Raw genomic sequence first — 113908 nt, forward strand, 5'->3', positions numbered from 1 at the left:
GCGGGGGCCCGGCTGGCTGACGCCCCCCACCTTCCGCCGGTTCTGCTTTTCTCTCCCCCCCCCCCCCCGGTCGGGGCCCCCCCCCCACTTCTCACGTCTCGACCGAGCTCGGGCGCCGTCGCGGCCGTCTCGGGTCAGCGGGCGGTGCCGACGACGCGCACCGGGACGGTGCGGAACCCCGCGACGGGCGCGGTCTCGCGCTCGGCCGGGCGGGCGCCGTCGCGCACGACGGTCCCCGCGCGCAGGAGGTGGCGGACGAGGACGCGCAGCTCGAGAGTCGCGAGCGGGCGGCCCGGGCACACGTGCGGTCCCGTGCCGTAGACGAGGTTGCGGCCGGCGTGGCCCACCGGGTCGTAGGCGCCGGGGTCGTCGAACGCCTCCGGGTCGCGGTTGGCCTCGCGCCAGTCGAGCACCACCTGCTCGCCCGCGGCGACGGGGCACCCGGCGACGACGGTGTCGCGCGTCGCGACGCGCCGGTTCGAGACGAACGGGTCGTCGAGGCGAAGGATCTCGTCGACCGCCGCGTCGAGAGCGAGGTCCGGAGCGTCGCGCAGGTGGTGCTGGTGCTCGGGGTGCTCGGCGAGCCAGTGCACGACGACGCCCGCACACAGGGCGAGCGACGACAGGTCTCCCCCGGTCCAGTTGCGCAGGATCGAGACGAGCTCCTCGTCCGTCCAGGCCGGGCGGTCGTCGTCGCGCTGGGCGAGCAGGCGTGCGGTGACGTCGGGGCTCTCGGTCTCGGTCGCGGGGTCGTGCTCCGGGCCGGCCGACGCCGAGCCGCCCGTCGCGCCCGCGCGGCGGGCGTCGAGCAGGCCGCGGACGATGCGGTCGAAGCGCGCGGCGACACGGCCCGTCCACGCGCGGTCGCCGGAGCGCGTGGCGGCACGGTTCTCCGCGACCCAGTCGAGCAGCTCGGGCTCGCGGTCGGCGGGCCACCCGAGCCACGCCGACTGGGCGCGCACGGCGTACCGTGCGCCGAGCTCGACGGCGTCGAACGGGCCGCCCGCGACGTCGTCGACCAGGCCGGCGGCGAGGTCGTCGAGCACCGGGACGAGCCACGCGAGCTCGTCCGGGGCGAAGAACGGGTCGAGCAGGCGGCGCGCCCGCGCGTGCGCTCCGCCGTCGAGGCCGTTGGGCACCTGGAGGTGAGCCGACGCCGCGCTGGAGAACAGCTCGGGGTCCTGCGCCGCAGCGACCACGTCGGCGTGCCGCCGCACGACGACCCTTCCCGCGCGGTCCCTCGTCCCCTGCACCGTCCGGGTGTCGCTCACGTGTGGCCTCCTGTCGCGTGGTCCACCCGGACCGAGCCGGGCCTCTGCGAGCGTACGACCGCCCCGGGACCGCTCCCGGAAGAACGCCGTCGTGACGGGCACGACGTCCGCCCGACCCGGGACGAACGTCCCACCCGTGCTGTGGGCATGGTGTCCGGTCAGACGGTCTTGCGCGTGCGGCGGATGCCGACCCACAGGCCGACGACGCACGTCACCGCCGCGGCGACGAAGCCCCACAGCACGTCGGTGTCCGCGAACGACCCGGCGAGCAGCGCGCGCTCGGCGTCCACGATGTAGGTCAGCGGGTTGAACAGCGCCGCCGTGCGCATCCACGCCGGGCCGGCCTCGAGCGGCAGCATCATCCCGGAGAGGATGAGCAGCGGGAACAGCAGCGACTGCTGCACGCCCCAGAACAGCCACTCGCGGTTCTTCGCGGCGAGCGCGAGCGCGATCGACAGCGCGCCCACCCCGATGCCGAACAGCCCGAGCAGCAGCAGGCCGACGAGCAGGTGCAGCGGGTAGAGGGTGAACCCGAACGGGACGCAGACGAGCGCGATGAGCAGGCCCTGCACGACGAGCGGCGCGAACTCCTTGAGCGAGCGGCCGACGAGGATCGCGGAGCGGTCGAGCGGGGTCGCGAGGACGCGCTCGTAGGAGCCGGTCATCATCTCGTAGAGCAGGTTCGAGCCGCTCATGGACGTGCCGAACAGCGAGATCATGACGATCACACCGGGGACGAACCACTGGAGGGTCTCCGCCGTCGACCCGCCACCCCCGCCCCCGAACCCGCCGACCGCGCCCGTGAGCAGCGGCCCGAACAGCCCGAGGAAGATGAGGGGCTGCAGCAGCGAGAAGATCAGCGTGAACGGGTCGCGCAGGACGAGCAGGATCTCGCGCGTGAAGACGGCCCAGGTGTCGGCGAAGAACTTCGCGACCCCCGTCCGCAGGAGAGCGTCCGTGCCGGGCGTCGTGCGGATCGCCGAGGACGACAGGTCGGTGCGCGTGCTCATGCGGCCTCCTCTCGCAGGCTGCGCCCGGTGAGGTTGAGGAACACGTCGTCGAGGCTCGCCTGCTTGAGCTCGGCGGAGCGCACCGCCAGGCCGCCGACGCGCAGCGACTCGATCGCCTCCGGCAGCCGGTCGGACCCGTGGGTCGTCGAGATCCGGACGGACACGACGCCGTCGGCGCCGCTCGAGGTCTCGACCGAGCCCACGTCCTCGGCGAGGGACGCGCGGACGCGGCCGACGACGTCGGGCACCGCGCCCGACCCCTCGCCCGAGGCTCCGCCGGCGAGGTTGCTCCCGCCCGCCGCGGGGACCACCGCGAGCGTGATGACGTCGTCCGCGTGGCTGTGCTTGAGCGCGTCCGGCGTGGCGTCGGCGATGATCTCGCCGTGGTCGATGACGACGACGCGCTCGGCCATGCTGTCGGCCTCGTCCAGGTAGTGCGTGGTGAGCACGATCGTCATGCCGTACCGCTCGCGCATCGCGGCGATGTGCTCCCACAGGTTGGCGCGCGCGTGCGGGTCGAGGCCCGTCGTCGGCTCGTCGAGGAACAGCAGCGGCGGGTGGTTCATGAGCCCGAGCGCGACGTCGAGGCGCCGCCGCTGCCCGCCGGACAACGACTGCACCGTGCGCTTCTCGAGCCCGCCGAGGTCGAGCGCCTCGAGGAGGTCGGCCGCGCGCCGGGTGTACTCGCTGGGCGGCAGACCGTAGAAGCGGCCCTGGTTGTGCAGCTCGTCGAGCACCCGGTAGGAGTACCCGCCGCCGTTGCCCTGGCCGATGAAGCCGATGCGGGAGCGGACGTGGGCCGGGTGCTTCGAGACGTCGTAGCCCGCGACCTCCGCGGTCCCGGCGGTCGGTTCGAGGAGGCTCGTCAGCATCCTCAGGGTCGTGGACTTGCCGGCCCCGTTCGGGCCGAGGAAGGCGACGAGCTCGCCCTCGCGGACGTCGATGTCGATGCCCTTGACGGCCTCGACGGTCTCTTTCTTGCGGTGGAAGGTCTTGGTCAGGCCACGGGCTCGGATCACCGGAGCCACCCTTTCGTACGCCGTACCGAAATTGACGATCCACGTTAGCATACGGTGTACGGGAAGAGGCAAGCCTTGGTCCCGCCTGGCTTGTCCGGGCGGGACGCGACCGAAGTCGGGGAGGATACGCACGTGACGACCGACCGCACCGACGAGCGCGACGGCAACCACGCGCCGTCGGGCACCCCGCAGACCCCGCCCGCGACCCCGGAGCCGGAGGAGCCCGGGCGCCCGCGCGGCGTGGTCGCAGCCGCGGACGCCGGGGTGGCCTCCGCCGTGCAGGCCGCCGAGCACGCGCGGGCCCAGTTCACCGAGGTCGTCCGCACGCCGGAGATCACGCGTCGCCTCGCGCTCCTGTGGGACCCGCCCGCCCCCGCGACGCGCGGGCGCAAGCCGCGCCTCACGCTCGACGACGTCGTGCAGGCCGGGATCGCCGTCGCGCAGGAGGGTGGCCTCGACGCGCTCTCCATGCGTCGCGTCGCGACCGAGCTCGGCGTCGGCGCGATGTCGCTGTACACCTACGTCCCCGGCCGGACCGAGCTCGTCGACCTCATGGTCGACCGCGCGTACGCCGAGCTCGACCTCCCCGTCGCGGGGGCGCCGTGGCGGCCCGCGCTCGCGCAGTACGCGCACGAGCTGTGGAACCTCTACCTGCGCCACCCGTGGATCCTGCAGACCAACATGTGGCGGGCCCCGCTCGCGCCCCACGTGCTCGACGCCCAGGAGGCGGGGCTGCGCACGATCGTCGACACCGGGCTCTCGGAGCTCCAGGTCGTCGACACCCTCGGGCTCGTCGACAACTACGTCCAGGGCCTCGCGCGCGCGACGGTCGCCGAGCGGACCGAGCGCGACGCGACCGGGGTGGGCAACGACGAGTACTGGACGACGCTCGGCAGCTTCTGGGAGGACTGGTTCGACGTCGAGCGCTACCCCGTCATGACGCGCGTCTACGTCGCGGGCGGCTTCGACGCCCCGCAGGGCCCCTTCGACGCGAGCCTCGACCGCCTCCTCGACGCCGTCGAGATGGCGATCGACCGCGCGAGCGCCAGACCTGCCGGGTAGAGCCCGACCGGACGGCGGTCCCGGCTGACGCGCGGACGTCACCCCTGGCAGGATCGACCCATGGATCCCCGCGCCGGCACGCCCGCCCAGCCCAGCGACCTCATCGACGTCGACGCCGTGGTCGGCGCCTACTACGACCTCGCCCCCGACGTGGACGACCCGGCGCAGAAGGTCGTGTTCGGCACGTCCGGCCACCGCGGCTCGAGCCTCGACCACGCGTTCAACGAGGCGCACATCGTCGCCATCACCGCGGCGATCGTCGAGTACCGGCGCTCGCAGGGCACCGACGGCCCGCTGTTCATCGGGCGCGACACGCACGCCCTGTCGCTCCCGGCGTGGCAGACCGCGCTCGAGGTCCTCGTCGCCGCGGGCGTCCAGACGTACGTCGACGCGCGCGACTCGTTCACCCCGACCCCCGCCGTCTCGCAGTCGATCCTCCTGCACAACGAGGCGACGACGGTCGACGGCGTCCGCACCACCGGCCCGGGCCTCGCGGACGGCATCGTCGTCACGCCGTCGCACAACCCCCCGCGCGACGGCGGCTTCAAGTACAACCCGCCGCACGGCGGCCCCGCCGGGTCCGAGGCGACGGGCTGGATCGCGGACCGCGCGAACGAGATCCTGCGCGACGGCGTCGCGAGCGTGCGCCGCGTGCCGCTCACCCAGGCGCTCACGTCGGAGCACGTGCACAAGCACGACTTCCTCACCACGTACGTCGACGACCTCGCGAACGTGCTCGACCTCGACGCCATCCGCGACTCCGGCGTGCGCATCGGCGCCGACCCGTTGGGCGGTGCGTCGGTCGAGTACTGGGGCGAGATCGGCGAGCGCTACGGGCTCGACCTCACGGTCGTCAACCCGCAGGTCGACCCGCGCTGGGCGTTCATGACGCTCGACTGGGACGGCAAGATCCGCATGGACTGCTCGTCGCCGTACGCCATGGCGTCGCTCGTCGCCGGGATGACGGGCGACTCCGGCGACGCCGAGGGCGGCGCGCCGTTCGACGTCGCGACCGGGAACGACGCCGACTCCGACCGCCACGGGATCGTCACGCCCGACGCCGGGCTCATGAACCCCAACCACTACCTCGCCGTCGCGATCCAGTACCTCTACGGCGGCGCGCGCGAGGGCTGGCGCGACGACGCCGCGATCGGCAAGACGCTCGTGTCGTCCGCGCTCATCGACCGGGTCGCGGGCGGGCTCGGGCGTCGGCTCGTCGAGGTCCCTGTCGGGTTCAAGTGGTTCGTGCCCGGCTTGCTCGACGGCTCCGTCGGGTTCGGCGGCGAGGAGTCCGCGGGTGCGTCGTTCCTGCGCAAGGACGGCCGCGTCTGGTCCACGGACAAGGACGGCCTGCTGCTCGCGCTCCTCGCCTCCGAGATCATCGCGACGACGGGCCGCACCCCCTCCGAGCACCACCGCGACCTCGTGGAGCGCTACGGCGAGTCCTGGTACGCGCGCGTCGACGCGCCCGCCACGCTCGAGGAGAAGGCGACGCTCGGCAAGCTCTCGCCCGAGCAGGTCACCGCGACCGAGCTCGCGGGCGAGCCGATCACCGCGAAGCTCACGAACGCTCCTGGCAACGACGCCCCGATCGGCGGTCTCAAGGTCACGACCGAGAACGCGTGGTTCGCGGCGCGGCCCTCGGGGACGGAGAACGTCTACAAGATCTACGCCGAGTCGTTCGTCTCGGCCGAGCACCTGACCCAGGTCCAGGCCGAGGCGAAGGACGTCGTCTCCGCGGCCCTCGGGAGCTGACGACCCCGCCGAGGGAGAGGCGTGGTCACGACCACGCCTCTCCCTCGGGGGACCAGGGCTCTACCTCGGGGACCGGGGCTCTACCTCGCGAGAGGGTCACGTGGTCCGACGGCGTTCGCGCGCGTCCCACGTGTCCGTCGCGACGCGCTGGGCGTCGCGGAGCGCGCGGGCCGGGTCCACGCCCTTGGGGCAGACCTGCGTGCACGCCCCGACCTGGATGCACGGCCACGCGCCGAACTCGGTGTCGAGGACGTCGGCGCGGTCGAGCTCTCCCGCGTCGCGCGAGTCCTCGTCCCAGCGACGCGCCGTCGCGACGACGGCCGGGCCGAGGAAGTCCGGCGCGACGTCGAGCTGCGGGCACGCCGCGTAGCAGAGCATGCAGTCGATGCACTCGGCGAAGCCCCTGAACGCGGCGAGCTCGCCCGGCGTCTGTCGGTGGCCCGACGCCGGTCCGTGCGCCCGCAGCGCGTCGTCGCCGTCCGCCGTCAGCGGGTCCGCGGCCTCGTCGACGGCGCCCGCACCGGCCACGGGCGCGGGCGCGTCGACGAGCGGGAGGCGCGTCGCGCCGTCGGGCACGAGCCACGGCTGCACCGCGGCGAGCTTGCCCAGGAACGTGTCGGTGTCCACGACGAGGTCGCGCAGCACCTCGGCGTGCGCGAGCGGCTCGACGACGAGGCCCGACGTCCGGTAGCCGCGCACGAACGTCTCGCACCCGAGCACCGGGCGCCCGTTGACCATGACGCCGCAGCTGCCGCAGACCGCCATCTTGCACGACCACCGGAACGTCAGCGTGGGGTCCGCGTGGTCCTTGACCCACTGCAGCGCGTCGAGCACGGACGTGCGGTCGTCGTAGGGCACGTCGAACACGTCGCGCCGCCCGGTGTCCGCGCCGTCGGGCGACGTCCGCGCGACCTCCAGCCGCACCGTCTGCCCAGCCTCGCTCGGCGTCGCGTCGTTCATGCGCCCTCCCCGCTCCCCGCCGAGAACGACGTTCCTGTCGTTGTCGAGCCCCTTCCGAGAGCAACCTCGTGCTCGGCGGTTCCGACACCCACCGGGACGTGCTCGACCGTCAGCGTGCCGCCCGCACCCAGCCAGACCTCCGAGTGTCGCGCCGCCGGCTCCCGCTCCGGGAAGTCCAGCCGCTGGTGCGCGCCGCGGGACTCCTCGCGCGCGAGCGCGGCCGCGACGGTCGCGTGGGCGACGAGCAGCGTCGCGCCGAGCTCGACGGTCGTGGCCCAGTCGGTGTTGAGCACGGCGCTCGTGTCGGCGACGCGCACGTCGGCGTACCGCGCGCGCAGGTCCTCGACCGTGGCGAGCGCCCGCCGCAGCCCGTCGGCGTCGCGGTAGATCCCGGCGTCGGCGTCGAGCACGCGGCCGAGCTCGGCCCGGATCGCGGCGGGCGGCTCGGTCCCCCGGCCGCGCATCGCGAGGTAGCCGTCGGCGATCTCGGCGGCACGGTCGACCACCGCTCCCTCCGCCGACGCCGGACCGACGCCGGCGCCCGCGCCCGCCGCGCCGCCGTCGGCCCCGGGGTGCCCGGCAGCGCGCGACCACGCGAGCGCGGCCTCGCCCGCCGCGCGCCCGACGACGAGCGTCTCGACGAGCGAGTTCGACCCGAGCCGGTTGGCGCCGTGCAGGCCGGTAGAGGCGCACTCCCCCGCGGCGAACAGCCCGGCGACGCCGGTCGCGCCACGCGCGTCGGTGCGGATGCCGCCCATGGTGTAGTGCGCCGTGGGGCGGACGGGAACGGGCTCGGTCGCAGGGTCGACGCCCGCGAACTGCTTGGCGATCCCGGTCACGAGCGGCAACCGCTCGGCGAGGCGCTCCTTGCCGAGGTGCCGCAGGTCGAGCAGCACGACGCCGCCGTCGGGCGTGGGGATCGTGCGCCCGTCGCGGTCGGCGTGCCAGAACGCCTGCGACAGCCGGTCGCGCGGCCCGAGCTCCATGGTGCGCGGCACGGGCGACCCGACGGGCGTCTCCGGGCCGAGCCCGTAGTCGGCGAGGTAGCGGCGCCCCTCGGCGTCGAGCAGCACGCCGCCCTCGCCGCGCGCGGCCTCGGTGAGCAAGATGCCGCTCCCGGGGAGGCCGGTCGGGTGGAACTGCAGGAACTCCATGTCGCGCAGCGGCACGCCCGCGCGCAGGGCCATCGCGGTGCCGTCGCCCGTGCAGATGCCGGCGTTCGTGCTCGTCCCCCACGCGCGGGCCGACCCGCCCGTCGCGAGGACCACCGCGGGCGCCTCGATCAGCAGCGGCTCGCCGCGGTGCTGGTCGTGCACGACGACGCCGCGCACCCGCGCGTCCTGCCCGCCCGCGTCGTCGACCACCAGGTCGAGCACGTGGTGCTCGTCGTACCGGCGGACGGGGCCGTCCGCGCCCGAGTACCGCAGCGACGTCTGGAAGAGCGTGTGCAGCAGGTGGAAGCCGGTCTTGTCGGCCGCGAACCACGTGCGCGCGCGGCTCATGCCGCCGAACCGTCGCACGGCCACGTCGCCGTCGTCGGTGCGCGACCACGGCAGGCCCCAGCGCTCCAGGCGGTAGAGCTCGCCCGCCGCACGCTCGACGACGAACCGGACGGCGTCCTCCTCGCACAGCCCCGCACCCCCGGCGAGGGTGTCGGCGACGTGCTGCTCCAACGAGTCGTCGTCGCCCACGACGCCCGCGGCCCCGCCCTCCGCGGCGACCGTGTGCGAGCGCATCGGGTACACCTTCGACACGAGCGCGACGACGGGGACGCGGCGCTCGTCCTGCGCCGCGGACTCCGCGACAGCGAGCGCCGCGCTGAGACCCGCGCCACCTCCGCCCACGACGATCACGTCGGCGCGCTCGACGCGCAGGGCGGTCACGCGCCCTCCCGCGGAGCGGTAGTGCCGGGACGAACGCGCAGGTCCGCGCGCACGGGAGGGGTCGGGGAGAGGCGGTGCCGAGGCATAGGGGAAGGGTCCTCGCGCTCGGGCGGCGGCGCAACAGGCGAAGGTCCCGGACGTCCGCGCGCCGTCTCATGGGCACCGCTCCCCATCGATGCGGCACCTTGTCTGTGGGTAAGGTCCGTGCGGCACCCCTCCCCGAAACACCGGAGCTCCTCATGCGTCCCGTCCGTTCCGCCGCCCGCCTGACCGTCGCCGCCGCGCTCGCGCTCGGCCTCACCGCGTGCACCATCAACGTCGGCGGCGGCACGCCCGAGACGCCGACGCCGGAGGAGACGTCCGCCGAGGAGACCGCGCCGGTCGACGACGCGGAGGAGGTCGACGACGCCGCGGCCGAGGAGACCGGCGCGAGCGGCGAGCTGCCCGACTGGGCGAACCCCGTCACGAACCCGGGCGAGCAGATCTCGACGTTCAACGTCGGCGAGGTGCGCATCGACGTCTACCAGGTGGGCGTCACGCAGGCGACGAAGGACGGCCTGTTCGTCGACCCGGAGAACAACCAGCCGATCATCGCCGAGGGCGACGACATCGTCTTCGTCAACTACGTCATCACCAACGAGGGCGCGCCGATCGACCTCGGCTCGAGCCTCGTGAGCATCGACGAGCGCTACGACGACTGGCCCTACATGCAGGGCATGGACACGATCGTCGACGACGACCTGTACGGGGCGCAGGGCGTGAACGACGACGGGATGGCGCCGGGCGCGTACCGCGAGCCGACGGTCTACACGTTCGGCACCGGCCAGTCGTACTCGTACGCGACGAACTTCCGCTACCAGTCGGGCTCGCCCATCACGTTCGACGGCACGATCGTCCCGGTCGACGCCGAGGGCGAGCTGCTGCACGACGAGCGCATGGAGGGCGAGGGCACGGGCACCATCTCTTGACCCTCGCTCACCCCTGTTGACCGTCGCGGCGGCTGCCGCGCACGAGAGCCCTGGTCCTTGCGGGACCAGGGCTCTTCGTCGTCCTCACCGCGGGAGTCGTCTCACCGGTGGGCGTCGTTCACCGCTGCGTGAGGTCCTCGTAGTCCGGGTGGCGCTGGATGTACGCGCGGATGAACGGGCACAGCGCGACGACCCGCTCCCCGGACGCCCGGACCTGGTCGAGCGCGCCCGCGGCGAGCGCGGAGCCGACGCCCTGGCCCTCGAACGCCGGGTCGACCTCGGTGTGCGTGAAGATCACCTTCCCGGGCTCGCGGACGTAGGCGGCGAAGCCGGCGACGACGCCGTCCTCGGTGCGGGCCTCGAAGCGGTCGCCCTCGTCGGTGACTGCGACGGTCAGGGTGCGGGGTGCGGGGCTGTCGGTCATGGCGCCCATCGTCGCCGCCGCACGGCCGTCGGACAACCGGCGCGCACGGGCCGGGCCGCGTGGCGAGACGGTCGTCACGTCCGTCCCCGATCCGCGAATTCGCTACCGGGCGGGCGGCATCCGGGTGCGACACTGGGACGGTGGTCCAGGATTCCCCGTCGCGCGCTGACGACCCCGAGAACCCCGAGCACCGGCGGGACGACCTGACGACCGACGAGACGACGTCGGGCACCCCCGCGGAACCGGAGGCGACGACGTCCCGGAACCCCTACCGCGCCGTGCTCACCCTGCCGGGGGCGTGGCGGTTCTCCGCCGGGGCGCTCGTGGCGCGCCTGCCGATGTCGATGGTCGGCATCGGCACGATCCTCATGATCCAGGGCATCTACGGCGAGTACGCGCTCGCCGGGCGCGTCGCGGCCGCGCTCGTCGTGGCGCAGGCGATCGTGTCGCCCCAGATCGCGCGGCTGGTCGACCGCACCGGTCAGCGCGTCGTCATGCTGCCGATGCTCGCCGCGACGACGTTCGGGCTCGGCGGCCTCATCCTCTGCGCGGTGCTGCGCGCCCCCGAGTGGACGCTCTACGTGTTCGCCGCGATCTCCGGCGCGACGCAGGGGTCGTACGGGTCGATGGTCCGCGCGCGCTGGACCCACACGGTGCCCGACGCCCGGCGCCTGCACACCGCCTACTCGCTCGAGTCCGCGCTCGACGAGCTCGTGTTCGTCGTCGGGCCGGTGCTCGCGACGGTGCTCGCCACGAGCGTCTCCCCCTCGGCCGGGCTGATCGTGCCGCTCGTCGCGGCGGTCGTCGGCGGGCTCTGGTTCCTGTCGCAGCGCGCGACCGAGCCGCCCGTCGTCGTGCCCGAGGGCGGCGTGAAGCAGCGCTCCGCCATGCGGTCGACGGGGATGATCGTGCTCGCCGTGATCTTCGTGGCGATGGGCATCGTGTTCGGCGCGACCGACGTCTCGACCATCGCGTTCGCCGAGGAGCAGGGGCAGAAGGGCGCGGCCGGGCTGATCCTCGCCGTCTTCGCGATGGGCTCGCTCATCTCCGGCCTCGTCTACGGCGCGCGGCACTGGGTCTCGCCGCTGTGGCGCCGGTTCGTCCTCGGGATCGTCGCGCTCGCCGCCGGCGTCTCGCTGTTCTTCTTCGTCACGTCGATCCCCGTCCTCGCCGCGGTGATGTTCGTGACCGGGTTCGCCATCGCGCCGACGCTCATCAACGGCAACAACCTCGTCCAGAACCTCGTCGCGCCGAACCAGCTCACCGAGGGGCTCGCGTGGGTCGGGACGTCGCTCGGGGTCGGGGTGTCGATCGGGTCGTCGGTCGCCGGGTCGCGCATCGACGCGGGCGGTGCGCACGCCGGGTTCGAGGTCGTCGTCGCGGCGGCGGCGCTCGCCGTCGTGCTCGTGCTCGTCGCGCTCCGGTCGCTGCGCCGGAGCGCTGACCGCGAGGACGTCGCGCCGGCGCACTGACGCCGCCCAACCCTGGGTCTTTCCCCACGCGCGGCCGCGGCTGAGGAGCGACCCCGGGTTCGGCACGCTGGCCGTCAGGCCGGGTCGGTGCCCGAGAGGTGGGCGCGCTCACCCTCCTGGTCGAAGATCGTGAGGATCTCGACCGGGCCGTCGTGCGCGCCGAACGAGTGCGGCACCATCGTCGAGAACTCCGCCGCCTGCCCCTCGTGCACGAGGATCCGGCGGTCCGCGAGGTAGACGACGGCCGTCCCGGACAGGACCGTGAACCACTCGTGCCCCGGGTGGACGCGCTGGTGCTCCGGGCCGACGGCGCGCTCGGGCGTCAGGCGCATCTTCGCCACCATCGTCCCGGGCCGGTCGCGCGAGAGCAGCCACGTGGTCTCCCCCGGCCGGCGCTGCGACTCGGGCCGGATGACGACGTCCTCGTCGTCGACCGGCTCGACGAGCTGGTCGAGCGTCGTGCCCAGCGCGCGGGCGATCGGGACGAGCTGGTCGAGCGCGATGCGGCGGTGCCCCGTCTCGAGGCGGCTGAGCGTCGACGGGCTGAGGAAGCACCGTGCCGCGAGCGCGTCGAGAGTCCAGCCGCGCGCGAGGCGCAGGCCACGGATGCGCTGCCGGACGACGGCATCGAGGTCCAGTTCTTGCGTCATGAGCAAGATCATATGTCTCAGGCGCAGAACCGGCCTACGGTGGACGCATGACCTCCCCCGAGCACGACCACCCGTACGGCCACGGCCACGGCCACGGCCTTGATCATGCGCACGGCCACGCGCACGGCCACGACGCGGACGGGCTGGCCGAGCTGCTCGAGCTCGACGCCTCGGTGTTCGGGACGCTGCTCGACCAGGCCGTCGCGGTCGCCGTCGCGCACGCGCCGCGCGCGACCCGCACCGTCGTCGACCTCGGCGCGGGCACCGGCACGGGGACCCGGGCGCTCGCTCGCGCGTTCCCGGACGCGGAGGTCGTCGCGGTCGACGCGGACGCGGGGATGCTGGAACGGCTGCGCGCAGGCCTCGCCGGGACCGGCCTCGAGAACCGCGTGCGCACCGTCGAGGCCGATCTCGACGCCGGCTGGCCGGACGTCGGCGCGGCGGACGTCGTGTGGGCGTCGGCATCCCTGCACCACGTCGCCGACCCGGCGCGCGTCCTGCGCGACGCCCACGACGCGCTCGCGCCCGGCGGCCTGCTCGTCGTCGTCGAGATGACCGCCACCGCGCCCGTCCTGCCCGACGACGTCGCGCGCCCCGAGCTCGCCGCCCACCTCGAGCGCGCGCTGGGCCAGGCGGGCTGGAACCGCTACCCCGACTGGGCGCTGTACGTGACCGACGCGGGGCTGGACCTCGTCGAGCGGCGCGAGCCGACCGCCGTCGTGCAGCCCGGACCGGACGTGACGCGCTGGGCGCACGCGACCACGAGCCGCCAGCGCGAGCACCTCGCCGACCACCTCGACCCCGACGACCTCGCCGCGCTCGACGCGGTGCTCGCCGCGACGAACCCTGCCGACCCGGCACCCGCACACACCGTCGGAGCCCGCGGCGGCCGCATCGTCTGGGCCGCCCGCCGCCCGCGCTGAGTGCGTGAGACAGTCGCCGTCCGGGCCGATCCCCGCGACTGTCTCACGCACTCAGCGAAGCCCCCGCCACTGCTGAGGAGAGCCATGACCACCACTTCCGAGAACACCGTCCACGACGTCGCGATCGTCGGCGGCGGGCCCGCCGGGCTGAGCGCCGCGGTGACGCTCGCGCGGTCGCTGCGCTCCGTCGTCGTGCTCGACGCCGGCGAGCCGCGCAACGCGCCCGCGGAGGGCGCGCACAACCTGCTGGGGCGCGAGGGCGTCCCGCCGCGCGAGCTGCTCGCCGCGGGTCGTGCCGAGGCCGAGGGCTACGGCGCCGAGGTCCGCGACGCGCGCGTGGCCCGCGCTGCCGGCGACGCCGAGACGGGCTTCACGCTCACGCTCGACGACGGTGGGACCGTCCGCGCGCGCCGCGTGCTGCTCGCGACGGGCCTCGTCGACGAGCTCCCCGACGTCCCCGGCGTGCGCGAGGGCTGGGGCTCGACCGTGCTGCACTGCCCCTTCTGCCACGGCTGGGAGGTGCGCGGGCAGCGGGTCGCGGTGCTCGCGACGGGCCCCGCCGCAGCGCACCAGGTGCTCCTGTTCCGCCAGCTCACGCCGCACGTCACGCTCTTCCAGCACACCGCCCCGGACCTCGACGACGCGACGTGGGAGCAGCTCTCCGCGCTCGGCGTGCGCGTGGTCGAGGGCGAGGTCGCGCGCCTCGACGTCGAGGGTCGGGTCGTGCGGTCGGTCGTCCTCGCGGACGGGACGTCGTTCGCGGTGGACGCGGTCGTCGTCGGGCCGCGGTTCGTCGCACGCGGCGAGCTCTTCGAGCAGCTCGGCGGCGCGCTCGAGGACCACCCGGCGGGCCGGTTCGTGCCCGCCGACCCGCGGGGCGCGACGGCCGTCCCCGGCGTGTGGGCGGCCGGGAACTCGAGCGACCTCATGGCCCAGGTCGGCGCGTCGGCGGCGGCGGGAGTCATGGCGGGCGCGGGGATCCACGGCGAGCTCGCGCAGGCCGACGCGACGGCCGCCGTGGCGCGCCGCCGCACCCCGTCCGTAGCGACCCGGGCCTGACGCCGAAGCCGGGGTTGTCCCCCAGGATCGTGCCGAACCCGGGAACAACCCCGGGTTCGGCACCCAGGGTGGCGACGACCCCGGGTGCGGCACCGGGCGGGGGCGCCGGCGAACCGTGACGCACGAGACGCCGGCTCGCGCTGCGGCCCGCGCGGGCCCGGCGCACGATGGAGGACGACCCCAGCCCACCCGTGGAGGTACGTCATGCCGTTCGGAATCGGCCGCTCCCCCGTCGACAAGCGCAACCGGACCGTCGCGGACCTGCTCGTCGCGCAGCTCATCGAGGCGGGGGTGCGGCGGATCTACGGCATCGTCGGCGACAGCCTCAACCCCGTGGTCGACGCCGTGCACCGGTCCAACACGGGCGAGAACGCTGGCAAGGGCATCGAGTGGATCCACGTGCGCCACGAGGAGGCGGCGGCGTTCGCGGCGGCCGCGGAGGCCGAGGTCACGGGGAGCCTCGCGGTGTGCGCGGGGTCGTGCGGGCCGGGCAACCTGCACCTCATCAACGGCCTGTACGACGCCAACCGGTCGCGCGTGCCGGTGCTCGCCATCGCGAGCCACATCCCGAGCAAGCAGATCGGCACCGGGTTCTTCCAGGAGACGCACCCCGACCGCCTGTTCACCGAGTGCTCCGTCTACTCGGAGATGATCTCGAGCGCCGACCAGGCGCCGCGCGTCATCAACTCCGCGATCCACCACGCGTACGGCGCCCGCGGCGTCTCCGTCCTCACGCTCCCGGGCGACGTCGCGGACCTCGACGCCCCGGCCGCCGTGCCCGACGTCGCGTGCCGGCCCGCTCCCCCGCGCGTCGTCCCCGACGCGGGCGCCGTCCAGCAGCTCGTGGACGCGATCGACGCCGCGAAGAAGGTGACGATCTTCGCCGGTGCGGGCGTGCGCGGCGCGCACGACGACGTGATCGCGCTCGCCGACAAGATCGCCGCGCCCGTCGGTCACTCGCTGCGCGGCAAGGAGTTCATCCAGTACGACAACCCGTTCGACGTCGGCATGTCCGGCCTGCTCGGCTACGGCGCCGCGTTCGACGCGATGCACGACTGCGACCTGCTGATCCTGCTCGGCACGGACTTCCCGTACGACCAGTTCCTCCCGGAGTCGGTGCGCACGGCCCAGGTCGACGTCGACCCGACGCACCTCGGCCGTCGCACGCGCCTCGACCTCGCGGTCGTGGGCGACGTCGGCGAGACGGTCCGCGCGCTGCTGCCGCTCGTGAAGAAGGCGCGGTCCCGGAAGTTCGTCGACTCCATGGTGTCCAAGCACGAGAAGGCGATGACGGGCGTCGTCGGGGCGTACACGAAGAAGGTCGAGCGCACGACGCCCATCCACCCCGAGTTCGTCGCCGACACGCTCGACCAGGTCGCCTCCGACGACGCGGTGTTCACCGTCGACACGGGCATGTGCAACGTGTGGGCCGCGCGGTACATCACGCCGAACGGCAGGCGCCGCGTCATCGGGTCGTTCATCCACGGGTCGATGGCCAACGCGCTGCCGCACGCGATCGGCGTCGCGGCGGCGCAGCCCGGCCGCCAGGTCGTCGCCATGTCCGGCGACGGCGGGCTCTCGATGCTGCTCGGCGAGCTGGTCACGCTCAAGCACTACGACCTGCCGGTCAAGGTCGTCCTCTTCGACAACGCGAGCCTCGGCATGGTCCGCCTCGAGATGCTCGTCGACGGGCTGCCGATGTTCGGCACCGAGTCGCCGCAGGTCGACTACGCCGCCGTCGCGAACGCGATCGGCATCCCCGCCGTGCGCGTCGAGAAGCCGAAGGACCTGCGCCGCGCCCTCCAGGACGCGCTCAACCGGCCCGGTCCCGCGCTCGTCGACGTCGTCACGGACCCCCGCGCGCTCTCGATCCCGCCGAACATCACCGCGGGCCAGGTCCGTGGGTTCGCGGTCGCGATGAGCAAGGAGATCCTCGGCGGCGGGATGGGCGAGGTCGTGTCGATGGCGCGCGCGAACCTGCGCAACGTGCCGCGCCCGTAGCCGGGCGAGTTCGGGGAGGGGCGAGGGCCGAACGCCCCTCCCCGGGCCGACGGCACGCCGCTAGGCTCGCGCGGTGCTCACCAAGACGTCGGTCACCCACGACCAGCTCGCCGCGATCGTGGCCCCGCTCGGCGAGGCCGTGCGGACCGAGGCCCTGAGCGGCGGGATGTTCGCGAGCGTGTTCGCGGTGGACCTCGCCCCACGCCCGGACGAGGAGGTGCCCGACGGCTCCCCCGCGCGCGTCGTCGTCAAGGTCACCGGGGCGGACACGTCGCGCCTGCTGCGCTACGAGCACGGGATCCTCACGTCGGAGGACGCCGCCTACCGGGCGGCGCACACGGCCGGGCTGCCCGTCCCGCGCGTCCTGCACGCCGACCTCACGCGCGAGCACGTGGACGGCGACGCGCTCGTCGTCACGTTCCTCGACGGGACCCTGTGGAGCGGGCGCGAGCTCGACGACGCGGCCACCGCGGAGGTACGCCGCGGGCTCGGGTCGTTCATGGCCCGCCTGCACCAGATCGCGGGCGACCGGTTCGGTTACCCGGCTCAGGCGTCGGGCCTCGCCGCCGACTCGTGGCCCGACGCGTTCGGGCGCATGGTCGGGGCCGTGCTCGACGACGCGCGCCGCTGGGGCGTGGAGCTCCCCGAGACCCGCGTGCGCGACGCCGTCGCGCGCCACCGCGACCTGCTCGCCCGCGTGACCGTCCCCCGGCTCGTGCACGCGGACCTCTGGCCCGGGAACGTGCTGCTCGGCGGCGACGACCAGGCGACCGGCGCCGCGGACGCAGGCCTCGCGATCGTCGGGGTGCTCGACGCCGAGCGGTCGCTCTGGGGCGACCCGCTGTTCGAGCTCGCGGGCGCGGACCAGCTCGGAGCCGGGCCCGTCGACCCCGACCTCCTCGCGGGCTACGCCGCCGCCGGCGGGGAGACGGGGCTGGAGCTCGGCCTGGGAGACGGCACGCCGGGGTCGGGCGCACCCGAGGCCTGGACGCGGCTGAGCCTGTACCGGGCGTACCTCGCGTGCGTCCTCGCCGTCGAGGTCGTGCCGCGCGCCTACGAGGGCGACTGGGTCGAGGGATACGCCGCCACCGCGCGCGCGAACCTCCTGCGGATGCTGGACGAGCTCGGCTCCTGACGGGGGCCGTCACACCTGGGGAGTGCTCCCCATGTGACGAAGGCCCGGATTGCCCCACGGCATGGTCGGGTCACGGTAAGGTGTGCGGACGTTCACGACAACTCCACACGCCACGTCGGGAACGACAAGTCCACACGACACACCGCACGCACGGCCGCCCGCCGCAGCAAGGGGACCTCGCATGATCGCGTTCATCGTCATCGGCATCGCCGGACTCGCCCTCCTGCTCCTGTCGCTGCTCGTCGGCGAGATCGTCGACCTGGGTGACGGCGCCGTGTCGGGCACGACGCTCGGCGTGGGTGGTGTGGTCTTCGGCGCCGTCGGCGTGATCGTGACGACCAACGACCTGCCGACGTGGCTCGCGTACGTCGGATCCCTCGTCGTGGCGCTGGTCGTCATGGTGCTCGTGCAGGCGCTCGTCAAGCACCTGCGCGTCTCCGAGGACGGCGTCCCCGCCTCGCTCGTCGGCGTGCAGGGCACCGCGACGACCGCGATCGACCCCGCGCGCGGCGAGGTCTCGCTCGACGCGGTGCACGAGCTCGAGCGCCGCCTCGCCTGGTCGGACGAGCCCATCCCGGAGGGCGCGCGCGTCGTCGTGCTCGAGCAGTCCGGGAGCCGCGTGCGCGTCCAGCGCCACTACCCCAACGACTGAGGTCCTGGAAAGGACCGAACGCGGCGCCCCGCGCGTCGACCCGTGGGTGCCGCGCACCCGCACGCACCACCGGCGGACCGGCCGGGCACCCACCCGGACCGTCCACCGAGCACTGCCGTACGCCTGACCTGCCCGCACCCACGGAAGGAGACGCGCCCCGGCGCGGACCATGTTCGACGACACGAACCTCATCACGACCCTGGCGATCGTCGCCCTGGTCATCGCGTTCTTCGCGGTGGTCATCTTCATCAGCAAGCGCATCCGCCGCGTCCCGCCGAACGAGGCCCTGGTCATCGTCGGCCGCGGCGCGGGCCGCAAGGAGGCCGCGGGCAGCGGGCAGAAGGTCGTCGTCGGCGGCCGCACGTTCGTGTGGCCGATCCTCCAGCAGGGCTTCTCCATCTCGCTCGAGCAGCGCCAGATCGGCATCACGGTCGAGGGCGTGGACAAGAACCGCATCAAGATCGCCATCAAGGCGTCGATCAACTTCAAGGTCCGTGGTGACGAGGAGGGCGTGCGTCGCGCGGCCCAGCGCTTCCTCTCCCAGCAGGGCACGCTGACGGAGATCATCAAGGAGTCCCTCGAGGGCTCCCTGCGCTCCATCGTCGGCGACATGACGATCGAGCAGATCATCTCCGACCGCAAGGGCCTGTCCGACCGCGTCGTCGAGTCCACCAAGGCCGACCTCTCGGAGCAGGGCCTCCAGGTCGACCTGCTCAACATCTCCGACATCTCGACGCCGGGCTCGGACTACCTCGCGAACCTCGGCCGCGCCGAGTCCGCCCGTGCCCGCCAGGTCGCCGAGGTCTCCGAGGCCGAGGCGCAGCGCGCCTCGGAGTTCGCCGTCATCGACGCGGCGGAGCAGATCGCCGAGCGCCAGAAGGCGCTCGACCTCAAGCGTGCCGTGATCAAGGCCGACACCGACCGCGCGAACGCCGAGGCCGAGGCCGCGGGCCAGCTCGCGCGCGCCGAGCAGGACCGCCTCGTCGCGCAGCAGGAGCGCGAGGCGCTCGCCGAGCAGGCTCGCGTGACGCAGGAGCGCCTCGACATCGAGATCCGCAAGCCCGCCGAGGCCAAGGCGTACGCCGAGGTCCAGGAGGCGAACGCGCGTCGTGACGCCGCGAACGCCGCGACCGAGGCCGACGCGTACAAGCGCACCGTCATCGCCGAGGCGAACAAGACGGCCGCGATCCAGGACGCCGAGGCGTCCGCGCAGGCCGTGCGCCGCGCCGGTGAGGCCGAGCGTGACCGCCAGGTCGCCCTCGCCGCCGGTATCAAGGCCGAGGGTGAGGCCCGCGCCGCGGCGATCGAGGCCGAGGGTCGCGCCGAGGCCGTGGCGACCGACGCCAAGGCCGACGCGCTCCAGAAGTACGGCGAGGCGGCCCTGGTGCAGGAGCTCATCGAGCGTCTGCCGGAGATCGTGCGCGCCGCGGCCGAGCCGATCGGCAACATCCAGGGCATGACCGTCGTCTCGACCGACGGCGCGTCCGCGATCACGAAGAACGTCGCGTCGGTGCTGGGCGAGGGCCAGGAGGTCGTCAAGCAGCTGACGGGCGTCGACATCAACCAGCTCATCGCGAGCCTCGCGGGCGGCACGCTCACGGGCTCGGGCGACAAGTCGTCGAACGGCTCGCACGTCTGACCCTCCCGCCGAGCATGTGCCTGTGGCCCGTCCGGACGTCCGGACGGGCCACAGGCGCATGGTGGTCCGGCACGGACCGCATGCCTCCGGGGGCGGGTCAGCCCGTCCAGCCGAGGCGCCCGATCGCGTTCAGCGCGAGCAGCACGCCCAGGATCCCGAGGACCCAGCCGGTCATGTCGGTCGCGTTCCTCGTCAGCCACGCGTCGAGCCGGCGCAGCAGCGGGTCGACCGCGCGCGCGGCGACCAGGCGCCCGAGCAGCAGCAGGAGCGCGGGCGCGATCATCACGACGCAGTAGGCGGCGAGGATGGCGCCGGTCGCGGGCCAGCCGACGTCCGACGTCGTGAGCAGCCCGATCGCGGCGAGGTACGGCAGCATCGTCCCGACCTCGAGCGCGACGGCACCGAGCGCGAGCCCCATGAGCGGCAGCACGGAGGGGCGGGTGCGGACGGCACCGGCCGCGTCCGCCTCGATCCCCAGCGCGCGCTCGCGCCAGCGCGACAGCCGCCCCGGGCGCGGGGCCGACGTCGTCCCTCGCTCCCCGCCGGACGCGTCGCCCGTGCCCTGGCCCGGGGCGGACGGCCGCGCGCCCACCGTCGCCGGCGCCGCGGCGGCCGCGCGCGCGTCCCGCCGGGCCGCGCGCTTGCTGTCGAACCGGAAGCTCAGCGCGAACAGGCCGATCCCGAGCAGCAGCTGCACGATCGCCGCGGCGCGGGTGTCGAGGGCGTCGCCGAACCGGTCGAGGAAGGCCCCCGCGCCCAGCAGGACGACGATCCCGACGGCCAGGTAGAACGCGGCGACCGTGCCGAGGTAGACGAGCACGCGCCCGGCACGCAGGCGGCCCGGGGCGAGGAGCAGCCACACGGGGATCAGCAGCGTGCCGAAGCTCGTGGAGTCGATGAGGGCCAGCACGACGAGCACGCCCGCCATCGCGGCGAGCCCCAGGCCGGGCCCGCCGACTGCGTCGAGGTCGAGAGGGATGTCCATGCCGTCGAGCGTCGCCCCCGTGACGCCGTCCCGTCGTCGGGCGAACGACCGACCCGGCGCGCTCGGCGAGCTGCCCGGGGGGCGGTGACCGCCGCCGTCGTACACCGTTCGACCGATCCGGGGAACGGTTCGCTGTGCTGGGATGGGTGCGTGAGCACGATGGACGACGGCGGGGACGGGGCGCGCCCCGTCGCGCCCGCGCGCTCCGGCACCTGGCAGGCGGCGGTCCGGTCGCTCCCCCAGGTCTGGCGCATCGAGGACCGCCGGAACGACGCCTTCTCCGCCGTCGTCACGTTCGTCCTCGGGTGGCTCCTCCTCGAGGTGGGCCTCGTGGGGATCGTCCAGGCCCCGTTCGTCGCCGAGCCCGCGGAGCCGTGGTGGCGCGTCGCCCTGCTCGGGGTCGGCTGCCTCCTCATCCTCGTCAAGCGCGCCCACCCGATCCTGGCGCTCCTCGGGGGCGTCGCCGTCACCGCCGTCGACATCCGGTGGGGCGGCAGCCTCGCGATCACGCTCGTGCTGTGGGACCTGCTCTACGCCGCCGCGCTGTGGTCGGGGCCGCGGGCGCGCGCCTGGCTCTGGGGAGCGGCCGTCACCGTCGCCGTCCTGGGCTCCGTCGCGGCGGGCGAGGCCGCGCGCGACGTCCGCCAGTTCGTCTACATGGGTCTCCAGCTCGGGGCCGTGCTCCTCGTGCCGATGTGGTGGGCGACCAACGTGCGGACCAAGAGCGAGCTCGCCGAGCTCGCGGGCGAGCGCGCCGACCTCGCGGCGCGCGAGGCCGAGGCCGCGGCGCGCACGGCCGACCTGGAGCGGCAGCGCGCGAGCGACCTCGAGCGCATCGCCGAGCTCGACCGGCACGAGGCCGTCCGGGCCGAGCGCGCCGCGATGGCGCGCGACCTGCACGACGTCATCGCGTCGCACCTGTCCACCATCGCGATCCACTCCGGCGCCGCGCTCGCGCTCCCGCCCGACGCGACGAAGGACCGTGCGGCGCTCCAGCAGGTGCGCGGGAGCGCCGTCGCGTCCCTGGACGAGATGCGGTCGATGATCCTGCTGCTCCGCTCGGAGGGTCGCCGCGACGACGGCGCGGACACGGCCCGGGACACCGTCGCCGCGCCGGGCCGGCTCGCCGGCCTCGACGCGCTGCTCGACGCTGCCCGGGCGACCACGACGGTCACGCTCGACGACCCCGACGGCGTCGCGACGTCGTCCCTGCCGGCCGCGGCGGACCAGGCGCTCTTCCGGATCGCTCAGGAGGCCGTGACCAACGCGCTCAAGCACGCGCCGGGGTCGCCCGTCACCGTTCGGCTCGCGCGGCGCCGGTCGGCACTCGAGCTCGCGGTGCACGACGACGGCGCGCCGGGCACCGCTCCACCCGTCGAGAGTCCTCTCAGCGCGGGAACGGGGCTGCTGACGATGCGCGAACGGGCCGACGGCCTCGGAGGGACGTTCGCGGCGGGTCCGACGGCGGCGGGCGGGTGGGTCGTGCGGGCGTCCGTCCCCGTCGCCGACCTGCCGATCGAGAGGGGGCACGCGTGACACGACGACCGGTCCGGTTGCTGCTGGCCGACGACCACGCTGCGATCCGCGCGGGCCTGCGCCTCCTGCTCGATGCCGCCGACGACGTCGAGGTCGTCGGCGAGGCGTCCGACGGGACGGCAGCGATCACCAACGCCCGCGCGCTACGGCCCGACGTCGTGCTCATGGACCTGCGCATGCCCGGCGTCGACGGCATCGAGGCCACGCGCGTCATCACGGGCGAAAGGCTTGCCGACGTCCTCGTGCTCACGACGTTCGACCTCGACGAGTACGTCGACGGCGCGCTCCGCGCAGGCGCCGCGGGCTTCCTCCTCAAGTCCGCGGAGCCCGCCGCGCTGCTCGACGCCGTCCGCCGCGTCGCCGACGGCGACGGCGTGCTCGCGCCCGAGGTCACCCGCCGTCTCCTCGCCGCGTTCGCGCGCGGCCCGGCTCCCGACGGCGCTCCTCGCCCCGACCCGCCCACCCGCCCCGGCGGGACGGCCGCGGCCGCGGGACCGGGGTCGGGCATGACCGGTGCCGCCCCGGCACCCGGCGCCGGGGTGGGCGTCCCGAGCCCGGACCCGCGGCTCGCCGACCTCACGCCGCGCGAGGTGGACGTGCTCGCGGCGCTCGGCCGCGGCCTGTCCAACCAGGGCATCGCGACCGAGCTCTTCATCACCGAGGCGACGGCCAAGACCCACGTCTCGCGCGTCCTCGCCAAGGTCGGCGTCGCGACCCGCATGCAGGCGGCCATCGTCGCCCGCGACACCGGCCTCGCCTGACCCGCCCGAGAACCCGGTACCGCACGGGAGGACCCCGTTCTACCTCGCGCAATCACGGCTACCTCGGCCGACCACGGCTCTCTCGGGCGACAGCGGTCCTGCCTCGGCGAGAAGGTCAGCGCGGGAGGTGGCGGGTCGTGCGGTCGAGGTAGGCGTCGGCGTCGAAGTCGTCCATGAGCGCGCTCTGGATGATGAAGCCCTGGCACGCCGCGACGAACAGCGGCGCCTGCTCGGCACCGAGCTCCGCTGCTCGCGCGGGGTCGAGTCCGTGGGTCTGCTCGTGCCAGGCGGCGACGTAGTCGGCGAAGACTCCCCGGAGGCGGGCGAGGACGGCCGAGGCGAACTCGAGGATGCGGGGGTCGGTCACGGCCTCGCCCCAGACCTGGAGCAGGATCGCGGTGCTGCCGATCTCTCGCACCACCCCGTGCATGAGGACCTCGACCAGGGCCGACGGCGGCGGGAGCGGGTCGCGCTCGGCGAGCCGTTCGACGTCGGCGATGCGCCCGCCGACGATCCGGCCCGCGACGTCGTGCACGATCGCCATCTTGGAGTCGTAGTAGCCGTAGATCGCGCCGGCGGACAGCCCGGACTCGGCGATGATCTCCGCCATCGAGGTGGCGGCGAAGCCCTTGCGGCGGAACACGCGCAGGGCCGCGGCGGCGATGTCGTCGCGCCGCTGCGCTCGGTACTCGTCACTCACGCGGGGCATCCGCCCACCCTAAACCGAACGATCGTTCTTGACAGGAGGGGGCGTGCAGGTCGACTCTATAGAGAACGAACATTCGTTTTATGAGAGGTCTCCCCATGAGCTCCGCCGCTGCCCCGCACACGCACTGGCCGCGCGTCGTGACGACCGCCGTCGGGCTCGTCGCCCTGGTCGCGGTCGTCGTCCTCGCGTTCCTCTGGCCCTCCGTCACCGCCGAGCCGAAGGACCTCCCGGTCGCGGCCGCGGGCGACCCCGCCGTGGTCGCCCAGGTGCAGGCAGGGCTGGACCAGAACGCCGAGGGCGCGATCGAGCTCGTCGCCGTCGCCGACCGTGACGCGGCCGTCGACCTCGTCGAGTCCCGCGACGCGTACGGCGCGCTCGTCCTCGGCCAGCAGCCCGAGGTCCTCACCGCCTCCGCGGCGAGCCCCGCCGTCGCACAGCTCCTCGCCGGCCTCCAGCCCGCGCTCCAGGCGCAGGTCGACGCCGCCGCGACCGCGCAGGGCGTGCCCGCCGAGGCCGTGCCGACGGTCGCGGTCACCGACGTCGTGCCGCTGTCCCCCGACGACCCGAACGGCAGCATCCTCGCCGCGTCCTCGTTCCCGTTCCTGATCGGTGGGATGGCCGGCGGCATCGCGATCTCGCTCGCGGTCGTCGGGGTGTGGCGGCGCGTCGCGGCGCTCGGCGTGTACTCGGTGGTCGGCGGTCTGACGATCGCCGGGATCCTGCACGCCCTCGGCGGGCTGCACGGCGCCTACCTCGTCGACTCGCTCGCCGTGGGCATCGCCCTGCTCGCCATCGGCGGGACGATCGTGGGCGCCGTCGCCGTTCTCGGGAGGCCCGGGATCGCGGTCGGCCCCGTGCTCTTCCTGCTCGTCGCGAACCCGATCTCCGCCGCGGCCGTCCCGGTCGAGTTCCTGCTCAGCCCCTGGGGCGCCGTCGGACAGTGGTTCCCGCCGGGCGCCGCCGCGACGCTGCTGCGCGAGCTCTCCTACTTCCCCGGCGCCGACACGACCTTCCCCTGGCTCGTGCTCACCGGGTGGGCCGTGCTCGGGCTGCTGCTCTCGCTCGTCGGCCACTTCCGCGACCGTGGCGCGGCGACCGCCGCGGCCTTGCGCGAGGCGGACGACGTCGCGCCCGCGGCCGAGCCCGTCGGCGCCGCGCGCTGACCGAGCACGCGACCGCCGGCCCAGGATCAGGCCGGGACGAGGTCCGGGCTCTGCACGACGAGCGCGGCGTGCCGGGCGCCCGCCGTCATCGCCTCCTCGACGCCCGCGCCGCGCAGGTGGGCGTCGAGGAAGCCCGCGAAGAACCCGTCGCCCGCACCGTTCGTGTCGACGACGTGCGGCACGCGATGCGCGGACACCTCGACGAAGCCGCCCTCGGGCGTGAGCGCGACGGCGCCGCGCGACCCGTGCGTGCACACCACCAGCCGCGCGCCCGCGTCGACCCGCGCGGACATGAAGCCGCGCGAGTCCTCGAGCCGGTCGCCGCTGAGGAACACGTGCGTCCCCGCGTCGACCCACGGCCGGTGGAACGCCGACTCGCCGTCGTAGTCGTGGAGGTCGACCCAGACGTCGAGGCCCCGCGACACCGCGAGGTCGAGCACGGGGAGCGCCGGGACCGCGAGGTCGACCACGACGGCGCGCGCCGCGTCGAGCGCGGCGACCGCGACGTCCCACGACGCGCGCTGGGCCGGGACCTCGCCCGGGGCGCGCAGGTAGACCGACACGCGCCCGCCGTCGTCGTCCATGAGATTGAGGTGGCTCTCGGTACGCCCGTCGGGCGAGGGCTCCGCGAGCACGCGGACGCCCGCGCCCTCGAGCACGGACCGGACGCGCGCGCCGTCGTCGTCCGCCCCGAGCACGGTGCGCAGCAGCACCGACCGGCCGAGCCGCGCGAGGTTGAGCGCCTTGCCCGCCGACGTCCCCCCGACCGTGTGGCGGTGCGACCGGGCGAACACGGTGTGCGGGGTGGGCGCGGGCAGCTCGTCGAGCTGGACGAGGAGGTTCCACGACGCCGGCCCGGCGACGAGGACCTCGGCCTCGGCAGGGTCGGGCAGGGCGGAGGACGGGTGCGTCGCGTCGGTCACGCCGCGCACCCTATCCCCCCGGTCAGTCCGTGACCGTGATGCCGAGGCTGTGCGCGAACGTCGCGGCGAGGCGCGCGAGCTGGCTCGAGTCGATCGTCGAGCCCCGCAGGGACTCGATGCCGCTGAGCTCGTCGATCTCCGCGCCCCGCAGGTCGACGTGCGCCAGCGTGGACGCCTGCACGTCGAGCCGGCGCACGCGCGTGCCCTCGAACGCCACGCGCAGCGCGTCCGCCGCGACGAGGTCGAGCTCGTCGATCGTGCAGTCGGTGAACATCACGTCGCGCAGGGTCGCGCCGCGCAGGTTGACGAACCCGAGCTTGCAGCCGACGAACCGGACCCCTGCCCACGACGACTCGTAGAGCTCGGCCGACCCGAGGCGCGCACCGTGCACCTCGACCTCGCGCCACCGCGCGCGCGTGCCGCGCAGCACGGGCACGTCGAGCCGGTCGAGCACCACCTCCGTGAGCGTCACCGCCCCGAGGTCGGCCTCGTCGGCGCGCACCTGGTCGAGCCGCGTCGAGAACACGCTCGCGCCGTGCAGGTCGAGCAGGTCGAGCCGGAGGTCGACGAGCTCGAACCCCTCGAGGTCGGCCTCCGCCTCGAGGTCGTACGCGTCGCCGCGCTGGAGGTCGTCCAGGACGACCGGGTCGATCGCGGGTGGCTCGGTCGTCGGCTTCTTCGGGGGCACGCCCCGAGCCTAGGACCCGCCACCGACGCCCTGCGCCGCGGGCGTGCGCGCCTTGATCACCTCGAAGATCGCCGACCAGTTGTCCCTCCCGTGGCCCGCCGCGAGCGCCGCCTCGTAGTGGGACAGGATCGCGCGCGGCAGCACCGTGTCGACCCCCAGCTCCTCGCTCGCGCCGAGGACGTGCGCGGCGGTCGCGCCCATCATCGTCGCGGTGCTGAGGTGCCCCGGGTGGACGCCGGTCTCGAACTCCGCGCCCGCCGCGCCGTCGGCACCGATCATCGCGGGCGTCTCGACGAGCGTCCGCAGCGCCTCGGGCACGAACTGCGTGGGCGGGACCCCCGCCGCCTGCGCGAGGGCGGCCGCGTGCGCGACGCCTGACAGCGCCGTGAGGAACACGTCGAGCTGCGCCTGGTACAGGAGCTGCGCGAGCCCCGGGTCGGCGCCGAGGTAGCGCGGCGCGCCCAGCAGCGCGAGCGTGGCCTCGTGCTCCCGGAAGACGGCCTCCGGACCGCTGTAGTAGACGTAGGCGTCGGCGGTCCCGACGCCCGGTGCGGGCGTCATGACGCCGCCCGCGACGAGGGTCGCGCCGTGCGCGGTCGCCCACCGGGCCGCGGCGCGGGTCGCCCCCGGGGTGTCCGAGCTGAGGTTGACGACCGCCCGGCCGCGCAGGGCGTCCGTCGCCTCGCCGAGGACGTCGTACATCGCCGCGTAGTCCGTGAGGCTCAGCAGGACGACGTCGCTCGCCGCAACGGCCTCGGCCGGGCTCGCGGCGAGCACCGCGCCCTCGGCCACGAGCGCGTCGGCGCGCGACGGCGTGCGGTTCCACACGGTGACGGGGTGGCCCGCGGCGATCAGGGTGCGGACCATGGCCTGGCCCATCGGGCCGAGGCCGATCAGGGTGACGGGCGTGCTCATCGTGCTCCTCCGGCGGTGACGGTGCGGTCGTGGATGCTGCCAGTGGTGCGGGCAGGGGTGCGGATGCTCTCGACGGCGCGCGCGAACCCGTCAGCACCGTGGCCGGCGTCGATCTGACGGCGGACCAGCGCCTGGACGGCCGCGACGACGTCGGTCGCGAGCCCGGCCTCCGCGCTCGCCCGGACCATGTCGGACGGGTCCGAGAACTCGAGGCTCTGCTGGCCAGGGCCGCCGTAGTCGCGGCGGTCGATGACGTCGGCGTAGCCCGCGAGCTCCGACGTCATCGCCGCGATCCAGGGCGCCGCCCGGCGCGCGAAGTCGCTCGCGCTCACTCCAGCCGTCCCCACCATCGCGACGCCGTGGAAGAAGCCCGCGAACATCGCGTACATGCCCGCGAGCAGCGCGAGGTCGTAGAGCGGCGCGAGACCCGGGTCCTCGCCGAACCACGTGCTCCCGCCCCACGTGTCGAGCACGGGACGGGCGTCGTCGAACGCCGCGCGCGACCCGCTGTACAGGACCTCCGCCCCCGGCCCGCCGATCATCCCGGGGACGGCCATGATGCCGCCGTCCAGGTAGGTCACCCCGTGGGAGCCCGCCCACGCGGCGAGCTCGCGCGACTCCTCGGGAGTGGTCGTCACGAGGTTGACGAGCGTCCGGCCCGCGAGCGCGTCCGCGACGGGGTCCAGCGTCTGGTGCACCGACGCGTGGTCGAGCAGGACCGCGACGACGAGCGGCGAGGCGGAGACGGCGTCGCGCACCGATGCCGCCTCGCGGGCGCCGGCCCCGACGAGCGCGCCGGCACGTCCCGGCGTGCGATTCCAGACAGTCGTCGGGTGGCCGGCGGCGACGGTCCCGGCGGCGAGGGCCCGGCCCATCGCGCCGAGGCCGAGGACGGTGACGGAGGGTGCCGAGGGTGGGCCGGGTGCGGGCTGGTCAGACATCGTTCCTCCGGGTCGGGTGGTGGTGCTCGGACGGGCCGACGGCGCGGCGCGCCCTCGCCGTCCACACTCGCCGACATACGGTCGGCCGGGAAGAACGCACTTCGAGGTGGGGTTCTCACCTCAGGGTGAGCGTGCAGGCCAGGGCGCTGCCTCGCACGGAAACCGGTCTGCGACGAAGGAGCGAACGATGACGACGACGGCGGTCCGCACTTCCACGGGCACCCCCGCGGGCACCTCCACGAGCACAGCGCGACGCGGCCCCTACGTGTGCGGGCTCGACGCCGCGATGGACGTCGTGAGCGGCAAGTGGAAGTCGCTCATCCTCTGGGAGCTCGAGGACCACGGCGTGCGCCGGTACGCCGAGCTCAAGCGCGGTCTGCCCGGGGTGAGCGACAAGGTGCTCGCGCAGCAGCTCCGCGAGATGGAGGCGGACGGCCTGCTCGTGCGCGAGGTGTTCCCCGAGGTGCCGCCGCGCGTCGAGTACTCCCTCACCGAGCACGGCAGCGCGCTCAACGCGGCGCTCGAGTCCCTCGGGGACTGGGGTCGTGACCGCATCGAGCGGATCGGCGCCGCGCGCGTCGGCTGAGTCCCTCGCTCAGGGCTCGGGGTGGAGGGCGTCGTAGCGCCAGAACCTCCGCTGCGACCGCACGACGAGCCACAGCACGACGACGCACGCCACGCCGCCGGCGACGGCGGCCCACGCCTCGCCGACCCACGTCGCCTGGGCGCCGAGCACGAGCTCACCGAGGCGCGGCCCGCCCGCGACGACGACGATGAACACGCCCTGGAGGCGGCCGCGCATGTCGTCGGGCGTCGCGGTCTGGAGGATGGTCTGGCGGAACACCGCGCTCACCGCGTCCGACGCGCCGGCGAGCGCCAGCGCGACGCTCGCCGCGACGACGCCGCCCACGAGGACGGTCGTCGGGGAGGTCGCCCCGACCCCGACGAGCACGAACCCGAACAGCACGATCGAGAGCCCGTACGCGGTGACCGCCCAGACGATGACGCGGCCCTGCCAGCGCACGCGGGACAGCCCGCCGGAGAACACCCCTGCCAGCACGGCGCCGATCGCGAACGCCGCCGTGAGGACGCCCGTCGTCGCCTCCCCGCCGCCGAGGAACACGACGCCCGCGGCGGGCAGCAGCACGCGCGGCGACGCGAGCACCATCGCCGCGAGGTCGACGAGGAAGGTCGTGCGGACGTTGGGCTGCGTCGCGAGATATCGCAGGCCGTCGACGACGGACCGCCACCCGGCGACCCGGCGTCGCCGCCCGGCGGGCGCGGCCTGCGGGGTGTCGTCGCCGGTGAGGGGCGGGATGTCCGGGAGCCGCCACACCGCCCACAGGGCGGCGGTGAAGAGCACGGCGTCGATCGTGTACGCGACCTGGTAGCCCCACAGCGCGACGAGGAACGCGCCGCCCAGCGGGCCGACGGTGAGCGCGACGTTCCACGCGATCGTCTGGAGCGCGTTGGCCGCGGGCAGGAGCCGTGGTTCGACGAGTCGCGGGATGATCGCGGAACGTGCCGGGTTGTTGATGGCGAACGCCGCGGACTGCGCGGCGACGAGCGCGTAGAGCACGCCCACCGAGTTCAGGTGCAGCCAGGCCTGGACCGCGACGAGCGCGGTGATGACCCAGAGCGCGGTCGACGCCGCGAGGGCGACCTTGCGGCGGTCGTACGCGTCGACGAGCGCGCCGCCGTAGAGACCGAGCACGACGAGCGGGACCAGGGCGCAGACGCCGAGCACCCCGACCGCGAGCGACGAGCCGGTGAGCGCGTAGACCTGGAGGCCGACGGCGACGACCGTGAGCTGCGATCCGAGGTTCGAGATCCCCAGGCCCCACCACAGCCGGCGGAACGGCGGGGAGGTACGCAGCGGCGTCGTGTCGGCGAGGAGACCGTTGACGCGAGCCACGATCGCAGAGCCTACGTCAGCGCTGCCGCGCCCGCGGCCGACGGGGAACGCCGTCCGTGGGATCCTGGGCGATCCTTCCGGACCCGGGAAGAAACATGGAACCCCTGCCGCCCTCCGCTGCGTCTAGCACTCGTGAGGAACCGACGTCGGCCGGAGCGCCGAACGCAGCAGGGGGGCGGTCGGGCATGACCGACGTCGCGATCGACCGGGCGGACGCGCCTCACGTGCGGGTCGTGCGCGTGGGGCAGACCGCCGAGGAGCACTTCACCGAGTTCGCGCGGGCGAGCTCCGCGGACCTCTACCGCTTCGCGTACCTGCTGTGCGGGGACGCGCACCGCGCCCACGACCTCGTCCAGCTCGCGCTCGAGCGGACGTTCCGCGCGTGGTCCCGGGTCGGCGACGGCGAGCCGTTCGCCTACGCGCGGCGCGTCGTCGCCACGGCGCGCATCGACACGTGGCGGCGGACGAGACGGGAGGTATCCGTGGAGCACGAGACCCTGGCGGGCCTCGAGCGTCGGTCCACGACCGACCCGCCCGAGGTCGAGGACCGCGACCGGATCGTACGCGCCCTGCTCGCCCTGCCGGTCAAGCAGCGGAGGGTCGTCCTGCTGCGCTACGTGCTCGACCGGTCGGAGGCCGAGACCGCCGCGGAGCTCGGCATCGCCGTCGGCACGGTCAAGTCCACCGGGTCCCGGGCGCTGGCCCGCCTGCGCACCCTCGTGGCCCCCGAGAACGGAACGGAGGGACAGCGATGAGCACGACGCCCGAGCCCGTGGCGGTCGAGGAGATCGAGGTCGTCGCCCGCGTGCGCGCGGCGCAGGACGCGGTCGAGGTGCCGACGACGCTCGACCCCGACGCCCTCGCGCACCGGGCGGTGCGGCGCGTGCGCGTCCGCCGGACCGCCCTCGCGGCGGGCGGGTCGACCGCCGTCGTCGGCGTCCTGGCCGCCGCCGTGGCGTTGCTGCCCGGGATGCTGCCCCGCGAGTCCGACCTCGCCCTCACCGTGCCACCGGCGCAGACCGCCGCCCCCGCACCGGACGAGCCGACGGCGGACCCGGTGCCCGACCCGACGTCGGAGCAGCACGAGCAGCCCGTGCGTTTTCTGCCGGTGGGCGGTGGCGAGCTCCCGGAGCTTCCGGGCGTCGAGCACGGCGTCGTGGAGATGCACCACGCGGACTACACGATGCAGGGCGGTCTCACGTACACGCTGCCGCCCGGGGGGTGGGAGGTCGACGGCGAGGCGTTCGGCGGGCCGGCGTCGGTGACCTGGATGTCCCCGGAGGGCTGGAACCCCCCGGGGTCGGACACTCCCGCGGACGCGGTCCCGCCGCCCATGAACGACTCCGGCGCCGCCCTGACGATCGACGTCGACCCCGGCGCCGCGTCGTGGACCGCCCCGGCCAGGGACTCCGGGGCCTGGACGGTCGAGATTCCCGGCGCGGACTTCGTCGCGGTGACGCGCGGCCCGTCCGACGATCCGGGCCTCGTCCGCTGGGAGGCGGACGTCCGGCACGCAGGGACGGGCACCGGCTGGACGGTCGTCCTCGAGTTCACCGACGACGAGGTGGGCGACGAGCAGGCACGCGCCTTCCTGGGCAACCTGTGGTTCGAGCCCGACGGAGCGCCGGAGTGGTTCAGCCCGACGTACACGTATCCCGAGATCGGGGTCGTCGTCCCCGGGACTCCCGCAGGGTGGCAGCCTGCCTCCACCGAGAGCCTCAGCTACGCCGTCCCGCCGGGATGGACGTCCCGCGACGTCGAGGGCAACTTCGGGCGGGGGGTCGAGTGGTCCGGCCCGCCGGTCGACGGCACGCCGTCCGACGTGCGCTGGAACATGTTCGTGCAGGTCGGCACGACGGGCACGAGCTCGTTCAGCACCGCCGCGGACCAGTTCCACCCGCAGACGATCGTCGTCCCGGGAGCCGACTTCGCCCAGGTGCTGACCAGCCAGGGACCGCACTGGGCGGTCGACGCCGTCCCCGCCCTGAGCGCGGACGTCCAGCTCCACGGCGAGGACGGCGGACAGGACGTCCTGGTCTCGATCACGCTCCCCGGCGACGAGGCAGGGCTCGAGACGCTGCGCGGGGTCCTCGGGTCGTTGCAGTTCTGACCCGGCGGCGTCAGGCCGTCCCGGCAGCCTTCGCGACGTCGTCGTCCGTGCCCACGTCCGCCGCGCCGTCGCGTGCGTCCTCCTCGCCCCAGGCGTCGGCGTGGCGGTGCGGGTGCCCGGGCGGCGGCTCGTAACCGGGGTGCGGCCCGGGCGTGAGGTAGGTGCGGGCGAAGAACAGGGACGCCGCGAGGTCCTCGCGGCGCTCGGCCGCGGTCCGGGCGCGGCGCGTCGAGATCTCGACGACCACGTCCCCGGACCAGCCGCGCTGCACGAGCTCGGTGAGCACCTTGTCGCACGGCTGGTCGCCGCGCCCCGGGACAAGGTGCTCGTCCGTGATCGACGACGACCCGTCGGCGAGGTGCACGTGCGCGAGGCGCCCGTCGAACACGTCGAGCAGCGCGAGCGCGTCCTGCTGCGCGACCGCGGCGTGCGACAGGTCGAGCGTCACGTGCTCGTAGCCGTGCTCGGACGGGTCCCAGCCCGGCAGGTAGGCCTGCATCTCGCGCTTGCGGCTGCGCCAGGGGTACATGTTCTCGACCGCGATGGTCACGCCCTCGGTCTCGTCGAGCTCGCCGACGAGATCCTCGAACTCGCGCGCGTACCGGTACTGCCACCGGAACGGCGGGTGCACGACGACCGTGCTCGCCCCGACCTCCTGCGCGAGCTCGACGGTGCGCCGTAGCTTGGGGCCGGGAGCGCGCCCCCACACGCGCTGGCTCACCAGCAGCGTCGGTGCGTGGATGCTGCGGATCGGGACGTCGTGCTCGGCGGAGAGCCGCCGGAGCGCCGTGGCGTCCTGGGTCGTCTCGTCAGACCACACCATGACCTCGACGCCGTCGTATCCGAGGTCGGCCGCCGCCTCGAAGGCGTACGGGGCCTTGCGCGGGTAGACGCTGGCCGTCGAGAGCGTGACGTGGATGCGCTGCGCCTCACCGGGGGCCGGGGACGGCTCGGGGGAGGACGCGCGCGGCGTCGTCGCGTCGGACATGCCGGTCACCCTAGACCCGTCCGCTGTGCCACACCCCCGGGCGCCGGGAGACGTCAGCCGATCTGCACCTCGTCGGAGCACGCGTCGACGACGTGGCGGGAGTGCGTCGCGACGAGGACCGCCGCTCCCCCGGCTGCCAGGTCGCGCAGGGCGTCCAGCACCATGTCCGCGTTGACCTGGTCGAGCGCGCCGGTCGGCTCGTCGGCGAGGACGACGGTCGGCGCCTTCACCAGCAGCCGCGCCAGAGCCACCCGCTGCTGCTCCCCGCCGGAGAGCTGGAAGACCGGCACCTGCTCCGTGCCGTCCAGGCCGACGCGCTTGAGCGCCTCCTCGATGCCGACCCCCAGGTCCCCGCGGTGGCCGGGCGCGCGGGCGATCTGCAGATTGGCCCGGACGGACGCGTTCTCCACCAGGGCGTAGTTCTGGAAGAGGTAGCCGAGCGTGTCACGGCGGAAACGGCGTGCGCCGGTCGGCCGAAGGCGGGTGACGTCCCGGCCGTCCACCGTGATGGACCCCGCCGAGAGCTTCTCGAGCAGGCCGACGCAGTTCAGCAGGGTCGACTTCCCCGAGCCCGACGGGCCGGTGAGCGCGGTCATCCGTCCCGGCTCCACCACGAAGGATCGGTCCTCGAACAGCACGCGGCTGCCGAAGGACTTGGTGACGCCCTCGACGACGACGGACGACATGTCGGATACCTCTTCTCGTTGGCGTTCGCGGAACCGGGTGCCGATGCCGTCGGACGGGTCGTGTCAGGAGTCGGCGGAGCGGGTGGAGATCAACCGGGCGGTCGCCCGGCGGAGACCGACGAGCGCGGAGCAGACGGCCAGGAGCGCGACCGCCACGGCGATCCCGACGCGCCACTGTGCCGCCTGCCCGGCGAAGACGGCGGCCTGGAACCGCAGGGCCTGGGGCGCGGCGGCCGCCGACGCCCCCGCACCGACCACGGTCGCGGCCAGGACGAGCTCGAGGGTCAGGACCAGGCGGTGGGAGTACCACTGCGGCCAGCCCGTGATGTAGCGGACGTACACGAGCTGCGCCGACCGGCGGACGTGGACCGCGCTCACGCTCACCGCCGTCACGACCAGCACGACGACGGAGACGAGAAGGCTCAGCAGCGAGATCCGCAGGTTCGACACGACCTCGGCGTACTGGGCCGCCGCGTAGTCGCGCGCGGACCAGATGCCGTTGACGATGGGTCCGACCTCGTGCTCCGTGACATATCGTCCTGCGGTCTCGGCGTCGCCGAAGACGACGTTGCCCTGCGTGAGGTACGCGCCGTAGAACGCGTCCGAGAGCACGTCGACGTCGGGCGGGACGACGACCAGCACCGCGTCGTGCAGCAGCGCCGCGTCCCGCACCTTGCGCACGGTGCCGTAGGTGAACTGGTCCTGGTCCGCGGCGATCTCCCGGTGGATGATCGTGACGGTGCCCGTGGTGTCGCTCGTCCCCGTGACGACGGTCGGCACGTCCTCACGCGCGAACGCCTGACAGACCTGCGGCGCGAGGACCGTCACGGCGTCGCCGGCCACGGCGGTGACGGGCGCGCCGCCCTGGTCCAGGACCTGCTGGCGGGCGAGGTAGGAGTCGCTCACCAGCAGCACCGGGCACGGTGCCGAGCCGCCGCCGCGCTGCGGCGCACCGGTCGCGGGGTCGACCGCCGCCACGTCCTGCGTCACGTCGTCGACCAGGACCGCGTCACCGGAGTCCACCGCTGCGTGGGCCATCGCACCGTACCGAGCCTCCACCTCAGGGTCGTCGCCGCCCATCTGCCCGGAGATCTGGACGTAGACCGCGTCCGGGTCCGACGACCACCGCTCCTGCGCAGCGGACCGGTCCGACACCTGGAGCGCCGCCTGCACGGTCGCGAACGCGACGCTCGCGGCGAGGAGGACACCCACGACGCGCACCCCGAGGATGCCGACGAGGGCCCACCCCGCCGAGAACTGCCCCTTCACCGCCGCGAGGATCGGCACCCGGAACGCGAGCCCGGCGGCGGCCAGGTGCGTCAGCAGGATCACCCCGAGGACGAGCGCGACGGCGACGGCGATCATCAGGACGAGCTCGCCCGAGCGCGCGCCCCGGTTGTAGAACCACAGCGCGACGCCGCCGACGAGCGCCACCGCGCACAACGTCACGGCGAGCAACCTCCCGACCTCAGCCAGGTCGCGCCCGACCGCGACACCGAACGACCGTCCTTGGAGCCGCTGCACGCCGTAGCTCTGCGCGCTCATCGCCACGCCGCCCCCGACCATGACCATGAGCGCGAGGACCGACACGGCCGCCGCCGTCCCGATCACAGGGTCCAGGATCACCGCCGGGTCCGTCAGGAAGTCGACGACGCCGCCCGTGAAGGGTGCGAGCTCCGCGGTGAGGCCGACCTGCTCCATCGCCGCCACGACCGCCTCCGCGTCCGCGCGGTCGCCCCACACGAGGTAGTACCCGCGCGGGTCCACGTCGCCGACCTCGACGAACGGCCGGTAGTCCTCCTCGGTCCGAGGGTTGAAGTGTCGATAGCCGTCGGCGACGCGCTGGGCCACCTCGCCCCCCTCCCGCCCGACGACCGCGTACAGGTGCTTGCGGTGCGTCGGGTCGCTGACGTCGACGACGATCCTGCCGACGTCGGAGCCCGTCGACGTGGCGGTCTCCTGGAGCACGGACGCGAGGTCGGTCGTCGACACCCGGCCGTCGGCGGCGATCGACTGCGCCACGACCTGGAACTGCGCGCCCGCACCCTCGGTCCCGTCGAAGACGAAGAAGAGCTGCAGCGCGAGGACGGTCGGGAGGATCACGCCGAGCACGTAGGCGAGACGGACGAGTCGGGGCAGCATGGGGCACTCTCCGGGACAGGCGGCTTCCAAGGGCACGACAGGTGGGGCCGAGCCGCCGCGCGGCCCGGCCCCACCTGGTCAGGTCAGCACGAGGTGTCGTACCAGGACTGGTCCACCGCCCACCAGCGGTCCGGCGCGTCGGCCCGCGACCAGTAGCCGGCGCTGGCGTAGTCCTTCTCGTAGTAGGTCCCCTGCACCGACGAACCGTGGCACTTGCCGCCGTGGTAGTAGTCGGACCAGACCTCGCCTCCGCCCGTGCCGTAGCTCCACGTGCCACCGCCCACGTACGCGACGGTGGCGTAGGCCGCACCAGCCCCGCCGACGACGACAGCGGCGGTCAGTGCGACCGCGGCCACCGGCTTCCGGAGCTTTCCGAACATCCTCTTCCCCCTTGCTCGACTGTGCTGGACAGGTGCCGCGGCGCCGCGACGTCGTCCAGGGTGCCCGTGCCGCGGCGGTCGCCCAACCCGTACAGCACGGGCTCGGCACCTGGCGGCGAGGAGCTACCAGGGAGCCCGTGAGCCCGGTGCCGGGACGTAGGGGTGCAGGAGCGCGAACTCGACGAGCGCCTCCTGGATCCAGCCCGCACGCCGGTGGCCCGGGTCGGGCACCCCGAGCTGCTCGGCGAGCTGGACCAGGTGCTCCTGCACCGTCCGGTGGGAGATGCCCAGCCGCACCCCGATCGCCCGGGCAGTGGGGATCGGGACGGTGCCGTCACCGCGCATCCGGTCCGCGACGAGCGCGGTCATCACCGCGTGGCGTCGGCTGCCCGGGTCGAGGCCCCAGGACTCCCGCACGTGGCCGACGCACCGGGCGTCGGTCACGGCGGCCTGCTCCGGCCCGAAGACCGTGAGGACGTGACCGGCCGCCCCCGCGATCCCGGCGAGGTCGAACGGCGGCGCCGTCGCGCACCCGGGCAGCAGGCGCAGCCGGTCGCGGGGGTCGTCGAGGTTCCAGACGCGCAGCGGCATCACCGCGCTCCGGTTGGCGAGCCGCCACCCGTCGCGGTCCGCCACGACCGACCCCGCGACGCCCGCGACGTGGAGGTCGGGCGGCGGGCAGCAGCCGTCGGTACAGCCGTGGAACTGGAGCACCCTGCCTGCGGGCGCGTCGGCCGACCCGTGGCCGCGCCGCGCGCCGCCCCGTTCGGACCTGATGGTGATCACCGTCTCCGGCATGCTCTTCCCCCCTGCTGTCGGACGCACGTCGTCCGCCCGGCGTCCACCGTAGTGAGGTCGTCCCACGGCGCCACCGCTCGTCCGTCCGTCGCCACCGGGGTGGTCGGACGCCTCGCGGATGCAGCGCGGCCCGGGGCCCGCCTAGCCTGGGGTCATGGCGGCGACGGCGCGCGTCATCGACATCCACGTGGTCGCGGACTCGACGGGAGACACCGGGACCCGCGTCGCGCGCGCCACGCAGGCGCAGTTCCCCGGGCAGACGGTCCGCGTCGTGCGCCACCCGCGCCTGCACACCCCGCAGGGCGTGGACGACGTCGTCGCCCAGCTCCGCGCCGACCCCGCCGCGGCCGTGGTGTTCTGCACCGTCGTCGACGACGTGCTGCGCACGCGCGTGCTCGACGCGTGCGCGGCGCTCGACGTCCCGTGCGCCGACCTGCTGGCGCCCGCCCTCGACGCGTTCACCGCGCGCACGGGCGCGCAGCCGGCACGCGTCGTGCAGCCCGTCGGGCTCGCCGCCGACTACTTCGACCGCATCCACGCGATGGAGTTCGCGGTCGCGAACGACGACGGCCACCTCACCGACGGGCTCGACGAGGCGCAGGTCGTGCTCGTCGGGGCGTCGCGGACGGGAAAGACCCCGCTGTCGATGTACCTCGGCTACCTCGGCTACCCCACCGCGAACATCCCCCTCGTCCCGGGCGTCGCACCGCCGCGCGAGCTGTTCGAGGCGGAGCGCTGGAAGGTCGTGGGCCTGACGATCGACCCTGAGCGCCTGCTCGAGGTCCGGCAGCGCCGCGTGCACGCGATGGGCGTCGCGGGCCACGGCGGCCCGGGCGGCACGGCCCTCGGCGGGTACGCGGACCTCGCGCGCATCCACGACGAGCTCGACGAGGTCTCCCGGCTCCAGCGGCGCCTCGGCTGCCCCGTCCTCGACACGACGACGCTCGCGCTCGAGGAGGCCGCGGGGCGCGTCGTCGAGCTGGTGACCGCACGGCGTCGTGCCCTCGCGCCCGACGGCGCCACACCGCCCCCGGGCGACGACCTCGCCCGGGCGACCCCGCAGACCCGGCCGGCGGACCGCCGTCGGGCAGGACCCCGCGCGGCCACCGCCACCGACCACGAGGAGCAGCCATGAGCGACCGGTACGTCTACGACCTCGCGGAGGGCCGCGCGGACATGCGCGCCCTGCTGGGCGGCAAGGGCGCGGGGGTCGCGGAGATGCGCCGCATCGGCGTGCCCGTGCCGGACGGCTTCACCGTGACGACGGCGGCGTGCGTCGCGGCCATGGAGCGTGGCGGCTCGTGGCCGGCCGGGCTGTGGGACGAGGTGGTCGCGCACCTCGACGCGCTCGAGGAGCGCACGGGACGACGGCTCGGCGCGCGCGAGCGGCCGCTGCTCGTGTCGGTACGCTCGGGCGCGGTGTTCTCCATGCCCGGGATGATGGACACGATCCTCAACCTCGGGATCTCGGACGACTCGGTCGAGGGGCTCGCGGCCGAGTCCGGCAACGCGCGCTTCGCCTGGGACTCCTACCGGCGGTTCGTGCAGATGTACGGCGAGGTGGTCGAGGGAGTGCCCGCCCACGCGTTCGCGGACGAGCTCGACGCGCTCAAGGCGCGCCGCGGCGTCGCGCAGGACACGGACCTGGGCGCGGACGACCTGCGCGGGCTCGTCGCGACGTTCCGCGCGGTCGCGCGCCAGCACACGGGCGAGGACCTGCCGGCAGACCCGCGCGAGCAGCTCCGGCGCTCGGTCGACGCCGTCTTCGCGTCGTGGGGCAACCCGCGCGCCGCGGTGTACCGGAGGGCGAACGGCATCCCCGACGACCTCGGCACGGCCGTGAACGTCATGCAGATGGTGTTCGGCAACAAGGGCGCGACGTCGGCCACGGGCGTGTGCTTCACGCGCGACCCGTCGACGGGCGCGAAGGAGCTCTACGGCGAGTTCCTCGTGGACGCGCAGGGCGAGGACGTCGTCGCGGGCATCCGCACGCCCCGACCCCTCGCCGAGATGGAGACCGTGCTGCCCGACGCGTTCCGCGAGCTGCGCGCGACGATGGACCGGCTCGAGCAGCACTACGGCGACCTGCAGGACATCGAGTTCACGGTGGACGACGGCGCGCTCTACCTCCTCCAGACCCGCACCGGGAAGCGCACCGCGCAGGCCGCGCTGCGCGTCGCGCGCGAGCTCGTCGAGGAGGGCGTGATCGACCGGGTCACCGCCCTGCGGCGGCTGGACCCGGCGCAGCTCGACCAGCTCCTGCACCCGGCGCTCGACCCCGGCCACGGCGCGACCCCGCTCACGCGCGGGCTCAACGCGTCCCCGGGTGCCGCCGTCGGCCGCGTGGTGCTCGACGCCGAGACCGCGGCCGAGCGCGGCAAGGCTGGCGAGGCGGTCGTGCTCGTGCGGTGGGAGACGAACCCGGACGACATCGCGGGCGTCATCGCCGCGCAGGGCGTGCTCACGGCGCACGGCGGCATGACCTCGCACGCGGCGGTCGTCGCGCGCGGCATGGGCAAGCCGTGCGTCGCGGGGGCCGGTGCGCTGCGGATCGACGTCGAGGGGCGCCGCGTCCTCGTCGGGGACCACGTGCTCGCCGAGGACGACACGATCACGCTCGACGGCACGACGGGAGACGTCTACGCGGGCGCGCTGCCGCTCGTGCCGCCCCAGGTCACGGACGACTTCCGCGTCGTGCTCGGCTGGGCGGACGACGTGCGGCGCCTCGGCGTGCGCGCGAACGCCGACACGGGCGAGGACGCCGCGAAGGCGCGCGAGCTCGGGGCCGAGGGCATCGGGCTGTGCCGCACCGAGCACATGTTCATGGCGCCCGACCGGCTCCCCGTCGTGCGCGAGATGATCCTCGCCGAGACCGACGCCGCGCGCGCCGCCGCGCTCGACCGCCTGCTCCCCATGCAGCAGGCCGACTTCGAGGAGATCTTCGCCGCGATGTCCGGGCTGCCCGTGACGATCCGGCTCCTCGACCCGCCGCTGCACGAGTTCCTGCCGGACCTCGTCGAGCAGTCGCTCCTCGTGCAGCGGCTCGAGGACGAGGTCGGCGACACCGGCGCACCGCTGCACGGGACGGACGCCGTCTTCGAGGGCTGGGCCGCTGCGGCGGGCGGCGGGGAGACGACGGCGCAGCTCGCCCGGGCGCGCCGCCTCCTCGCGCAGGTGCGCCGGCTGAGCGAGACGAACCCCATGCTCGGCACGCGCGGCGTGCGGCTCGCGCTGCTGCACCCGCAGATCGCCGCGACGCAGGTGCGGGCGATCGCGCGCGCGGCCCTCGCGGTGCGCGCGGCCGGGCACGACCCGCGCGTCGAGATCATGGTGCCGCTCGTCGGGTTCTCCGAGGAGCTCCGCCGGATGCGGGAGGTCGTCGACGCGACGATGGCCGAGGAGCTCGCGGGCGCGGACGCCCCGCTGCCCTACTCCGTCGGCACGATGGTCGAGCTGCCGCGCGCGGCGCTCGTCGCCGACCGCATCGCGGAGCACGCGGAGTTCTTCTCGTTCGGCACGAACGACCTCACGCAGACGACGCTCGGCATCTCGCGCGACGACGCGGAGGGGTCGTTCCTCACGGCGTACCTGGAGGCGGGGGTCGTGGGCACCAACCCGTTCGCGACGATCGACCGCGACGGGGTCGGCGAGCTCGTGCACGTCGGGCTCGAGCGTGGGCGCCGCACCCGGCCGGGGCTGCACGCGGGGGTGTGCGGAGAGCACGGCGGCGACCCGGCGTCCGTCGCGCTGTTCGACGAGATCGGTCTCGACTACGTGTCGTGCTCGCCGTACCGGGTCCCGATCGCGCGGCTCGCGGCGGCGCGCTCCACGCTCGACCGGCGGGACGGGGCACGCACGACGCGGGACGTGTGACGGGCGCGTCCGCCGCCGGTCGCCCCGACGGCGCGGCCCCGTGAGGGCACGGACGACGCTGCGGGACGGAGGGCCCTTGGCCCCTCGCCTTCCGCGGGCCTTTCCCCTAGGATGCACTGGTCCAGACCACTTGTCTGCCGGAGGAGCAACCATGGACCGTGCCGTCGTCGTCGCGATCACCGAGGGCCTTCACGCCCGCCCCGCCGCCCTGTTCGTCAAGGCGGCCGCCGCCCAGCCCGCGCCCGTGCGGATCGCCAAGCAGGGCGGCGACGCCGTCGAGGCGGCGAGCATCCTCAGCGTCATGACGCTCGGCGTGGCGGCCGGGGACGAGGTCGTGCTCTCGACCGACGCCGACGGCGACGACGCGAGCGCGTCGATCGACGCGCTCGCGACCTTCCTGGAGCAGACCGAGGTCGCCTGAGCACGTCGGGCCCGTCGCCCGCGGCCCGACCCGCGCGCGGCGGGCCCGACCCGTGCCCCGCGCTCAGTGCCAGTCGCTGATCTGCACGTCGCGCGGCGCGGGCGCGCCGGCACCCGTCTCCGCGAGCGCCTTGAGGCTCAGGAGGTACGACGCCCACTTGGTGCTGCAGTGGTGCATGAACTCCACCGGCTCGGCCCAGCCGCGGTGACCGAACAGCACGATCGTCCAGTCGCCGTCCTGGCGCAGGCTCCACTCGACGGTGGTACCGACCCACTCCTCCGGCCCGTCGACGACGCGCCACACCACCCGTTCCGACGGCCGCAGCTCGACGACCTCCATGTCGAACCCGCCGATCGGCGGGAACCGGAACGCGAGGACTTCCCCGACGTCCTCGTTCCCCGTCGCGTCCTCGGTCCACCAGCCCGCGAGGCCGTCGACCGTCGTCAGCGCCCGGTACACCGCCTCCGGCGCCACCCCCTCGACGCCCACCCTGTGCAGGATGTCCACCATCGCCGTTCTCCCGTCCGTCCGATCGTGCAACCAACTAGTTGCATCTCACCGTAAGTCGGTCAACTGCCATGCGCAACCCTTAGATTGCACATGACCGCCGACGAACGCGCCGAACCCGGGGTTGTGGTCACGCTCGGCGCCGAACCCGGGGATGTCGCCGGGTTCGGCACCTGGGTTGACCACACCCCCGGGTTCGGCAGCAGTGCAGGGCGCGGGCTAGAGGCCCAGCTCGGCCAGGATCGGGAGGCGGGACCGGACGGCCGCGCGGGCGGCGTCGGGCGTGGGCTGCTGGAGCGCGAGGAACGCGAGCTCCTCGCACTGGTCGGACGTCGTGGCGGCCAGCACGGCCGCGACGTCGGCCAGCGCGCGCGGCGTCATGGACAGCGACGTCACGCCGAGCCCCACGAGCACCGGCGCGAGCACCGGGTCCGCCGCGGCCTCGCCGCAGACGCCGAGCGGGCGCCCGTTGAGCGCCGCGCCCGAGCCGGTCGCCCCGACGAGCGCGAGGACCGTCGGCTGCCAGGCCGTCGAGAGCCGCGCGAGGTCGGAGACCTCGCGGTCCGCGGCCATCGTGTACTGCGTGAGGTCGTTCGTCCCGATGCTCGCGAAGGACGCCTTGGCGAGCACCCAGCGCGCCCCGAGGGCCGCTGCGGGCACCTCGATCATCACGCCCGCGGTGCGGAGGCCGTGGTCCGCGCACAGCGCGACGAACGACTCCGCCTCGTCGGGCGTCGCGATCATCGGCGCCATGACCCACACGTCGGCCGACTCCGCCGCCGCCGCGCGCGCGATCGCCGTGAGCTGGCGGTCGAGCACCTCGGGGTGGCGGCGCGCGGTGCGCAGGCCGCGCACGCCGAGCGCCGGGTTGGGCTCGGCCTCGGGCGTGACGAACGGCAGCGGCTTGTCCGCGCCCGCGTCGAGCGTGCGGACCACGACCTTGCGGCCGCCGAACGCCGCGAGCACCTCGCGGTAGGCCGCGACCTGCTCGTCGATCGTCGGCTCGACCGTGCGGCCGAGGAAGCACACCTCGGTGCGGAACAGCCCCACGCCCTCCGCGCCCGCCTCCGCGGCGGCCCGCGCGTCCTCGCCGTTCGCCACGTTGGCGAGGAGCTCGACGCGGCGACCGTCCGACGTCCGGCCCTCGCCGTCGAACCGGCGGCGCTCGCCCTGCGCCCCCCGCGCGGCGACGACCGCCGCCACGTCCTCGGCGGACGGGTCCCGCTCGACCGTGCCGAGCCCGCCGTCCACGAGCACCGTGTCGCCGTCGTGCAGGGTCAGCGCGTCCTCGACCGCCACGACCGCCGGGATGCCGAGGGCGCGGGCCAGGATCGCGGTGTGCGACGTCGGCCCGCCACCGCGCGTCACGACCGCGAGCACGCGCCCGGGGTCGAGCTGCGCGGTGTCCGCGGGGGCGAGGTCGTCCGCGACGAGCACGAACGCGTGCCCCCCGTCGGGCACCCCTGGCGCGGGCAGGCCGAGCAGGGTCGCGACGATCCGGTCGCGCACGTCGCGCACGTCGCGCGCCCGCTCTGCCATGAGCCCGCCGAGCGCCTCGAGCTGCCCCACGACGACGCCCGCCGCGTCCCACACGGCGCGCGCCGGGGTGGAGCGCTGCTCGCGCACGCGCCCGACGGCGTCGCGCGCCAGCGCGGGGTCCGCCGCCATCGCGGCGGTCACGCCCAGCACCTCCGCCGCGGTGCCCTCGGCCCGCGCGGCGCGCGCCGTGAGGTCCTCCTGGACGGTCGTCACCGCCGCGAGGACCTGCGTCACCGCGAGGTCCACGTCGGCGTCCGTGCTGTCCGCGGCGAGCGGGGCCGCAGCGGGCTCGGGGACCGGGTCGGGCATGCGCACGACCGTCCCCGCCCCCCGCCCGGGGCTGACCGGCACGCCGGTCAGCCCCGGGTCGGAGACCCGCGCGGGTGCGCGCGTCGCGTCGTCGGCGACGGTCACGCCGTGCCTCCGCCTCCCGAGCCGGTGCGGCTCGGGACGTCGGCCTCGGTGCCACCAGGGGCGCGGTCGTCGCGCCCCGTCACCGAGACCTCGGACGTCGGCGCGTCGGCCACCGGGGCGTCGGTCGCGCTCGCGGCTCCCGTCGCCTCGACGGCGCCGTCGGTGTCGTCCTCACGGCCGGGGGTGCGCAGGTTCCAGCGCGTGATGACGAAGCGGAAGAGGAAGTAGTAGATCGCCGCGTACCCGAGGCCGATCGGGATGAGCAGGAGCGGCATCTCCGCGATCCGGAAGTTCAGCAGGTAGTCGATCGCGCCCGCCGAGAACCCGAAGCCGTCGCGGATGCCGAGCGCGTTGACGAGGGCGAGCGACGTCCCGGTGAGGACCGCGTGGATGACGTAGAGCGGGTAGGCGACGAACACGAACGCGAACTCGAGGGGCTCGGTGACGCCCGTGACGAACGAGACGAGCGCGGCGGAGCCCATGATGCCCGCGACGACCTTGCGCTGGGCCGGCTTGGCGGTGTGGACGATCGCGAGCGCCGCGGCCGGGAGGGCGAACATCATGATGGGGAAGAAGCCGGTGAGGAACGTCCCGGCGGTGGGGTCGCCCGCGAGGAAGCGGAAGATGTCTCCCTGCGCGACCGTGCCGTCCGCCGAGGTGTACTCGCCGAACTGGAACCACGGCAGCGAGTTGAGCAGGTGGTGCAGTCCGATCGGCACGAGCAGGCGGTTGAGCGTGCCGAAGATGAACGCGCCCAGGATGGTCGAGCCCGTGACGAACCCGCCGATCTGGTCGTTGATCAGCCAGTCGAAGGCCGGGTAGATCAGGGCACCGACCACGGCGATGAGGACCGACACACCCGCGGTGATGATGGGGACGAAGCGTCGCCCGCCGAAGAACGCGAGGTACGGGGGCAGCTTGATCCGGTAGTACTTCTGGTAGAGCAGCGCCGCCGTGAGACCGATGACGATGCCACCGAGCACGCCGTAGTTGATGAGCTCCTGCGCGTCCCCCTCGGCGGGCTTGCCGAGCACGTAGGGCGAGAGCGAGTCGCTGACACCCTTGAAGACGAGGTAGCCGATGAGGGCCGCGAGGCCCGTCGTGCCGTCGGACTTCTTCGCGTACCCGACCGCGACGCCGAGGGCGAAGATGATCGGCAGGTTGGCAAACAGCGCGTTGCCGGCCGCACCGAGCACGTCGGCGACGGGCTGCATCCACGCGAAGGTGCCGGCCACGCCGTCGGCGCCGAGCATGTCGGGCTGACCCAGGCGCAGCAGCAGCGCCGCCGCGGGCAGGGACGCGATGGGCAGCATGAGCGAGCGCCCGACGCGCTGGAGCTGCGCGAAGCCGGGCACCCCCTTCTTCGTCCTCGTCGGTTCGGCGACGGTGGTCATGTGTCGTTCTCCTCCTGGGTGGGCCTGGGGCGCAGGCCGAGGTGCGTCGAGCGGCAGCTGTGGCGCGACGTCGTACGGGCGTCGTTGCCGGTCTCCGGGCACGCCGAGGACGACTGGGGGTCGTTCCTGGCTCGTCGTGCCGGACATCTGGTCCGGTTGTCTGGACCACTTGCAGGAAGAGTGGTCTAGACCTCATGATGTGTCAACCCCCGGAGGTGACCCGGGACACACGGACAGGTCCGCGACCCGCGTCGGCGCAGGTCGCAGGGCGGACAATTGCCCCGTGGAGATCGAGGCACCGACGCAGGGTCGCCCGCCCGGACCAGGGACGGACGCTGGCACGGACACGGGACCGACGGCAGGAAAGGGACGCGGCACGACGATGAGCAGGTCACGATCGCAGGCGAGCGAGCACAAGTACCTCACGGTGCGCGCCTACCTCGCCGACCTCGTGGCGAGCGAGCTCTCCGTCGGCGACGCGGTGCCGTCCGAGCGCAGCCTGACCGAGAAGTTCGGCGTCTCCCGCATGACCGTGCGCCAGGCGATCGACGCGCTCGTCACCGAGGGCGTGCTCGAGCGCTCGCAGGGCCGCGGGACGTTCGTCGCCCCGCCCCGCGCGGACTTCGAGATGCGCCTCACGACGTTCGGCGAGGAGGCGCGACGCCGCGGCATGGAGCCGGGCACCGACGTGCTCGAGGTCGGCACGGCGCCCGCGCCGGCGTCGGTCGCCGAGTCGCTCGGGCGCGCGACGGGCGACCCCATGCACCACGTGGTGCGCCTGCGCTCCGCCGACGGCTCGCCCATGAGCGTCGAGGAGGCGTGGATCCCCGTCGACCTCGCCCCCGACCTGCTCGACGACGGCGTCCCCGAGAGCCTGTACGGCGCCCTGCGCGAGCGCGGCCTGGCCCCGACGTGGGGCGAGGACACGATCACCGCCTCCGACGCGACGGTCCAGGAGCAGAAGCTCCTCGGGCTGCGCGCGTCGCGGGCCGTCATGCGCACCGTCCGTCGCACGTTCGCGGGCGACGCGCCGCTCATGTACTCGCGGTCCAGCTACCGCGGCGACCGGTACAGCGTGTTCGTCCCGCTGCGCGAGGCGCGCCCGACGCTCGTGCCGCGCACCGGCGGCTCCCCGGCGTCGACCACCGCCCCTGCGGACCCGGCCGCCGCGGCGGCCACCACCGACCCGACGCCCACCGACCACCTCGACCCCGTGCCAGTGCCGGCCCGGGCGACCGAAGGGAACGACCGATGACACAGTCCGACGCAGAGCGCGCCGCGACGATCCTCGCCGGCCTCGGCGGGGTGGCCAACATCGACGAGATCGACCCGTGCACCACCCGGCTGAGATCGCTCGTCAAGGACCCCGCGCTCGTCGACGCCGCGCTCCTGCGGCGCGCCGGGGCGTTCGGCGTCATGGTGAACGGCCGGGTCGTCCAGGTCGTCGTCGGCCCGCAGGTCGACACGATCGCGTCCGACCTCGCCGATCTCATGTGAGGCCCGGCACCACCGCAGCACCACCGCCGTCGCACCACGCCGACGACGGCGTCCCGACCCGCGCGCCCCGCGCACCCCGACCGGCACGGCAGCCGGCCGGGACACCTGACCCGGCCCCGGCCGGAGCACGACCACGAGGAGCACCCGTGAGCAAGGCAGAGCAGATTCTCCGAGGCCTCGGCGGCGACGCGAACGTCGTCGACCTGGAGGCGTGCATCACGCGCCTGCGCGTCGAGGTCGAGGACCCGGCGCTCGTCGACGACGCCACGCTGACCGCCGCCGGGGCGATCGCCGTCGTGCGCTCGGGTGCCGCGATCCAGGTCATCGTCGGCCCCGAGGCCGACAACATCGCCTCCGACATCGAGGACCTGCGCTGATGGCCGCGCCGCTCACGGTGCTCGTGCCCGTCACGGGCACGGTCATCGACGTCGCCGACGTCGACGACCCCGTCTTCTCGGCGGGCCTCGTCGGGCCGGGGCTCGCCGTCGAGCCCGACGACGCGCAGGGCGGCGAGGCCGTCGCGCCCATCACGGGCACGGTCGTCAAGCTCCACCCGCACGCGTTCGTCGTCCAGCACGACGACGGCCGCGCCGTCCTCGTCCACCTCGGCATCAACACCGTCCAGCTCGGCGGCGAGGGCTTCACCACGCACGTCGCGCAGGGCGACCACGTCGAGCGCGGCACCGTCCTCGTCTCGTGGGACCCGAAGGCCGTCCGTGCCGGAGGCCGCTCGGCCGTGTGCCCGGTGGTGGCGCTGGAGGCCGCCCCGGATGACGTGACCTCGCTCGCCGAGGTGGGCGCGTGGGCCGCCCACGGCGAGGAGCTCCTCACCTGGGGCTGACGCCGCCGCGCCGCGCCGAACCCGGGGTCGTTCCCCACGAGCGACCCTCGCTAGGGAGCAGTCCCGGGTTCGACGGCGTCACGAGCCACAGAGCGGGATGTGGGGCCTGAGCGGGTCTGCCGCTGCACGGAGGCCTCGTCTCGGGGCACTCTCCGGCACTCCTGGGCAAGGACGCTCCGGGAACGCCCGACGGCAAGTGCGGCCAGTTCCTCGGGCAACGAGGCCGTGCGAGCGGTCGCCAGCGCCGAGTCGGCCAGCGCCGCGACGAACCGATGGGTGTCCGGGCGCCGATCGAGCTCTGGCAGGACGGTCTCGACCGCGTCGACCACGGCGTCGGCCGCTCGCGCGTGGCTGCGGCCGACGTCCTGGAGCGCCCGCCCCACCCGGCCCGCGACGACGATGCCTGAGGTCACGTGCCGTCCGATCTCGCGCCCCAGCTCGACGCCGTCCAGCCCGCCCGTCGCCGCGAGGTCGGCCACGGCGTCGACGGCGGCGAGACGTCCCGCCGGGTCCTTCGCCGACATGCCCAGCACGAGCGCGGAGGTGACGACCGGGCCCGTGCGCGACGCCCTCCCGAGCGCCGCGAGCACCGGAGCGGGGAACCTCCTGGACCGCACGGCCCGGAGCAGCGGTGCGTGGCCGTGCGCCGCGAGGATGTCGGGGTGGTGGGGAACCATGGACGGCCACGCGTGGGTGCACAGGGTCGGGGTCTCGGCCGGGTACTGCCGCGGGTGCTCGCGGCCCACGAGAAGCGCGTCGAGGGCGTCGGCCCCGCGTTGCCGGGCGTCCGGTCCGGAGACGTCGCGCCACGAGACGATCGTGGCCTGCGGGCCGTCGAGGGCGTCGACCGGCACCTCGAGCTCTGCAGACTCCCACCGGGGGACGTGTGCACGCAGGCGCGCGACGTCGTGCGCGAGCGCCGCGCCAGACGGGTGCTGCGGCAAGGCGGCGAGGTCACCCGGATCCCGGAACCGGAACGCCGCCAGCGCGGTGTCGAACGGCAACGGTTTCGCGTCCCCCGGGGTCCGCGCGAGGCGGTCCAGCACCGACGCGACGTCGACGGCCCCGTCCTCCGTCGCGGGGAACGCGACCAGCGGACGGCCCGGCGCACCGCTCGCGGCGTGGACCGCGACCTCGCGGACTCGGGTCGACCACCACACGCCGAGCGAGTCTCCGGGCCGCACCCGCGGCAGCACGAAGGATGGCCCCGGACGCCACGGGTACGGCACGACGAGCCAGTCCCGGTAACGCGGCTGCTCCGGTGGTCGCGCTCGACGGAGCCAGGCGAGGACGAGCGCAGCGACGTCGGCACCGGGGGCGCATCCCTGCCACGGCCCGGGCCAGGACTCTTCCAGGATCGACTCGGCGCGGGCGGCGAGAGCCTCCGCGCCGGCGGGTCGCGCGGTACCGGCCAGGCGCGCGACGCCATCGAGCACGCGCTCCAGAGTGACGATCTCGCACGGCTCCTCGAGCGCACGCGCTGCCGCCTCCACCAGCTCTTCGGGGTCCTCGACCGGGGACACGCGCCGAGCGACCGGCAGCGGCATCTCCCCGAGCGGCTGCTCGAGCACCTGCACCCGTACCGGCTCCGCGGTGCCACCCTCGAGAAGCCCCCGGACCCGGTCGGCGTATTCCGGGCGCGCCCGCGCGACCTTCGACAGGAGCGTGCGCTGCGCCTGGGCGACGCCCTTCGTCCGGTGCTCCAGCGCCGCGTGGCTCATCTCCAGCAGCGCGTCGACGTCGAGACCGGCGTCGACGAGGCGGCCGAGCGCGCGCTGTGCCAGCCTCACCACCACGGCCACCTCGCTCGCGAGTCCCCGAAGGTAGCGTGCCTGCTGCGCGGCGACCTCGTCGTCGGTCACGGAGAGGGCGTCGTGCAGCCCCACGAACCACCGCAGGTCCACGGCTGCACGGTCGGAGAGACACGCGTCGAGCACCGCGTCCAGCAGCCGCGTACGGTCGACCGACGGTGACCCGTCGGGCTCCCCGTCGGGCACCTGGAGCACGACGAGCGCGTGCTGCCACGTGCGCTCGTGATGCGTGGTGGAGGAGTCGGCCCAGGCGAGCCGACGCCCGAGGGATTCCTCCGCGAGCACGTCCCACAGCTCACGGTCGAGGAGCGCCGGATCGTCGCGGAGCAGTCCGAGCACACCGCCGCGCAGCTCCCCACCGGCCGTCACCAGGGTCTCCAGGTACCCGGTGCCGGAGGGTCGGTCGCACGATCCAGCGCGGACGAGGGCGCGGGTCAGCGCCCAGAGGTCGTGCGCAGTGTCCGAGTCCGTCGCGGCCTGCGCGAACGAGCCGAGCCACGACGGCGAGCGGTCCGTCAGCACCCGGACGGCGAGGTCGACGTCGGCCTGCTCGGCACGGAGCCGCCAGACGTTCGTCATGACCTGCCGCACGCTCGTCGCACAGCCCAGGAGGGCGAGGAACGTCGCGCGGTGCTCCAGCGTCGCGCGCTCCACCTCGTTCCGGTCGAGATCGGCCAGCAGACCCCGACCCAGCCGCGCACGGTCCTGCTCGGTCAGCGGGGCGAGGAAGGCCACCACGTCCTCCGCGGGCACCCGCCCGGTGATCCGGGCGCGCAGGTCCTCGTACTCGACCGACGCGACCATGTGACTGGTCATGAAGCCCCCGCTGTCCGGGCCGCGAGCACGTGCTTGCACGGACCGCGCGAGTCGCGGTGCTTCGCGAACCACGGGCACGTGCACCGGTCGCCCGCAGGACCGAGCCGTACGACGTATTCGACGTCGCCGCTGCGCACGTGCGCCGTGCGCTCGCCGGCGCCAGAGCGCGTGGTGCCACTCTCGACCCACCGGACCGCCCCGTCCGCGACCAGCGCCCGGGCGCCGAGAAGACGAGGGTGCATCCGGTCGATCGCGTCGCGGTCGTAGGGGAGCTCGCGGTGGAAGTACGCGCCCTCGGCCGCGTCGAACCCGACCCGGCCGGCCGCACCCAGCCGCGACAGCGCGCGGCGGACCCGGTCGACGTCCACGTCGGCCTCGCGCGCCAACCGGTCGACGTCGACGACCGGCTCGAATGCGAGCAGCGCGGCGACGAGGTCCGCGTCGTCGACGGCCGCGCCGTCCGCGAGGTCCGCGAGCACCCCGCCTTCTCCGGAGAACCCCCGAGGCCGGTCGGGGCTCAGGACGAGCACGAAGCGTGCGTCCTCGAGCTCCACCTCCCACAGGCTCGCGGTGGGCTCCGGGCCGCCGCTGGCGCCCGTGTACACGCGCAGCCCGCGGGCGAACCGCAGCAACGGCTCGATCGCCCGCAACCGCTCGACACCGGAGATCCCCACGCTCGGCCCCGAGGGTCGGCTCGCGAGCCGAAGCCCTGACGCGACCCTCGTGACCCACAACGTCCCGCGCGTCGGCGTCCTCGGGAGCGTGCGCAGGAAGCGGCGGGCCTCGGCCGCTGGCACGTCGATCGCGAGCTCCATGGCGGCTGCCGCCACCTGCGCCTCCGCGAAACCGCGCAGCCATCGTTCCGGGAGCGGCACCCGTCTCTCGATGACCGTCCGGTCCAGCGTCGAGACGACGACGTCCTCCCCGACCGCGAGGTGCAGCGGGTCGCGGGCACCGACGCGCACGAGCGCCTCCCGGACGGGCGGGTTGAAGTCCACGTTCGTGGTTCCCGTCGCGAGCGCCGGGCCGTCCAGGCTGCCCGGGAGCAGGTCGAGCCGCGCGGACACGCCGCAGCACGCGGAGAAGCTCTCGAACCGCAGCCGGTCGCCGTTGCTCGTGACGACGGGGTCAGCGGCCCGGATCGCGGCGGCCACCATGCCGGGCGGGGAGTAGTAGCGCGTGCGGGCCACGCGCGCGACGGCGAGCAGCGCGACCGCGTTCTGCTCGGGGTGCCCGAGGAAGCCGTCGAAGAAGACCGGGTGCTCGGTCCACCCTGACGACGAGACGCCCCCGCTCGTCGACAGCAGGAGCTCGTTGCCGACCCCTCCCGGGCGCAGCAGCGACGGCCGCGGGTACGTCAGCGTCTGCTCCGTCGCGATGGACATGGCGGCAGCGTAGGGGCACCGGCCGACATGGTCGTCGCAACGGTCACCCGGGCCCCCAGCGGCACGACGACGTCCGTCGACGACAGATGTCGGCGCGCCGTGCGATCCTCCTCACCATGTACGCCGCCGTGCCCTTCTCGCGCCTTGACGGCGTCGCTCGCGCCGACGTGCTCGGACTCCTCCGCGAGCGCGGCGGTGCTGCTCGCTCGGAGCCCGTCGACCGCGACTGGGAGCGCGCCATGAACACGTGGCGCGCGGTCGGCGACGCGCTCGAGATGCTGGCCGACGGCCGGCGTCCGGCGACGCCGTCGGACAACCCGCCTCGATGGCTCGAGAGTGCCGTGCGCTGGCGCCTCGGAGAGATGGCCGAGACGTTGCTCTCGGCTCCTGAGTTCCTCACGATCCGCACGCTCGAACGACTCGAAGTCGTCTCGCTCGTGCCGGACTCCGACTACGTGCTCGCGTTCGTCGGCGGCTTGAGCGCTTGGAGTGCTGACGGCAGGCTCCAGGCACGCGCCCTGCGCGAGGACCCGGCGATGCTCGATCGGTGCTTCTGGCCGATGTTCACCGTGGAGGGTGGCGGGCAGGTCAGCCTGACGAACGCCGACAAGTACGGCGGCGGGTCGTGGTGCGCCACGGTCGTCGAGCTCGTGGACGACGGCACGGTCGACCGCGGGCGGGTGCTCGACTCGTGCCTCGATGCGCTCGTGAGCGACCTCGGCGCGTACCAGGCCGGGTGGTTCTCGCGCACGTTGACCGCCCTGCTCCCCACGCCGGACGAGCTCGCGGCCCGGCAGGCTGCGCTGCTCGCGGTCGCCCGGTCGACCGTTCCGGCATCGGTGACGTTCGCCGTCGACCGGCTACGTGACGTCGAGAAGGCGGGGATCCTCGACGACCGGAGCGTCGCCGCCGGCCTGGGCGCGGTGTTCGCTACGGCCGGCAAGGGCACCGCGACGAAGGCCGTCCGGCTCCTCGAGACCCTCGCCGCCCGCCTTCCCGAGGACCCGGCCGTCGTCGACACGGCGGTCCGCGCGCTGGACCAGCCGCACGTGGACGTGCAGGCACGCGCGCTCGACGTCCTGGAACGAGCCGTGGCGCTCGACCGCGCGCTCGGAGCACCGGTCCATCCGACCCTCGCCGCCCGCGTCTCGCCACCGCCCGCTGCCCTCGACCCGTCGCCCGCCGATCCTCCGGAGTGGTCGCTGCCGTCCCTCCGCCTGCCCGGCCCGGTCTCCGCCGACGAGCTGCTGGAGCGCACGGCAGCGCTGCTCGAGGACGCATCGGACCCGCTCGAGGTGGAGCAGGTCCTCGCGGCTCTTTCCGCCGTCGGTGATGCGTCGGTCCTCGCACCCCTCGCGCGGCGGGCCCGCACGGTGGCCGAACGAGACAGGCAGGGTGGCGAGTGGGGATCTCCGGTCGCCGCGGCCGTCGCGGAGCTGGTTCTCACGGCGTGCGGAATTCCGCTCCCGCCGGACCCGTACGGCGTCGCGCCTCCCGTGGAGACCGGGTTCCTCCGCGCTCGACTCGCCGAGATCGGCTCGACGATGACCGGCGGCACTCCGAGGTCCCCGTTGCTCGCCACGCCGACCTCGGGTCCGTGGGTCGCTCCGGACGTCCTCGTCGCCCGGCTGCTCGCCACGCTGCGCGCACCGGCATCACCGAGGCACCACGACCTGGTGGGCGCCCTGCTGCGCCTCCACGCCGACGGGCGTCCGTCGGCGCTCGGCGCCTGGCGAGCGGCAGGTATCTCTGCCGACCCGGCACTCTCCCGGGTCGTCGTGCACGCACTCGGCGGGCCGCCGCCGTCGAGCGACGACGTCCGGCGCGACATCGAGGGCGGTCTCGCCGCGTGGTGGGTCGCGGCGGCACGAGCAAGAGACCCGCTCGGCATCGATCCCGTGCTGGTCGAGGCCGGCCTGGGAACGACCGGTCGCGGCCTGCCGGTCACCGCGAGCGTCCGACCGCGCGCCGAGCACTCGTACGGACAGACGCACTGGCGGTTCACCGTCGCCGTCCCCCGCGAGTCGCCGTACGCGACGACGTACACCGAACCGCCGGCGGTGACGAGCCGCACGATCCGGCACTACGAGACCGACCATCTCGCAGACTGGCACGCGTGGGCGGCGACGACGTTCCCGCACGACGCCGAGCACTTCCTGGTGGCCGGCGTGCGCTCGGTGCTCGACGCGTCGCTGACGTGGTCCACCCGCGAGCCGGACGTCCCGATCGTCCTCGACGCCCTGCTCACCCATCCGGGACGCACCGGCGCCCTTGCCGCATCGACGGTCGCGGCGGGTCTCGCGGCGCGCGAGCAGACCGACCGCATCCGCGCGGCGGACGTGTTCGCCGCCCTCGTCGTCCCCGGACGCGTCGGCACGACCGAGCTCGCCGACGCGATGGCCCTGCTCGCCCCGGCCGCGACCGTGACGCGCTGGGGACCCTCGCTCGGCGACGCGGCCGAGGTGGGCCCGGGGGCGCGCGCGGCGGTCGTCGACGTGCTCGTGCGGCTCCTCCCCCGGCTCGATCGCGGCACGCGCGGCCTCTCCTCCCTCCTCGACCGCCTCGAGGAGGAGTCCGCGCGCGTCGGCCGCGCCGTCGTCGAGGACGGCACGTTCCGCGACTGGGCAGCGAGGTTCACCGGGTCGTCGCGGGCCGCGCGGACGGCGCGGCGACTCGTCAGCCCCGCAGCGGGAGCGTGAGCTGCGGGACGTCGCCCGGCTCGCCGCGGTCGACGACCCGCACCGGGACTCCCCAGTCCTGCTGGGCGAGGTGGCACGCGGGGAACACATCGGGGTCGGGCTCGCCGTCCGGGCCCAGCGGCACGACGTCGCACGACGCCGCCCGCGCGGTCACGTGCAGCACGCCCTCGCGGATCTCGGGGTTGATCACCAGGTCGCGTCCGAGCTCGACGCCGGTCCCGCCCCCGGACAGCAGCAGCTCGGGCGGCGTCGCGCTCACGCGCAGCTCCGTCGACGGTCCGAACCTGTCGTCGAGCTTCTGGCCCGGCGCCGGGACGAACGGGACGTCGAGCCACAGCGGCCCGGCCTCGATGTCGGTGACGGGCCGCTGGGTACGGTGCGCGCCGCCGTCGAGCACCTCGCCCGCGAGCGAGGCGGGCAGCGCGACGCGCGTGAGCCGGTGCGCCGCGGACTCGACCACGAGCAGGTGGACCTGCGGCTCGCCGTCCGGGCCCTCGCCCACCTGCACGACGACGCCGCTCGGCTCGGCGAGGCCCGTCGCCAGGGTCGTGACCTCGCCGGCGAGGCGCGTGTCCGCGCCGACTCCCGCAGCGTCGTCCCCGACGCTCCCGGCGTCACCGGCCGCCGGCGCGAACCGGCGGAGCGCGCCGTCGTAGGTGTCCGCGACGACGACGCTCCCGTCCGGCAGCGTCGCGACGCCGAGCGGGTGCTGCATGAGCGCCTGCTCGGCCGGACCGTCGCGGTGGCCGAAGTCGAACAGGCCCTGCCCCACGGCGGTCCGGACCTCGACACCCTCGGGCACGACGGCGACGCCCCCGCCCAGCCCGGTCACACGACGCAGGGCCGACGTCTCGGAGTCCGCGACCCACATCGCGCCGTCCACCGCGACGGCCAGCCCGGACGGCTGGGCGAACCACGCCGACGCACCCGGCCCGTCCTCCAGGCCCTCGTTCATCGTCCCCGCCAGCAGACCGAGCTTCCACCAGTCGAAAGCCCAGAGCGTGTGGTGGCCCGCCATCGCGACGACGAAGCCGCCCAGCTCGTCGGACCAGGCGACGTCCCACGGTGACGACAGCTTCACGTCGAGCGGGACGTAGGTGGCCAAGGCATCGAACGGCCCGAGGCGGCGGGCGCCGCCCTCGTCCGCCAGGACGACGTTCTCCACGCCGCCGACCATGAACTGCTCGCCCGTCCCCGCGACGGTCGTCACCCGGCCGTCGGCGAGGCGCACGCCGCGCAGCGCGTGGTTGGCCGTGTCCGCCACGAGGACGTCGAACCCGTACGCCTCACGCTCCTGCTCGGGGACGAGGCACAGCCCGTTGGGCTCGGCGAACCGCGCGTCGTCGGGGCCGCCGTCGGCGAGGCCGCGCTCGCCGGACCCGATGCGCCGGACGAGCGTCTCGCCGTCGGGCAGGAGCTCAGCGAGCGAGTGGTGCCCGGCGTCGGCGACCAGGAGGTTCCCACCGGGCAGCTCGATGGCCTTCGCGGGGAAGCGAAGCGTGCCCGACGACGGTGCGGGCGGCACGTACGGGCCATCGCCCCGGTGGAGCGTGCCCTTGGCGTCGTGCTCCGCGACGAGCTCGTCGACGAGGGCGGCGATCGCGGACGCGTGGCCCTCCCCTGCCATCTGCGCGACGACGTAGCCCTCGGGGTCGACGACGACGAGCGTCGGCCAGGCGCGCGCGGCGTACGCGGACCACGTGACGAGCTCGGGGTCGTCGAGCACGGGGTGGTGCACCTCGTACCGCTCGACCGCGGCCGCGAGCGCCGCCGGGTCCGCCTCGTGCTCGAACTTGGGCGAGTGCACCCCGACGATGACCAGCACGTCGCGGTGCGCCTCCTCGAGCTCGCGCAGCTCGTCGAGGACGTGCAGGCAGTTGACACAGCAGAACGTCCAGAAATCCAACAGAACCGCACGGCCCCGTAGGTCAGCCAGCGAGAGCTGCATCCCCCCGGTGTTCAACCAGCCACGACCAACCAGCTCGGACGCGCGGACGCGAGGTAGGCGGGCGCCGACGTTGAGGGCGGACGAAGTCGGGTCAGGAGGATTCACAGTGATAGTCAACCTCACAGGAGTTCAGTGCAGGATCCATCGCACGATCGTCCACAAGCCCACCAGAGCTGCTCCGCCCGTCACGACCATGACGGCCCAGAATCCGATCCAGAACAGGAGGCCCGACTTGTCCGTCACAAGTTCCGGCGGCTCGGGCTCCGGGAGCGGCTTCGCGAGCCAGAGCGCCGCGTGCTCCTGGCTGCAGAACGTCCCTCTGGAGTAGTCGACCAGCTCGTCATCGCCAGGCACGACCACCGGCCTTTGGACCTCGAGACCGAACCACTGGTCATCGAACACGAGTTCTCCGCACCAGTCACAGGTGACGTCCGGCTCGGCCCCAGTGGCATCCACCGCACGAGGATAGCGGCGAGCGACGCTCGCGGTCCTGGATCGCTGAAGGGCCAACGGCTCGCGAGGACCCGGGTCCAGGAAAACAGTTGGTGCTTTGGTTCAGAACGCCCAGAAGTCGAGGACCACGATCTTCCCGCGCAGGTCGGCGAGGGTCACGTCCCGGCCGCCGGTGTTGAGCCAGCCGCGCCCGACGAGCTCGGACGCGCGGACGCGGGGAAGTCGCTCGGTGGTCACGCTCCCCATTGTCGCGCGACCTCCGACCCTTGACCCACATACCCCTGGTGGGTATATTCGCCATCGTTCGATACCCCGCCGGGGTATCCGGGACGAGGAGGAGCACGATGAGCATCGTCGAGATCGAGTACCAGGTGACCGGCATGACCTGCGGCCACTGCGAGATGTCGGTGCGCGAGGAGGTCGGGCAGGTGCCCGGCGTCACCGCGATCGACGTCAGCGCGACCGGCGGTCGGCTCGTCGTCACGGCCGACCAGCCCCTCGACGACGCCGCGATCGTGGCCGCCGTCGACGAGGCGGGCTACCAGGCGGTGCGGGTGCCATGAGGGCCCTCGCCCGGATCGGGCTGTACGCCGCGGGGCTCGGCGTCGTGTTCGTCGCCTCCGCCGCGATCGCGGGGGCCGTCGTCCCGGAGGACGCCGTGCCGGACCCCGCCACCTCGCACGCCCCGGAGCAGCACGTCGCCCCGGCCGACGACCCCGAGCAGGAGAGCACGACAGGAGCGGACATGATGCGCGGACTGTCCCTGGAGCAGGACGGGTACACGCTGGGCGCGGTCGAGGCCCCCGGGACCGTGGGCGAGACCGGAGAGCTGGCCTTCACCCTCGCCGACCCGGCGGGCGAGCCCGTCACGGAGTTCGACGTCTCGCACGAGCAGCGGCTCCACCTCATCGTCGTGCGCTCCGACGGCGCGCACTTCCGCCACGTCCACCCCGTGATGGACGCGGACGGGCGCTGGTCGCTGCCCTGGACCTGGGACGCCGCCGGGACCTACCGCGTCTACGCCGACGCCGCGCCCAGCGCGGGCGGCGCCGTCACGCTGACCCGCACGGTCGACGTCGCGGGCGACCTCGCCCCGACCCGCGACACCGAGGTGTCCACCGCGACGTCGGTCGACGGCTACGACGTCGCGCTCGACGGGCAGCTCGAGGCCGGGACTGCCTCCCGGCTGACCGTCGAGGTCACCCGCGGCGGGGAGCCCGTTACGACGCTCGAGCCCTACCTCGGTGCCTACGGGCACCTCGTCGCGCTGCGCGACGGCGACCTCGCCTACCTGCACGTGCATCCCGAGGGCGACGAGCCGGAGGCGGGCCAGGTCTCGGGCCCGACCGTGTCGTTCGGCGTCGAGGCGCCCACGCCGGGCCGCTACCTGCTGTACCTCGACTTCCAGGTGGAGGGCCAGGTGCGCACCGCGGCGTTCGTCGTCGAGGCGACGGCCGACGGCGCGCCCGCGCCGGACGACGCCCCCGCTGCCGGTCACGACCCGGCGACGCACGACCACTGACCTGCACCCCCATGCCCGGCAGCACCCTGCCGGGCCGGAAGGAGGACCTCATGACGGCACCGGCCGCCCCGCCACCGGGGACGTTCGTCGAGCTCGAGATCGGCGGGATGACGTGCGCCTCGTGCGCCATGCGGATCGAGAAGAAGCTCAACCGCCTCGACGGCGTCACCGCGACCGTGAACTACGCGACGGAGAAGGCGAAGGTCACCGTCCCGGACGGCGTCGACGCCGCCACGCTCATCGCCGAGGTCGAGAAGACGGGGTACACCGCGCAGCTCCCGCGCGTCGAGGACCCCGAGGTCGCGGCGCCGGACGAGGCGGACGACGCCGACCCCGAGCTCACGTCGCTGCGGCAGCGCCTGGTCGGGGCCGTCGTGCTCTCCGTCCCGGTCATCGCGATGGCGATGGTCCCCGCGTTCCAGTTCACGTACTGGCAGTGGGCCAGCCTCGCGCTCGCCGCGCCCGTCGTCGTGTGGGCGGCCTGGCCGTTCCACCGCGCCGCGTGGACCAACCTGCGCCACGGCGCGGCGACGATGGACACCCTCATCTCCGTGGGGACCAGCGCCGCGTTCCTGTGGTCGCTCTACGCGCTGTTCCTCGGCACCGCGGGCGAGCCGGGCATGACCCACCCGTTCACGCTGTCCGTCGCCCCCACCGACGGCGCCGGGAACATCTACCTGGAGGTCGCGGCCGGGGTCACGACCTTCATCCTCGCCGGGCGTTACTTCGAGAAGCGATCCAAGCGGCAGGCCGGCGCCGCGCTGCGCGCCCTGCTCGAGCTCGGCGCCAAGGACGTGGCGGTGCTGCGCGACGGCGCCGAGACCCGCATCCCGATCTCGGAGCTCGCCGTGGGCGACGAGTTCGTCGTGCGCCCCGGAGAGAAGATCGCCACGGACGGCACCGTCGTCGCCGGCACGTCCGCCGTCGACGCGTCCATGCTCACGGGCGAGTCCGTGCCCGTCGAGGTGGGCGAGGGCGACCCCGTCACCGGCGCGACCGTCAACGCGGGCGGGCGGCTGGTCGTGCGCGCGACGCGCGTCGGCGGCGACACGCAGCTCGCGCAGATGGCCCGGCTCGTCGAGGACGCCCAGTCCGGCAAGGCCCGGGTCCAGCGGCTGGCCGACCGCGTCTCCGCGGTCTTCGTCCCGATCGCCATCGCGGTCGCCGTCGGCACCCTGGGCGCCTGGCTCGGGGCGGGCGCGCCCGCCTCCGCGGCCTTCACGGCCGCCGTCGCGGTGCTCATCATCGCGTGCCCGTGCGCCCTCGGCCTCGCCACCCCGACGGCGCTGCTCGTCGGGACGGGACGCGGCGCGCAGATGGGCGTCCTCATCAAGGGACCCGAGGTGCTGGAGTCCACCCGGACCGTGGACACGGTCGTGCTCGACAAGACGGGGACCGTGACGACGGGCGTCATGACACTGACCGACGTCGTCACCGGAACCGGCGTCGACCGCGCGGAGCTCCTGCGCCTCGCCGGGGCGCTCGAGGACGCGTCCGAGCACCCGGTCGCCCGGGCCGTCGCGCGGGGCGCGGCCCAGGAGGTCGGGACGCTGCCCGTGCCCGAGGACTTCACCAACGTCGAGGGCAAGGGCGTGCAGGGCGTCGTCGACGGGCACGCCGTCCTCGTCGGCCGCGAGTCCCTCCTCGCCGAGTGGGCGCAGCACCTCCCGCGCGAGCTCGCCGACGCCAAGGCCCGCGCCGAGGAGCAGGGCGGCACGGCCGTCGTCGTCGGCTGGGACGGGCGCGCCCGCGGGATCCTCGTGGTGGCCGACGCGGTCAAGCCCACGAGCGCCGAGGCGATCCGCCAGCTCCGCGCGCTCGGCCTCACCCCGGTGCTCCTCACCGGCGACAACGCGACCGTCGCGCGCCGGATCGCGGCCGAGGTCGGCATCGACGAGGTGATCGCCGAGGTCATGCCGCGCGACAAGGTCGACGTCGTCAGCCGGCTCCAGGGCGAGGGCAAGGTCGTCGCGATGGTCGGCGACGGCGTGAACGACGCCGCAGCCCTCGCCCAGGCGGACCTGGGCCTGGCCATGGGGACGGGCACGGACGTCGCGATCGAGGCGGCCGACATCACGCTCGTGCGGGGCGACCTCCGCTCCGCGGCCGACGCGATCCGCCTGTCCCGACGCACCCTGGGCACCATCAGGGTGAACCTGTTCTGGGCCTTCGCCTACAACGTCGCCGCGATCCCGCTCGCCGCGCTCGGCCTGCTCAACCCCATGCTCGCCGGCGCCGCGATGGCGTTCTCCAGCGTCTTCGTCGTGGGCAACAGCCTGCGCCTGCGGTCGTTCCGCAGCCAGGTCACGAGCCCGGACCCGACGCCCACCATCCCGACCGCGCCGACGGCGCAGCTCGCCGGGGTCTGACCGCAGGACCGCCGGGTCCAGACCTCCCGTGCCCGGTGCTGCACCTCCGGTGCGGTGCCGGGCACGCCGCGCGCGGTAGAGCTCAGGAACGCGAGGCGCTCACCTGGCCGACCACGCGCACCTCGACCTCGACGCCGTCGACGGTCTCGGGGACGTCGACCTCGTCGGAGGTCACGTTGACGCGCAGCAGCCAGTCGTCGACGACGTCCTGCGCCCGCGGTCCGCGCACGGGCGCTCCCGACGCGTCGGCGCGCGCGATCCCGACGCCGGTCACGCCGTCAAGGCCTGCCAGCTCGTCGCGGAGCGCGGCCTTGGCCTCGCGGGCTCGTTCGAGGGTCGCCACGGCGAACCACCTCCCGACCTCATTGTGCGCCCGTCGGGGCGTTCGCGGCAGGGCCAGGAGTCCGTGCCGGGCGCCGTCAGGCGAGCAGCGTCGCGCCGAGCCGCTCCAGCACGGTCCCGATCGGGTTGCAGTACGTGAGCCCCGTGCCGTTCGCACCGCCCGTCTCCGACCCGGCGAACAGGAGGCCGAGCGCGACGCCGTCCTCCCGGTACACGAGCGACCCCGAGTCGCCGCCGCGCGAGAACGGCCCGTCGCCCGTCGACTCGACCTCGATCTGGTCGTCGAACCGCAGCGCGCCGAGGCCGTCGCCGTAACCCACCACGACGTCGTCGAGCTCGATGGCCGTGACGCGGCCCGTCGTGACACCGGTGGTCCGGCCGGACTTGCCGACCGCCTCGCCGCCGAGCGCGACCGCCGTCTCCGTGATCCGGCCGACGGGATACTCCGGGTCCACGGCGGGGTCGTCGAGCAGCGCGACGGCGGCGTCGACGGTCTGCGTGACCCCCGCCTCGAGCGGGACGAGCGCGGCGAGGGTCCCGACGCGGTCGTCCGGCGCGCTGCCGCCGTCGGCAGGACCGGGCTGTACGACGACGTCCCCGACCCGGGCGGACGGCGACCCCGCGAGCACGTGCCAGTTCGAGAGCGCATAGACCGACGCGGCGTCCGCGTCCGCGACGGGCGGCTCGCCGAGGCGCACGAACGCGCCGAGCGTCCCGGCGGTGACGTCCACGTGGGCGATCGAGACGCCCGGACGCAGCGGCCGCACCCGGCCGGTCTCCCCGGTCGCGTACGCGGTGACGACCGGCGGGCGCAGGCCGGGACCGCCCTCGCTCCCGCCACCCCTCCCGTCAGGACCGGCGAGCGGGCGGATCCGGCCCGTGCGCCGGACGTCGACCGTGTCCCCTGCCTCCGACGCGACCTTGCGCGCGATGCTGCGCGCGCTCGGCACGCCCAGCCGGTACCGGACCGCGATGGCGTACCCGCCGTCGTCGTGCGGGGCGAGGCCGATCGCGAGGGTGGGCGCGCGCACGACCTCCGCGGCGTCGGGCACGTCGCGCGCCTCGATCGCCGTGTCCGACCTGCCCGGCAGGCCCGACCGCTCCGCGAGCTCGCGCGCGTAGTCCGCGAGCTGCGACTTGATCTCCCGTGCCTTCTGCTGGTCCATCGGTGCACCGTCCCCTCGCCCGACGGACGGCTCGCGCCGTCCGCGTCCTGCCGAGCGAGTCTGACGGCAGCCGCCCACACCCGCACCGCGCCACGCCGACGCAGACCGCGACGCGGCGGGATCAGGACCCCGGCGCCTCGACGGCTGGTCCCGGCCGCGGGCTCCGCGCCCGCCGGCCGACAGCCCCGAGCAGCCCGGCGACGACGAGCGCGACGATCGCCGCGACGAGGGTCGCGTGCGCCTGGTGCAAGCGGTCGTACACGTACCACCAGTCGGCACCGTCCGGCGCGCCCGCGGACCGCGCGACCATCTCCGCCACGTACCAGCGGTTCGCCCACGCGACGAGCAGGCTCGCGCCGACGACCGCCGCGACGACCCCCAGCACGCTCGCGAGGCGTCCCGCGCGCCTGGTCCACCGTCGTCCCGCTGCCGTGCCCCCGTGAGTCATGCGGGGCATCCTCTCGTGCCGACGGCCTCCGCACCAGACCCGCGGCTCAGGCCCGGAGCAGCTGCTCCACGCGGACCGACCGGCGGCGGGCGACGACGAGCGTCGTCACCGCGACCGACGCGAGGCCCCAGAGCACCAGCGCGACGGCGTCGCCCGCGCCCCCGGCCGCCCCGGGGTCGATGATCGACGTGAGCAGGCGGAGCGCCGAGCCGACCGGCAGCAGGTCGCGCAGGCCCGTGAGCGCGGCCGGCACGGTCGCGACGATGCCGGTCGCGACGAGCAGCACCGCGACGAGCAGGCTGATCGCCCGCCCCACGTTCCCGAGGAGCGCGGCGAGCGCCTGGTTGAGCGCGACGAAGACCACCGAGGCGAGCGCCCCGACCGCGAGCAGGCCGATCCAGCCGCCCACGCTCGCCCCCTCGACCGCGGCGAGGACGCCGCCGACCACGAGGCCCGTCGCCGCGGCGATCCCCGCGGGCAGCGCGAGCGCGGCCAGGGCGAGCCGACCCGCGGTCCGGGTCGACCCAAGCAGCTTCGCGGGCACGGGCGGGAACGCGACGAAGATCGCGAGCGCGCCGAGCCACAGGGCGAGGACGGCGAACAGCGGGCCGGTCGACCCGGTGCCGAGGTCCTCGACGCCGGGAGCGGCCACCGGGTCCGCGACGACCGCGGAGAGGTTCTCGCGCTCGGCGTCCGTGTAGGTGGGGATCTGCTCCGTCGCGTCGCCGAGACCCTGGGCGAGCTCGGTCGTCCCGTCCGCGAGCTGCCCGACGCCGCCCGCGAGGTCGCCCGCGCCCGTCGCCAGGTCCTGGGTCCCGGTCGCGAGCTGGTCGGCGCCCGTCCCGAGCGCCCCGACACCGGTCGCGAGCCCGTCCGCCCCCGTCGACAGCTCGCCCGCCCCGCCCGCGAGCTGTGCGGCGCCGTCAGCCACCTGGTCGGCGCCGGTCGCGAGCTGCCCGAGACCGGCCGAGAGGTCGCGCGCTCCCCCGGCTACGCCCGTCGCGCCCGTCGCGGTCTGCTCCGCCCCGGTCGCGAGCCGGTCCGCGCCCTGCGCGGCCTGGTCGACCCCTGCCGCGAGGGCGTAGAGCCCGGTGGGCCCGTTCGCGCCCGACGGCGCCCCGGCGAGGGCGGCGTTCCCCGCCGCGACCTCGGCCGCACCGACCGCGAGCGGCCGCAGCGCGGCGAGCTGCTGGTCGAGCGCGACGCACGCGGGCGAGGTCGGGTCCGCCGCGCACCCCGCCTGGACCTTCTGCTGCTCGATCCCGGCGACGACCTGCGCGAGCCCGCCGGCGACGTCGCGCGAACCTGTCGCGAGCCGGGTCCCGAGCGCCGGGAGCGACGTGGACCCTCCGCCGGGGAGAGGGACGGCCGAGATCGAGGCGTCGAGCGTGCCGAGCCCGCTCGCGAGGTCGGACGCTCCGCCCGAGACTCCCGCGACGCCGTCGGCCAGGCCCTGGGCGCCGGTCGCGAGCGAGCCCGCTCCGGACGCGGACTGCGCGACGCCGTCCGCGACCTGCCGCGACCCGGTGGCGACGCCCTGGGCGCCGTTCGCCAGGTCGCCCGCGCCCGACGCGAGCTGGTCCGCGCCCGAGCCGAGCTCGCCCACGCCGGACGCGAGCGCGCCGGCGCCGGTCGCGAGCGCGCCCGCGCCCGACGCGAGCTGCGTCGCGCCGTCGTTCGCCTGTGCCGCGCCGTCAGCGAGCTGGTCGGCACCGTCCGCGGCCTCGCCGAGCTGCTCGTTCAGGGTCGTGAAGCCGACGAGCACGCCGTCCACGTAGTTCTCGGTGAGCGTCGTGCCGAGCACGGAGGTCGCGGTGGTCGTGACGATGCGCGCGAGGGCTTCGTCGACGACCCGCCCGCCGGGCGCCGTCTCGACGGTCAGCGTGGCCTGGGTCGCGTCGGACGCGTCGCCGCTGAACGACGTGGCCGCCGCGGAGAAGTCCTCCGGGATCGTCACGACGGCGGAGTACGTGCCGTCGGCCAGACCGGACGCGGCGTCGTCCGCGTCGGTGATGACCCAGTCGTAGTTCGTCGTCCCGGGGTCGGGCTGGACGGCGACGGGCCCGGTGTCCGTCGAGGCCGCACCGCCGCTCACCAGCCCGGCCGTGAGCTGCCGTCCCAGCGGGACGGTCTGGCCGTCGACCTCGACGGGCTCGTCGAGGTTGACGATCGCCGCCTTCACCGTGTCGAGCCGCTCCTGCGGGTCCCACAGCGCCCACAGCAGCAGGCCCAGCACCGCGAGCGGCAGCGCGACGGCGGCGGCCACGGTCCAGAGGCGTCGCGCGTCGAGCCGGGGCCGGGCGCCGGCGGACGGCGGTGCGTCCGGCGTGGTCGGGTCGGTCTGCGCCGTGTCGGGCGGGAAGACGCTCATGCGGGCACCTCCTCGGTGCGCTGGCCGACGACGGACGCCGGGTCGGTGGGGGCGGGCACCGCGTGGGCGGGGTCGGGGGCGTGCAGGTCGAGCACCTGCGTCCCCGGTGGGGCGAGGTCGGTCGGCGCGGGACCGACGGCGCCGAGGACGACCGCCGTCCCGTGCGCGGTGGCCTGCGCGAGCACGTCGGCCAGCGCGGCCCGCTCGGCCGGCGACGTGACGGCGTCCGTCCCGACCACGGCGAGCAGCCGCGGCTCCTCGCGCAGCAGCGCGGCGACGCTCGCCGCCGCGGGCACACGATGGGCGGCGGGCGCGGGCGCGTCGCCGGGCAGGGCCGCGACGTCGGCCGCGAGGTCGACGAGCGCGACGCGGCGGCGCACGCTCAGCGCGCGCTCGGGCAGGACGAGGCCCGTCACCTTGAGGGCTCCGGCGGCCGGCTTGAGCCGCCCCGCGAGCGCCAGCACGACCCCCGACACCGCCGCGGGCGACGTCCCGTGCACGACGAGCGACCCGCCGTCGGGCACGCGCACCGTGACCGGCTCGGCGAGCGGGCCGTGCGCCCCGGCGACCACGAGGTCGTGCGCGACGACGGCGTCCGTGCTCCCCGGCTCCGGCCAGTCCGCGAGCGCGAGCTCCTTGGACAGCCCCTCGCCCTCGACGTCGAACGACGGGAGCACCCGGTCGAGCCAGCGCGGCATCCACCACGCCTTGTCGCCGAGCATCGCGAGCACCGCCGGCACCAGCGTCATGCGCACGACGAACGCGTCGACGAGGACGCCGACCGCGAGCCCGAGCGCGATGGGTTTGAGGCTCATGTCGCCCTCGGGCACGAACGCCACGAACACGGCGAACATGATGACCGCGGCCGCCGTGACGACCTTCGCGGACGCCTGGAAGCCCGTGAAGATCGACCGGTGCGCCTTGCCCGAGTGGACGTAGTCCTCGCGGATGCGCGCCACGAGGAACACCTCGTAGTCCATCGCGAGGCCGAACAGCACGCCCATGAGCACGATCGGCATGAACGAGATGACCGGGCCGAGCCGCGTGACGTGGAGCGCGTCCGCGAGGAACCCGTGCTCGAACACGAGCGTCACCACGCCGAACGCGGCGCCCACCGAGAACAGGTAGCCGAGCGTCGCCTTGATCGGCACCGCGATCGACCGGAACACCATGGTCAGCAGCACGAGCGACAGGCCCACGACGACGAACGCGAACGGCAGCAGCGCCGCCCCGAGCTTGGCCGACACGTCGATCCCGACCGCCGTGAACCCCGTGACCGCGAGGTCCACGCCGTACTCGTCGAGGAAGTGGTCGTGCTGCGAGCGGATCTCCGTGACGAGGTCCTTGGTCTCCTCCGAGTCCGGCGCGCCCGTCGGCACGACCTGCACGATGCCCGTGTCCGCGGTGAGGTTCGGTGTCGCGAGCGGGACGTCGGCGACACCCGGGAGGTCCGCGATCTCGTCGCCCAGGTCGTCCATGAGCCCGACCGGGTCCGTCGACGTGACGATCGTCCCGGTGACGATGAGCGGCCCGTTGAAGCCGGGCCCGAAGTGCTCGGACACCAGGTCGTAGGTGACGCGCGCCTGGTTGTCCTCGGGCAGCGTCCCCGCGTCGGGCAGCGCGAGCTGGAGGTCCCGCGCCGGCAGCGTCAGCAGCACGATCGCCGCCACGACCAGCCCGATCGTCAGCAGCGGGATCCGCGTGACGGTCCGCACCCACCCGGCGAAGAACCGGTTGCGGTGCTCGACGGTCGGCTGCGCGCCTGCCTTCGGGTCCGACGTCGGGGTCGGGTCCTCGGCGGCCGCCACCGCTCGTCCGGCCCGTCGCCTCGTCGTCTCGTCGAGATCCGACGGCGCCCCCTCCGCCGCCGCTCCCGACCCCGCGACCGCCCGGCGCCGACCACGGCCCCGCCCACGACGACGCGGGGCCTTCGGGCGGAGCCGCTCGCCCGCGAACCCCAGCATGGCGGGCAGCAGCGTGATCGAGACGAGGACGGCCAGGCCGACGCCGACGGCTGCCGCCACGCCCATGACGGTGAGGAACGGGATGCCGGCGACGCCGAGGCCGACGAGCGCGATCATCACGGTGAGGCCGGCGAAGATGACGGCGGAGCCGGCGGTCGCGACGGAGCGGGCCGCGGCCTCTTCGACGGTCAGCCCGCTCGCGAGCTCGTCGCGGTGCCGGGACACGATGAAGAGCGCGTAGTCGATGCCGACGGCGAGGCCGAGCATGACCGCGAGCATCGGCGTCGTGGAGTTGATCTGCGCGACGGCCGTCGCGGCGAACAGCAGGCCCATGCTCACGCCGACGCCGACGACGGCGTTGAGGAGCGGCAGCCCGGCGGCCACGAACGAGCCGAAGGTGAGGACGAGCACGACGAGCGCGACGAGGAGGCCGAGCGCCTCGGTCACGGTGAGCGTCGGGAACTCGGTGCTGAAGAGCTGGCCGCCGAGAGCGGCCTGGGCGCCGTCGGGCAGGGCTGCGGCGAGGTCGTCGACGACGTCGCCCAGCGCGTCCTTCGTGGCGTCGGTGACCTCGCTCTGGCCCTCGTCGAGCTGGATGGTCATGAGCGTCGCGACGTCGTCGTCGCTGATCGACGCGGTCATGGTGTCGTCGTAGGGCGAGGTCACGGCGGCGACGCCGTCGACGTCGCCCAGCGCGGTGACGGCGTCCTCCACGGGTCCGCGGACGGCGTCGTCCTCGATCGTCGAGCCGTCAGGGGCTACGACGACGACCTGGGCGGTCGCGCCGCTGACCTGCGGGAACGTGGTGGCGAGGCGGTCGAGGGCGGCCTGGGACTCGGTGCCGGGGATGGTCACCTCGTCGTCGAGGCCCTGGCCCACGAGGCCCGCGAGAGCCCCGGCGAGGACGAGGATCCCGATCCACGCGGCGAGGACGAGCCGGCGCGCCCCGACCGCCCAGCGGCCGAGCGAGTACAGCGCTGAGGACACGAGCGGCCTCCCGGGGAGAGTGCAGACGGATTTCAGGATACGCCGCTGTATCCGATACGCGAACGTATCCGATACACTGGTGCATCGCAAGGCCGTCCGTTCGGGCGGCACCCTCCGACAGTGGGAGCATGTCCGGCGTGACGACGGACCTCGACCCGACCCGCGTCGGCCGCGACCCCGCGGGGGACGGCGACGCCCGGATCTCGCCGCGGCGGGAGCGCACGCGCGAGCGCCTGCTCGACGCCGCCTACGGGTTGTTCGCCGAGCACGGCATCAACGGCACCTCGATCGAGGCGGTCTGCGAGGCCGCGGGCTTCACGCGCGGGGCGTTCTACTCGAACTTCGCGTCCAAGGAGGAGCTCTTCCTCGCGCTCAGCGAGCGGGAGATCCGCCAGCGCATGCGCAGCCTCGAGCACGCCGTCGAGCACCTGCCCGAGCACCCCGTGCAGGACGGCGTCATCGCGCCTGCGACGATCGCGACGATCGTCGCGGCCGTCATGGACGACCCGCGGGACGAGCGTCGCTGGTGCCTCATGAACGCCGAGCTCGAGCTGCTCGCGCTGCGCGACCCTCAGGTCGCCGCGCGGTTCGCGGAGCAGGAGGAGTCGTTCCGCACCGAGCTGGCGGACATCCTCACGCGCGTGCTCACGGAGGTGGGCATGCGGTTCGCGATCGACCCCGCCGCCGCGACGCGCGTGCTCATCAGCGCCTACTCGTGCGCGGCGCGCGACGCGTTCCTCGGCCCGGCAGACGACGAGGCGGTCCGCCGGGCGCAGTCGGCCGACTGGCTCCCCGCCCTCGTCGGGCGGCTCGTCGAGCCGGACCCCGACGCGGCCTGACGGCGCACCCGTCGACGCCGCGCGACCCTGTGGGTGGCGCACGTCACACTGACCGCATGACACTCACCTTCAGCGGCGCGGTGATCGACTGCGCCGACCCCGCCGTCGTGGCGGACTTCTGGCAGGCCGCGCTCGGCTGGACGGGGCGCGAGACCGGACCGCACGGCGAGGCCGTGCTCTACCCGCGCGACGGCGAGACGGTGCTCGGCCCGCCGAGCCTCGTCTTCCAGCGGGTCCCCGAGGGCAAGGCGGTCAAGAACCGCGTGCACCTCGACTTCGCCTCGTCCACCCAGGCCGCCGACGTCGCACGGCTCGAGGGGCTCGGCGCGCGCCGCGTCGACGTCGGGCAGGGCGAGCACGAGACGTTCGTCGTCCTGGCCGACGTCGAGGGCAACGAGTTCTGCGTGCTCCGCGGAGACTGATCCGGCGGCGGTGTCACGCCCGCCCGTCCTCCTCGGTCGAACGGTCATCAGGACGCCCCGTGGCGGCTCGCCCGGTCCGTCCGCCGACCGACGGAGGAGAGAGCCATGCCCGAGACCCCGCTCGTCGTGCTCCTGCACGGCGCGTTCGCCGAGTCCGCAAGCTGGTCGGGCGTGATCGCCCGGCTCCGTGCGCACGACGTCGACACGCTCGCGCTCGCGAACCCCCTGCGCAGCGTCGTGACCGACGCGCAGTACCTGCGCGACGCCGTCGGCGACGCCGGGCGCCCGCTCGTGCTCGTCGGTCACTCCTACGGCGGCATGGTCGTCACGGAGGCCGCGGCCGAGGGCTTGGGGGACGTCGTCGGCCTCGTCTACGTCGCCGCGTTCGCTCCCGAGACGGGCGAGAGCGCGGTCGACCTCGCCGGCCGGTTCCCCGGCAGCACGCTCGCCGGCGCGCTGGAGAGCACGTCGCTCGTCGACGACGTCGACGACCTGTGGATCCGGCCCGACGCGTACCACGCCCAGTTCGCCGCGGACGTCGACGAGGACACCGCGTACGTCGCGGCCCGGACGCAGCGGCCCGTCACCGACGTCGCGCTGAACCAGATGCTGCTCGCCGGCACGCCCGCGTGGAAGGCCGTGCCGTCGTGGTTCGTCTTCGGCTCCGAGGACCGCAACATCCCCGTGGCGGCGCACCGCTGGATGGCCGAGCGCGCCGGGGCGCGCGGGGTGGACGAGGTACAGGGTGCCTCGCACGCCGTCGCGGTCTCCGCGCCGGACCGGGTCGCCCGCACGGTGCTCGCCGCCCTCGCCGCGTCGCGCACGGTCGTCGCCTGACGGCGACCCGGGACAGCGAGGAGACCCCGATGATCACCACCACCGCGCTCGGACCGGTCTCGACGGTCGACGCCGGGCCGCTCACCGTCGGGTACGTGGAGGCGGGCGACCCCGGTGGACCGCCCGTGGTGCTCCTGCACGGCTACCCGTACGACGTGCACAGCTACGTCGCGGTGGTCCCGCTGCTCGCCGCCGAGGGGCTGCGCGTGATCGTCCCGTACCTGCGCGGCCACGGCCCGACGACGTTCCGCGAACCCGGCGCGCCGCGCTCGGGTCAGCAGGCCGCGCTGGGCGCCGACCTCGTCGCGCTCCTCGACGCGCTCGGCATCGGCTCGGCCGTGCTCGCCGGGTACGACTGGGGCGGGCGCGCCGCGTGCGTCGTCGCGGCGCTCTGGCCCGAGCGCGTCCGCGGCCTGGTCTCGGTCAACGGCTACCTCGTGCAGGACGTCGCCGCCGCGCAGACGCCGATCCGGCCCGACCTGGAGGCCGGGTTCTGGTACTTCTGGTACTTCGCGACCGAGCGCGGCCGGCGCGGGCTGACGCAGAACCGCGCGGAGATCGCCCGCGTGCTGTGGGCGCGCAACTCGCCCGAGCGGTCGTTCACCGAGGCCGAGCTCGCGCGCGCCGCCGAGGCCTTCGACAACCCCGGCTACGTCGACGTCGTCATCCACTCCTACCGTCACCGGCTCGGGCTCGCGCCGGGCGACCCGGCGTACGACGACGTCGAGCGACGCCTCGCGGCGCTGCCCCGGATCGACGTCCCGACGATCACCCTCGACGGGCTCGCCGACGGCAACTTCCCCGCGACCGACGGGTCGGCGACGGCGCGGTTCTTCGGCGGGCCGCGCGAGCACCGTCAGGTGCCGCACGCCGGTCACGACCTGCCCGCCGAGGCCCCGGAGGCGTTCGCGCAGGCCGTCCTCGACCTGGTGCGGCGCCCGGCCGACGGCTGACGCCCGTCAGCCCGCGTCGGGGTCGTAGACCGCCGTCGCGCCCGCGGGCGGCTCCCCGACGTCCGCGACCGGTCGGGGCGCGTACGTCTCGGCGGTGAGGTCGGCGCGCTCGACGCGCTCCAGCCGGAACCAGCGGATCGCCTCGCGCGACCGGCACCACGCGACGAGGTACCAGCGCCCCTCGGTGTGTGCGAGCAGCACGGGCTCGACCCGGCGCGACGTGGTCACGCCCCGGCCGTCCCGGTAGCGGACGGCGAGCACGCGCGACCCGGCGAGCGCCTGCTCGACAGCGCGCAGCACCCCGAGGTGCGACCGCGCACGCCCCACGACGTCCCCTCCGGCCGCGGCGGAGGATTCCGGGGACGCGTCCGGGGAGTCGTGGCGGACCCACACGCGCGCGGCGAGCGCCTCGGCCCGCTCGCGGTCGCCGGCCGCGAGCGCGTCCCACACCTTGCCGCGCGCCGCGAGCGCGTCGACCGCGAACGGGCTGCCGGGCGGGAGCGTCGCGAGCGCGACCGCGACGGCGACCGCCTGGCCGGGCGTGAAGTTGACCGGCGGCAGGGACGCGCTCGGGTCGAGCACGTAGCCACCACCGGGACCTGCCTGGGCCCAGATCGTCAGGCCGGCCTGCTGCAGCGCGGCCACGTCGCGCTTGATCGTCCGCTCGCTCACCTCGAGCGCCGCCGCGAGGCGCGGACCCGTCGTGCCGGTCCGCCCTGCCCGCCGCAGCTCCTCCGCGATCGCGTAGAGACGTTCCGTCCTGTTCACCGGACGATGGTGACAGACAGGTGTCACCGATGCCCTGCGAAGGTGGGTGCATGAGCAACCACGACACGACCGAGCAGCCCCTCCACGTCGTCCTCGTCCCCGGTTTCTGGCTGGGCGCCTGGGCGTGGGACGACGTCGTCCCCGACCTCGAGGCCGCCGGCCTCGTCCCGCACGCCGTGACCCTCCCCGGCCTGGACGCCGGTGCGACCGCGCAGGACCGCGCCCAGGTCACGCGCGAGCACCACGCGGACGCGGTCGCGCGGCTCGTCGACGGGCTCGAGGGCCGGGTCGTGCTCGTCGGCCACAGCGGCGGCGGACCCGTCGTGCAGCAGGTCGCCGACCGCGACCCGGCGCGTGTCGAGCGGATCGTCTACGTCGACACCGGCCCCCTCGTCGACGGTGCCGCCCTGTCGCCCGACCTCCCGGCGGACGTGGCCGAGCTCCCGCTGCCCGACTGGGAGACGCTGGCCGAGGACGGGTCGAGCCTCGACGGCCTGGACGACGCGGCGCTCGCGCGGTTCCGCGAGCGCGCGGTGCCGACGCCCGGCCCGGTCGCGCGCGGCCCGGTGCACGTGACCGACCCGGCACGCCTGCACGTCCCCGCGACCGTGATCTGCTCGTCGATCCCGTCGGCCGTGCTCGCCGAGCTCGCGAACCCGGGCCCTCCCCTGCACACCGAGCTGGGCGAGCTCACGGACCTCACCTACGTCGACCTGCCGACCGGGCACTGGCCGATGCTCTCGCGCCCGCGCGACCTCGCGGCCGCACTGGTCGACGCGATCTCCTGACCGACGCTCCACGCAGCACTGCGCGACGAGTCGCGAGCCGGTCGTGCGGGACGAGCCCGTGCGACCGGCATCACACGTTCTCCGGAAAAAAGTCACCGAACTCGCGTCACAGACGGCGACTTGTGCCGTCTTGTCGGGTGGAAGCGGTCACCAGGCCGCCCGAAGACCGACCGACGACGAGACGGACCATGCACGACACCCTGCCCTCCGCCCCCTCGCGCACCGAGGTGCGCACGGCCCTGCTCTGGGCCCTCGAGCACGACCGCGACGCCCTGCTGGAGCACCGCGAGACGACCCAGCACTGCGCGTGGGCCGCGGCCCGGGGTGCGGCCGACCGGCGCCTCGTGCGCCGCTGGCGCGCGGCGTTCGCGCCGCTCCCGTCGACCGTCGCCTGACACGGCACCCGCGGGCACGGACCGCGCGAGCGCATCCGTCTGGTGCCCCGCGGGCGAACCCCGGACGAGAGGGCACGTCCGCCCCCTCGGGAGGAGGTCGCCATGTTCGCGTCGCTCGCTGCCGGATCCGGCGGGACGATCGGCGTCTCGGGGATCGGGAACGGCATGTCGCAGTGGTTCCTGATCTTCGGTGGGCTCATCATCACCGCGATCCTCGTCGGCTCGATCTACGAGCTCGGCAAGGCCGTGCACGACCGGCACGTCCACCAGCGCCGCCCCGTGCACCGCTGACGCCCGCCTGACCGCGGCCGGCCGCCCACCTCCGCCACCCTCCGCCCCCAAGGACCGCGCGACCTCGCGTCCCACGCCGCGGCGTCGGACACTGGGAGGAGGACGACGAGGACCGGTGACGCGATGGTCGGGACCGTGGCACGTGTCCCCCGCGCCCCCCAGGGCGCGAGGCGGGACGAGCGCGCTCCCGGGACGCGCGACGACGCCCTCGACCTCCCGGCGGCCTATGCCCGCTGGGCACCGCTCGTCCGTGCCGTCGTCGCGCGCCGCCTGGACGACGCGACCGACGCCGACGACGCGACCCAGCTCGTCTTCGTCGCCGCGTGGCGCTCGCGCGACCGGTTCGACCCGGCGCGGGGCGACCTGCCCGTCTGGCTGCTGGGCATCGCGCGCCACGTGGCCGGCGACCTTCTGCGGGCCCGGGCACGCGACGCCCGGCGACGCGAGGCGGCCTCACGACGACGGGTCGTGACGACCGTCCCGGACCCGGCCGACGACGTCGCCGCCCGGGTCGACCTCGAGGGCGCGCTGCGCCGTCTGGCCCCCGAGCGACGCCGGGTCGTGCGCCTCGTCTACGCCGAGGGCCTGACGCACGCGCAGGCCGCGGCCGAGACGGGTCTGCCCCTCGGCACCGTGAAGAGCCACGCACGCCGCGGCCTGGCCCAGCTCCGCGCCCGCCCCTGACCCGCCGAGCACGGCGTCGCTGTCGTCGTCGAGCCGATCACGACAGCGACCTCGTGGTCGAGGGTGGGGTTCCCCGTGCTCAGCCGAGCGTCGTCGGCAGCGCCGCGTCGCCCTCGCCCGGCGTGGCGCCGAGCACGTGCTCCGCGAGGAACGCGAGCACCACCTGGTACCAGACCTTCGCGTGCTGCGGCTGGAGGACCCAGTGGTTCTCGTCCGGGTAGAAGAGGAAGCGGTGCACGGTCTCGCCGTCGGCCCCCGCGGGAAGGCCGGACGACTCGAGCAGCTCGTACCAGAGCCGCAACCCCTCGCCGATCGGGACCCGGTAGTCCTTGTCGCCGTGGACGACGAGCATCGGCGTGACGATGTCGCCCACGAACCGGTGCGGGCTGTTCTCCATCGCCATCTCCGGTGTCATCTCGCGCGCCCAGTAGTACGCGTGGTCCGTCGTCGGGCCGAACTGGTCGAGCGCCCACAGGCTCGCGTGCGTGACGATCGCGCGGAAGCGGTCCGTGTGGCCCGCGACCCAGTTCGCCATGTACCCGCCGAACGACCCGCCCATCGCGGCCGTGCGGGTCGCGTCGACCTCGGGGCGGCCCTCGACGGCGTCGGTGATCGCGAGCAGGTCGGTGTACGGGGCCTTGCCCCACGAGCCCCAGCCGCGCTGCACGAAGTCCTGCCCGTACCCGGTCGACAGCGCCGGGTCCGGCAGCAGCACCGCGTACCCGCGCGCGACCATCAGCCACGGGCTCCAGCGCCAGCTCCACGCGTTCCAGGACCCGAGCGGGCCGCCGTGGATCCACAGCAGCAGCGGCGCGGGGTCGTCCGCGGACGCGCCGTGCGGCAGCGCGAGCCAGCCGCGCACGCGCACGTCGTCGGACGCGGCGGTCTCGACGTCGACCAGCGTGCCGGGGAGGTCGGGCGTCGCGACGGGGCCGCGCAGCGGGGTCGCGGGGACGGGCGTGCGGGCCCCGGCCTTGCCGGAGGCGAGGAACGCGCCGAGGTCGACCCGGACCGGGTGCGACGGCTCGAGGTAGCTCGTGCGCAGCGCGAACGCCGTGCGGCCGTCGGGCGCGACCTGGACGTCCGTGAAGACGGCGTCGTCGCTCGTCACGCGCTCGGCCGTGCCGTTCTCCGTCGCGCCGTCCGGGGAGAAGGCGACGAGGAAGACCGGGCCGCGGCCGTCGTCGTCGGCCGTGACGAGCAGGCCCGAGCCGTCGGGGAGCCAGCGCAGCGACGTCGGCCAGCGGTCCCAGTGCGGCACGAGCGTGCGCGGGGTCGCGTGGTTCTCCGCGCGCGTCGTCGCGGAGTCGTCGTGGCCCGCGCCCGCGCCGGCGGGGCCGTCGGGGGCGTGCAGCGGCACGACGGCGAGGCTCTCCTCCGGCGCCTGGTGCGGCGTGGAGATGGTCTCGCGCACGAACGCGACCCACGCGCCGTCGGGCGAGATGCGGGGCCAGTGCGCCTCCGCGCTCGGCTCGTCGACGAGCGTGCGGCGCGCGCCCGTCGCCGTGTCGATCGCGACGAGCGTGTTGCGCACCTGCGGCCCGGGACCGGCCACCTGCCACGTCGTGACGAGGGTCGTGCCGTCGCCGGACAGGTCCGCGGAGTGCTCGTGCAGCGCGCGCCCGGGCGCCGCACCCTGCTCGGCGTCGCGGGTCACGTCCCGCAGGTCGAGGAGCCGGGGGTCGTGCGGGCCGTGGTCGTCGGTCGCGGAGCCGTCACCGGGCTGGTCGCCGGATGCCGCGGCCGGGTCCGGGAGCGGGTGCGCCGGCTCGTCGACGAGGGTCGTGAGGTCGCCGACGAACCGGTGCGCCTCGTCCGGGCCGCGGTCGTGGTCCCACTGGCGCACGGGGTACGCGCTGTGGAGGATCGCGGCGACCTTGGCGTCCTTGCGCGCGGACCGGAGCTCGGCGTCGTGCGCGAGGTCGCGCGCGCTCGGCAGCACCGTCGCCGCGACCGAGACCACCGGGGCGTCCGCCGCGGCGAGCGGGCCGCTCACGCCCGCGGGCGCCGTCGCGACGACGCGGGCCTCCCCACCCGACGCGGGCAGCAGCCAGAGCGCCGCCTTCGGGTCGTCGTCGGACCCGCCGTCCGGGTCAGGTCGTGCGGACGTGAAGAGCACGTCGCCCGCCCCCGTGAACGTCGCGCTCGACTCTCCCTTGGTGCTCCGCGTGAGCCGACGCGCCGGGGCCTCGCCCGTGGGGTCGACCTCCCACAGAGCGGTCCGGTAGCCGGTGCGCTGCGGGTCGAGCGTCTGCACGGTCGTGACCAGGCGCGCCCCGTCGGGCGAGAGCGCGAGGCCACCGACCCGCGGGATCGCGAGGTACTGGTCGAGGTCGTGGAACGGGGTCTCGCCGGGACCGGCGGGTGCGGTGTCGTTACTCACCCGTACGTCCTATCACGGCGGACGCCCTCGCTCGCCCCGCCCCGTCGTGCTCGGCGGGCTGGGGCGGAGTTGGTGGTGGGTCAGTCGTCCCGCTTCGACATCTCGGCGAGCATGGCGTTGTACTCCTGGAGCTCGGCGTCGCCGTCGCGGTCGGCCTGGCGGTCGCTCCGCCGGGCCTCGCGCTCGTCGGAGCGCGTCCACATGACCGCGACGACGATGGCGAGGATCAGCGTCGGGAGCTCACCGATGCCCCAGGCCACGCCGCCGCCGCGCTGCTGGTCGGCGATCGCGCTCGGACCCCACTCGCGGCCGAGCAGCCCGAACCACTCGGGCACGAGCAGCACCTCGCCCGACGTCAGCGCGACGCCGAAGAACGCGTGGAACGCCATGGTCGCGAAGAGCAGGAGCAGGCGCTGCGGGTACGGCGGCCGGTGCGGGCCGGGGTCGATCCCGACGAGCGCGTTGGCGAACAGGTACCCCGCGAGCGTGAAGTGCGCGAGCATCGCGAGGTGCCCGGCGTACGTCGTCAGGGCGTACTCGAACGCGGGCGTGTAGTAGAAGACGATCATCGAGCCGGCGAAGTTCACCGCCGCGACGATCGGGTTGGCGAAGAACTGGCCCACGCGCGACGTCACGACCGCGAGCACCCACTCGCGCGGCCCGCGCGACCCGTCCTTGCGCGGCGGGACCGCACGCAGGAGCAGCGTCACGGGCGCGGCGAGCACGAGGAAGATCGGCACGACCATCGCGAGGATCATGTGCTGGACCATGTGCGCGCTGAACAGCACGTGCCCGTACATGGCCGGCCCGCCCGAGGTCACCCAGAAGAGGATGAGGATGCCGATGCACCACGAGACGGTGCGGCCCACCGACCACGAGTCGCCGCGCTTCGCGAGGCGGCGCACCCACCGCAGGTAGACGACGAGCGCCGCGACGCACGCGAACGCGGGCAGCAGGTCCCAGCGCCACTCGGTGAACCAGCGCGCGAGCGTCGGCTCCGGCGGCAGCGCGTGCCCGGTCACCTGGTACGCGGCGGAGGTGTCGAGCGGCTCCTCCTGCGGCACCGGCGGCGCGGTCGAGCCGAGCGCGACGGCGACGCCGGACACCGCGCCCATGATCGCCAGCTCGACGGCGACGAGGCGCCAGAACAGCCAGCGCGTGCCCTCCGCGGCGGCGCCCTTCGCGCCGGTGGACGACGTCGCCGCCTTGCTCGACGAGCCGTTCGACGAGCCCTTCGCAGCGGCCTTCGAGGAGCCCTTCGACGACGCGCGGTCAACCCCAGGCCGCACGACCGCCGTCGGGCCGGAGAGCCGACGCACGACGAGCTCGCGGTGCGCGAACCCGACGGCCCCCAGGACGAGCAGGAGCGCGAGCTTGGTGAGCAGGAGGATGCCGTAGTCGGTGGTGAGGCCCGCGAGCGTGTCGACGCGGATGCTCGCGTTCGCGATCCCCGACACGGCGACGGCGACGTAGCACCACAGCGCGATCGCGGAGTACCGCGCGACGGACGCCGCGAAGTCCGCGCGCCCCAGCCCGCCGCGCACGCGCACGACGGCGAGCGTGCCCAGGCCACCGACCCACAGCGCGGCGCCGGCCAGGTGGAGGAACATCGAGGAGACGGCGAGCTCGTGGCTCACCGCGCCGGCGGCGTGACCCGTGTTGGCCTGCATCGCGATCGCGACGAGCGCGAGCGCGGCCGTCCACATCGCGCCCGTCGCGCCGCGCACCGCGAGCGCGGCGGCGGACGTCAGCGCCGCGACGACGATGATCGCGAGGTAGTTGCGCCCGAGGCTGACCTGCGAGACGAACAGGCCGAGCTGGTCGCCGAAGGTCGGGCCCGTGATCGGCGTGCTCGAGATCGAGGAGTAGCGCAGCACGACCTGCACGACCGACAGCACGGCCCACGTCGCCGCCGACGCACCCGCGACCCCGAGCGCCTTGCGCACCGGCGTCCCGGCGGGCAGCACGCACGCCGCGAGGACGAGCGAGCCGAGCGTCAGCGCGACGGCGAGCTCGGTGAGGACCGTGACGACAGGCGTGCCGAGGCGCGCGAGAGCGCCCGGGTCGGGGAAGCCGGCGGGGACGGTGAACGCGGCCGAGAACGCGCCGGCGGCGAGCACCGCGACGACGGCGACGACGACGGCGAACGGTCCGGCGAGGACGAGCCACCACGGGTTCGCGGGTCGGGCGTCCGACGGCGCGCGGCGCAGGGCAGTCGTGGTCACCGGACCAGGGTATCGAGCGCGCGGGGCCCTGCGGTCATCGCCTGTGGACGACCAGGTCACCGCGTCACGGCTGCGGCAGCCGCGCCATCCCGTAGACGCGCGTCGCGCGCACGCGCAGCACCTGGCGGCGGTCGGCGACCATCGCGCGCCGGAACTCCTCCCAGTCGGGGTGCTCGCTCCCGGAGGCGGCGCGGAACGTCTCGACGAGCTCGTCGGCGGCGGCGTCGTGCGGGTCCAGCGCGACGGGGCTCAGCTCGGCGTCGCCCTCGACGACGGCGTAGCTCCAGAAGTCCTCGGCGCTCACCTGGAGCGAGACGCGCGGGTCCCGCGCGGCGTTGCGGGTCTTGGCGCGGTCGGCGGTGACGGAGACGCGCGCGACGCCCGCACCGGGGTCCCACGCGTAGAGGACGTTGGAGAGCTGGGGTCGCCCGTCCTTCTTGACGGTCGCGAGGACTCCCTGGTGGCGCGCGGCGACGAGGTCGAGGAGCGCGGGCTCGCCGAGCCCGGCGGCGACGTCAGAGGAGGTGGCGGCGGCGGTGGCGTCGGTCGTGCCGACGGCGTCGGTGCTCATGACAGCCCCAACCCCGCGGCGGACGCAGGACATTCCCGACATGCCCGCGACGGTCGGTCCGCGCCCGCCGGGTGGGGACCTCTCCCCACCCGGACCTGTGGACGACGCCCGGTCGGGCGGGGGTCGCGCTGGCATACTGGGCCGGGTTCGCCGGGGGCTCGCGACGCTCCGTCCACCCTTCCGGCCGCGCACGGGACCACACCCGCACGACCCACGCACGACCCGGAGGACGATCGATGGCCGCAGGGCACGGCAGCATCTCCACGCAGGACCTCGACCGCGCGAGCCACCTGCTCAAGCGCGTCGGCCAGGTCTTCGACCAGCGCGTCGTCGGCCAGGACGCGCTGCGCACGGCGCTCGTCAGCTCGCTCCTCGCGGGCGGCCACATCCTGCTCGAGTCCGTGCCGGGGCTCGCCAAGACGACGGCGGCGCAGACGCTCGCGGCCGCGGTCGACGGCTCGTTCCACCGCATCCAGTGCACGCCCGACCTCATGCCGAACGACATCGTCGGCACGCAGATCTTCAACTACGCGACCGGCGAGTTCACGACCCAGCTCGGTCCGGTGCACGCCAACGTCGTGCTGCTCGACGAGATCAACCGCTCGTCCGCCAAGACGCAGTCGGCGATGCTCGAGGCGATGCAGGAGAGGCAGACGTCGATCGGCGGCGAGAACTTCGCGCTGCCGGACCCGTTCATGGTGCTCGCGACGCAGAACCCCATCGAGGAGGAGGGCACGTACGTGCTGCCCGAGGCCCAGATGGACCGCTTCCTCATGAAGGAGGTGCTCACCTACCCGACGCCGCCGCAGGAGCTCGAGATCCTCCAGCGCATCGCGACCGGGCAGATGACGCAGCCCCTCACCGCGCAGCCGATCTCGCTCGACGACGTCCGCTTCCTGCGCGGCCTCGTCGACGACGTGTACGTGGACGACTCGATCAAGCGGTACGTCGTCGACCTCATCAACACGACGCGCCTCTCCGGCCCGCGCCCGATCCCCGGCCTCGACCGCCACGTGCGCGTGGGCGCGTCGCCGCGCGGCGGCATCGCGCTCATGCGCGTGGGCCAGGCGCTCGCGATCCTCGCGGGCCGCGCGTACGTCATCCCGGACGACATCAAGGCCGTGCGCTACTCGGTGCTGCGGCACCGCCTGGTGCGCACGTTCGACGCGCTCGCGAACAACGTGCCGCCGGAGCAGCTCGTGGACGCGGTGTTCGACGCCGTCCCGGCGCCCTGAGCGACCCCCTCACCCTCTCGAGAGAGCACCACGTGCCCGACGTCTCCCGTCTCGCCCAGGTCCGGGCCCGGCTCGACCTCCCGGTCGCGCGCCGGGCGTCCGGCCTGCTCGAGGGACGGCACCGGTCGGTCTTCAAGGGGCACGGCCAGGACTTCGACGACCTGCACCTGTACGCGCCGGGCGAGGACGTCGGCGACATCGACTGGAAGTCGTCGGCGCGCGCGGGCCTCCCGATCATCCGCCGGTTCGTGCGCGAGTCGAACCTCAACCTCGTGCTCGTCGTCGACACCGGGCGCACGATGGGCGCGACCGCCCCGAGCGGCGAGACCAAGGCGGAGATCGCGAGCTTCTGCTGCGCGCTCGTGGCGTACCTCGCGCGCGACCGCGGCGACCGGGTCGCGCTCGTCGCGGGTGACGCCCGGCGGCTGGTCCAGCTCCCGCCCCGTGCGAGCACGCAGGACCTCGAGGTGCTGCTGCGCACGGTGGAGGACCTGTGGCGACCCGACGCGCCCGCGAGCGACCTGGGTCGGCCGCTGGACCGCGCCCGGTCCGCGTTCCGGCGCCGCTCGCTGATCGTGGTCGTGACCGACGAGGCGCGCCCCGGGGCCGAGCACGAGCAGCTCCTGCGGTCGCTGCGCGTGCGCCACGAGGTCATGGTCGTCCAGGTCGCGGACCTCTCTCCCGTGGGCGCGGGCGCCGGGCCGCACGCCGCGGGCGAGGTCGCGGACGTGGACGGGACGCTGCGCCTGCCGGCGTTCCTGCGCGGCCGGGCCGCGCTCGCCGAGTCCGCGACCCAGGCCCTTGCCGCGCGGCGGGCCGAGGTCGCGGAGCGGCTGCGCACCCTCCAGGTCGAGGGCGTGCTCGTCGAGGGGTCGGACGACGTGGTGCAGCGGTTCGTCGAGCTCCTGGGGAGGCAGAAGCGTGCCCGTCGATGAGCTCGTCGACCCCGTGGGCTACTCGGGGTGGTGGACCGTCCTGGGGATCGTGCTGATCCTCGCGGCGGCGGCCGTCGTGTTCCTCGTCGTCTGGCTGACGCGCGCGAGCGCGGCGGAGAAGGCCGCACCGCCGCCCGCGCCCCTGCTCCCCACCGGCCCGTACGACCCCTACGCGTCGCTGCGCGCCGAGTACGAGCGGCGGCTCGACGCCGTCGCGGAGCGCTTCCGTGCCGGTGAGCTCGACGAGCGCACGCTGCACCTCGCGCTCTCGTCGGAGATGCGCGGCTTCGCGACCGGTCGGCTCGGCCAGGACGCGTCGTCCATGACGCTCTCGGAGATCCAGCAGATCGGCGAGGCCGGTCGCCTCACGCAGCTCATCGCGCGCTACTACCGGCCGTCGTTCGCGGACCACGACAACGACCCCGCGGCCCGGGCGACCGACGCCGAGGACTCGATCGACCGCGCGCGATCGGTGGTGCGCGGATGGTGAGGCACGCGCTCGCGGCGAGCACCGCCGTCGTGCCCGGTCCCCAGGGCGCTTCCATCCTGTGGCCGTGGCTGTGGGGTGCGCTCGTCGTCGCCGTCCTCGCCGCGGGCGCGGTCGCCTGGTGGCTCGCCCGGCGTCGGCGGGCGCGCGACGCCGACGCCGACGTGCTCTGGGTCGCGAACTCCGACTACCTCGCGCGCGTGCCCGCGTTCGCGGCGTGGGTGCGCCGCTACCGCGTGCTCCAGGGGCTCACGGCGGCGGGCCTGCTCGTCGCCGTCGTCGGCGCGGGGGCGGTCGCGGCGCGGCCGGTCGAGACGGACGTCGTCGTCGACCGGCTCGGCACACGCGACATCGTGCTGTGCCTGGACGTGTCAGGCTCGATGATCGAGTACGACGGCGCCGTCCTCAAGGTGTTCCAGGAGCTCGTCGACAACTTCGAGGGCGAACGGATCGCGCTGTCGATCTTCAACTCCTCGTCGCGCACGGTCTTCCCGCTCACGGACGACTACACGCTCGTGCAGGAGGAGCTCCAGGCCGGGATCGACGCGCTCGACAAGGACCCGTCCACGTTCGACTACACCGGCGGGTCGGACGACGCGGAGATCCTCGAGTACGCGCAGTTCAGCGCCGGCACGACCGCGAACCTCGCTGGCGCGAGCCTCATCGGCGACGGGCTCGCGAGCTGCGCGCTCCAGTTCGACGCGGAGGACACCGAGCGCTCGCGCTCGATCATCCTCGCGACCGACAACTACGTCTCCGGCGAGCCGATCTACACGCTTCCCCAGGCGGCCGACCTCGTCGCGTCGCGCGACATCACGCTGCACGGGATCTTCGGCGGGTCGCAGCGCTACGAGGGCACGCCCGAGGAGAGCGAGTACCGCAGCACGGTCGAGGACGGCGGCGGCCTCTACTTCCTCGCCGACGACCCGGCCGCGGTGCAGGGCATGGTCGACGACGTCGTCGCGCAGCAGGCCGTCGAGCTCGACGCGTCGCCCGAGGTGATCGTCACGGACCGGCCCGCGGGCTGGTTCCTCGTCGCGGTCCTCGGCGTCGCGCTGCTGCTCGTCGTCGCGTGGCGGGTGAAGGAGTGATCGCCCGATGAGCCTCGCCGGACTGACGCTCCAGCCGCTCGTGCCCCTCTGGGCCCTGGCGCTGCTCGTCCTGCCCCTGCTCGGCCTCGCCGTGTGGCAGGCCGTCGTGGCCGGACGCCCCGGGCCCGACGGCGCCCCGCGGCCCGGCGCCCCGCGCGCGGCCTGGCTGCGCCGCGTCGGCGCGGTCGTGCTGCTCGGGATCATCGGGCTCGCGCCGTCGGTCGCGTCGACGGACCGCGACACGTCGGTCGCGAACGTCGACATGTTCTTCGTCGTCGACCGCACGGGCTCCATGGCGGCCGAGGACTACGGCCCCGAGGGCGGCCAGGAGCGCCTCGACGGCGTGCGGAGCGACATCACGAGCCTCACCGAGGCGATCCCCGGGGCCCGCTACTCGATCATCTCGTTCGACTCGCAGGCGTCGCGCCAGCTCCCCCTGACGACGGACGCGCGCGCGATCACGTCGTGGGCCGACACGTTCCACCGCGAGATCACGCGGTACTCGCAGGGATCGCTCACGGACAGGCCCCTCGACGAGCTGCGGTCCGCGCTCCAGGGGTCCGCCGAGCAGCACCCGGCGAACGTGCGCCTCGTCTTCTTGCTCACCGACGGGGAGCAGACGGCGGAGGGCGAGCCGCGCTCGTTCGCCGAGCTGGCCCCGCTGGTCGACGGCGGCGCGGTGCTCGGCTACGGCACGGCCGACGGCGGGCGCATGAAGGAGTACGACCCGGACGTGGACCCCGAGGACGCGGAGTACATCATCGACTGGTCGCAGCCGAGCCAGGACGGCGAGCCGGTCGAGGCGCTCTCGGTGCTCGACGAGGAGTCGCTCACCACGCTCGCGGACCAGCTCGGCGTGCCGTACGTGCACCGGCAGGAGCCGTCGGAGACGGCGTCGCTCGTCGCGGGCGTCGACCCGCAGCAGGTCGCGGCCGACGGACGACGCGACGTCACGGCCTACCGCCCGGTCGTCTGGCCGTTCGCGCTCGCGCTCGTCGCGCTGCTCGGTCTCGAGGCGTGGTTCTGGTCGCGCTCGGCCAGCCGCTCGCTCGTGCGCCCGACGACGTCCCGGCCGTCGGCGCCGGTCTGGAGCGGGGACGTCCCGGGCGCACGGGCGCCCGGTGGGCCGGACGACGGCGACCGGCCGGCCTCGGGCACGCCCACTGCCGACCGGGCGGAGGTGCGCCGATGACCTGGACCCCGCCCCCGACATCGCCGACCGGGACGCGTAAGCCCCGCCCCACGGGGGTCGCCGCGCTGCGCGCCGCGCGCCTGCGCCGGCGCACGTGGTGGCTCGTCGGCACACTGCCCGTGGTGCTCGCGCTCCTCGTCCTCGGGGTCAAGCTGGCGCTCCTCGCCCCGATCGCGGCGACGGGCAAGGACCGCTACGACGGCGGGGACGCGACGACAGCGGCCGACTACTTCGGGATCCAGCGGACCCTCAACATCGTCGAACCGTGGAAGGCGCACTACAACCACGGGACGGCCCTCGCCCGGTCCGAGGACTCGTGGGCGCTGTACGACGCGATCACGTCCCTGGACCGCGCGTACGACCTCGCGGAGAACGAGAGCCCCGAGGAACGCTGCATGATCCAGACGAACCTCTCGCTCGCGTACGAGATCCAGGGCGACGGTGACATGGCGTACGCGGACGGCAAGGCGGCCGAGCTCGCGCTCGTCGAGGAGGCGATCGCCGCCCGCGACGCGGGGCTGCCGTACGACGAGGAGGTCCTCGACCCGTACGGCGACGGGAGCGAGGAGCCCGACCCGGAGGAGCTGCGCCAGGACGTCCAGGACTGGTACGAGTACGCCGAGCAGGAGTACGCGACCGCCGAGCAGATCCGCGGCTGGCCCGACTGCGGGGAGTCCGAGCAGACCCCCGAGCAGGAGGAGCAGAACGAGGCCGCGCAGCAGCGCCTCCAGGACAAGCAGCAGCAGGCGCAGGACTCCCAGCCCGAGAACCAGGGCGGCGGCGACACCCAGCAGGGCGAGGGCTCCGAGGGTGACGAGCAGTCCGAGGCGTCGGGCGGCGAGGGCTCGGAGGGTGAGGACCAGCAGAGCCAGGCCGAGCGCGAGGAGCAGCAGCGCCAGGAGGAGCTCGAGCAGCAGGGCTCCGAGGCGCGCGACGAGCAGGAACGCCTCGAGCAGGAGTACCGCGACCTCTACGGCGACCAGCCCGGTGGCGGCACCGACCCGGGCGACGGCAGCGGGAGCGGCACCAAGAACTGGTGAGCTCTCCGGCCCCGCATCGGGTGCGCGGCCGGCCGCGCCAGCGTCACCCGACGCGGCCGGCCCGCGTCATCCCGTGGCGGGGAGCCGGTGGTGGACGGGCGCACGCAGGCCGAGGTTCTCGCGCAGCGTCGTCCCGGGGTAGCGGGTGCGGTAGACGCCACGTTCCTGGAGCTCGGGCACGAGCCGGCCCACGACGTCGTCGAACCCGTCGGGGACCGACTGGGGCGTGAGGTTGAGGCCGTCGATCTCCCCGGCCCGCACGGACGCCGCCAGGCGGTCGGCGACCGACGACGGCGTCCCGACGAACGCGGCCGCCGCGTGCAGCGAGTCGACGAGGCCGCGCACGGTCAACCCCCGCTCGGCGCTGATCCTGCGCCACGCCGCGGCAGTCACCAGCGGGTCGTCGCGGCTGTTGACGACGCCGTGGGTGCGCGTCTGCTCGGCCGACGCAGGGTCGACGTCGGGCAGCGGGCCGTCGGGGTCGAGCCACGAGAGGTCACGACCCCACACCGCCTCGATCACCGCGACGACCATGCGGTCGGTCCAGGTCCGCCGGTGGAACCACTCCGCCTTCTCGCGCGCCTCCGCCTCGGTGTCCCCGAGGGTGATGCTCGCCGCGGGGAAGATCCGCAGGTCGTCGGCGGGGCGGCCGTGCGCGACGAGCCGACGGCGCAGGTCGGCCGCGAACGCGGCCGCCGCCTCGGGCTCGAGGTAGCGCGAGAAGATCCCCTCGGCGTGCCGGGCGGCGAAGTCGCGACCCTCGTCGGACTCGCCCGCCTGGAAGATCACGGGCGCGCCCTGCGCCGAGGGCGGCAGGGTCGCGGTCGCGACGACGTCGTGGTGCGACCCCGTGCGCCGCACCGGGGTCCCCCGGTCCGCGTCCCACAGCGCGTGGACGATCGCGAGGTGCTCCTCGGCCGACCGGTAGCGCTCGGAACGGGGCAGGTAGCCGCCGCGACGGAAGTTCGCCCCGGTCCAGGCGTCGTTCGTCGTGACGACGTTCCAGCCCGCGCGCCCGCCGCTGAGCCGGTCGACGGTCGCGACCCTGGCCGCGAGGTCCGCCGGGGCCGCGAAGGTCGTGTTGAGCGTCGCGACGAACCCGAGGTGCCGCGTGCGCGCGGCGAGGTGCGCGAAGAGCACGAGCTGGTCCGGCCGGCCGGTCACGACCGTGTCGTTGACCCGCCCGAGGTGCTCGCGCAGCCGCTGGCTGTCGCCGAGGAACATGGCCGAGAACAACCCCCGCTCGGCCGAGCGCGCGAGCGTGGCGTACGTCTCGGCGTCGTAGTAGGTCGTCGGGTCGGCCACGGACGTCCAGTCGTAGTGCGGACCGAACGGGAAGAACGCCGCGAGGTGGAGCTCGCGGCGCGGCGCGCCGGTCGCACCCGCGGGGGTCGGCATCGCGGTCGAGCGGGTCCTCGGTGCGCTCACGGTCGTGCTCCGATCGTCGTGGTCTCGTGCTCGGGCGCCGGTCGCGCGGTCGGGTCGCCCGCCCGGCCCTCCGGACGCTCGAGACCGAGGTGGTCGCGCAGCGTCCGGCCGGGGCCAGGCGGCGGGGCAGCGAGACCGCGCGCGGGCAGCGCCACCAGGACCTGCCCGACGACGGCCCACGCCTCCTCCGTCCGGTCGGGCACGAGCCGCACGACGAGCGGGCGGGGGTGTCCGCGGTCCTGCCGGCCCACGGGGGACGCGCCCGTCGTGCCCGCGACCGCCGCGGCCGCCCACCGGGCGATCTGGTCGACGACGCGCCCCACGGCTGCGGCGACGTGACCCGGCTCGCCGGTCACCGCGACGTCGACGAGCACGGGGCCGCCCACGGTGTCCGTCCCGCAGGGTGCGCGGACCACCGTGACGTCGCGTGCGTCCGCGGGGAGCCAGCGCGCCTCGGCGAGCACGGGCACGTGGCCCTGCGGCGGTCGCGGGAGCAGGGCCGGGCCCTTGACGGAGAACCGCCGCCCGACGAAGTCGACGTGGCGGACCCGCTCGGCGTCGAGGAAGCGGCAGGTCGCGCGGTCGGCGATCAGGGCGCCGTCCTCCCACGAGTCCCACAGCAGCCGGGCCGCCTCCACGACCTCTGCCACGTCGTGCGCGAGCGCCGTCGCGTCCTCGGAGCCGACGGGCTCGGTACCGTGCGCCCGCGCGTGCGCGGCGTCGTCGACCACGTCGAGCCACCACCCTGCCCGGCCGCGGGAGATGCGGTCGAGGCTGGAGAGCTGGTTGGACAGGTGGAACGGCTCGGCGTGCACGGGGTTGACGACGGCCACGAGGCCGACGCGCTCGGTCCACGCCGCTGCGAAGGAGGCCGCCTCGACCGCCGTGAGCCCGCCGTCGGGCCCGGGCGCGAAGGTCAGCGCGTGCACGCCCGCCCCGTCGAGCGCGGCGACGCGCGTCCGCAGGCTCTCCGCGTCGTCGTGCTCCCCCGTGTCGACGTGCACCGCCACCAGCACGTCCGTGACCGGCAGTTCCGTGACCATCTGCTCCCCCGTCCGAGGCCTGTGGATCAGGACGCGCCGCGGGTGTGACCACCCTGCGAGACGGCGGCCGGGACCCGCGAACGCGCCGGATGGTAGCCCGTACCCTCGGCGACCGTGACCACACCTGAGGATCTGTCCATCCTTCGAGCGCTCCACTCGACGCCGTCGCGCCGCTACCTCTCGCCGGACGCCGTGCCCGACGACGTGCTCGACGCGATCCTCGACGCCGCGGTCCGCGGCCCCAGCGGGGGCAACCGCCAGCAGTGGGCGTGGATCGTCGTGAGGGACCCCGCGACCAAGGCGCAGGTCGCGGAGTGGTACCGCGAGGGGTGGCGCGCCGCGTACGGCGACCGCCGCGACGCCGTCCTCGGTGCGGCGACCGACGACGCGGGGGTGAGCGACGCGGGGTTCCGCGCCGTCGAGCACCTGGCCCTGCACCTGGAGGAGGCGCCGGTGTGGGTCGTGCCGGTGCTGCGGAACGCGGCGGGCTCGACGGACCCCCGGCTCGGCGCCTCGATCTACGGCGCGGTGCAGAACCTCGTGCTCGCCGCGCGCGCCTACGGGATCGGGACGACGCTCACGACCTTCCACACCGTCCGCGAGCGCGACGTCGCCACGCTGCTCGGCCTGCCCGACGACGCACTGACGATGGGCCTGGTCCCGCTCGGCTACCCGGCGCGCGGGCGCTGGTCGCAGCCGCGTCGGCGCCCGCTCGCGGAGGTCGTGCACCGGGACCAGTGGGAGGGCTGAGCGGGTTCGGGAGGAGTGCAGGAAGAGGGGCGCGCCCGCGAGCGTTCGTCCTGGAGGACGCACGGCCGGACGACCGTGACGACGGCACGGCACCCGGGTGACCGGGCGAGGAGGAGCAGCATGACCGCGACGAGCACGCAGGCCCACGCCACCGGCGTCGGCGACGCCGTCCTGGAGAACCCGTCGTGGAGCGCCCTCACCGGCGCCCACGCGCACCTCGCCGAGGGCGACGACCTCGCGCGGCGCTACCCGGCCGACGTCTCGCCCATCACGGGCGTGCGCTCGTGGGACGAGCCCGGGGTCTGGGACGCGATCGCCGCTCTCGTCGGGCCGGGCGGCCGCTTCTCCGCGCCGCCCGAGGGGGTCGAGCCGCCGGAGGGCTGGACCCTCGAGTTCCGCGTGGACGGCGTCCAGCTCGTCGAGACCGGGCGGCTCGACCCGCGTCCGGACCCCGACGTCGTGGTGCTCGGCGCCGACGACGTGCCGGACATGCTCGCGCTCGTCGAGCGCAGCCGCCCCGGGCCGTTCGAGGCCCGCACGTACCTGCTCGGCCGCTACGTCGGGTTCCGGGACGACGACGGCCGGCTCGTCGCCATGGCGGGCGAGCGCCTGCAGCCCGCCGGCTGGACGGAGATCAGCGCCGTGACGACCGACGTCGCGCACCGGGGCCGTGGCCTCGCGTCGCGCCTCGTGCGCGACGTCGCGTTCCACGTGCAGGAGCGGGGCGACCGCGCGTTCCTGCACGCCGCGGCCGAGAACGTCGGCGCGATCGGCGTCTACGAGCGGCTCGGGTTCGCGCTGCGCCGCCGCACGAGCTTCGGCTCGCTGGTCGCGCCGGCCTGACGCCCGCTCAGTCCTCGATCCCCTCCACGAGCAGGGTCCGCGGACCGGGGCCTTCGTCGGCCAGCGCGTCGTGCGGGTTGACGAGCACGCACCGGCGCAGCGACAGGCACCCGCAGCCGATGCAGTCCGTGAGGTGGTCGCGCAGACGCGTGAGCTGTTCGATGCGCGCGTCGAGGTCGGCGTGCCACCCGGCCGAGAGGCGGTGCCAGTCCTTGGCGGTGGGCGTCCGGTCGCCGGGCAGCGTCGCGAGCGCGGCGCGGATGCGCGCGAGCGGGATGCCGACGCGCTGCGACGCGCGCACGAACGCGACCCGGCGCAGCGTCTCGCGCGTGAACCGCCGCTGGTTGCCGGGCGTCCGGCGACTGGTGATCAGCCCCTCGCGCTCGTAGAAGTGCAGCGCGGACACCGCGACGCCGCTGCGCGCGGCGAGCTGGCCGACGGTGAGCTCGTCGCTCGGGGACAGGACGTCGTCGGGCACGCGGGCTCCTCGCCGGACGGCCGCGACGGGGACGTGCCGCGGGGTGCTTGACCTCAACATTTGTTGAGGTTCGAGACTAGCAGGGCGCGGCCGGACCGGGTCGCGTGCCGCCGCTCCGGCGCGGCCCGCAGCCCACTGAGGAGCCCCCGTGGACGCCATCCGCCTGCACGCCTTCGGACCGCCCGAGAACCTCGTCCTCGACCAGGTCCCCGACCCCGTCCCCGGACCGGGCCAGGTGCTCGTCGCCGTCCGCGCGCACGGCGTGCACCTGCTCGACACGACCCTGCGCCGAGGCGAGGCCGCGGGCGGCCCCCTGCCGCTCCCGGCGCTCCCGACCATCCCCGGGCGCGAGGTCGCCGGGGTCGTGGACGCCGTCGGGCCGGGGGTCGACGCCGCGTGGCGCGGCCGCCGCGTCGCCGCACACCTCGGCGCCGCCCCCGACGGCGGCGGGTACGCGCGGCTCGCCGTCGTGCCCGTCGAGGCGCTGCACCGCGTCCCCGACCACGTCACCGCGCCCGACGCGATCGCGATGATCGGGACCGGCCGCACCGCCGTCGGCATCCTCGACCTCGCCGAGCTCGACGCGACCGACACCGTGCTCGTCACCGCCGCGGCCGGCGGGCTCGGCACCCTCCTCGTGCAGAGCGCGCTCGCGGCCGGCGGACGGGTCGTCGCGCTCGCGGGCGGTCCGGAGAAGGTCGCGCTCGTGCGCTCGCTCGCCAGGGGGGCGCACGCCGACCGGCTCGTGGTGGTCGACTACCGGACCGACGGCTGGCTCGACGAGGCGCGGGCCGCCGTCCGGCAGCACGCCCCCGACGGTGCGACCGTCCTGCTCGACGGCGTCGGCGGGGACGCGGGCACGGACGCCGCCGCGCTCGTCGCCCCGGACGGGCGCCTCGTGCTCTTCGGGTGGTCGTCGGGCGCGCCGAACCGCGCCGGTGACGTCGACCACGACGCCGGGAACGTCACGAATTCCGGGACGGGAGCGGTCACGCGCGACGTACGGTGGGCCGTGGGACCCCGGGCCCGACCCTGGGGAGACCTGTTCGACCTGCAGGAGCGCGCGCTCGCGCTCGCGGCGGACGGGACGTGGCACGTCGTCACGCACCAGGTACCCCTCGCGGAGGCAGCGCGCGCCCACCGCGAGCTCGAAGCGCGCGCCACCACCGGAAAGGTCGTTCTCGTATGACGGCGGACCCTCGCACCGACGCCGACGCGCCGGTGCACGGCACCCCCGACGCCCCCTCCACCGGCACGCTCTCCCCCGGGACGCAGCGCACCGTGCTGTTCGGCATGGTCGCGTTCGTGTTCCTCGGCGCGTTCGAGGCCCTCGCCGTCGCCACGGCCATGCCTACCGTCGCCGTCGAGCTCGACGGCCTCACCCTGTACACGCTCGCGTTCGCCGCGTCGCTCGCGTCGAGCGTCGTCGGCATGGTCGCGTCCGGCCGCTGGAGCGACCGCGCGGGCCCGACGACGCCCCTGTGGACGGGCATCGGACTCTTCCTCGCAGGCCTGCTGGTGGCCGGCCTCGCGCAGGACATGCTCGTCCTCGTCGCGGGCCGCGTGCTCCAGGGCGTCGGGACGGGCCTGTACATCGTCGCGCTCTACGTGCTCGTCGCGCGCGTGTTCCCCACCGACCGGCGCCCGAAGGTCTTCGCCGCGTTCGCCGCGGCCTGGGTGATCCCGTCCATCGTCGGCCCCGCCATCGCCGGGCTGGTCGTGGAGCACGTCGGCTGGCGATGGGTCTTCCTCGCGGTCCCGGTCCTCGCCGTCCCGGCGCTGATCCTCATGCGCCCGGGGATGCGCGCCGCCCGCGGCTCGGCCCCGGACGACGTCACCTCCCCGGTGTCCGACGACGTCCCCTCCCCGTCGGGGGACGTCCCGCCGTACGGGACCGCCCACGCCGAGTCGCCCCTCGACCGGACCGCGCGCCAGGCGTCGCTCGCCTGGGCCGTCGTGGCCGCCCTCGGGATCGGGGCGCTCAACTACGCGGGCCAGCTCCGCGGGCTCGGGCTCGCGGCTCTCCTCGTCGCGTCGCTCGCCGCCGTCGCGCTCGCCGTCCCGCGGCTCCTGCCCCCGGGCACGACCCGCGCCGCGCGCGGCCTCCCGAGCGTCATCGCGATCCGCGGCCTGGTCGCCGCCGCTTTCACCGGGGCCGAGGTGCTGCTCCCGCTCCTGCTCTCGCACGAACGCGGCCTCGCGCCGTCGCTCGCGGGCGCCGTGCTGACGTTCGGCGCCGTCGGCTGGTCGACCGGTTCCTGGCTCCGCGGCCGCGCGACCTGGGGACTCCAGCACGCCGGGTACGTGCGTCTCGGCGGGACGCTCGTCGCGCTCGGCATCGGCGGCGCGGCGCTGCTCGCGTGGACCGCCGTCCCGCCCGTCGTCGGCATGGTCGCGTGGACCCTCGCGGGGCTCGGCATGGGCATGACCCACCCGACGCTCTCGGTGCTGACGCTCGAGCTCTCGCCCGTCGCCGAGCAGGGCGCCAACTCGTCCGCGCTCCAGGTGTCCGACGCCGTCGCGGCCGCGACCGCGCTCGCCGTCACCGGGTCGCTCCTGTGGGCCCTGCACCCGACGCTCGGCCTCGCGTCGTACGTCGTCTGCTTCGGCGTCACGGTGCTGCTCGCCGCCGGCGTCGCCCTGCTCGCCCCCCGCACCCGCCCGGTCCTCACGAGGTAGGACCCCGGTCACGCGAGGACGAGCCGTGGTTCACCGACCACGGGTTCTCCCTCGGCGGACCGGGGTTCTCCGCAGTCAGGCCCGGGTCTCGCTCGATCAGACGAGGGTGGCCGCGGCGGTGGCGTAGCGGTCGAGGACGATCGCGGTGAGGCGGGCGTCGGGAGCGAGCGGCGCGGTGACGACGTCGCCGCCGGCCTCGAGGACGCGGTCGTAGAAGAAGCCCGGCGCGAGGAGGTAGGCCGCGACGACGACGCGCCCGCCCGGGGCGAGGTCGACGCGGGCGGCGGCGACGGCGTCGGGCACGGAGGGCTTGGCCATGGCGCCGTAGCCGACCGTCACCGGGCCGGGCACGCGCTCGCGAAGGTCCGCCGCGAGCTCCTCGACGTCGCGCGCCGCGCCGGGACGGCTGGACCCCGCAGCGGCGAGCACGACGGCGTCGCCCGGACGCACGCCGACCTCGCCCAGCCGCTCGGCGAGGAGGTCGGCGAGCCGTGGGTCCGGGCCGAGCGGCGAGCCCGCCGCGGCACGACCGGTGCCGAGGCCGCGGTCCTCGACCGCCGCCGCGACGTCGACGCTCACGTGGAACCCGGCGGACAGCAGGAGCGGCACGACGACCGCGTCGCCCGGCTGCGCGCCGTCCGCGACGGAAGCGTCGCCCGGCACGGAGTCGTCCGGGTCGTCCGTCGCCGCGGACGGGTCGACGACCGACGTCACGACGTCCGCGACCTCGGGCTGCTGCACGTCGACGAACGCCTCACGGACGTCGAGGTCGGGGCGCGCGGCGCGGACGTCGTCGAGCAGCGCGCGGATCACGTCACGACCCGTGATGTCGCTCGTGCCGTGCGAGCAGCCGATCAGCACGGGCGCGGCTCCGGACGTCCCGCCGTCGCCAGCCTCCGGCCCGGGGTCGGACGACGCCCCCGAGGAGTCGGACGACGCTCCCGAGGGGAAGGCCAGGATCTCCGCGCTCATGCGAGCTCCAATCGGTATCCGCGCTTGACGACGGTCTTGACGAGGTCACGCCGACCGGTCGCCTCGCGCAGGCGGGCGACGGCGACCTCGGCGGCGTGCGGGTCGCGCGAGTCGCCGGGCAGGACGTCGAGCACGTCGTCGCGCGTGACGACCTCGCCGCGGCGCGCGGCGAGGAGACGCAGCACCTCGAGGCTGCTGGGCGAGAGGGGCAGCACCTCGCCGTCGAGCACGGCGACGCGCGAGCGGATCTGGAGCACGCCGGCGACGGTCGAGAGCGCGACGGTCTCGGCCTGCTCGTAGTGCGCGACGAGCGTGCGCACGAGCGCGCCGAGGCGCCCGCGCTCGGGCTGGAGCGGCGTGACCCCGCGGTGCTCGAGCGGCTTCGCGGTGATGGGCCCCACGGCCGCCGCGACCATGGACCCGTCCTGGAACCGCGACACGACGAGTCGGCCCACGCCGTGCTCCTCGGCCGCGCTCAGCCACGCCTCGGCGCCGGGCGCGGAGGTGAACACGACGGCGTCGATCTCCCCGACGGCCGCGGCCTCGACGGACGCGCGCAACGCCTCGGGGTCGGGGGGCGGACCCCACCGGTAGACGACGAGGCTCGCGACCTCGGCACCGGCCTCGGCGAAGACGACGTCGAGGCCGTCGGCCCCGGCGCCGTGGTGCTGGACGGCGATGCGCAGCCCGGCGACGCCCTCGCCGAGCAGCACGTCGGCGATCTCGGCCGACGTCTCCGACTCGGCGACCCAGTCGGCGGTGAGCCCGGCGGCCTGGATCGCGCCGCGCGCCTTGGGGCCGCGCGCGACGATCCGCGCGTCGGCGAGGACCTCGAGCAGGCGGTCGGCGAGGCCGTGCGCGTCCGCGGCCTCGACCCAGGACCGGAAGCCGATGCCCGTCGTGACGACGACGACGTCCGGCGGGTGCTCGACGAGGTCGCGCGTCCCCGCGAGGAGCTGCTCGTCGTCGGCGTGCGGGATCATGCTCAGCGCGGGCGCGTGGCGGACCTCGGCACCCCGGCGCTGCAGGGCGGCGGCGAGCTCGCTCTTGCGGCGGTCGGCCGTGACGAGCACCGTGCAGCCGGCCATGACCTGGCCGAGCGCGGGGCGGTCGCCGCCGGGGTCGGACGCGAGATCGACCCGAGCGTCCGAGATCGACCCTCCGTGGGTCGACGTCGCGACGGGCGGGTCGATCTCGGTGCTGCCGGTGCTGCTCACGCGACCGTCGCCGGGTCGAGCCGTCCCTCGGCGGCGACGTCCCCCATGACGATGATCGCCGGGGGCCGGACCCCAGACCGGGCTGCGCGCTCCACGACCTCGCCGAGCGGGGCCCGCGTGACGCGCTGGCGCGGCGTCGAGCCGCTCTCCACGATCGCGACGGGCAGCGCGGGGTCGGCCCCGGCGCCGAGGGCCTGGGCCGTGATGCGTGCGAGCTGCGAGACACCCATGAGGACCACCAGCGTAGCCGTGCGGTCGCGCACCCCGGCGAGCGCGGCGGCGTCGAGACCGTCGTGACCGCTGATCACGTGGAACGCAGCGACCGTCCCCCGGTGCGTGAGCGGGATGCCCGCGAGCGCCGGGACGCTCAGCGCGCTGGACACGCCCGGCACGACGTCCACCGGCACGCCCGCCTCCCGGCACGCGATGACCTCTTCGCCGCCCCGCCCGTAGACGAACGGGTCGCCACCCTTGAGCCGCACGACGCGCCGGCCGCGCTGCGCCTGCTCCACGAGGATCGCGTTGATCTCGTGCTGCGGCACGGGGTGGTGCCCAGGCGTCTTGCCGACGTCGATCACCTCGACGCCGGGCGCGAGCTCGTCGAGCACGTCGACCGGCCCGAGCCGGTCGGCGACGACGACGTCCGCCTCCGCGAGCGCCCGGCGCCCCCGGACGGTGAGCAGGTCGACGGCGCCCGGTCCCCCGCCGACGAGCGTCACGCTCCCGAGCCCGCCGGTGGCGGGACGGTGGCGTCGCTGGTCGGCCCCGCCGGACCGCAGGTGCTCGGCGATCGCGTCGCGCACCGCGCGGGCGCGCCGCGGGTCCGCACCGCGCCGCTCGGCCGAGCTGTCAGCCGCCCGTCGCTCCCGAGCACGGACGTCCGCCGGCAGAGGCGCCGGGGGGACGTCCGTGACGACCCCGACGAGCACGTCGCCGCTGTGCGTCGTGGCGGGCGTGCGCGCGGTGCCCTCGTGCGCGGCGCCGGCGTTGACGCACCAGGTGCGGCGCGCTGCCGCCCATGCGGCGACGTCGCGGTTGGTCCCCGAGTCGTCCGTCGCGGCGAGCACGAGCCACGCGTCCTCGACGTCGGACTCGCGGGCCTCGCGCGGCGCCCAGGTGACGCGACCGCCCGGTGCGGCCCCGCCGTCGGGCAGCGGCTGGGCGGACGACGGCGCGAGGAGCGGGGCGTGCAGCGAGGCGGTGACGAGGTCGCGCAGGTCCTCGCAGACCTGGGGCGCGACGACGCGGACGTGCGCGCCGTCGTCCGCCATCGCCCGCGCGCGGCGGGCCGCGACGGGACCGCCGCCGGCGACGAGGACCGTGCGCCCGGCGAGGTCGAGCCCGAGGAGCGTGGTCACGGCGCACCGTCCGCGGTGGCGTCCGGACGGGCGACGGGACGGTCGCCGACGTGCACGACGCCGTCGCGCACCTCGGCGGGCCACGTCGCCAGGTCCGGGGCGAGGCCCTGGACGGGCACGTACCCGGCAGCCTCGAGGCACCGCCCGGTCGCGAGGTCGAAGACCTGCTTGTACATCGGCCCGGCGACCGTGGGCACACCCCCGCGCGTGCCGACGATGCCGCGCGACATGACGTTCGCGCCCGAGTACGGGTCGCGCTGCTGCACCACGCGCACGGTGTCGTCCGGGAGGCGGAACAGCGCGACCTGCACCCCGCCCACGAGGGCTGCGGCGCCGCGCTCGACGAGGAGGTCGCGCAGGAGGCACACGCGCTCCCACTCCGTCGTCTCCGCCGCCGGGCCGGCCTGCTCTGCTGACACGACGCTCATCGACGGACCTCCAGGGTGCTGCCGGCGATCACGACGGGGCCGGCGGGGACGGTGGCGAGGCCCGCGGCGCGGACCTCCTCCAGGGCGGCGCGCTCGTCCGCCGTCGCGGGCCGGATCTGGCCGCGCTCGGTGACGTACGCGAGGTCGGGGTCGGGGTCGGCGGGCGCGTTGACGAACGAGCCGAAGCGACGCAGCTTCTCGGGGTCCTCCAGGACCGCGCGCCACTCGTCCTCGTAGTCGCCGACGTGGCGCGCCATCGCGGCGTCGAGGTCGGCGCCGAGGCCGAGCGAGTCCTCGACGATCACCTCGCGGATCGCGTCGAGGCCGCCCTCGTAGTCCTCGACCCACGCGGCCGTGCGCTGGAGGCGGTCGGCCGTGCGGATGTAGTACATGAGGAAGCGGTCGATGGTCCGGATGAGCGCCTCGTCGTCCAGGTCCTCGGCGAGGAGCTGCGCGTGCCGGGGCGTGAAGCCGCCGTTGCCGCCGACGTACACGTTCCAGCCCTTGTCCGTCGCGATCACGCCGACGTCCTTGCCGCGCGCCTCCGCGCACTCGCGCGCGCACCCGGAGACGCCGAGCTTGAGCTTGTGCGGGGAACGCAGGCCGCGGTACCGCAGCTCGAGCTCGACGGCCATGCCCACCGAGTCCTGCACCCCGAACCGGCACCACGTGGACCCGACGCACGACTTCACCGTGCGCAGCGACTTGCCGTACGCGTGCCCGGACTCGAACCCGTGCTCCACGAGCCGGCGCCAGATGTGCGGGAGCTGCTCGATGCGCGCGCCGAACATGTCGATGCGCTGGCCGCCCGTGATCTTCGTGTACAGCCCGAAGTCCTTGGCGACCTGCCCGATGACGAGCAGCCCGTCGGGCGTGATCTCCCCCCCGGGGATGCGCGGGACGACGGAGTACGTACCGTCCTTCTGCATGTTCGCCATGACGTGGTCGTTGGTGTCCTGGAGCGTCGCCTGCTCGCCCTCGAGGATGTGGCCGTTGCCGAGCGACGCGAGGATCGACGCGACCGTGGGCTTGCAGATGTCGCACCCGCGGCCGGCGTCCCGGACCAGGACCGCGCCGTGCGTATCGGTCACCGGCTCCGGCACGCGCCCGAACCGCCCGATGATCTCGCTGAACGTGTGCAGCTCCGCGACCCGCACGGCGTCGAAGAGCTGGGCGCGGGAGAGGTCGAAGTGCTCGCACAGCGCGTTCGAGACCTCGACGCCCGCCCGGGTGAGCTCCGTCGTCGTGATCTTCTTGACGAGGGGGAGGCACGACCCGCAGCTCGTCCCCGCCCTGGTGCACGCCTTGACGCCCGCGAGGTCGGTGCACCCGTGCTCGGTGACCGCGCCGCGGATCGTGCCCGCGCTGACGTTGTTGCACGAGCAGACCGTGGCGTCGTCGGGGAGCTCGAGGCTGGGCGCCCCGCCCCCGGACCCGTCGGGGAGCAGGAACAGCCCCGGGTCGCCGGGGAGCTCCGCCCCGAGCATCGGACGCAGCGACGCGTACGGCGCCGCGTCGCCGACGAACACGCCGCCCAGGAGCGTGCGCGCGTCGTCGGACAGGACGAGCTTCTTGTAGACGCCCGCGACCGGGTCGGCCCACACGAGCTCCATCGCGCCCTCGGTGCGGCCGAACGCGTCGCCAAAGCTCGCGACGTCGACCCCCTGGAGCTTGAGCTTGGTCGCCGTGTCCGCGCCGGGGAACGTGGCCTCGCCACCGAGCAGCCGGTCCGCGACGACCTCCGCCATGGCGTAGCCCGGCGCGACGAGGCCGATGCAGCGGCCCTCGATGCACGCGACCTCGCCGACGGCCCACACGTGCGGGTCCTCGGTGCGGCACGCGAGGTCTACGACCGCCCCGCCGCGCTCGCCGACCTCGAGCCCCGCCGCGCGCGCGAGCTCGTCGCGGGGCCGCACGCCCGTCGCCATGACGACGACGTCCACGTCGAGCCGGCCGCCGTCGACGAAGTCCAGCCGGCCCACGTGACCGGTCTTGCGCGAGACCTTCATCTCCTTGGTCCCGGTGCTGCACCGGACCGCGATGCCCATGCCGTTGATGAGGCGCTTGAGCGCCTCGCCGCCGCCCAGGTCGATCTGCGCGTCCATCAGGTGCGTGCCGAACTGGATGACGGTGGCCTGCGCGCCGAGCGCCTTGAGCGCACCCGCCGCCTCCAGGCCCAGGAGGCCGCCACCGATCACCGCGCCGCGCACGGGCCGCTCCCAGCCGCCCTCGGTCGTGGCGTGGCGGCGCTTCTCCTCGACCCAGCCGCGCAGCGCCGCGACGTCGTCGATCGTGCGGTAGACGAACACGCCGGGCAGCTCGTTGCCGGGGATCGGGGGCCGCGCGGCGTTCGAGCCGGTCGCGAGGACGAGCTCGTCGTAGGCGTGCACCCGCCCGAGGCGGTCGGTGACGGTCCGCGCCTCGCGATCGATCGACGTCACCGCGCAGTCGCGGTGCAGCGTGACCAGCGGGTCGTCCCACAGGGCCGGGTCGCCGAGCGTGAGCTCCTCGGCGTCGCGCGCCGAGAAGTAGCTCGTGAGGGCGACGCGGTCGTAGGGCTTGCGGGGCTCCTCGGCGAAGAGCGAGACGCGCCACGCGCCGTCGGTGTCGCGCGCGCGCAGCGCCTCGACGAGCCGCTGCGCGACCATGCCGCCGCCGACGACGACGAGGTGGCGGGGCGCGCCGGGGGCAGGGGCGGGATCGGTCTGAGGTCCGGTCACGGCGGGCTCCTGGGGGCGTCGGGGCGGATCGGTCACCGCCCGCGGGTTCCGACGAGAGCGAGGAGAGTCCCCGGGACGGTGCTGACGACGCTACGGACGGGCGATTTCGCGGCCGTGCCCCGTCCGTTGCCCGTCCGTAACGGTGTTCTCACCCGGACGCGCAGCGCCGTGTGAGGTCGGCAGGTCGTGCCGAGGTCGGCGGTCTTGACCACCGATCTCCGCAGCGCCCGCCGACGTCAGGTGCTGAGGCCGACGCGCGCCGGCGCCGCCGCGCCCTGCGACTGCTCCGGGTCGGCCTGCGCGAGCCAGTCGACCAGCCCGCACACGACGTCCTTGCAGCCCCCGCAGCCGGTCGTCGCGCGCGTGGCCCGCGCGACGTCGTCGACGCTCCGCGCGCCGTCGTGCCAGCACCCCACGACGTCGCCCTTGGTCACGCCGTTGCACGTGCACACCGTCGTGCGGTCGGGCATGTGCGTCGGTGACGACGCCGGCGCGGGAGCCTGCGCGACGGGCCGCAGCAGCAGGTGGGCCGGGTCGACCGGCACGGGGACCCGGCGCGTGTACGTGGCCGTGAGGTCGGCGCCCACCTCCGGCGCTCCGACGCACGTCGCGCCCACGAGCAGGCCGCCCGCGACGACGACCTCGACGTGCCGCCCCGACGCCGGGTCGCTCAGCGTCACGGAGCGGTGCGCGGGGTCGGGCGTCCGCCGCTCGCCGCACACGCCCATCGTCACGATCTCGAGCCCTGCGGCCTTGACGCGCACGACGTCGGTCCCGGCCGTCGCGCGCTCGGCGACCCCGGGCTTCGCCGCCGCCGCAGGCCTCGGGCGACCCGCCGCCCCTGGTCCGGCAGGACCGGTGGCGGCCCCGGAACGCGTCGCTGCCGACGGCGCGGGCGTCGCCGGGAGCGGACGCGCGACGACGTTCATGGCGAGGCGCAGCGCCATGCTCGGCCGATCGGCGTCGACCCCCAGGCGGACGCGCGGACGGCCCGGCGCCGCCCCCTGCGCGGCGCCCGGCCCCCCGGCGCCCGCTGCCGCGAACCGCCCCGCGAGGTGCTCCGCGAGCCGGCGTGACTGGTCCCATCCCTGCGCGATGAGCCCCGTACCGCCCTCGGGCGGCTGGGCGCAGTCGCCGATCGCGAAGACGCGCGGGTCGTCGGGGCTCGCCAGGTCGTGCCCGACGACGACGCCCCGGTCGACCGCGAGGCCCGCCGCGCGCGCGAGCCCGGCCTCCGGCACGGTGCCGCACGCGAGCACGAGCAGGTCGGCCTCGAGGTCGACGAGCCGCGTCGCGTCCTCCGCTCCCCCGGCGCCACCACCCGGGCGGGCCGACGACCCGGCGGGAGCCTCGCCGTCGGGCACGCGGAGCGTCACGCCGCGCACGGAGCCCGACCCCACGACGACGCGCTCCGTGCGCGCACGGGTCCAGGTCCGCACGCCGAGGCCCGCGAGGCTGCGCGCGACGACGCCGCCCGCGGTGCGATCGAGCTGGCGGTCCATGACGCTCCCGCCGCCGTGCACGAGGCTCACGGCGACACCACGGCGCGCGAGCCCGCACGCGACCTCGAGCCCGAGGACTCCCGCCCCGACGACCACGGCGTGCCGGGCGTTGACCGACGCCGCGACGATCTCGCGCGCGTCGTCGAGCGTGCGCAGCGCGTGCGCGCCGCGGGGCAGGCCGCCCGGGAGGTCCGTCAGTCCCGGCAGGTCGGGGATCCGTGCGGACGCACCCGTGGCGAGCACGACGACGTCGTACGGGTGCGCGCCCTCGCCCGTGACCACGCGGCGCGCGGCGCGGTCGATCGCGATGGCCTCGGTGCCGCGCCGGACGGTGACGCGCGCGTCGTCCGCGCCGGGCAGCCCGATCGCCGCGACGTCGACCTTGCCCGCGACGACCTCGCTGAGCAGCACCCGGTTGTACGGCTCGTACTCCTCCGCACCGAGGACGGTGACCTCGACGGCCGCCGTCCCCGCGGAGGTCCCGCACCGCGCCACGAGGTCGCTCGCGAACCGCGACCCGACCATGCCGTTGCCGACCACGACGACGCGCGTCATGCGCCCACCTCCTGGGTGTCGGGCGCGCGCCGCACGTCCACGGCGCACACCTTGAACTCGGGCATGCCCGAGATCGGGTCGGTCGCGTCGGTCGTGACGCGGTTGACGCTGCCCTCCCCGCTCCAGTGGAAGGGCATGAAGACCGTGTCCGGCCGGATCCGGTCGGTCCACCGCGCCACGGCCTCGATCTCGCCGCGGCGCGTCGTGAGGCGAGCGCGGTCGCCGTCGCCGACCCCGAGCCGCAGGCCGAGGACCGGGTGCAGCTCGACGAACGGCTCCGGGACGAGGCGGTCGAGCTCGGGCACGCGCCGCGTCTGCGCGCCCGACTGGTAGTGCTGGAGCACGCGGCCGGTGACGAGGTAGAGCGGGGCGTCGGAGCGCACGTCGTCGCTCGGCCCGACGTGGTCGACGACGACCATCCGCGCCCGCCCGTCCGGCGTGGCGAAGCGGTCGAGGAACGTCCGCGGCGTGCCCGGGTGCTCCGCGCTCGGGACCGGCCAGTACAGTCCCGGGCCGCCGTCGCGCTCGTCCGCGTCGAGGCGGGCGTGGCTCAGGCCCGAGTAGTCGGCCACGCCGCCCGCGGACGCGCGCGCGAGCTCGTCGAAGACGGCGGCGGGGTCGGTCGGGAAGGAGACGTCCGAGCCCAGGCGCCGCGCGAGCTCCGCGAGGATCCACAGCTCCGAGCGCGCCTCGCCGGGCGCGTCGACCGCGCGACGGCGGCGGATGACGCGCCCCTCGAGCGACGTCATGGTGCCCTCCTCCTCGGCCCACTGCGTGACCGGCAGCACGACGTCGGCGAGGAGCGCCGTCTCCGACGGCACCAGGTCGCACACCACGAGCAGGTCGAGGGCGCGCAGGTTCGCGGCGACCTGGTCGGCGTCCGGCGCGCTGACCACGACGTTCGACCCGTGCACGAGCAGCGCGCGCGGGCGCCCGTCGTCGGCGTACGTCGTGCCCGCGCCGCCCGGACCCGGCCGCTCGCCGAGCGAGCGCAGCAACGTCACCGCCGGCATGCCCGGGCCGGGGATCGTCGCCGGGTCCACACCCCACACGGCCGCGACGTGCGCGCGCGCCGCCGGCTCGTCGATCTTGCGGTAGCCCGGGAGCTGGTCGGCCTTCTGACCGTGCTCGCGCCCGCCCTGCCCGTTGCCCTGCCCGGTGATCGCGCCGTAGCCGGAGCCGACGCGGCCCGGCAGGCCGAGCGCGAGAGCGAGGTTGATCGCGGCCGTCACCGTCGCGGTGCCTTGCGACGACTGCTCGACGCCGCGGCCCGTGAGCACGTACGCGCCCGAGCCACCGCGGGCGGGCGACGCCGCGGCGAGCAGGCGGGCCACGTACCGCAGCCGGTCGGCCGGGACGCCGCACACGGTCTCGGCCCGCTCGGGCCACCACACCATGACGGAGCGCCGGACGTCGTCGAAACCCGCCGTGCGCGCGTCGAGGAACTCCGCGTCCGCGAGCCCCTCCGTGACCACGACGTGCAGCAGCGCGAGCAGCACCACCAGGTCCGTGCCGGGCACGGGCTGGAGGTGCACGCCCTGGTCGCCCACCGGCCCCGCGCCCGGAGACGGGACTAGGCGCCCGGGCGAGCGTCCGTCGTCGGGCACTCCGGCACGCTGCCCGACGGCGTCCCCCGGCTCGCCCGTGAGCGCTGCGGTCGCGCTGCGGCGCGGGTCCACGACGATGAGCCCACCCCGCGAGCGCACGCCCGCGAGGTGCTGGACCGAGGGTGGCATCGTCTCGGCGAGGTTCGAGCCGAGCAGGAGCACGGCGTCCGCTCCGCCGAGGTCGGCGAGGGGGAACGGGAGCCCGCGGTCGGCGCCGAACGCGCGGTTCGCGCCCGCCGCGGCCGAGGCCATGCAGAAACGCCCGTTGTAGTCGATGTTCGCGGTGCGCAGCACCGTGCGGGCGAACTTGCCGAGCGCGTACGCCTTCTCGTTCGTCAGGCCGCCGCCGCCGAAGACCGCGACCGCGTCCCGGCCGTGCTCGGCCTGCACGCGGCCGATCCCGGCGGCCACGACGTCCAGCGCCTCGTCCCACGACGCCGGGTGCAGCTCGCCGTCGCTCCCGCGCAGCAGCGGGTTCGTGATCCGGTCCGTCGCGCGGAGGACCGTCGCGCTCGTCCAGCCCTTCTGGCACAGGCCGCCGCGGTTGGTCGGGAAGTCGCGCGGGGCGACCGTCACCGGGAGCACCGCCGACGGCGCCGGGTCGTCCGACGGGGAGAGCCGCATGCCGCACTGCAGCGCGCAGTACGGGCAGTGCGTGTCGGCGGCCGGCGGCGTGCCGGCGCGCGTCTCGGCGGCTCGCGGGGCGACGGCCGGTGCCGCGCCGGGGGCCTCAGACGTCCCCGGCGCGGCAGTCGTGGGAGCGGACGGCACTCTCGTGGCCTCCGCTCAGATCCCGGCCGACGCGAGCGCCGACCCCTTGCGCAGGTACACGGCCCAGGCGACGACCGCCATGACCGCGTACATCCCGATGAACACCCACAGGGCCGGGACGAGCGAGCCGGCGAGGCTCGTCGACGCCGCGAACCCGCGCGGGATGAGGAAGCCGCCGAAGGCGCCGATCGCCCCGGCGATCCCGATGCACCCGGCCGCGGCCTTGCGGGCGCGGGCGCGCGCCTCGTCCAGCGCGGCCGGGTCCGTCGCGAGGGCGCCGTCGGGGGCTCCCCCGGGGACCGCGCTCGCCTGGAAGACGGCCGGGATCATGCGGTACGTCGAACCGTTGCCGATGCCCGTCGCGACGAACAGGACCAGGAAGGACGCGAAGAAGAGGCCGAAGCTGTGCGACTGGAGCGCCTGGATCGCGCCGAACGCGCCGAACGCCATGACCCCGTACGACGCGATGGTGACGCGCGTGCCGCCCAGGCGGTCCGCGATGATCCCCCCGAGCGGGCGGGACACCGAGCCGACGAGCGCGCCGAGGAACGCGATCGACAGCGTCACCTCGGGGAACTGGCCCTTGAGCAGCATGGGGAACGCCCCGGCGTACCCGATGAACGACCCGAACGTCCCGATGTAGAGGAACGAGATGATCCACGTGTGCTTGTTCCGCGTCGCCGCGGCGAACGACTTCGGGTCGGCCTTCGCGGTGGACAGGTTGTCCATGAAGCGCCACGCGAGGAACGCCGCGAGCAGGATGAACGGGATCATCATGAGGCCCGCGCGCTCGAGCGCGACGCCCGCCCCCGCGACGATGACGAGCGGCACCGCGAGCTGTACGACCGCTGTCCCGAGGTTGCCGCCCGCGGCGTTGAGCCCCAGCGCCTTGCCCTTCTCCCGCTCCGGGTAGAAGAACGAGATGTTCGCCATCGACGACGCGAAGTTCCCGCCGCCGAACCCGGCGAGCGCCGCGACCGCGAGCATGACGCCGAACGGCGTCCCCGGGTCCTGCACCGCGACCGCGAGCGCCGTCGTCGGGAGCAGGAGCAGGAGCGCGGAGACCACGGTCCAGTTGCGGCCGCCGAACAGCGGCACCGCGAACGTGTACGGGATGCGCAGCGTCGCGCCGACGAGGCTCGGTACGGCGATGAGCCAGAACTGCTGGTCGACCGTGAACGCGAAGCCGGCCGCGGGGAGCTGCGGCACGACGATCGACCACAGGGCCCAGACCGCGAAGCCGAGGAACTCCGCGAACACCGAGATCCACAGGTTGCGCGTCGCGACCCTCCGGCCGCCGTCGCGCCAGAACGTCGGGTCCTCCGGGTCCCAGCGGTCGATCCAGCGCCCCGAGCGATGAGTCGGGGCGGCCGTCGTGGCGGTGGCCAGCCCGACGGCGGTCGCGGCCCCGGCCGCGGAGGGCGCGACGGTCGTGGTGGTCGAGGTGCTGGAGGGGTGCTCTGCAGACTGCTCACCCTCGTGGGTGGTGGGGCTCGTGGGCGCGGACATGGCGGCTCCTTCAGCAGGTCCCGGTCAGTACCCAGGACGCTAGGAACGCCGTGTTTCCCCGGCGCGCGGCCGTCGTTAAGCCCGTGTGAGGTCTTCCGCACACCCATGGCCAGCCCTCTGTGAGAGCCCGCCGTCGCGCGAGGTAGAACCGCAGTCCGGTTCTTCCTCAGCCGGAGGGAGTGAGACGTCAGCCCCAGACGAGGCCTCGGGCCGGGTCCTCCAGAACCTTCGCGACGTCGGCCAGGACGCGCGCGCCGAGCTCGCCGTCGACGAGGCGGTGGTCGAAGCTCAGCGCGAGCTGCGTGACCCAGCGCTTCTTGATCTTGCCCTTGTGGACCCACGGCTGCTCGCGGATCGCGCCGAACGCGAGGATCGCGGCCTCGCCCGGGTTGAGGATCGGCGTCCCCGTGTCGATGCCGAACACCCCGACGTTCGTGATCGTGATGGTGCCGTCGGACATGTCGGTGGGCGACGTGCGGCCCGCGCGCGCGGTCGACGTGAGGTCCGCGATCTCGCCCGCGAGGCCGTGCAGGTCGAGGCGGTGCGCGTCCTTGATGTTCGGCACCACGAGCCCGCGTGGCGTCGCGGCCGCGATCCCCAGGTTCACGTAGTGCTTGTAGACGATCTCCTGCGCGGCGTCGTCCCAGCTCGCGTTGATCTCCGGGTGGCGGCGCACGGCGAGGAGCAGCGCCTTGGCGGTGACGAGCAGCGGGGTGACCCGCACGTCGGCGAACTCCCGGTCCTCGCGCAGCGTGTGCACGAGCCGCATGGTCTTGGTGACGTCGACCGTGTGGAACACCGTGACGTGCGGGGCGGTGAACGCGCTCGTGACCATCGCCTCGGCGGTGCGCTTGCGCACCGACTTCACGGGGACGCGCGTCTGGCGGCCGTCGGGGGTGACGGCGCCGGTCGCGAGCCACGGCTGGTCGTCGTCGGCGTACGTCGCCAAGGGCTGTGCCTTCGCCTGCTCGTGGTACGCCTGCACGTCCTCGCGCGTGACGATCCCGCCCGGGCCGGTGCCCGCGACGCTCGCGAGGTCGACGCCCAGGTCCTTGGCGAGCTTGCGGACCGGCGGCTTGGCGAGCACGGGCAGGTGCACGTGCCCGACGGCGGCGCTCGCCGAGACCGGTACGGTCGCGCGAGGTGCCGCGGCGGGCACGCTGGGCGCTGGAGCCGACGCCGCGGACCGGTCCGCCGCGGCGGGTTCCGCGGTGCGGCGACGACGGCGCGCGGTGCCCGGCTCGACCGTGCCGTATCCGACGAGCACCGAGCCGGAGCCTCCGGCCGGTGCGTCGGACGCCGCGGGCGCGACGGCGCCGTCCGACCCGGCCCCTGCGGCGGGCGAGCCGGGGGCGGGGGCCGCGTCCGCGCCGTCGGGCACGACGGCGGCCGGCGTGCTCGGCGCCGGAGCGGCACCGGACGGGTCGGTGTCCACGACGATGATCGGCACGCCGACCTCGACCGTCGTCCCCTCGGGCGCGAGGATCTCCGCGACGACGCCCGTGTACGGCGACGGGAGCTCGACGAGCGACTTGGCCGTCTCGATCTCGACGATCGTCTGGTTGACCGTCACGGCGTCGCCGACGGCGACGTGCCACTGCACGATCTCGGCCTCGGTGAGGCCCTCGCCCGCGTCGGGGAGGTTGAACTTCTCGAAGGTGGGCACTGCGTGGTCCTCCTGGTGGTCCCGGTCGGCGCTGCCGAGGTCGCTACGGTCGCGTCAGAACGCGAACGCGCGGTCGACGGCGTCGAGCACGCGGTCGAGGCTCGGCAGGTAGTCGTGCTCGATCTTGGCGACGGGGTACGGCGTGTGGAACCCGCCGACGCGCAGCACGGGCGCCTCCAGCGAGTAGAAGCACTCCTCGGTCACGCGGGCCGCGACCTCGGCGCCCGAGCCCAGGTACGTCGGCGCCTCGTGCACGACGACGCAGCGACCGGTCCGGCGCACGGACTCCACGACGGTCGCCGTGTCGAGCGGGGAGATGCTGCGCAGGTCCACGACCTCGATGCTGCGACCCTCCTGCTCGGCCGCCGTGGCGACGCGGAGGGCGGTCGCGACCGTGGGCCCGTAGGCGACGAGCGTGAGATCGGTCCCGGGGCGGACGACGCGCGCGCGGTCGAGCACGGTCGCGCCCTCCCCGCGGCCGGAGGCCTCGACGGGCCCCTTCTCCCAGTAGCGGCCCTTGGGCTCGAAGAACAGCACGGGGTCCGGTGAGGCGATGGCCTCCTGGATCATCGTGAACGCGTCCTGCGGCGTGGACGGCGAGACGACGCGCAGGCCCGCGGTGTGCGCGAACAGCGCCTCGGGGCTCTCGCTGTGGTGCTCGACGGCGCCGATCCCGCCGCCGTACGGCACGCGGATCACGACGGGGACCTGGAGCTTCCCGCCCGAGCGGTAGCCCATCTTCGCGAGCTGCGTCGTGATCTGGTCGTACGCGGGGAAGATGAACCCGTCGAACTGGATCTCGCAGACCGGGCGGTAGCCGCGCAGCGCGAGGCCGATCGCCGTGCCGAGGATGCCCGACTCCGCGAGCGGCGTGTCGACGACGCGGTCCTCGCCGAAGTCCTTCTGGAGCCCGTCGGTCACGCGGAACACGCCGCCGAGCGCGCCGATGTCCTCGCCCATGAGCAGGACCTTCGGGTCGGTCTCGAGCGACCGGCGCAGGCCCTCGTTGATCGCGCGGGCGAGGGTCAGGGTCTTGTTCTCGCTCATCGGGCCACCTCCGCGGCCGGCTCCTCGAAGGACTGCTGGTAGTCGGCGAACCACGCCTTCTCACGCTCGACCACGGCGTTCGGGGTCGCGTAGACGTGGTCGAACATGGTCGACGGGTCGGGGGCGGCGAGCGCGCGGACCTCGTCGCGCAGCCGCTCGCCGAGCGCGTCGGCCTCGGCCGCGACGTCGGCGGCGAACGCGTCGTCCCACGCGCCCTCGGCGCGGAGCAGGTTCTCGAGCCGGTCGATCGGGTCGCGACGGCGCCAGTACTCCTCCTGGGCCCGCGAGCGGTACTTGGTCGGGTCGTCCGACGTCGTGTGCGCGCCCATGCGGTACGTGAACGCCTCGACGAACGTCGGGCCGCCGCCCGTGCGCGCCCGCTCCAGGGCCTCCGCGGTCACGGCGTAGCACGCGAGCACGTCGTTGCCGTCGACCCGGACGCTCGGGACGCCGAACCCGCCGCCGCGGCGGTAGAGCGGCACGCGCGACTGCTTGGTGGTGGGCTCGGAGATCGCCCACTGGTTGTTCTGGCAGAAGAACACGACGGGTGCGTTGTTCACCGCGGCGAACACGAGCGCCTCGTTGACGTCGCCCTGCGACGTCGCGCCGTCGCCGAAGTACGTGACGACGGCCGTGTCGCGCTCCGGGTCGCCCGACCCGACGAGGCCGTCACGCTGGACGCCCATCGCGTACCCGGTCGCGTGCAGCGCGTGCGACCCGATGACGAGCGTGTAGAGGTGGACGTTGTGCGCCGTCGGGTCCCACCCGCCGTGGTCGACGCCGCGGAAGAGGCGCAGGCGCGCCGTCGGGTCGATGCCGCGCACGTGCGAGACGCCGTGCTCGCGGTAGGACGGGAAGACGTAGTCCTGCGGGGCGAGCGCGCGCCCGGAGCCGATCTGCGCCGCCTCCTGGCCCTTCGACTGCGCGAACAGGCCGAGCTCGCCCTGGCGCTGGAGCGACGTCGCCTCGTCGTCGAAGCGGCGCGTGAGCACCATGTCGCGGTAGAGGCCGCGCAGGGCGGCGGCGTCCAGGTGGGCGACGCGCTCGCGGTAGCCGTCCGTCTCGGGGGTCGTGACGCGGGCTCCCGCCGGCGTCACGAGCTGGAGCAGGGGGGCGTCGTCGGGACCGCCCGCGACGTCGGGGAGGTCGGGGGGCGTGCTCGCGCCGTCCCGCGCGGCGGTTCTCGCGTCGTTCTCGGTCACGCGACTCTCCTTCGGTGCGGCCCGACCGTGCGGCCGGCCCGCTCGGGGGCAGGAGGCGCCCGGTCGGGGCGCCGTCGGAACCTACGTCTCCGTAGCCTACGCAAGCGTAGGCTACGACACCGTAGGTTCGGCTGCCGACGTGTCGCCCAACATCCGTCGCGGCGGGCTGTAGGGAACCTCCAATCCCCGCCGGACGACCCCCGTGCCGGCGGGGGCTCGCCCTACCGCGGGTACGCGCCGCCCGCGCGCAGCGCGTCGCGCTCGCGCAGCACGGGCCAGCGCGAGAACGCGAACACGAGGAACATGACGACGTTGAGGATCGGCACGAGGCCGACGAGGATCCACCAGCCCGAGTAGCCGGCCTTCTGGATGATCCGGACGTAGGCGATGAAGAAGATCACCGCCACCGCGACGTAGAGGACCAACGCGGCGGTGCCGAAGGCCCAGCCGTACTCCTCGACGAGCTGGTCGGTATCGATGGTGTCCATGGACGCGAGTGTTCTCGCGCGACCGGCACCCGGCAACAGGTGCAGGTCAGGTGCCCTAGCCGGCCGTACGGTCCTCGAGCCAGGTGGCGCTCACGCGGAGGAAGAGGTCCGTCGCCTCCGGCTCGCCGACGCTCACGCGCAGGCCCTCGCCCGCGAACGGGCGCACGATCGCCCCCGCCGCACGGGCTTCCTCAGCCCGCTGCATCGTGCGCTCGCCCAGGTCGAACCACACGAAGTTCGCCTGCGACTCCGGCAGCACCCAGCCCTGGTCACGCAGGCCCTCGACGAGGCGCGCGCGGTCGGTGACGAGGTGCTCGACCCGCTGGAGCAGCTCGTCGCGCGCGGCGAGCGACGCGATGGCCGCGCGCTGCGCGACGTGGGAAACGCCGAACGGCGTCGACACGGCGCGGATCCCCGCCGCGAGCCGCGGGCGCGCGACGGCGTAGCCCACGCGCAGGCCGGCCAGGCCGTAGGCCTTGGAGAACGTCCGGAGCAGCACGACGTTCGGGTGCTGCGCGTACACGGCGAGGCCGTCGGGTGCCTCGGGGTCGCGCACGAACTCGAGGTACGCCTCGTCGAGCACGACGAGCACGTCCGACGGGACGGCCGCGAGGAACGTCTCGAGCTCGTCGCGGTGCACGACCGGGCCGGTCGGGTTGTTCGGCGTGCAGACCATCACGACCCGCGTGCGCTCGGTGATCGCGGCGGCCATGGCGGGCAGGTCGAGCCGACCGACGTCGGCCCCGGTCCGCAGCGGCACCTGGACCGACGTCCCGCCCGCGACGGCGACCGCGATCGGGTACGCCTCGAACGACCGCCACGGGTACACGACCTCGTCGCCCGGCTCGACGACCGTCTGGAGCACGTGTGCGAGCACCGCGACCGAGCCGTTGCCCACGACGACCTGGTCGGCACCGACACCGAGGTCCGCCGCGAGCGCCTCCGTGAGCTCGGTCGCGTACATGTCCGGGTAGCGGTTCACGTCCGCGGCGGCGTCGGCGATCGCGGCGACGACCGACGGCAGCGGCGGGTACGGGTTCTCGTTGGAGGAGAGCTTGAACGCCGCAGCGCCCGGGGCGACGCGGGCCCCCGGGACGTAGGCCGGCAGGGCGGCGACGGCGGGACGCAGGGGGACGCGGGGTTCGTGGGCCACGATCCTCGATCATGCCACCTGCCCGACGCGACCCCGGCGGCGCACGGCCCGGCGCCGTGCCCTCCCGCCGCCCGGGTGGCAGGATGCCCGGTATGAGCTTCGTCGTCCGCGTCCTCGTCACCGGCCTCGCGATCTGGCTCACGAGCCTGTTCATCGACGAGCACTTCCAGATCGTCGGCTCCGACACCGCCGGCGGGCAGCTCGTCATCATCCTCGTGGTGGCGCTGCTCTACTCACTGGTGAACGCCGTCATCAAGCCGATCGTGCAGATCCTGTCCATCCCGCTCTACATCCTCACGCTGGGCCTGTTCTCGCTCGTCGTGAACGCGCTGATGCTCATGCTCACCGCGTGGATCACCGAGCAGACGGACTGGGGCATCCGCATCATCGGCGGGTTCTGGTGGGCCCTGCTCGCGGCCCTGATCATCGGGCTCATCAACTTCGCCGTCTCGGCCGTCGTGCCGAAGGCACAGGAGCGCTGACCGGGAGCACGTCCGAACGCCACGGCCACCGACCGCGACGGCCACCGGCCGTCACCGCGCCTCGTCGTCGGCCGCACCGTCCGGGCCCGGCGCGGTGAGGTCACCGGCCCCGGAACCACCGGTCGTGGGGAACCCCGGCAGTCCGGGCGACGGCGGACCCGGCGACGGCACTCCGGGCAGCGGGACGCCGGGCGTGCCCGGGAACGGTGTGCCCGGCGCCCACGGGGGCGTGAGCGACCGCGGGACCGCCACGTCCCCGATGCAGAACGTGGTGTCCGGGTCGGGCACCAGGCGCGCCTCGTAGACGAGGGGCTCCTCCGCCTCGCCGTCGAGCAGCCGCTCGACGTCGGTCAGGTGCTCCTCGAGCCCACGGTCGCCCACCTCGATCGCGGCGTCCAGCACCTCCTGGTGATAGTGCACGCTGTGCGGGAGCTCGAGCGACGGCCCACCGCCTGGTGACATGAAGGTCCCCGTCACGGTCACCCTGTCGGGCGTGGCGCGGTTCTCCGCCCCGTCGAGGTCGGAGACCCCTTCCCCCTGGGTCTCGAGGTGCGTGCCCTTGACCCCCGGCGGGAGGGCGTGTCCGGCGACGGGCGACCCGGCCGTCACGACGTGCCGCACGGTGTACGTTCCGGCGGTCGCCGCCGCGACCGTCGACGCGATCATGCCGCCCTGGCTGTGCCCCACGAGCACGACGTCGTCGTCCGGCCCGATCCCGGCCTGCCGCATCGCGTCCAGCACGGCGCGCGCGCTGTCGGCCTGTGCCCGCACCGCCGGGTCGTCGTCCATGAGCTGGTAGTTGGACGTCATGTTGAAGACCGACCTGAGGTTGAAGGGCTGCGTTCCGGGGATCGCGACCACCCACGTGGGCGTGCCGTCGGCCTTGACGATCCGCTGGATGCTGAGCGTCGAGTCCGTCTCGAGCGCCGCGACGGCGCCGAGCGCGGAGCGGACGTCCGTGGGGGTCGGCAGGTCGTAGGACGGGTCGACGAGGCGGACCTCGGGGTCGCGCAGGAACCGGTCCCGGAGGGGCTGCGACAGCCCGCGCAGCACCGACGCCCCGTTGCCGACCGTGGGCAGCCGGTACCACGGGCGGTCCACGTCGAGCACGCCGATCGCACGGCTCAGCGCGCGGATCGTGGCGGGGTGCAGCGACTCCCACGTCGTGACGACCCGGTACACGGACGGGCGACCCTCCAGGAGCGAGTGCAGGGCCCCGACGGCCCCCACGGCCAGGATGCCGACGACCCCGGCGGTGGCGGCACCGACCGGGCTGAGGCCGCCCGCGACGAGGAGCCCGAGATCCTGCCACGCGGCGGTCGCCGCGGCGTCGGCGTCGTCGTAGACACGTACCGCGCGGTGCAGGCGCGACGCCAGGTCGCGCAGGTCCCGCTCCTGCTCCTGCGCGACGCCGATCGCGAGGTCGAAGGCCTCGAGCGCGGCCGCGCGCGCGGCACGCACCTCGGGCGACCAGAACGGCACGGCGTGGACGTCCCAGCCCGTGGTGGCGCGCAGCGGGGCGTCGCCTGCGAGCCGGCCCCCGAACGAGGTGGGACTGGCAGTCGCGACGGCGACGGACTCCCGTGCGTCCCGGAGCGCAACCAGGGTCGCGGCGACGAGGTCCGCCCGCGCACCCAGGGCCACCGCCTGCGCGACGACCGCCGCCGTCTCGACCGCCGTCGGCTCCGTCCCACCACGCACCTCGACCAAGGGCGTCGGACGAGGCCCGCTCACGCGACACCCGTCGCGGCGAGCTCGGCCCGGATCCGCGCCACCTCGGCCTCGGCAAGGACGGTGAGCGCGTCCAGGCGCAGGAGGCAGCTGTCGAGCAGCATGCCGAGCCGGAGCAGCCCGCTCCGGCGATCGGCGGCCGCGTCGTCGTACGTCGCGCGGGCGTGACCCGCCCACGGCAGGTCGGGCGCGACGAGCGCGGCACCCGCTCGCGCGACGTCGTCCTGGGCGGTGAGGACCCGGGTCCGGGCGAGCGAGACGCCGAACGGCGCGGCGACGCACGGCGGGGGCGGCGGGGGCGACGAGGAGGACATGGCGGGGACCGTACGCAGTCGCTTTCCGGGACGCGGCGACCCCGTCCGTCGTTGTGGACGGGCCCCTCGGGAGACGGGGTTGGGGACGGCCACGACCCGCGCGACGCCCACCGATCGCTCGCCCGCCCAGGACCGCGTGACCGGACTGCGGGAGGCGCGGGCCACCGTCGGGCACGCGTGGGAGAATCAGGGGCGTGCCCGAGAACCCTGCCGCAGACGCCCCTGCCCGCGTGTCGCTCGCCGAGGTGACCCCGCCGATCGCGCTCGGCCCGCTCGACGGCCGCTACCGCGCGGCCGTCGCGCCGCTCGTCGACCACCTCAGCGAGGCCGCGCTCAACCGCGAGCGGATCCACGTCGAGGTCGAGTGGCTGATCACGCTGTGCAACGGCGTCCAGGCGGTCGACGAGAACGCGGTCCGCCCGGTCGTGCCCGGCGCTCCTCAGCTCTCCGACGCGGAGGTCGCGTACCTGCGCCAGATCCCTGCGACGTTCGGCGGCGAGGAGATCGCCGAGCTCGCCGCGATCGAGCGCGAGACGGTG

The 113908-nt window shown here is 74.9% G+C and carries 101 protein-coding genes (1 of these 101 cut by a window edge); 47 read left to right on the top strand and 54 right to left on the bottom strand.

The window, feature by feature from the left end; genetic code table 11:
* Positions 1–134: 134 nt before the first annotated feature.
* The 3 genes from ACFVN3_RS05620 to ACFVN3_RS05630 all read right to left on the bottom strand — a co-directional run bounded on the left by ACFVN3_RS05620 (position 135) and on the right by ACFVN3_RS05630 (position 3300).
* On the bottom strand, positions 135–1271 hold the full coding sequence (locus ACFVN3_RS05620; protein ID WP_378231464.1) for a cytochrome P450: 1137 nt from the start codon (positions 1269–1271) through the stop codon (positions 135–137).
* A 158-nt stretch (positions 1272–1429) separates the two neighbouring features.
* Complete coding sequence (locus ACFVN3_RS05625; protein ID WP_378231466.1) at positions 1430–2281, bottom strand: ABC transporter permease; 852 nt, start codon at positions 2279–2281, stop codon at positions 1430–1432.
* Positions 2278–3300, bottom strand: coding sequence for an ABC transporter ATP-binding protein (locus ACFVN3_RS05630; RefSeq protein ID WP_378231468.1), 1023 nt, complete (start codon positions 3298–3300; stop codon positions 2278–2280). The genes ACFVN3_RS05625 and ACFVN3_RS05630 overlap by 4 nt, the downstream gene beginning before the upstream one ends.
* Before the next feature lie 132 nt (positions 3301–3432).
* Here ACFVN3_RS05630 and ACFVN3_RS05635 point away from each other — a divergent pair, with 132 nt between their 5' ends.
* Positions 3433–4362, top strand: a complete 930-nt coding sequence (locus ACFVN3_RS05635) for a TetR/AcrR family transcriptional regulator (RefSeq protein WP_378231470.1) — start codon at positions 3433–3435, stop codon at positions 4360–4362.
* A gap of 60 nt (positions 4363–4422) precedes the next feature.
* Complete coding sequence (gene pgm, locus ACFVN3_RS05640; protein WP_378231472.1) at positions 4423–6117, top strand: phosphoglucomutase (alpha-D-glucose-1,6-bisphosphate-dependent); 1695 nt, start codon at positions 4423–4425, stop codon at positions 6115–6117.
* A 96-nt stretch (positions 6118–6213) separates the two neighbouring features.
* Here the strand turns inward: pgm and ACFVN3_RS05645 are convergent, their stop codons facing one another.
* Complete coding sequence (locus ACFVN3_RS05645; protein ID WP_378231475.1) at positions 6214–7077, bottom strand: 2Fe-2S iron-sulfur cluster-binding protein; 864 nt, start codon at positions 7075–7077, stop codon at positions 6214–6216.
* On the bottom strand, positions 7074–8960 hold the full coding sequence (locus ACFVN3_RS05650) for an FAD-binding protein (RefSeq protein WP_378231478.1): 1887 nt from the start codon (positions 8958–8960) through the stop codon (positions 7074–7076). The genes ACFVN3_RS05645 and ACFVN3_RS05650 overlap by 4 nt, the downstream gene beginning before the upstream one ends.
* 239 nt (positions 8961–9199) lie before the next feature.
* On the opposite strand from ACFVN3_RS05650, the gene ACFVN3_RS05655 reads away from it, so the two are divergent.
* Positions 9200–9928, top strand: coding sequence for a hypothetical protein (locus ACFVN3_RS05655; protein WP_378231480.1), 729 nt, complete (start codon positions 9200–9202; stop codon positions 9926–9928).
* 118 nt (positions 9929–10046) lie between these two features.
* Here ACFVN3_RS05655 and ACFVN3_RS05660 read toward each other — a convergent pair whose 3' ends face one another.
* Positions 10047–10352 carry a GNAT family N-acetyltransferase gene (locus ACFVN3_RS05660; RefSeq protein WP_378231482.1) on the bottom strand — a complete coding sequence of 102 codons (306 nt, stop codon included), beginning with the start codon at positions 10350–10352 and terminating at the stop codon, positions 10047–10049.
* Between the two features lie 278 nt (positions 10353–10630).
* Here ACFVN3_RS05660 and ACFVN3_RS05665 point away from each other — a divergent pair, with 278 nt between their 5' ends.
* Positions 10631–11824 carry an MFS transporter gene (locus ACFVN3_RS05665; RefSeq protein ID WP_378232048.1) on the top strand — a complete coding sequence of 398 codons (1194 nt, stop codon included), beginning with the start codon at positions 10631–10633 and terminating at the stop codon, positions 11822–11824.
* Between the two features lie 74 nt (positions 11825–11898).
* On the opposite strand, the gene ACFVN3_RS05670 is transcribed toward ACFVN3_RS05665, so the two are convergent.
* Positions 11899–12474, bottom strand: coding sequence for a helix-turn-helix domain-containing protein (locus ACFVN3_RS05670; RefSeq protein WP_378231485.1), 576 nt, complete (start codon positions 12472–12474; stop codon positions 11899–11901).
* Between the two features lie 47 nt (positions 12475–12521).
* Between ACFVN3_RS05670 and ACFVN3_RS05675 the strand changes: the two genes are divergently transcribed.
* The 6 genes from ACFVN3_RS05675 to ACFVN3_RS05700 all read left to right on the top strand — a co-directional run bounded on the left by ACFVN3_RS05675 (position 12522) and on the right by ACFVN3_RS05700 (position 19883).
* The gene (locus tag ACFVN3_RS05675; protein WP_378231489.1) at positions 12522–13397 is read left to right on the top strand and encodes a class I SAM-dependent methyltransferase; all 876 of its coding nucleotides are present in this window, start codon (positions 12522–12524) and stop codon (positions 13395–13397) included.
* 84 nt (positions 13398–13481) lie between these two features.
* Positions 13482–14456 carry an NAD(P)/FAD-dependent oxidoreductase gene (locus ACFVN3_RS05680; RefSeq protein ID WP_378231492.1) on the top strand — a complete coding sequence of 325 codons (975 nt, stop codon included), beginning with the start codon at positions 13482–13484 and terminating at the stop codon, positions 14454–14456.
* A 204-nt stretch (positions 14457–14660) separates the two neighbouring features.
* Complete coding sequence (locus tag ACFVN3_RS05685; protein ID WP_378231494.1) at positions 14661–16457, top strand: pyruvate dehydrogenase; 1797 nt, start codon at positions 14661–14663, stop codon at positions 16455–16457.
* 73 nt (positions 16458–16530) lie between these two features.
* Positions 16531–17592 carry a phosphotransferase family protein gene (locus ACFVN3_RS05690; protein WP_378231497.1) on the top strand — a complete coding sequence of 354 codons (1062 nt, stop codon included), beginning with the start codon at positions 16531–16533 and terminating at the stop codon, positions 17590–17592.
* 181 nt (positions 17593–17773) lie between these two features.
* Positions 17774–18244, top strand: a complete 471-nt coding sequence (locus ACFVN3_RS05695) for an NfeD family protein (RefSeq protein WP_378231499.1) — start codon at positions 17774–17776, stop codon at positions 18242–18244.
* Positions 18245–18413: 169 nt separating this feature from the next.
* Entirely contained in the window at positions 18414–19883 is a 1470-nt protein-coding gene (locus tag ACFVN3_RS05700) for a flotillin family protein (protein WP_378231501.1), read from the top strand.
* Positions 19884–19980: 97 nt separating this feature from the next.
* Here the strand turns inward: ACFVN3_RS05700 and ACFVN3_RS05705 are convergent, their stop codons facing one another.
* The gene (locus ACFVN3_RS05705) at positions 19981–20868 is read right to left on the bottom strand and encodes a GAP family protein (protein ID WP_378231504.1); all 888 of its coding nucleotides are present in this window, start codon (positions 20866–20868) and stop codon (positions 19981–19983) included.
* Between the two features lie 159 nt (positions 20869–21027).
* On the opposite strand from ACFVN3_RS05705, the gene ACFVN3_RS05710 reads away from it, so the two are divergent.
* Entirely contained in the window at positions 21028–22404 is a 1377-nt protein-coding gene (locus ACFVN3_RS05710) for a sensor histidine kinase (RefSeq protein WP_378232050.1), read from the top strand.
* Positions 22401–23165: a response regulator gene (locus ACFVN3_RS05715; protein ID WP_378231507.1), complete on the top strand. Its 765-nt coding sequence runs from the start codon at positions 22401–22403 to the stop codon at positions 23163–23165. Before ACFVN3_RS05710 ends, ACFVN3_RS05715 begins: the two co-directional genes overlap by 4 nt.
* Positions 23166–23280: 115 nt before the next feature.
* Here the strand turns inward: ACFVN3_RS05715 and ACFVN3_RS05720 are convergent, their stop codons facing one another.
* Positions 23281–23874: a TetR/AcrR family transcriptional regulator gene (locus ACFVN3_RS05720; protein WP_378231509.1), complete on the bottom strand. Its 594-nt coding sequence runs from the start codon at positions 23872–23874 to the stop codon at positions 23281–23283.
* 95 nt (positions 23875–23969) lie between these two features.
* Between ACFVN3_RS05720 and ACFVN3_RS05725 the strand changes: the two genes are divergently transcribed.
* Complete coding sequence (locus tag ACFVN3_RS05725; RefSeq protein WP_378231511.1) at positions 23970–25037, top strand: ABC transporter permease; 1068 nt, start codon at positions 23970–23972, stop codon at positions 25035–25037.
* A 26-nt stretch (positions 25038–25063) separates the two neighbouring features.
* Here ACFVN3_RS05725 and ACFVN3_RS05730 read toward each other — a convergent pair whose 3' ends face one another.
* Genes ACFVN3_RS05730 through ACFVN3_RS05745 form a run of 4 tightly spaced genes read right to left on the bottom strand, consistent with a single transcriptional unit; the run spans position 25064 to position 28504 of the window.
* Positions 25064–25960: a carbohydrate kinase family protein gene (locus tag ACFVN3_RS05730; protein ID WP_378231514.1), complete on the bottom strand. Its 897-nt coding sequence runs from the start codon at positions 25958–25960 to the stop codon at positions 25064–25066.
* A 22-nt stretch (positions 25961–25982) separates the two neighbouring features.
* Positions 25983–26648: a pentapeptide repeat-containing protein gene (locus ACFVN3_RS05735; RefSeq protein ID WP_378231517.1), complete on the bottom strand. Its 666-nt coding sequence runs from the start codon at positions 26646–26648 to the stop codon at positions 25983–25985.
* 9 nt (positions 26649–26657) lie between these two features.
* Positions 26658–27563: an NAD(P)-dependent oxidoreductase gene (locus ACFVN3_RS05740; RefSeq protein WP_378231519.1), complete on the bottom strand. Its 906-nt coding sequence runs from the start codon at positions 27561–27563 to the stop codon at positions 26658–26660.
* Positions 27560–28504, bottom strand: coding sequence for an NAD(P)-dependent oxidoreductase (locus ACFVN3_RS05745; protein ID WP_378231521.1), 945 nt, complete (start codon positions 28502–28504; stop codon positions 27560–27562). The genes ACFVN3_RS05740 and ACFVN3_RS05745 overlap by 4 nt, the downstream gene beginning before the upstream one ends.
* A gap of 187 nt (positions 28505–28691) precedes the next feature.
* Between ACFVN3_RS05745 and ACFVN3_RS05750 the strand changes: the two genes are divergently transcribed.
* Positions 28692–29090 carry a winged helix-turn-helix transcriptional regulator gene (locus tag ACFVN3_RS05750; RefSeq protein ID WP_378231523.1) on the top strand — a complete coding sequence of 133 codons (399 nt, stop codon included), beginning with the start codon at positions 28692–28694 and terminating at the stop codon, positions 29088–29090.
* Positions 29091–29099: 9 nt separating this feature from the next.
* Here the strand turns inward: ACFVN3_RS05750 and ACFVN3_RS05755 are convergent, their stop codons facing one another.
* Positions 29100–30419: an MFS transporter gene (locus tag ACFVN3_RS05755; RefSeq protein ID WP_378231526.1), complete on the bottom strand. Its 1320-nt coding sequence runs from the start codon at positions 30417–30419 to the stop codon at positions 29100–29102.
* Positions 30420–30604: 185 nt separating this feature from the next.
* On the opposite strand from ACFVN3_RS05755, the gene ACFVN3_RS05760 reads away from it, so the two are divergent.
* A complete protein-coding gene (locus ACFVN3_RS05760) occupies positions 30605–31174 on the top strand; it encodes a SigE family RNA polymerase sigma factor (protein WP_378231531.1) in 570 nt (189 codons plus the stop codon).
* The gene (locus ACFVN3_RS05765) at positions 31171–32529 is read left to right on the top strand and encodes a hypothetical protein (RefSeq protein WP_378231533.1); all 1359 of its coding nucleotides are present in this window, start codon (positions 31171–31173) and stop codon (positions 32527–32529) included. Before ACFVN3_RS05760 ends, ACFVN3_RS05765 begins: the two co-directional genes overlap by 4 nt.
* A gap of 10 nt (positions 32530–32539) precedes the next feature.
* On the opposite strand, the gene ACFVN3_RS05770 is transcribed toward ACFVN3_RS05765, so the two are convergent.
* The 5 genes from ACFVN3_RS05770 to ACFVN3_RS05790 form a co-directional block, all read right to left on the bottom strand.
* On the bottom strand, positions 32540–33517 hold the full coding sequence (locus tag ACFVN3_RS05770; RefSeq protein ID WP_378231535.1) for a sugar phosphate isomerase/epimerase family protein: 978 nt from the start codon (positions 33515–33517) through the stop codon (positions 32540–32542).
* 53 nt (positions 33518–33570) lie between these two features.
* Positions 33571–34203, bottom strand: coding sequence for an ATP-binding cassette domain-containing protein (locus ACFVN3_RS05775; RefSeq protein ID WP_378231537.1), 633 nt, complete (start codon positions 34201–34203; stop codon positions 33571–33573).
* A gap of 63 nt (positions 34204–34266) precedes the next feature.
* Positions 34267–36345: a bacteriocin-associated integral membrane family protein gene (locus ACFVN3_RS05780; RefSeq protein WP_378231540.1), complete on the bottom strand. Its 2079-nt coding sequence runs from the start codon at positions 36343–36345 to the stop codon at positions 34267–34269.
* Between the two features lie 83 nt (positions 36346–36428).
* On the bottom strand, positions 36429–36725 hold the full coding sequence (locus ACFVN3_RS05785; RefSeq protein WP_053369280.1) for a lactococcin 972 family bacteriocin: 297 nt from the start codon (positions 36723–36725) through the stop codon (positions 36429–36431).
* A gap of 123 nt (positions 36726–36848) precedes the next feature.
* The gene (locus ACFVN3_RS05790; protein ID WP_378231542.1) at positions 36849–37523 is read right to left on the bottom strand and encodes a hypothetical protein; all 675 of its coding nucleotides are present in this window, start codon (positions 37521–37523) and stop codon (positions 36849–36851) included.
* A 154-nt stretch (positions 37524–37677) separates the two neighbouring features.
* Here ACFVN3_RS05790 and ACFVN3_RS05795 point away from each other — a divergent pair, with 154 nt between their 5' ends.
* From ACFVN3_RS05795 to ACFVN3_RS05805, 3 genes are all read left to right on the top strand, one after another.
* A complete protein-coding gene (locus ACFVN3_RS05795; RefSeq protein ID WP_378231545.1) occupies positions 37678–38658 on the top strand; it encodes a pyruvate, water dikinase regulatory protein in 981 nt (326 codons plus the stop codon).
* Complete coding sequence (ppdK, locus tag ACFVN3_RS05800; protein WP_378231547.1) at positions 38655–41396, top strand: pyruvate, phosphate dikinase; 2742 nt, start codon at positions 38655–38657, stop codon at positions 41394–41396. The genes ACFVN3_RS05795 and ppdK overlap by 4 nt, the downstream gene beginning before the upstream one ends.
* A gap of 151 nt (positions 41397–41547) precedes the next feature.
* Positions 41548–41817, top strand: a complete 270-nt coding sequence (locus ACFVN3_RS05805; RefSeq protein WP_378231549.1) for an HPr family phosphocarrier protein — start codon at positions 41548–41550, stop codon at positions 41815–41817.
* Between the two features lie 63 nt (positions 41818–41880).
* On the opposite strand, the gene ACFVN3_RS05810 is transcribed toward ACFVN3_RS05805, so the two are convergent.
* From ACFVN3_RS05810 to ACFVN3_RS05820, 3 genes are all read right to left on the bottom strand, one after another.
* Complete coding sequence (locus ACFVN3_RS05810; RefSeq protein ID WP_378231551.1) at positions 41881–42327, bottom strand: SRPBCC domain-containing protein; 447 nt, start codon at positions 42325–42327, stop codon at positions 41881–41883.
* 216 nt (positions 42328–42543) lie between these two features.
* Complete coding sequence (gene ptsP / locus ACFVN3_RS05815) at positions 42544–44277, bottom strand: phosphoenolpyruvate--protein phosphotransferase (protein WP_378231553.1); 1734 nt, start codon at positions 44275–44277, stop codon at positions 42544–42546.
* Complete coding sequence (locus ACFVN3_RS05820) at positions 44274–45671, bottom strand: PTS transporter subunit EIIC (protein ID WP_378231556.1); 1398 nt, start codon at positions 45669–45671, stop codon at positions 44274–44276. Before ACFVN3_RS05820 ends, ptsP begins: the two co-directional genes overlap by 4 nt.
* A 382-nt stretch (positions 45672–46053) precedes the next feature.
* Between ACFVN3_RS05820 and ACFVN3_RS05825 the strand changes: the two genes are divergently transcribed.
* From ACFVN3_RS05825 to ACFVN3_RS05840, 4 genes are all read left to right on the top strand, one after another.
* Positions 46054–46926: a GntR family transcriptional regulator gene (locus ACFVN3_RS05825; RefSeq protein ID WP_378231561.1), complete on the top strand. Its 873-nt coding sequence runs from the start codon at positions 46054–46056 to the stop codon at positions 46924–46926.
* Complete coding sequence (locus tag ACFVN3_RS05830; RefSeq protein ID WP_024839826.1) at positions 46923–47168, top strand: PTS transporter subunit EIIB; 246 nt, start codon at positions 46923–46925, stop codon at positions 47166–47168. The genes ACFVN3_RS05825 and ACFVN3_RS05830 overlap by 4 nt, the downstream gene beginning before the upstream one ends.
* Before the next feature lie 146 nt (positions 47169–47314).
* Positions 47315–47545, top strand: a complete 231-nt coding sequence (locus tag ACFVN3_RS05835; protein ID WP_053369276.1) for a PTS transporter subunit EIIB — start codon at positions 47315–47317, stop codon at positions 47543–47545.
* Positions 47545–48009 (top strand): PTS glucose transporter subunit IIA, encoded by a 465-nt coding sequence (locus ACFVN3_RS05840; protein WP_047231876.1) that lies wholly within the window; start codon positions 47545–47547, stop codon positions 48007–48009. Before ACFVN3_RS05835 ends, ACFVN3_RS05840 begins: the two co-directional genes overlap by 1 nt.
* Before the next feature lie 50 nt (positions 48010–48059).
* Here the strand turns inward: ACFVN3_RS05840 and ACFVN3_RS05845 are convergent, their stop codons facing one another.
* Positions 48060–50636 carry a DUF6493 family protein gene (locus ACFVN3_RS05845; RefSeq protein ID WP_378231565.1) on the bottom strand — a complete coding sequence of 859 codons (2577 nt, stop codon included), beginning with the start codon at positions 50634–50636 and terminating at the stop codon, positions 48060–48062.
* Positions 50633–52021: an SWIM zinc finger family protein gene (locus tag ACFVN3_RS05850; protein ID WP_378231567.1), complete on the bottom strand. Its 1389-nt coding sequence runs from the start codon at positions 52019–52021 to the stop codon at positions 50633–50635. Before ACFVN3_RS05850 ends, ACFVN3_RS05845 begins: the two co-directional genes overlap by 4 nt.
* An 86-nt stretch (positions 52022–52107) precedes the next feature.
* Between ACFVN3_RS05850 and ACFVN3_RS05855 the strand changes: the two genes are divergently transcribed.
* Positions 52108–54720 carry a DUF6493 family protein gene (locus ACFVN3_RS05855; protein WP_378231569.1) on the top strand — a complete coding sequence of 871 codons (2613 nt, stop codon included), beginning with the start codon at positions 52108–52110 and terminating at the stop codon, positions 54718–54720.
* On the opposite strand, the gene ACFVN3_RS05860 is transcribed toward ACFVN3_RS05855, so the two are convergent.
* The 3 genes from ACFVN3_RS05860 to ACFVN3_RS05870 all read right to left on the bottom strand — a co-directional run bounded on the left by ACFVN3_RS05860 (position 54698) and on the right by ACFVN3_RS05870 (position 57358).
* Entirely contained in the window at positions 54698–56773 is a 2076-nt protein-coding gene (locus tag ACFVN3_RS05860; protein ID WP_378231571.1) for an NHL domain-containing thioredoxin family protein, read from the bottom strand. The genes ACFVN3_RS05855 and ACFVN3_RS05860 overlap by 23 nt on opposite strands.
* A gap of 24 nt (positions 56774–56797) precedes the next feature.
* Positions 56798–57022: a hypothetical protein gene (locus ACFVN3_RS05865; RefSeq protein ID WP_378231573.1), complete on the bottom strand. Its 225-nt coding sequence runs from the start codon at positions 57020–57022 to the stop codon at positions 56798–56800.
* Between the two features lie 201 nt (positions 57023–57223).
* The gene (locus ACFVN3_RS05870) at positions 57224–57358 is read right to left on the bottom strand and encodes a hypothetical protein (protein WP_378232076.1); all 135 of its coding nucleotides are present in this window, start codon (positions 57356–57358) and stop codon (positions 57224–57226) included.
* Between the two features lie 107 nt (positions 57359–57465).
* Between ACFVN3_RS05870 and ACFVN3_RS05875 the strand changes: the two genes are divergently transcribed.
* From ACFVN3_RS05875 to ACFVN3_RS05885, 3 genes are read left to right on the top strand one after another with little or no spacing between them, the layout of a single operon-like run.
* A complete protein-coding gene (locus ACFVN3_RS05875; protein WP_378231575.1) occupies positions 57466–57684 on the top strand; it encodes a heavy-metal-associated domain-containing protein in 219 nt (72 codons plus the stop codon).
* The gene (locus ACFVN3_RS05880) at positions 57681–58643 is read left to right on the top strand and encodes a heavy-metal-associated domain-containing protein (RefSeq protein WP_378231577.1); all 963 of its coding nucleotides are present in this window, start codon (positions 57681–57683) and stop codon (positions 58641–58643) included. The genes ACFVN3_RS05875 and ACFVN3_RS05880 overlap by 4 nt, the downstream gene beginning before the upstream one ends.
* Positions 58644–58693: 50 nt before the next feature.
* Positions 58694–61012, top strand: coding sequence for a heavy metal translocating P-type ATPase (locus tag ACFVN3_RS05885; RefSeq protein WP_378231579.1), 2319 nt, complete (start codon positions 58694–58696; stop codon positions 61010–61012).
* A gap of 82 nt (positions 61013–61094) precedes the next feature.
* On the opposite strand, the gene ACFVN3_RS05890 is transcribed toward ACFVN3_RS05885, so the two are convergent.
* From ACFVN3_RS05890 to ACFVN3_RS05910, 5 genes are all read right to left on the bottom strand, one after another.
* Positions 61095–61355 carry a hypothetical protein gene (locus tag ACFVN3_RS05890; protein WP_378231581.1) on the bottom strand — a complete coding sequence of 87 codons (261 nt, stop codon included), beginning with the start codon at positions 61353–61355 and terminating at the stop codon, positions 61095–61097.
* 76 nt (positions 61356–61431) lie between these two features.
* Positions 61432–62520, bottom strand: a complete 1089-nt coding sequence (locus ACFVN3_RS05895; protein ID WP_378231583.1) for a hypothetical protein — start codon at positions 62518–62520, stop codon at positions 61432–61434.
* A gap of 121 nt (positions 62521–62641) precedes the next feature.
* Positions 62642–62968, bottom strand: coding sequence for a hypothetical protein (locus ACFVN3_RS05900; protein WP_378231585.1), 327 nt, complete (start codon positions 62966–62968; stop codon positions 62642–62644).
* 46 nt (positions 62969–63014) lie between these two features.
* Positions 63015–65339: a YhgE/Pip domain-containing protein gene (locus ACFVN3_RS05905; protein WP_378231589.1), complete on the bottom strand. Its 2325-nt coding sequence runs from the start codon at positions 65337–65339 to the stop codon at positions 63015–63017.
* Positions 65336–68290 (bottom strand): MMPL family transporter, encoded by a 2955-nt coding sequence (locus ACFVN3_RS05910; RefSeq protein ID WP_378231592.1) that lies wholly within the window; start codon positions 68288–68290, stop codon positions 65336–65338. The genes ACFVN3_RS05905 and ACFVN3_RS05910 overlap by 4 nt, the downstream gene beginning before the upstream one ends.
* A 128-nt stretch (positions 68291–68418) precedes the next feature.
* Here ACFVN3_RS05910 and ACFVN3_RS05915 point away from each other — a divergent pair, with 128 nt between their 5' ends.
* From ACFVN3_RS05915 to ACFVN3_RS05930, 4 genes are all read left to right on the top strand, one after another.
* A complete protein-coding gene (locus ACFVN3_RS05915; RefSeq protein WP_378231594.1) occupies positions 68419–69129 on the top strand; it encodes a TetR/AcrR family transcriptional regulator in 711 nt (236 codons plus the stop codon).
* A 56-nt stretch (positions 69130–69185) separates the two neighbouring features.
* The gene (locus tag ACFVN3_RS05920) at positions 69186–69551 is read left to right on the top strand and encodes a VOC family protein (RefSeq protein ID WP_378231596.1); all 366 of its coding nucleotides are present in this window, start codon (positions 69186–69188) and stop codon (positions 69549–69551) included.
* A gap of 105 nt (positions 69552–69656) precedes the next feature.
* Positions 69657–70388 carry an alpha/beta fold hydrolase gene (locus ACFVN3_RS05925; RefSeq protein WP_378231598.1) on the top strand — a complete coding sequence of 244 codons (732 nt, stop codon included), beginning with the start codon at positions 69657–69659 and terminating at the stop codon, positions 70386–70388.
* Between the two features lie 29 nt (positions 70389–70417).
* On the top strand, positions 70418–71341 hold the full coding sequence (locus tag ACFVN3_RS05930) for an alpha/beta fold hydrolase (protein WP_378231601.1): 924 nt from the start codon (positions 70418–70420) through the stop codon (positions 71339–71341).
* Between the two features lie 6 nt (positions 71342–71347).
* On the opposite strand, the gene ACFVN3_RS05935 is transcribed toward ACFVN3_RS05930, so the two are convergent.
* Positions 71348–72109, bottom strand: a complete 762-nt coding sequence (locus tag ACFVN3_RS05935; protein WP_378231604.1) for a helix-turn-helix transcriptional regulator — start codon at positions 72107–72109, stop codon at positions 71348–71350.
* A 50-nt stretch (positions 72110–72159) separates the two neighbouring features.
* Between ACFVN3_RS05935 and ACFVN3_RS05940 the strand changes: the two genes are divergently transcribed.
* From ACFVN3_RS05940 to ACFVN3_RS05955, 4 genes are all read left to right on the top strand, one after another.
* A complete protein-coding gene (locus ACFVN3_RS05940; protein WP_378231606.1) occupies positions 72160–72897 on the top strand; it encodes an alpha/beta fold hydrolase in 738 nt (245 codons plus the stop codon).
* Between the two features lie 188 nt (positions 72898–73085).
* Positions 73086–73292 carry a hypothetical protein gene (locus ACFVN3_RS05945; RefSeq protein ID WP_047231861.1) on the top strand — a complete coding sequence of 69 codons (207 nt, stop codon included), beginning with the start codon at positions 73086–73088 and terminating at the stop codon, positions 73290–73292.
* Between the two features lie 102 nt (positions 73293–73394).
* Positions 73395–73583: a hypothetical protein gene (locus ACFVN3_RS05950; RefSeq protein WP_378231608.1), complete on the top strand. Its 189-nt coding sequence runs from the start codon at positions 73395–73397 to the stop codon at positions 73581–73583.
* A 135-nt stretch (positions 73584–73718) separates the two neighbouring features.
* Positions 73719–74267 carry an RNA polymerase sigma factor gene (locus tag ACFVN3_RS05955; protein WP_378231610.1) on the top strand — a complete coding sequence of 183 codons (549 nt, stop codon included), beginning with the start codon at positions 73719–73721 and terminating at the stop codon, positions 74265–74267.
* A gap of 79 nt (positions 74268–74346) precedes the next feature.
* On the opposite strand, the gene ACFVN3_RS05960 is transcribed toward ACFVN3_RS05955, so the two are convergent.
* The 3 genes from ACFVN3_RS05960 to ACFVN3_RS05970 all read right to left on the bottom strand — a co-directional run bounded on the left by ACFVN3_RS05960 (position 74347) and on the right by ACFVN3_RS05970 (position 79446).
* Positions 74347–76650, bottom strand: a complete 2304-nt coding sequence (locus ACFVN3_RS05960) for a prolyl oligopeptidase family serine peptidase (RefSeq protein ID WP_378231612.1) — start codon at positions 76648–76650, stop codon at positions 74347–74349.
* Positions 76651–76730: 80 nt separating this feature from the next.
* Complete coding sequence (locus ACFVN3_RS05965; RefSeq protein WP_378231614.1) at positions 76731–78875, bottom strand: cytochrome c oxidase assembly protein; 2145 nt, start codon at positions 78873–78875, stop codon at positions 76731–76733.
* 64 nt (positions 78876–78939) lie between these two features.
* Positions 78940–79446, bottom strand: a complete 507-nt coding sequence (locus ACFVN3_RS05970; RefSeq protein ID WP_378231616.1) for a PPOX class F420-dependent oxidoreductase — start codon at positions 79444–79446, stop codon at positions 78940–78942.
* A gap of 236 nt (positions 79447–79682) precedes the next feature.
* Between ACFVN3_RS05970 and ACFVN3_RS05975 the strand changes: the two genes are divergently transcribed.
* Genes ACFVN3_RS05975 through ACFVN3_RS06000 form a run of 6 tightly spaced genes read left to right on the top strand, consistent with a single transcriptional unit; the run spans position 79683 to position 85426 of the window.
* Positions 79683–80681: an AAA family ATPase gene (locus ACFVN3_RS05975; protein WP_378231619.1), complete on the top strand. Its 999-nt coding sequence runs from the start codon at positions 79683–79685 to the stop codon at positions 80679–80681.
* 32 nt (positions 80682–80713) lie between these two features.
* A complete protein-coding gene (locus tag ACFVN3_RS05980; protein WP_378231621.1) occupies positions 80714–81616 on the top strand; it encodes a DUF58 domain-containing protein in 903 nt (300 codons plus the stop codon).
* Complete coding sequence (locus ACFVN3_RS05985) at positions 81603–82106, top strand: hypothetical protein (RefSeq protein ID WP_378231623.1); 504 nt, start codon at positions 81603–81605, stop codon at positions 82104–82106. The genes ACFVN3_RS05980 and ACFVN3_RS05985 overlap by 14 nt, the downstream gene beginning before the upstream one ends.
* Positions 82100–83194 (top strand): VWA domain-containing protein, encoded by a 1095-nt coding sequence (locus ACFVN3_RS05990; protein ID WP_378231625.1) that lies wholly within the window; start codon positions 82100–82102, stop codon positions 83192–83194. Before ACFVN3_RS05985 ends, ACFVN3_RS05990 begins: the two co-directional genes overlap by 7 nt.
* Positions 83195–83201: 7 nt before the next feature.
* A complete protein-coding gene (locus ACFVN3_RS05995) occupies positions 83202–84386 on the top strand; it encodes a VWA domain-containing protein (protein ID WP_378231627.1) in 1185 nt (394 codons plus the stop codon).
* Entirely contained in the window at positions 84383–85426 is a 1044-nt protein-coding gene (locus ACFVN3_RS06000; RefSeq protein ID WP_378231630.1) for a hypothetical protein, read from the top strand. Before ACFVN3_RS05995 ends, ACFVN3_RS06000 begins: the two co-directional genes overlap by 4 nt.
* A gap of 66 nt (positions 85427–85492) precedes the next feature.
* Here the strand turns inward: ACFVN3_RS06000 and ACFVN3_RS06005 are convergent, their stop codons facing one another.
* Together ACFVN3_RS06005 and ACFVN3_RS06010 are read right to left on the bottom strand one after the other, a co-directional pair.
* Entirely contained in the window at positions 85493–86854 is a 1362-nt protein-coding gene (locus ACFVN3_RS06005) for an NtaA/DmoA family FMN-dependent monooxygenase (RefSeq protein ID WP_378231632.1), read from the bottom strand.
* On the bottom strand, positions 86851–87897 hold the full coding sequence (locus ACFVN3_RS06010) for an LLM class flavin-dependent oxidoreductase (RefSeq protein ID WP_378231634.1): 1047 nt from the start codon (positions 87895–87897) through the stop codon (positions 86851–86853). Before ACFVN3_RS06010 ends, ACFVN3_RS06005 begins: the two co-directional genes overlap by 4 nt.
* Positions 87898–88011: 114 nt before the next feature.
* Here ACFVN3_RS06010 and ACFVN3_RS06015 point away from each other — a divergent pair, with 114 nt between their 5' ends.
* Positions 88012–88647 carry a nitroreductase family protein gene (locus tag ACFVN3_RS06015; RefSeq protein WP_378231636.1) on the top strand — a complete coding sequence of 212 codons (636 nt, stop codon included), beginning with the start codon at positions 88012–88014 and terminating at the stop codon, positions 88645–88647.
* A gap of 120 nt (positions 88648–88767) precedes the next feature.
* Positions 88768–89490 carry a GNAT family N-acetyltransferase gene (locus tag ACFVN3_RS06020; RefSeq protein ID WP_378231638.1) on the top strand — a complete coding sequence of 241 codons (723 nt, stop codon included), beginning with the start codon at positions 88768–88770 and terminating at the stop codon, positions 89488–89490.
* Positions 89491–89497: 7 nt separating this feature from the next.
* On the opposite strand, the gene soxR is transcribed toward ACFVN3_RS06020, so the two are convergent.
* On the bottom strand, positions 89498–89968 hold the full coding sequence (gene soxR, locus ACFVN3_RS06025) for a redox-sensitive transcriptional activator SoxR (protein ID WP_378231640.1): 471 nt from the start codon (positions 89966–89968) through the stop codon (positions 89498–89500).
* Positions 89969–90116: 148 nt separating this feature from the next.
* Here soxR and ACFVN3_RS06030 point away from each other — a divergent pair, with 148 nt between their 5' ends.
* Together ACFVN3_RS06030 and ACFVN3_RS06035 are read left to right on the top strand one after the other, a co-directional pair.
* A complete protein-coding gene (locus ACFVN3_RS06030) occupies positions 90117–91157 on the top strand; it encodes an alcohol dehydrogenase catalytic domain-containing protein (protein ID WP_378231642.1) in 1041 nt (346 codons plus the stop codon).
* Positions 91154–92647, top strand: a complete 1494-nt coding sequence (locus tag ACFVN3_RS06035; protein ID WP_378231644.1) for an MFS transporter — start codon at positions 91154–91156, stop codon at positions 92645–92647. The genes ACFVN3_RS06030 and ACFVN3_RS06035 overlap by 4 nt, the downstream gene beginning before the upstream one ends.
* 96 nt (positions 92648–92743) lie before the next feature.
* Here ACFVN3_RS06035 and ACFVN3_RS06040 read toward each other — a convergent pair whose 3' ends face one another.
* The 13 genes from ACFVN3_RS06040 to hisC all read right to left on the bottom strand — a co-directional run bounded on the left by ACFVN3_RS06040 (position 92744) and on the right by hisC (position 110845).
* Positions 92744–93619, bottom strand: a complete 876-nt coding sequence (locus ACFVN3_RS06040; RefSeq protein WP_378231646.1) for a sirohydrochlorin chelatase — start codon at positions 93617–93619, stop codon at positions 92744–92746.
* Positions 93616–94707, bottom strand: a complete 1092-nt coding sequence (locus ACFVN3_RS06045; protein ID WP_378232051.1) for a uroporphyrinogen-III synthase — start codon at positions 94705–94707, stop codon at positions 93616–93618. Before ACFVN3_RS06045 ends, ACFVN3_RS06040 begins: the two co-directional genes overlap by 4 nt.
* Positions 94708–94832: 125 nt before the next feature.
* A complete protein-coding gene (cobA, locus tag ACFVN3_RS06050) occupies positions 94833–96194 on the bottom strand; it encodes a uroporphyrinogen-III C-methyltransferase (RefSeq protein WP_378231648.1) in 1362 nt (453 codons plus the stop codon).
* Positions 96191–96622 carry a nitrite reductase small subunit NirD gene (nirD, locus tag ACFVN3_RS06055; RefSeq protein WP_378231650.1) on the bottom strand — a complete coding sequence of 144 codons (432 nt, stop codon included), beginning with the start codon at positions 96620–96622 and terminating at the stop codon, positions 96191–96193. Before nirD ends, cobA begins: the two co-directional genes overlap by 4 nt.
* The gene (nirB, locus tag ACFVN3_RS06060) at positions 96619–99270 is read right to left on the bottom strand and encodes a nitrite reductase large subunit NirB (protein ID WP_378232054.1); all 2652 of its coding nucleotides are present in this window, start codon (positions 99268–99270) and stop codon (positions 96619–96621) included. Before nirB ends, nirD begins: the two co-directional genes overlap by 4 nt.
* Positions 99271–99578: 308 nt before the next feature.
* Positions 99579–101399, bottom strand: coding sequence for an FAD-dependent oxidoreductase (locus tag ACFVN3_RS06065; RefSeq protein ID WP_378231652.1), 1821 nt, complete (start codon positions 101397–101399; stop codon positions 99579–99581).
* Positions 101396–103630 carry a molybdopterin oxidoreductase family protein gene (locus ACFVN3_RS06070; RefSeq protein WP_378232056.1) on the bottom strand — a complete coding sequence of 745 codons (2235 nt, stop codon included), beginning with the start codon at positions 103628–103630 and terminating at the stop codon, positions 101396–101398. The genes ACFVN3_RS06065 and ACFVN3_RS06070 overlap by 4 nt, the downstream gene beginning before the upstream one ends.
* 162 nt (positions 103631–103792) lie before the next feature.
* Complete coding sequence (locus ACFVN3_RS06075) at positions 103793–105286, bottom strand: MFS transporter (protein WP_378231654.1); 1494 nt, start codon at positions 105284–105286, stop codon at positions 103793–103795.
* 187 nt (positions 105287–105473) lie between these two features.
* Complete coding sequence (locus tag ACFVN3_RS06080; RefSeq protein WP_378231655.1) at positions 105474–106952, bottom strand: dihydrolipoamide acetyltransferase family protein; 1479 nt, start codon at positions 106950–106952, stop codon at positions 105474–105476.
* Between the two features lie 54 nt (positions 106953–107006).
* Positions 107007–107999, bottom strand: a complete 993-nt coding sequence (locus ACFVN3_RS06085) for an alpha-ketoacid dehydrogenase subunit beta (RefSeq protein ID WP_378231656.1) — start codon at positions 107997–107999, stop codon at positions 107007–107009.
* Positions 107996–109201, bottom strand: coding sequence for a pyruvate dehydrogenase (acetyl-transferring) E1 component subunit alpha (pdhA, locus tag ACFVN3_RS06090; RefSeq protein ID WP_378231658.1), 1206 nt, complete (start codon positions 109199–109201; stop codon positions 107996–107998). The genes ACFVN3_RS06085 and pdhA overlap by 4 nt, the downstream gene beginning before the upstream one ends.
* Before the next feature lie 221 nt (positions 109202–109422).
* A complete protein-coding gene (locus ACFVN3_RS06095; RefSeq protein WP_378231660.1) occupies positions 109423–109689 on the bottom strand; it encodes a hypothetical protein in 267 nt (88 codons plus the stop codon).
* 55 nt (positions 109690–109744) lie between these two features.
* On the bottom strand, positions 109745–110845 hold the full coding sequence (gene hisC / locus ACFVN3_RS06100) for a histidinol-phosphate transaminase (protein ID WP_378232057.1): 1101 nt from the start codon (positions 110843–110845) through the stop codon (positions 109745–109747).
* A gap of 89 nt (positions 110846–110934) precedes the next feature.
* Here hisC and ACFVN3_RS06105 point away from each other — a divergent pair, with 89 nt between their 5' ends.
* Positions 110935–111324 carry a phage holin family protein gene (locus ACFVN3_RS06105; protein WP_378231663.1) on the top strand — a complete coding sequence of 130 codons (390 nt, stop codon included), beginning with the start codon at positions 110935–110937 and terminating at the stop codon, positions 111322–111324.
* A 51-nt stretch (positions 111325–111375) separates the two neighbouring features.
* Here ACFVN3_RS06105 and ACFVN3_RS06110 read toward each other — a convergent pair whose 3' ends face one another.
* Complete coding sequence (locus ACFVN3_RS06110; RefSeq protein WP_378231666.1) at positions 111376–113058, bottom strand: hypothetical protein; 1683 nt, start codon at positions 113056–113058, stop codon at positions 111376–111378.
* Positions 113055–113369 (bottom strand): hypothetical protein, encoded by a 315-nt coding sequence (locus ACFVN3_RS06115; RefSeq protein WP_378231668.1) that lies wholly within the window; start codon positions 113367–113369, stop codon positions 113055–113057. Before ACFVN3_RS06115 ends, ACFVN3_RS06110 begins: the two co-directional genes overlap by 4 nt.
* Before the next feature lie 194 nt (positions 113370–113563).
* Here ACFVN3_RS06115 and purB point away from each other — a divergent pair, with 194 nt between their 5' ends.
* Positions 113564–113908, top strand: the 5' portion of a protein-coding gene (gene purB / locus ACFVN3_RS06120) for an adenylosuccinate lyase (RefSeq protein ID WP_378231670.1). 1143 nt of this gene lie beyond the right edge of the window; 345 of the gene's 1488 nt are visible here — the first part of the coding sequence; the start codon lies at positions 113564–113566; its stop codon lies beyond the right edge, outside the window.

The organism is Cellulosimicrobium sp. NPDC057862 (assembly GCF_042797035.1).
GTDB lineage: Bacteria > Actinomycetota > Actinomycetes > Actinomycetales > Cellulomonadaceae > Cellulosimicrobium.

Coding starts and splice junctions, on each gene's coding strand:
- ACFVN3_RS05625 (WP_378231466.1), bottom strand. CDS start 2,281: ATGAGCACGCGCACCGACCTGTCGTCCTCGGCGATCCGCACGACGCCC.
- pgm (WP_378231472.1), top strand. CDS start 4,423: ATGGATCCCCGCGCCGGCACGCCCGCCCAGCCCAGCGACCTCATCGAC.
- ACFVN3_RS05645 (WP_378231475.1), bottom strand. CDS start 7,077: ATGAACGACGCGACGCCGAGCGAGGCTGGGCAGACGGTGCGGCTGGAG.
- ACFVN3_RS05655 (WP_378231480.1), top strand. CDS start 9,200: ATGCGTCCCGTCCGTTCCGCCGCCCGCCTGACCGTCGCCGCCGCGCTC.
- ACFVN3_RS05660 (WP_378231482.1), bottom strand. CDS start 10,352: ATGACCGACAGCCCCGCACCCCGCACCCTGACCGTCGCAGTCACCGAC.
- ACFVN3_RS05670 (WP_378231485.1), bottom strand. CDS start 12,474: ATGACGCAAGAACTGGACCTCGATGCCGTCGTCCGGCAGCGCATCCGT.
- ACFVN3_RS05675 (WP_378231489.1), top strand. CDS start 12,522: ATGACCTCCCCCGAGCACGACCACCCGTACGGCCACGGCCACGGCCAC.
- ACFVN3_RS05680 (WP_378231492.1), top strand. CDS start 13,482: ATGACCACCACTTCCGAGAACACCGTCCACGACGTCGCGATCGTCGGC.
- ACFVN3_RS05685 (WP_378231494.1), top strand. CDS start 14,661: ATGCCGTTCGGAATCGGCCGCTCCCCCGTCGACAAGCGCAACCGGACC.
- ACFVN3_RS05695 (WP_378231499.1), top strand. CDS start 17,774: ATGATCGCGTTCATCGTCATCGGCATCGCCGGACTCGCCCTCCTGCTC.
- ACFVN3_RS05700 (WP_378231501.1), top strand. CDS start 18,414: ATGTTCGACGACACGAACCTCATCACGACCCTGGCGATCGTCGCCCTG.
- ACFVN3_RS05705 (WP_378231504.1), bottom strand. CDS start 20,868: ATGGACATCCCTCTCGACCTCGACGCAGTCGGCGGGCCCGGCCTGGGG.
- ACFVN3_RS05710 (WP_378232050.1), top strand. CDS start 21,028: ATGGACGACGGCGGGGACGGGGCGCGCCCCGTCGCGCCCGCGCGCTCC.
- ACFVN3_RS05720 (WP_378231509.1), bottom strand. CDS start 23,874: ATGCCCCGCGTGAGTGACGAGTACCGAGCGCAGCGGCGCGACGACATC.
- ACFVN3_RS05725 (WP_378231511.1), top strand. CDS start 23,970: ATGAGCTCCGCCGCTGCCCCGCACACGCACTGGCCGCGCGTCGTGACG.
- ACFVN3_RS05740 (WP_378231519.1), bottom strand. CDS start 27,563: ATGAGCACGCCCGTCACCCTGATCGGCCTCGGCCCGATGGGCCAGGCC.
- ACFVN3_RS05745 (WP_378231521.1), bottom strand. CDS start 28,504: ATGTCTGACCAGCCCGCACCCGGCCCACCCTCGGCACCCTCCGTCACC.
- ACFVN3_RS05750 (WP_378231523.1), top strand. CDS start 28,692: ATGACGACGACGGCGGTCCGCACTTCCACGGGCACCCCCGCGGGCACC.
- ACFVN3_RS05760 (WP_378231531.1), top strand. CDS start 30,605: ATGACCGACGTCGCGATCGACCGGGCGGACGCGCCTCACGTGCGGGTC.
- ACFVN3_RS05765 (WP_378231533.1), top strand. CDS start 31,171: ATGAGCACGACGCCCGAGCCCGTGGCGGTCGAGGAGATCGAGGTCGTC.
- ACFVN3_RS05770 (WP_378231535.1), bottom strand. CDS start 33,517: ATGTCCGACGCGACGACGCCGCGCGCGTCCTCCCCCGAGCCGTCCCCG.
- ACFVN3_RS05775 (WP_378231537.1), bottom strand. CDS start 34,203: ATGTCGTCCGTCGTCGTCGAGGGCGTCACCAAGTCCTTCGGCAGCCGC.
- ACFVN3_RS05780 (WP_378231540.1), bottom strand. CDS start 36,345: ATGCTGCCCCGACTCGTCCGTCTCGCCTACGTGCTCGGCGTGATCCTC.
- ACFVN3_RS05785 (WP_053369280.1), bottom strand. CDS start 36,725: ATGTTCGGAAAGCTCCGGAAGCCGGTGGCCGCGGTCGCACTGACCGCC.
- ACFVN3_RS05790 (WP_378231542.1), bottom strand. CDS start 37,523: ATGCCGGAGACGGTGATCACCATCAGGTCCGAACGGGGCGGCGCGCGG.
- ACFVN3_RS05795 (WP_378231545.1), top strand. CDS start 37,678: ATGGCGGCGACGGCGCGCGTCATCGACATCCACGTGGTCGCGGACTCG.
- ppdK (WP_378231547.1), top strand. CDS start 38,655: ATGAGCGACCGGTACGTCTACGACCTCGCGGAGGGCCGCGCGGACATG.
- ACFVN3_RS05805 (WP_378231549.1), top strand. CDS start 41,548: ATGGACCGTGCCGTCGTCGTCGCGATCACCGAGGGCCTTCACGCCCGC.
- ACFVN3_RS05810 (WP_378231551.1), bottom strand. CDS start 42,327: ATGGTGGACATCCTGCACAGGGTGGGCGTCGAGGGGGTGGCGCCGGAG.
- ACFVN3_RS05820 (WP_378231556.1), bottom strand. CDS start 45,671: ATGACCACCGTCGCCGAACCGACGAGGACGAAGAAGGGGGTGCCCGGC.
- ACFVN3_RS05825 (WP_378231561.1), top strand. CDS start 46,054: ATGAGCAGGTCACGATCGCAGGCGAGCGAGCACAAGTACCTCACGGTG.
- ACFVN3_RS05830 (WP_024839826.1), top strand. CDS start 46,923: ATGACACAGTCCGACGCAGAGCGCGCCGCGACGATCCTCGCCGGCCTC.
- ACFVN3_RS05840 (WP_047231876.1), top strand. CDS start 47,545: ATGGCCGCGCCGCTCACGGTGCTCGTGCCCGTCACGGGCACGGTCATC.
- ACFVN3_RS05845 (WP_378231565.1), bottom strand. CDS start 50,636: ATGACCAGTCACATGGTCGCGTCGGTCGAGTACGAGGACCTGCGCGCC.
- ACFVN3_RS05850 (WP_378231567.1), bottom strand. CDS start 52,021: ATGTCCATCGCGACGGAGCAGACGCTGACGTACCCGCGGCCGTCGCTG.
- ACFVN3_RS05855 (WP_378231569.1), top strand. CDS start 52,108: ATGTCGGCGCGCCGTGCGATCCTCCTCACCATGTACGCCGCCGTGCCC.
- ACFVN3_RS05875 (WP_378231575.1), top strand. CDS start 57,466: ATGAGCATCGTCGAGATCGAGTACCAGGTGACCGGCATGACCTGCGGC.
- ACFVN3_RS05880 (WP_378231577.1), top strand. CDS start 57,681: ATGAGGGCCCTCGCCCGGATCGGGCTGTACGCCGCGGGGCTCGGCGTC.
- ACFVN3_RS05885 (WP_378231579.1), top strand. CDS start 58,694: ATGACGGCACCGGCCGCCCCGCCACCGGGGACGTTCGTCGAGCTCGAG.
- ACFVN3_RS05895 (WP_378231583.1), bottom strand. CDS start 62,520: ATGGACCAGCAGAAGGCACGGGAGATCAAGTCGCAGCTCGCGGACTAC.
- ACFVN3_RS05900 (WP_378231585.1), bottom strand. CDS start 62,968: ATGACTCACGGGGGCACGGCAGCGGGACGACGGTGGACCAGGCGCGCG.
- ACFVN3_RS05905 (WP_378231589.1), bottom strand. CDS start 65,339: ATGAGCGTCTTCCCGCCCGACACGGCGCAGACCGACCCGACCACGCCG.
- ACFVN3_RS05915 (WP_378231594.1), top strand. CDS start 68,419: ATGTCCGGCGTGACGACGGACCTCGACCCGACCCGCGTCGGCCGCGAC.
- ACFVN3_RS05920 (WP_378231596.1), top strand. CDS start 69,186: ATGACACTCACCTTCAGCGGCGCGGTGATCGACTGCGCCGACCCCGCC.
- ACFVN3_RS05925 (WP_378231598.1), top strand. CDS start 69,657: ATGCCCGAGACCCCGCTCGTCGTGCTCCTGCACGGCGCGTTCGCCGAG.
- ACFVN3_RS05930 (WP_378231601.1), top strand. CDS start 70,418: ATGATCACCACCACCGCGCTCGGACCGGTCTCGACGGTCGACGCCGGG.
- ACFVN3_RS05940 (WP_378231606.1), top strand. CDS start 72,160: ATGAGCAACCACGACACGACCGAGCAGCCCCTCCACGTCGTCCTCGTC.
- ACFVN3_RS05945 (WP_047231861.1), top strand. CDS start 73,086: ATGCACGACACCCTGCCCTCCGCCCCCTCGCGCACCGAGGTGCGCACG.
- ACFVN3_RS05950 (WP_378231608.1), top strand. CDS start 73,395: ATGTTCGCGTCGCTCGCTGCCGGATCCGGCGGGACGATCGGCGTCTCG.
- ACFVN3_RS05970 (WP_378231616.1), bottom strand. CDS start 79,446: ATGAGCACCGACGCCGTCGGCACGACCGACGCCACCGCCGCCGCCACC.
- ACFVN3_RS05975 (WP_378231619.1), top strand. CDS start 79,683: ATGGCCGCAGGGCACGGCAGCATCTCCACGCAGGACCTCGACCGCGCG.
- ACFVN3_RS05990 (WP_378231625.1), top strand. CDS start 82,100: ATGGTGAGGCACGCGCTCGCGGCGAGCACCGCCGTCGTGCCCGGTCCC.
- ACFVN3_RS05995 (WP_378231627.1), top strand. CDS start 83,202: ATGAGCCTCGCCGGACTGACGCTCCAGCCGCTCGTGCCCCTCTGGGCC.
- ACFVN3_RS06000 (WP_378231630.1), top strand. CDS start 84,383: ATGACCTGGACCCCGCCCCCGACATCGCCGACCGGGACGCGTAAGCCC.
- ACFVN3_RS06010 (WP_378231634.1), bottom strand. CDS start 87,897: ATGGTCACGGAACTGCCGGTCACGGACGTGCTGGTGGCGGTGCACGTC.
- ACFVN3_RS06020 (WP_378231638.1), top strand. CDS start 88,768: ATGACCGCGACGAGCACGCAGGCCCACGCCACCGGCGTCGGCGACGCC.
- ACFVN3_RS06035 (WP_378231644.1), top strand. CDS start 91,154: ATGACGGCGGACCCTCGCACCGACGCCGACGCGCCGGTGCACGGCACC.
- ACFVN3_RS06040 (WP_378231646.1), bottom strand. CDS start 93,619: ATGAGCGCGGAGATCCTGGCCTTCCCCTCGGGAGCGTCGTCCGACTCC.
- ACFVN3_RS06045 (WP_378232051.1), bottom strand. CDS start 94,707: ATGGCCGGCTGCACGGTGCTCGTCACGGCCGACCGCCGCAAGAGCGAG.
- nirD (WP_378231650.1), bottom strand. CDS start 96,622: ATGAGCGTCGTGTCAGCAGAGCAGGCCGGCCCGGCGGCGGAGACGACG.
- nirB (WP_378232054.1), bottom strand. CDS start 99,270: ATGGTCGCGCAGCGGCTCGTCGAGGCGCTGCGCGCGCGCGACACCGAC.
- ACFVN3_RS06065 (WP_378231652.1), bottom strand. CDS start 101,399: ATGACGCGCGTCGTCGTGGTCGGCAACGGCATGGTCGGGTCGCGGTTC.
- ACFVN3_RS06070 (WP_378232056.1), bottom strand. CDS start 103,630: ATGCGGCTCTCCCCGTCGGACGACCCGGCGCCGTCGGCGGTGCTCCCG.
- ACFVN3_RS06075 (WP_378231654.1), bottom strand. CDS start 105,286: ATGTCCGCGCCCACGAGCCCCACCACCCACGAGGGTGAGCAGTCTGCA.
- ACFVN3_RS06085 (WP_378231656.1), bottom strand. CDS start 107,999: ATGAGCGAGAACAAGACCCTGACCCTCGCCCGCGCGATCAACGAGGGC.
- ACFVN3_RS06095 (WP_378231660.1), bottom strand. CDS start 109,689: ATGGACACCATCGATACCGACCAGCTCGTCGAGGAGTACGGCTGGGCC.
- ACFVN3_RS06105 (WP_378231663.1), top strand. CDS start 110,935: ATGAGCTTCGTCGTCCGCGTCCTCGTCACCGGCCTCGCGATCTGGCTC.
- ACFVN3_RS06115 (WP_378231668.1), bottom strand. CDS start 113,369: ATGTCCTCCTCGTCGCCCCCGCCGCCCCCGCCGTGCGTCGCCGCGCCG.